The sequence below is a fragment of the Pseudomonas sp. NFPP24 genome, from assembly GCF_900112095.1.
Lineage (GTDB): Bacteria > Pseudomonadota > Gammaproteobacteria > Pseudomonadales > Pseudomonadaceae > Aquipseudomonas > Aquipseudomonas extremorientalis.
Window position 1 is genome coordinate 1 of sequence record NZ_FOKD01000001.1, and the last position, 113646, is coordinate 113646.

110 protein-coding genes and 1 pseudogene are annotated in these 113646 nt (G+C 60.9%); 57 read left to right on the top strand and 54 right to left on the bottom strand.

Features of this window, described 5'->3' with window-relative positions; genetic code table 11:
• Positions 1 to 554: 554 nt before the first annotated feature.
• Both BM026_RS00010 and BM026_RS00015 read right to left on the bottom strand, forming a co-directional pair.
• Entirely contained in the window at positions 555 to 1775 is a 1221-nt protein-coding gene (locus BM026_RS00010; protein ID WP_093527053.1) for a CaiB/BaiF CoA transferase family protein, read from the bottom strand.
• Between the two features lie 12 nt (positions 1776 to 1787).
• Positions 1788 to 2969 (bottom strand): acyl-CoA dehydrogenase, encoded by a 1182-nt coding sequence (locus BM026_RS00015; protein WP_093120099.1) that lies wholly within the window; start codon positions 2967 to 2969, stop codon positions 1788 to 1790.
• A gap of 158 nt (positions 2970 to 3127) precedes the next feature.
• On the opposite strand from BM026_RS00015, the gene BM026_RS00020 reads away from it, so the two are divergent.
• The 20 genes from BM026_RS00020 to BM026_RS00115 all read left to right on the top strand — a co-directional run bounded on the left by BM026_RS00020 (position 3128) and on the right by BM026_RS00115 (position 23665).
• The gene (locus BM026_RS00020) at positions 3128 to 4027 is read left to right on the top strand and encodes a LysR family transcriptional regulator (protein ID WP_093514284.1); all 900 of its coding nucleotides are present in this window, start codon (positions 3128 to 3130) and stop codon (positions 4025 to 4027) included.
• Between the two features lie 452 nt (positions 4028 to 4479).
• Positions 4480 to 5601, top strand: coding sequence for a Re/Si-specific NAD(P)(+) transhydrogenase subunit alpha (locus tag BM026_RS00025; RefSeq protein WP_092250844.1), 1122 nt, complete (start codon positions 4480 to 4482; stop codon positions 5599 to 5601).
• A gap of 15 nt (positions 5602 to 5616) precedes the next feature.
• Positions 5617 to 5937, top strand: coding sequence for an NAD(P) transhydrogenase subunit alpha part 2 (locus BM026_RS00030; RefSeq protein ID WP_003220416.1), 321 nt, complete (start codon positions 5617 to 5619; stop codon positions 5935 to 5937).
• A complete protein-coding gene (locus tag BM026_RS00035; protein ID WP_071490970.1) occupies positions 5937 to 7373 on the top strand; it encodes an NAD(P)(+) transhydrogenase (Re/Si-specific) subunit beta in 1437 nt (478 codons plus the stop codon). The genes BM026_RS00030 and BM026_RS00035 overlap by 1 nt, the downstream gene beginning before the upstream one ends.
• A gap of 179 nt (positions 7374 to 7552) precedes the next feature.
• On the top strand, positions 7553 to 9046 hold the full coding sequence (locus tag BM026_RS00040) for an acetyl-CoA hydrolase/transferase family protein (RefSeq protein ID WP_092250847.1): 1494 nt from the start codon (positions 7553 to 7555) through the stop codon (positions 9044 to 9046).
• Positions 9047 to 9364: 318 nt separating this feature from the next.
• The gene (locus BM026_RS00045; protein ID WP_093527055.1) at positions 9365 to 9580 is read left to right on the top strand and encodes a DUF1127 domain-containing protein; all 216 of its coding nucleotides are present in this window, start codon (positions 9365 to 9367) and stop codon (positions 9578 to 9580) included.
• A gap of 263 nt (positions 9581 to 9843) precedes the next feature.
• Positions 9844 to 10029: a DUF1127 domain-containing protein gene (locus tag BM026_RS00050; RefSeq protein WP_092250850.1), complete on the top strand. Its 186-nt coding sequence runs from the start codon at positions 9844 to 9846 to the stop codon at positions 10027 to 10029.
• Between the two features lie 136 nt (positions 10030 to 10165).
• On the top strand, positions 10166 to 10486 hold the full coding sequence (locus BM026_RS00055; RefSeq protein ID WP_071490967.1) for a DUF2388 domain-containing protein: 321 nt from the start codon (positions 10166 to 10168) through the stop codon (positions 10484 to 10486).
• Positions 10487 to 10566: 80 nt separating this feature from the next.
• On the top strand, positions 10567 to 10875 hold the full coding sequence (locus BM026_RS00060; RefSeq protein ID WP_092250853.1) for a DUF2388 domain-containing protein: 309 nt from the start codon (positions 10567 to 10569) through the stop codon (positions 10873 to 10875).
• 26 nt (positions 10876 to 10901) lie between these two features.
• Positions 10902 to 11222, top strand: a complete 321-nt coding sequence (locus tag BM026_RS00065; RefSeq protein WP_058424449.1) for a DUF2388 domain-containing protein — start codon at positions 10902 to 10904, stop codon at positions 11220 to 11222.
• A complete protein-coding gene (locus tag BM026_RS00070) occupies positions 11219 to 13180 on the top strand; it encodes a DUF7844 domain-containing protein (protein WP_092250856.1) in 1962 nt (653 codons plus the stop codon). The genes BM026_RS00065 and BM026_RS00070 overlap by 4 nt, the downstream gene beginning before the upstream one ends.
• A 379-nt stretch (positions 13181 to 13559) precedes the next feature.
• Complete coding sequence (locus BM026_RS00075) at positions 13560 to 14867, top strand: CitMHS family transporter (RefSeq protein WP_071490963.1); 1308 nt, start codon at positions 13560 to 13562, stop codon at positions 14865 to 14867.
• A 65-nt stretch (positions 14868 to 14932) separates the two neighbouring features.
• Complete coding sequence (locus BM026_RS00080; RefSeq protein WP_014716354.1) at positions 14933 to 15700, top strand: TerC family protein; 768 nt, start codon at positions 14933 to 14935, stop codon at positions 15698 to 15700.
• Between the two features lie 212 nt (positions 15701 to 15912).
• Complete coding sequence (locus BM026_RS00085) at positions 15913 to 17571, top strand: Na/Pi cotransporter family protein (protein ID WP_058424447.1); 1659 nt, start codon at positions 15913 to 15915, stop codon at positions 17569 to 17571.
• Positions 17572 to 17628: 57 nt separating this feature from the next.
• On the top strand, positions 17629 to 19014 hold the full coding sequence (locus tag BM026_RS00090; protein ID WP_092241397.1) for a M16 family metallopeptidase: 1386 nt from the start codon (positions 17629 to 17631) through the stop codon (positions 19012 to 19014).
• Positions 19015 to 19082: 68 nt separating this feature from the next.
• Entirely contained in the window at positions 19083 to 20114 is a 1032-nt protein-coding gene (locus BM026_RS00095) for a DUF5924 family protein (RefSeq protein ID WP_093527058.1), read from the top strand.
• 54 nt (positions 20115 to 20168) lie between these two features.
• Positions 20169 to 21317, top strand: a complete 1149-nt coding sequence (locus BM026_RS00100; RefSeq protein ID WP_071490960.1) for an ABC transporter permease — start codon at positions 20169 to 20171, stop codon at positions 21315 to 21317.
• Entirely contained in the window at positions 21314 to 22117 is an 804-nt protein-coding gene (locus tag BM026_RS00105) for an ABC transporter ATP-binding protein (protein WP_071490959.1), read from the top strand. Before BM026_RS00100 ends, BM026_RS00105 begins: the two co-directional genes overlap by 4 nt.
• Before the next feature lies 1 nt (position 22118).
• Positions 22119 to 23057 carry an MlaD family protein gene (locus tag BM026_RS00110; protein ID WP_092241402.1) on the top strand — a complete coding sequence of 313 codons (939 nt, stop codon included), beginning with the start codon at positions 22119 to 22121 and terminating at the stop codon, positions 23055 to 23057.
• Positions 23054 to 23665: an ABC-type transport auxiliary lipoprotein family protein gene (locus BM026_RS00115; protein ID WP_093527060.1), complete on the top strand. Its 612-nt coding sequence runs from the start codon at positions 23054 to 23056 to the stop codon at positions 23663 to 23665. Before BM026_RS00110 ends, BM026_RS00115 begins: the two co-directional genes overlap by 4 nt.
• A gap of 92 nt (positions 23666 to 23757) precedes the next feature.
• Here the strand turns inward: BM026_RS00115 and BM026_RS00120 are convergent, their stop codons facing one another.
• From BM026_RS00120 to BM026_RS00140, 5 genes are all read right to left on the bottom strand, one after another.
• Complete coding sequence (locus tag BM026_RS00120; RefSeq protein WP_093527062.1) at positions 23758 to 24987, bottom strand: nucleoside recognition domain-containing protein; 1230 nt, start codon at positions 24985 to 24987, stop codon at positions 23758 to 23760.
• Between the two features lie 99 nt (positions 24988 to 25086).
• Entirely contained in the window at positions 25087 to 26418 is a 1332-nt protein-coding gene (gene gltP / locus BM026_RS00125; RefSeq protein ID WP_092241406.1) for a glutamate/aspartate:proton symporter GltP, read from the bottom strand.
• Between the two features lie 727 nt (positions 26419 to 27145).
• Positions 27146 to 27613, bottom strand: a complete 468-nt coding sequence (locus BM026_RS00130) for an inhibitor of vertebrate lysozyme family protein (RefSeq protein ID WP_093514279.1) — start codon at positions 27611 to 27613, stop codon at positions 27146 to 27148.
• A 2-nt stretch (positions 27614 to 27615) separates the two neighbouring features.
• The gene (locus tag BM026_RS00135; protein ID WP_003170804.1) at positions 27616 to 27780 is read right to left on the bottom strand and encodes a DUF1328 domain-containing protein; all 165 of its coding nucleotides are present in this window, start codon (positions 27778 to 27780) and stop codon (positions 27616 to 27618) included.
• A gap of 75 nt (positions 27781 to 27855) precedes the next feature.
• Positions 27856 to 28140 carry a hypothetical protein gene (locus BM026_RS00140; protein ID WP_092242367.1) on the bottom strand — a complete coding sequence of 95 codons (285 nt, stop codon included), beginning with the start codon at positions 28138 to 28140 and terminating at the stop codon, positions 27856 to 27858.
• A gap of 378 nt (positions 28141 to 28518) precedes the next feature.
• Here BM026_RS00140 and algB point away from each other — a divergent pair, with 378 nt between their 5' ends.
• A complete protein-coding gene (algB, locus tag BM026_RS00145; RefSeq protein ID WP_058424438.1) occupies positions 28519 to 29865 on the top strand; it encodes a sigma-54-dependent response regulator transcription factor AlgB in 1347 nt (448 codons plus the stop codon).
• 10 nt (positions 29866 to 29875) lie between these two features.
• A complete protein-coding gene (locus BM026_RS00150; protein WP_093527064.1) occupies positions 29876 to 31663 on the top strand; it encodes a KinB sensor domain-containing domain in 1788 nt (595 codons plus the stop codon).
• Here the strand turns inward: BM026_RS00150 and BM026_RS00155 are convergent.
• From BM026_RS00155 to BM026_RS00180, 6 genes are all read right to left on the bottom strand, one after another.
• Positions 31660 to 32436, bottom strand: a complete 777-nt coding sequence (locus BM026_RS00155; protein WP_093527066.1) for an N-acetylmuramoyl-L-alanine amidase — start codon at positions 32434 to 32436, stop codon at positions 31660 to 31662. The two genes, BM026_RS00150 and BM026_RS00155, sit on opposite strands and share 4 nt — an antisense overlap.
• An 88-nt stretch (positions 32437 to 32524) precedes the next feature.
• A complete protein-coding gene (locus BM026_RS00160; protein ID WP_093527068.1) occupies positions 32525 to 34567 on the bottom strand; it encodes a GGDEF domain-containing protein in 2043 nt (680 codons plus the stop codon).
• On the bottom strand, positions 34564 to 35442 hold the full coding sequence (locus BM026_RS00165) for an endonuclease/exonuclease/phosphatase family protein (RefSeq protein WP_058424434.1): 879 nt from the start codon (positions 35440 to 35442) through the stop codon (positions 34564 to 34566). Before BM026_RS00165 ends, BM026_RS00160 begins: the two co-directional genes overlap by 4 nt.
• A gap of 10 nt (positions 35443 to 35452) precedes the next feature.
• Entirely contained in the window at positions 35453 to 36088 is a 636-nt protein-coding gene (dsbA, locus tag BM026_RS00170; protein ID WP_033899253.1) for a thiol:disulfide interchange protein DsbA, read from the bottom strand.
• A gap of 168 nt (positions 36089 to 36256) precedes the next feature.
• The gene (locus BM026_RS00175) at positions 36257 to 36868 is read right to left on the bottom strand and encodes a c-type cytochrome (RefSeq protein ID WP_058424433.1); all 612 of its coding nucleotides are present in this window, start codon (positions 36866 to 36868) and stop codon (positions 36257 to 36259) included.
• Between the two features lie 34 nt (positions 36869 to 36902).
• The gene (locus tag BM026_RS00180; RefSeq protein WP_092241416.1) at positions 36903 to 37205 is read right to left on the bottom strand and encodes a c-type cytochrome; all 303 of its coding nucleotides are present in this window, start codon (positions 37203 to 37205) and stop codon (positions 36903 to 36905) included.
• Positions 37206 to 37397: 192 nt separating this feature from the next.
• Here BM026_RS00180 and yihA point away from each other — a divergent pair, with 192 nt between their 5' ends.
• Positions 37398 to 38039 (top strand): ribosome biogenesis GTP-binding protein YihA/YsxC, encoded by a 642-nt coding sequence (gene yihA, locus BM026_RS00185; RefSeq protein ID WP_010207832.1) that lies wholly within the window; start codon positions 37398 to 37400, stop codon positions 38037 to 38039.
• Between the two features lie 269 nt (positions 38040 to 38308).
• On the opposite strand, the gene polA is transcribed toward yihA, so the two are convergent.
• A complete protein-coding gene (gene polA, locus BM026_RS00190) occupies positions 38309 to 41086 on the bottom strand; it encodes a DNA polymerase I (protein WP_092241418.1) in 2778 nt (925 codons plus the stop codon).
• A 74-nt stretch (positions 41087 to 41160) separates the two neighbouring features.
• Between polA and BM026_RS00195 the strand changes: the two genes are divergently transcribed.
• Both BM026_RS00195 and BM026_RS00200 read left to right on the top strand, forming a co-directional pair.
• The gene (locus BM026_RS00195) at positions 41161 to 41451 is read left to right on the top strand and encodes a DUF2782 domain-containing protein (RefSeq protein ID WP_071490948.1); all 291 of its coding nucleotides are present in this window, start codon (positions 41161 to 41163) and stop codon (positions 41449 to 41451) included.
• Positions 41452 to 41507: 56 nt separating this feature from the next.
• Complete coding sequence (locus tag BM026_RS00200) at positions 41508 to 42461, top strand: homoserine kinase (protein ID WP_092241420.1); 954 nt, start codon at positions 41508 to 41510, stop codon at positions 42459 to 42461.
• Positions 42462 to 42527: 66 nt separating this feature from the next.
• Here the strand turns inward: BM026_RS00200 and BM026_RS00205 are convergent, their stop codons facing one another.
• Entirely contained in the window at positions 42528 to 43457 is a 930-nt protein-coding gene (locus BM026_RS00205; protein WP_092241422.1) for a zinc ABC transporter substrate-binding protein ZnuA, read from the bottom strand.
• A gap of 58 nt (positions 43458 to 43515) precedes the next feature.
• Here BM026_RS00205 and BM026_RS00210 point away from each other — a divergent pair, with 58 nt between their 5' ends.
• From BM026_RS00210 to BM026_RS00225, 4 genes are read left to right on the top strand one after another with little or no spacing between them, the layout of a single operon-like run.
• Positions 43516 to 43998 carry a Fur family transcriptional regulator gene (locus BM026_RS00210; RefSeq protein WP_025854323.1) on the top strand — a complete coding sequence of 161 codons (483 nt, stop codon included), beginning with the start codon at positions 43516 to 43518 and terminating at the stop codon, positions 43996 to 43998.
• The gene (gene znuC / locus BM026_RS00215; RefSeq protein WP_092241423.1) at positions 43998 to 44783 is read left to right on the top strand and encodes a zinc ABC transporter ATP-binding protein ZnuC; all 786 of its coding nucleotides are present in this window, start codon (positions 43998 to 44000) and stop codon (positions 44781 to 44783) included. Before BM026_RS00210 ends, znuC begins: the two co-directional genes overlap by 1 nt.
• On the top strand, positions 44776 to 45564 hold the full coding sequence (gene znuB, locus BM026_RS00220) for a zinc ABC transporter permease subunit ZnuB (protein WP_071490944.1): 789 nt from the start codon (positions 44776 to 44778) through the stop codon (positions 45562 to 45564). The genes znuC and znuB overlap by 8 nt, the downstream gene beginning before the upstream one ends.
• A gap of 37 nt (positions 45565 to 45601) precedes the next feature.
• Positions 45602 to 46321 (top strand): PA5502 family lipoprotein, encoded by a 720-nt coding sequence (locus BM026_RS00225; RefSeq protein ID WP_093527070.1) that lies wholly within the window; start codon positions 45602 to 45604, stop codon positions 46319 to 46321.
• Positions 46322 to 46422: 101 nt separating this feature from the next.
• Here the strand turns inward: BM026_RS00225 and katE are convergent, their stop codons facing one another.
• Positions 46423 to 48552, bottom strand: coding sequence for a catalase HPII (gene katE / locus BM026_RS00230; RefSeq protein WP_071490942.1), 2130 nt, complete (start codon positions 48550 to 48552; stop codon positions 46423 to 46425).
• 265 nt (positions 48553 to 48817) lie between these two features.
• On the opposite strand from katE, the gene BM026_RS00235 reads away from it, so the two are divergent.
• Genes BM026_RS00235 through BM026_RS00245 form a run of 3 tightly spaced genes read left to right on the top strand, consistent with a single transcriptional unit; the run spans position 48818 to position 51321 of the window.
• Positions 48818 to 49825 (top strand): methionine ABC transporter ATP-binding protein, encoded by a 1008-nt coding sequence (locus BM026_RS00235; protein WP_093514274.1) that lies wholly within the window; start codon positions 48818 to 48820, stop codon positions 49823 to 49825.
• Positions 49825 to 50499 carry a methionine ABC transporter permease gene (locus tag BM026_RS00240; RefSeq protein WP_010207814.1) on the top strand — a complete coding sequence of 225 codons (675 nt, stop codon included), beginning with the start codon at positions 49825 to 49827 and terminating at the stop codon, positions 50497 to 50499. The genes BM026_RS00235 and BM026_RS00240 overlap by 1 nt, the downstream gene beginning before the upstream one ends.
• Positions 50500 to 50550: 51 nt before the next feature.
• Positions 50551 to 51321: a MetQ/NlpA family ABC transporter substrate-binding protein gene (locus BM026_RS00245; RefSeq protein WP_093514273.1), complete on the top strand. Its 771-nt coding sequence runs from the start codon at positions 50551 to 50553 to the stop codon at positions 51319 to 51321.
• 144 nt (positions 51322 to 51465) lie between these two features.
• Here BM026_RS00245 and BM026_RS00250 read toward each other — a convergent pair whose 3' ends face one another.
• The 5 genes from BM026_RS00250 to BM026_RS00270 are packed head-to-tail and all read right to left on the bottom strand — an operon-like array spanning position 51466 to position 55389.
• Positions 51466 to 52101, bottom strand: a complete 636-nt coding sequence (locus BM026_RS00250) for an SCO family protein (protein WP_071490939.1) — start codon at positions 52099 to 52101, stop codon at positions 51466 to 51468.
• Positions 52098 to 52997, bottom strand: a complete 900-nt coding sequence (cyoE, locus tag BM026_RS00255; protein ID WP_071490938.1) for a heme o synthase — start codon at positions 52995 to 52997, stop codon at positions 52098 to 52100. The genes BM026_RS00250 and cyoE overlap by 4 nt, the downstream gene beginning before the upstream one ends.
• Positions 52985 to 54064 (bottom strand): COX15/CtaA family protein, encoded by a 1080-nt coding sequence (locus BM026_RS00260; RefSeq protein WP_092241437.1) that lies wholly within the window; start codon positions 54062 to 54064, stop codon positions 52985 to 52987. The genes cyoE and BM026_RS00260 overlap by 13 nt, the downstream gene beginning before the upstream one ends.
• 10 nt (positions 54065 to 54074) lie before the next feature.
• Positions 54075 to 54659, bottom strand: a complete 585-nt coding sequence (locus tag BM026_RS00265) for a hypothetical protein (RefSeq protein WP_092241439.1) — start codon at positions 54657 to 54659, stop codon at positions 54075 to 54077.
• Positions 54625 to 55389 carry an SURF1 family protein gene (locus tag BM026_RS00270; RefSeq protein WP_093527072.1) on the bottom strand — a complete coding sequence of 255 codons (765 nt, stop codon included), beginning with the start codon at positions 55387 to 55389 and terminating at the stop codon, positions 54625 to 54627. Before BM026_RS00270 ends, BM026_RS00265 begins: the two co-directional genes overlap by 35 nt.
• 28 nt (positions 55390 to 55417) lie before the next feature.
• Here BM026_RS00270 and BM026_RS00275 point away from each other — a divergent pair, with 28 nt between their 5' ends.
• The gene (locus BM026_RS00275; RefSeq protein ID WP_058424417.1) at positions 55418 to 55621 is read left to right on the top strand and encodes a twin transmembrane helix small protein; all 204 of its coding nucleotides are present in this window, start codon (positions 55418 to 55420) and stop codon (positions 55619 to 55621) included.
• A 6-nt stretch (positions 55622 to 55627) separates the two neighbouring features.
• On the opposite strand, the gene BM026_RS00280 is transcribed toward BM026_RS00275, so the two are convergent.
• The 4 genes from BM026_RS00280 to coxB form a co-directional block, all read right to left on the bottom strand.
• Entirely contained in the window at positions 55628 to 56515 is an 888-nt protein-coding gene (locus tag BM026_RS00280; RefSeq protein WP_071490935.1) for a cytochrome c oxidase subunit 3, read from the bottom strand.
• A 35-nt stretch (positions 56516 to 56550) separates the two neighbouring features.
• Positions 56551 to 57102, bottom strand: coding sequence for a cytochrome c oxidase assembly protein (locus tag BM026_RS00285; protein WP_071490934.1), 552 nt, complete (start codon positions 57100 to 57102; stop codon positions 56551 to 56553).
• A 144-nt stretch (positions 57103 to 57246) separates the two neighbouring features.
• On the bottom strand, positions 57247 to 58833 hold the full coding sequence (gene ctaD / locus BM026_RS00290) for a cytochrome c oxidase subunit I (RefSeq protein WP_016978771.1): 1587 nt from the start codon (positions 58831 to 58833) through the stop codon (positions 57247 to 57249).
• A gap of 58 nt (positions 58834 to 58891) precedes the next feature.
• Positions 58892 to 60019, bottom strand: a complete 1128-nt coding sequence (gene coxB / locus BM026_RS00295; RefSeq protein ID WP_093120150.1) for a cytochrome c oxidase subunit II — start codon at positions 60017 to 60019, stop codon at positions 58892 to 58894.
• Positions 60020 to 60386: 367 nt separating this feature from the next.
• On the opposite strand from coxB, the gene BM026_RS00300 reads away from it, so the two are divergent.
• Entirely contained in the window at positions 60387 to 61034 is a 648-nt protein-coding gene (locus BM026_RS00300; protein ID WP_058424413.1) for a hypothetical protein, read from the top strand.
• A gap of 52 nt (positions 61035 to 61086) precedes the next feature.
• Here the strand turns inward: BM026_RS00300 and BM026_RS00305 are convergent, their stop codons facing one another.
• The 6 genes and pseudogenes from BM026_RS00305 to BM026_RS00330 all read right to left on the bottom strand — a co-directional run bounded on the left by BM026_RS00305 (position 61087) and on the right by BM026_RS00330 (position 68663).
• Complete coding sequence (locus tag BM026_RS00305; RefSeq protein ID WP_093527073.1) at positions 61087 to 62628, bottom strand: SulP family inorganic anion transporter; 1542 nt, start codon at positions 62626 to 62628, stop codon at positions 61087 to 61089.
• An 85-nt stretch (positions 62629 to 62713) separates the two neighbouring features.
• Positions 62714 to 63445: a carbonic anhydrase gene (locus BM026_RS00310; RefSeq protein ID WP_071490929.1), complete on the bottom strand. Its 732-nt coding sequence runs from the start codon at positions 63443 to 63445 to the stop codon at positions 62714 to 62716.
• A gap of 227 nt (positions 63446 to 63672) precedes the next feature.
• Entirely contained in the window at positions 63673 to 64731 is a 1059-nt protein-coding gene (locus BM026_RS00315; protein ID WP_093527075.1) for a PA0069 family radical SAM protein, read from the bottom strand.
• A 70-nt stretch (positions 64732 to 64801) separates the two neighbouring features.
• A pseudogene (locus BM026_RS00320) lies at positions 64802 to 66111 on the bottom strand (c-type cytochrome).
• Positions 66112 to 66123: 12 nt separating this feature from the next.
• Positions 66124 to 67908, bottom strand: a complete 1785-nt coding sequence (locus BM026_RS00325) for a GMC family oxidoreductase (RefSeq protein WP_092241449.1) — start codon at positions 67906 to 67908, stop codon at positions 66124 to 66126.
• Positions 67909 to 67910: 2 nt separating this feature from the next.
• Positions 67911 to 68663 (bottom strand): gluconate 2-dehydrogenase subunit 3 family protein, encoded by a 753-nt coding sequence (locus BM026_RS00330; RefSeq protein WP_092241451.1) that lies wholly within the window; start codon positions 68661 to 68663, stop codon positions 67911 to 67913.
• A gap of 226 nt (positions 68664 to 68889) precedes the next feature.
• On the opposite strand from BM026_RS00330, the gene BM026_RS00335 reads away from it, so the two are divergent.
• Entirely contained in the window at positions 68890 to 69540 is a 651-nt protein-coding gene (locus BM026_RS00335; protein WP_071490924.1) for a phosphatase domain-containing protein, read from the top strand.
• 43 nt (positions 69541 to 69583) lie between these two features.
• Here BM026_RS00335 and BM026_RS00340 read toward each other — a convergent pair whose 3' ends face one another.
• Positions 69584 to 69859 (bottom strand): YheV family putative zinc ribbon protein, encoded by a 276-nt coding sequence (locus BM026_RS00340; protein WP_092241453.1) that lies wholly within the window; start codon positions 69857 to 69859, stop codon positions 69584 to 69586.
• The gene (prlC, locus tag BM026_RS00345; protein WP_071490923.1) at positions 69856 to 71907 is read right to left on the bottom strand and encodes an oligopeptidase A; all 2052 of its coding nucleotides are present in this window, start codon (positions 71905 to 71907) and stop codon (positions 69856 to 69858) included. Before prlC ends, BM026_RS00340 begins: the two co-directional genes overlap by 4 nt.
• A 102-nt stretch (positions 71908 to 72009) precedes the next feature.
• Here prlC and BM026_RS00350 point away from each other — a divergent pair, with 102 nt between their 5' ends.
• Together BM026_RS00350 and BM026_RS00355 are read left to right on the top strand one after the other, a co-directional pair.
• Complete coding sequence (locus tag BM026_RS00350) at positions 72010 to 72552, top strand: gamma carbonic anhydrase family protein (RefSeq protein WP_092241455.1); 543 nt, start codon at positions 72010 to 72012, stop codon at positions 72550 to 72552.
• Positions 72549 to 73208 (top strand): HAD family hydrolase, encoded by a 660-nt coding sequence (locus tag BM026_RS00355; RefSeq protein ID WP_092241457.1) that lies wholly within the window; start codon positions 72549 to 72551, stop codon positions 73206 to 73208. Before BM026_RS00350 ends, BM026_RS00355 begins: the two co-directional genes overlap by 4 nt.
• A gap of 42 nt (positions 73209 to 73250) precedes the next feature.
• Here the strand turns inward: BM026_RS00355 and BM026_RS00360 are convergent, their stop codons facing one another.
• Complete coding sequence (locus tag BM026_RS00360) at positions 73251 to 74336, bottom strand: aminopeptidase (protein WP_093527079.1); 1086 nt, start codon at positions 74334 to 74336, stop codon at positions 73251 to 73253.
• 141 nt (positions 74337 to 74477) lie between these two features.
• On the opposite strand from BM026_RS00360, the gene BM026_RS00365 reads away from it, so the two are divergent.
• Positions 74478 to 74900, top strand: a complete 423-nt coding sequence (locus BM026_RS00365; protein ID WP_071490919.1) for a PA0061/PA0062 family lipoprotein — start codon at positions 74478 to 74480, stop codon at positions 74898 to 74900.
• On the opposite strand, the gene BM026_RS00370 is transcribed toward BM026_RS00365, so the two are convergent.
• Together BM026_RS00370 and BM026_RS00375 are read right to left on the bottom strand one after the other, a co-directional pair.
• The gene (locus BM026_RS00370; protein WP_092241461.1) at positions 74901 to 75140 is read right to left on the bottom strand and encodes a DUF1161 domain-containing protein; all 240 of its coding nucleotides are present in this window, start codon (positions 75138 to 75140) and stop codon (positions 74901 to 74903) included.
• Positions 75141 to 75286: 146 nt separating this feature from the next.
• Positions 75287 to 75718, bottom strand: coding sequence for an OsmC family protein (locus BM026_RS00375; protein ID WP_017253980.1), 432 nt, complete (start codon positions 75716 to 75718; stop codon positions 75287 to 75289).
• A gap of 218 nt (positions 75719 to 75936) precedes the next feature.
• Between BM026_RS00375 and BM026_RS00380 the strand changes: the two genes are divergently transcribed.
• Positions 75937 to 76938, top strand: a complete 1002-nt coding sequence (locus BM026_RS00380; protein WP_071490918.1) for an LLM class flavin-dependent oxidoreductase — start codon at positions 75937 to 75939, stop codon at positions 76936 to 76938.
• Between the two features lie 61 nt (positions 76939 to 76999).
• Here the strand turns inward: BM026_RS00380 and BM026_RS00385 are convergent, their stop codons facing one another.
• Both BM026_RS00385 and BM026_RS00390 read right to left on the bottom strand, forming a co-directional pair.
• Entirely contained in the window at positions 77000 to 77227 is a 228-nt protein-coding gene (locus BM026_RS00385) for a DUF1161 domain-containing protein (RefSeq protein ID WP_012721486.1), read from the bottom strand.
• Between the two features lie 115 nt (positions 77228 to 77342).
• Complete coding sequence (locus tag BM026_RS00390) at positions 77343 to 77558, bottom strand: dodecin (protein WP_032885105.1); 216 nt, start codon at positions 77556 to 77558, stop codon at positions 77343 to 77345.
• Positions 77559 to 77714: 156 nt separating this feature from the next.
• Between BM026_RS00390 and BM026_RS00395 the strand changes: the two genes are divergently transcribed.
• Positions 77715 to 78041, top strand: a complete 327-nt coding sequence (locus BM026_RS00395; protein ID WP_003170746.1) for an ElaB/YgaM/YqjD family protein — start codon at positions 77715 to 77717, stop codon at positions 78039 to 78041.
• Here the strand turns inward: BM026_RS00395 and BM026_RS00400 are convergent.
• A complete protein-coding gene (locus BM026_RS00400; RefSeq protein ID WP_093514267.1) occupies positions 78038 to 78934 on the bottom strand; it encodes a LysR family transcriptional regulator in 897 nt (298 codons plus the stop codon). The genes BM026_RS00395 and BM026_RS00400 overlap by 4 nt on opposite strands.
• A gap of 110 nt (positions 78935 to 79044) precedes the next feature.
• On the opposite strand from BM026_RS00400, the gene trpB reads away from it, so the two are divergent.
• The 3 genes from trpB (at position 79045) to BM026_RS00415 (ending at position 82912) form a co-directional block, all read left to right on the top strand.
• Positions 79045 to 80271: a tryptophan synthase subunit beta gene (gene trpB / locus BM026_RS00405; RefSeq protein WP_092241468.1), complete on the top strand. Its 1227-nt coding sequence runs from the start codon at positions 79045 to 79047 to the stop codon at positions 80269 to 80271.
• The gene (gene trpA, locus BM026_RS00410; protein ID WP_092241470.1) at positions 80271 to 81080 is read left to right on the top strand and encodes a tryptophan synthase subunit alpha; all 810 of its coding nucleotides are present in this window, start codon (positions 80271 to 80273) and stop codon (positions 81078 to 81080) included. Before trpB ends, trpA begins: the two co-directional genes overlap by 1 nt.
• Positions 81081 to 81253: 173 nt before the next feature.
• The gene (locus BM026_RS00415; protein WP_093527081.1) at positions 81254 to 82912 is read left to right on the top strand and encodes a BBE domain-containing protein; all 1659 of its coding nucleotides are present in this window, start codon (positions 81254 to 81256) and stop codon (positions 82910 to 82912) included.
• 38 nt (positions 82913 to 82950) lie between these two features.
• On the opposite strand, the gene BM026_RS00420 is transcribed toward BM026_RS00415, so the two are convergent.
• The 6 genes from BM026_RS00420 to BM026_RS00445 all read right to left on the bottom strand — a co-directional run bounded on the left by BM026_RS00420 (position 82951) and on the right by BM026_RS00445 (position 88508).
• Positions 82951 to 84255 (bottom strand): MFS transporter, encoded by a 1305-nt coding sequence (locus BM026_RS00420; RefSeq protein WP_092241474.1) that lies wholly within the window; start codon positions 84253 to 84255, stop codon positions 82951 to 82953.
• A 67-nt stretch (positions 84256 to 84322) separates the two neighbouring features.
• Positions 84323 to 85471, bottom strand: a complete 1149-nt coding sequence (dgoD, locus tag BM026_RS00425) for a galactonate dehydratase (protein ID WP_003170741.1) — start codon at positions 85469 to 85471, stop codon at positions 84323 to 84325.
• 47 nt (positions 85472 to 85518) lie between these two features.
• The gene (locus tag BM026_RS00430) at positions 85519 to 86139 is read right to left on the bottom strand and encodes a 2-dehydro-3-deoxy-6-phosphogalactonate aldolase (RefSeq protein WP_092241476.1); all 621 of its coding nucleotides are present in this window, start codon (positions 86137 to 86139) and stop codon (positions 85519 to 85521) included.
• A gap of 1 nt (position 86140) precedes the next feature.
• Positions 86141 to 87100, bottom strand: coding sequence for a 2-dehydro-3-deoxygalactonokinase (locus BM026_RS00435; protein WP_093527083.1), 960 nt, complete (start codon positions 87098 to 87100; stop codon positions 86141 to 86143).
• 96 nt (positions 87101 to 87196) lie between these two features.
• Positions 87197 to 87526 carry a DOPA 4,5-dioxygenase family protein gene (locus tag BM026_RS00440; protein WP_058424390.1) on the bottom strand — a complete coding sequence of 110 codons (330 nt, stop codon included), beginning with the start codon at positions 87524 to 87526 and terminating at the stop codon, positions 87197 to 87199.
• Between the two features lie 31 nt (positions 87527 to 87557).
• Entirely contained in the window at positions 87558 to 88508 is a 951-nt protein-coding gene (locus BM026_RS00445) for a choline sulfate utilization transcriptional regulator (RefSeq protein WP_093120181.1), read from the bottom strand.
• Positions 88509 to 88611: 103 nt separating this feature from the next.
• Between BM026_RS00445 and betC the strand changes: the two genes are divergently transcribed.
• The 3 genes from betC (at position 88612) to BM026_RS00460 (ending at position 92786) form a co-directional block, all read left to right on the top strand.
• A complete protein-coding gene (betC, locus tag BM026_RS00450) occupies positions 88612 to 90126 on the top strand; it encodes a choline-sulfatase (RefSeq protein WP_093527085.1) in 1515 nt (504 codons plus the stop codon).
• A gap of 16 nt (positions 90127 to 90142) precedes the next feature.
• Positions 90143 to 91057 (top strand): choline ABC transporter substrate-binding protein, encoded by a 915-nt coding sequence (choX, locus tag BM026_RS00455; RefSeq protein WP_092241482.1) that lies wholly within the window; start codon positions 90143 to 90145, stop codon positions 91055 to 91057.
• A gap of 160 nt (positions 91058 to 91217) precedes the next feature.
• A complete protein-coding gene (locus tag BM026_RS00460) occupies positions 91218 to 92786 on the top strand; it encodes a SulP family inorganic anion transporter (RefSeq protein ID WP_093527355.1) in 1569 nt (522 codons plus the stop codon).
• Positions 92787 to 92900: 114 nt separating this feature from the next.
• Here the strand turns inward: BM026_RS00460 and aroE are convergent, their stop codons facing one another.
• A complete protein-coding gene (gene aroE / locus BM026_RS00465; RefSeq protein ID WP_092241484.1) occupies positions 92901 to 93719 on the bottom strand; it encodes a shikimate dehydrogenase in 819 nt (272 codons plus the stop codon).
• Positions 93719 to 94651 (bottom strand): oxygen-dependent coproporphyrinogen oxidase, encoded by a 933-nt coding sequence (gene hemF, locus BM026_RS00470; protein ID WP_093527087.1) that lies wholly within the window; start codon positions 94649 to 94651, stop codon positions 93719 to 93721. The genes aroE and hemF overlap by 1 nt, the downstream gene beginning before the upstream one ends.
• Before the next feature lie 159 nt (positions 94652 to 94810).
• Here hemF and BM026_RS00475 point away from each other — a divergent pair, with 159 nt between their 5' ends.
• On the top strand, positions 94811 to 95788 hold the full coding sequence (locus BM026_RS00475; RefSeq protein ID WP_071490905.1) for a quinone oxidoreductase family protein: 978 nt from the start codon (positions 94811 to 94813) through the stop codon (positions 95786 to 95788).
• Positions 95789 to 95918: 130 nt separating this feature from the next.
• On the opposite strand, the gene BM026_RS00480 is transcribed toward BM026_RS00475, so the two are convergent.
• From BM026_RS00480 to BM026_RS00490, 3 genes are all read right to left on the bottom strand, one after another.
• Positions 95919 to 96476 (bottom strand): L-threonylcarbamoyladenylate synthase type 1 TsaC, encoded by a 558-nt coding sequence (locus BM026_RS00480; RefSeq protein ID WP_071490904.1) that lies wholly within the window; start codon positions 96474 to 96476, stop codon positions 95919 to 95921.
• 54 nt (positions 96477 to 96530) lie between these two features.
• Positions 96531 to 97625 (bottom strand): DNA-processing protein DprA, encoded by a 1095-nt coding sequence (dprA, locus tag BM026_RS00485; RefSeq protein ID WP_093527089.1) that lies wholly within the window; start codon positions 97623 to 97625, stop codon positions 96531 to 96533.
• A gap of 63 nt (positions 97626 to 97688) precedes the next feature.
• Positions 97689 to 98465: a peptidoglycan-binding protein gene (locus tag BM026_RS00490; protein ID WP_093514262.1), complete on the bottom strand. Its 777-nt coding sequence runs from the start codon at positions 98463 to 98465 to the stop codon at positions 97689 to 97691.
• 135 nt (positions 98466 to 98600) lie between these two features.
• Here BM026_RS00490 and def point away from each other — a divergent pair, with 135 nt between their 5' ends.
• The 5 genes from def to BM026_RS00515 all read left to right on the top strand — a co-directional run bounded on the left by def (position 98601) and on the right by BM026_RS00515 (position 103160).
• Positions 98601 to 99107, top strand: a complete 507-nt coding sequence (gene def / locus BM026_RS00495; protein ID WP_029290229.1) for a peptide deformylase — start codon at positions 98601 to 98603, stop codon at positions 99105 to 99107.
• A gap of 69 nt (positions 99108 to 99176) precedes the next feature.
• A complete protein-coding gene (gene fmt, locus BM026_RS00500) occupies positions 99177 to 100127 on the top strand; it encodes a methionyl-tRNA formyltransferase (RefSeq protein WP_092241492.1) in 951 nt (316 codons plus the stop codon).
• On the top strand, positions 100124 to 101434 hold the full coding sequence (gene rsmB / locus BM026_RS00505; RefSeq protein WP_093527091.1) for a 16S rRNA (cytosine(967)-C(5))-methyltransferase RsmB: 1311 nt from the start codon (positions 100124 to 100126) through the stop codon (positions 101432 to 101434). Before fmt ends, rsmB begins: the two co-directional genes overlap by 4 nt.
• 22 nt (positions 101435 to 101456) lie before the next feature.
• Positions 101457 to 102830 (top strand): Trk system potassium transporter TrkA, encoded by a 1374-nt coding sequence (gene trkA / locus BM026_RS00510; RefSeq protein ID WP_071490899.1) that lies wholly within the window; start codon positions 101457 to 101459, stop codon positions 102828 to 102830.
• Between the two features lie 18 nt (positions 102831 to 102848).
• Entirely contained in the window at positions 102849 to 103160 is a 312-nt protein-coding gene (locus BM026_RS00515) for a hypothetical protein (protein WP_093514261.1), read from the top strand.
• A 62-nt stretch (positions 103161 to 103222) separates the two neighbouring features.
• Here the strand turns inward: BM026_RS00515 and BM026_RS00520 are convergent, their stop codons facing one another.
• Both BM026_RS00520 and BM026_RS00525 read right to left on the bottom strand, forming a co-directional pair.
• Entirely contained in the window at positions 103223 to 104110 is an 888-nt protein-coding gene (locus tag BM026_RS00520) for a lysophospholipid acyltransferase (protein WP_071490897.1), read from the bottom strand.
• Positions 104111 to 104150: 40 nt separating this feature from the next.
• Positions 104151 to 104708, bottom strand: a complete 558-nt coding sequence (locus tag BM026_RS00525; RefSeq protein ID WP_093527093.1) for a DNA-3-methyladenine glycosylase I — start codon at positions 104706 to 104708, stop codon at positions 104151 to 104153.
• Positions 104709 to 104789: 81 nt separating this feature from the next.
• On the opposite strand from BM026_RS00525, the gene glyQ reads away from it, so the two are divergent.
• The 4 genes from glyQ (at position 104790) to BM026_RS00545 (ending at position 109186) form a co-directional block, all read left to right on the top strand.
• Positions 104790 to 105743: a glycine--tRNA ligase subunit alpha gene (gene glyQ, locus BM026_RS00530; protein ID WP_003187265.1), complete on the top strand. Its 954-nt coding sequence runs from the start codon at positions 104790 to 104792 to the stop codon at positions 105741 to 105743.
• Positions 105740 to 107794: a glycine--tRNA ligase subunit beta gene (gene glyS / locus BM026_RS00535; RefSeq protein ID WP_071490895.1), complete on the top strand. Its 2055-nt coding sequence runs from the start codon at positions 105740 to 105742 to the stop codon at positions 107792 to 107794. Before glyQ ends, glyS begins: the two co-directional genes overlap by 4 nt.
• Positions 107795 to 107796: 2 nt before the next feature.
• Complete coding sequence (gmhB, locus tag BM026_RS00540; protein ID WP_170856039.1) at positions 107797 to 108333, top strand: D-glycero-beta-D-manno-heptose 1,7-bisphosphate 7-phosphatase; 537 nt, start codon at positions 107797 to 107799, stop codon at positions 108331 to 108333.
• A gap of 82 nt (positions 108334 to 108415) precedes the next feature.
• On the top strand, positions 108416 to 109186 hold the full coding sequence (locus BM026_RS00545) for a lysophospholipid acyltransferase family protein (RefSeq protein ID WP_092241494.1): 771 nt from the start codon (positions 108416 to 108418) through the stop codon (positions 109184 to 109186).
• 181 nt (positions 109187 to 109367) lie between these two features.
• Here the strand turns inward: BM026_RS00545 and BM026_RS00550 are convergent, their stop codons facing one another.
• The gene (locus tag BM026_RS00550) at positions 109368 to 111647 is read right to left on the bottom strand and encodes a CHASE2 domain-containing protein (protein WP_093527095.1); all 2280 of its coding nucleotides are present in this window, start codon (positions 111645 to 111647) and stop codon (positions 109368 to 109370) included.
• Between the two features lie 3 nt (positions 111648 to 111650).
• Positions 111651 to 112583 carry a FecR family protein gene (locus tag BM026_RS00555; protein WP_093527097.1) on the bottom strand — a complete coding sequence of 311 codons (933 nt, stop codon included), beginning with the start codon at positions 112581 to 112583 and terminating at the stop codon, positions 111651 to 111653.
• Between the two features lie 287 nt (positions 112584 to 112870).
• Here BM026_RS00555 and BM026_RS00560 point away from each other — a divergent pair, with 287 nt between their 5' ends.
• A complete protein-coding gene (locus BM026_RS00560; protein WP_071490891.1) occupies positions 112871 to 113596 on the top strand; it encodes a response regulator transcription factor in 726 nt (241 codons plus the stop codon).
• Positions 113597 to 113646 lie beyond the last annotated feature (50 nt).

The following is a 113646-nucleotide window of genomic DNA, read 5'->3' on the forward strand; positions in this document are numbered from 1 at the left end:
TAACTTGTGATGCTGATAATCTTGTTGACTATCAGTCTGACTCCACAAGCACCCACACGAATTGCTTGATTCAGTTGTTAAAGAGCGGTTGGTTAAGATCTTTCGTCTCAACCGAGGCGCGCATTCTACAGCAGCCTCATTTGCTGTCAAGTGATTATTTTCAGAAGTTTTCGAAGATTTCTTCAACAACTTCAACCACTTGCGCTTCCGATCTCTCGTTAGCGGGAGGCGAATTCTACAGCGTTACACGCTGCTGTCAACACCTCTTTTTCTCCGCTTTCGACCGAGAGGATCGAAACGTTAATAGAGCCAGACAACACTGCCCTATCAACTCCTTCTGGGCTTCGATGAACTGAAGCAAGTCGCTGTCGAATTCTGCATAACTCTTTGTTTACCAAGGAGTTTTCCGTTTCGACTGCGCCGGAAGTGGGGCGAATTATAGACTTCCAGGATCTGCCGTCAACCCTTAATTTTGCTTTTCTATCAATTAGTTAGAGTTGATTAAAAAACCACCAATAAAGCGCCGCTAATGCTCTCTATATAGAAGAAAGAATTCAGATGACGCCCGCAGCCTTCAATGCGACCACATTCGCCACCCCCAGCCCCAATACTTCCTGAAGCACCTTGGCCGTATGCTCTCCCAGCAGAGGAGGCGCACTACGATACTCCACCGGCGTCTTGGACAACCGTATCGGGTTGGCAACCTGAGGCACCATCCCTGCCAACGAATGAGGCAGCGCCATCGCCAGCCCACGCGCCTTCACCTGAGGATCGGCAAACACCTGCGCCAGGTCATTGATAGGCCCACAAGGCACCCCCACCCGCTCCAGCTGCGAGACCCACTGCGCCGTCGTCTTGAACACCGTAGCCTGACGTATCAGAGGAATCAGCTCTGCCCGATTGGCCACCCGCACCTTATTAGTAGAAAAGCGTGGATCATCTGCCCACTGTGGCTGCCCAGCCACTTCGGCAAACTTGCGGAACTGCCCGTCATTACCCACCGTCAGGATGAAGTCGCCATCGGCTGTGGGAAAGTCCTGATAAGGCACGATATTCGGATGGGCGTTCCCCAGGCGCTTTGGTGGCACACCTGTCGTCAGGTAATTCATCGCCTGGTTGGCCAGGCATGCCACCTGTACATCCAGCAATGCCATATCGATATGTTGCCCGCCACCGTCATGATCCCGATGAGCCAGTGCCGCCAGTATCGCCACGGTCGAGTAAAGCCCCGTGAGAATGTCCGTCAGCGCTACGCCAACCTTCACCGGCCCAGCCCCCTCTTCTCCCTCTGGACGGCCAGTCAGACTCATAAGCCCGCCCAAGCCCTGAATCATGAAGTCATAACCAGCACGCGCCGCATAGGGCCCTGTTTGCCCAAAACCTGTAATCGAGCAGTAGATCAGCTCCGGGTTGATCTCCTTGAGCGATTCATAGTCCAGTCCGTAAGCCGCGAGACCACCCACCTTGAAGTTCTCGATCAGGATGTCCGACTTGGCCGCCAGCTCACGCACCAGCGCCTGACCCTCCGGCCGCGTGAAGTCAATTGTCACCGACTCCTTATTGCGATTGGCCGACAGGTAATACGCCGCCTCACTGGTGTTCTCACCATAGGCATCCTTGAGGAAGGGTGGCCCCCAGGCGCGCGTATCGTCGCCGCTACCCGGCCGCTCGACCTTGATCACCTCAGCCCCAAGGTCCGCAAGGATCTGCCCGGCCCAGGGGCCCGCCAGTACTCGAGATAAATCCAGCACCCGCAGGTGCGAAAGCGCGCCCATGCCGTGCTCCTATTAATAGAACGCCTGAAGACCGGTTTGCGCACGCCCCAGAATCAAGGCATGCACGTCATGAGTGCCCTCGTAGGTGTTGACCACCTCGAGGTTGACCAGATGACGCGCCACTCCGAACTCATCGGAAATCCCATTGCCACCCAACATGTCCCGGGCCATCCGTGCAATGTCCAGGGATTTGCCGCACGAGTTACGCTTCATGATCGAAGTGATCTCAACCGCCGCCGTGCCTTCATCCTTCATGCGCCCCAGACGCAGGCAACCCTGCAGAGCCAGAGTAATCTCGGTCTGCATGTCTGCCAGCTTCTTCTGGATCAACTGAGTTGCCGCCAGTGGACGGCCGAACTGATGGCGATCAAGCGTGTATTGGCGAGCGGTATGCCAGCAAAACTCGGCAGCCCCCAACGCCCCCCAGGAGATGCCATAGCGTGCAGAGTTCAAGCATGTGAAAGGCCCCTTCAAGCCACGCACATCCGGAAAGATGTTCTCTTGCGGCACGAACACGTTGTCCATCACGATTTCACCGGTGATGGAGGCGCGCAGCCCGACCTTGCCGTGAATCGCCGGAGCGCTCAAGCCCTTCCAGCCTTTCTCCAAGACAAAGCCACGGATATCGCCAGCATCGTCCTTGCCCCACACAACAAACACATCCGCGATCGGGCTATTGGTGATCCACATCTTTGCGCCCGTCAGGCTGTAGCCACCTTCCACCTTGCGTGCGCGAGTAATCATCGCCCCCGGGTCGGAACCGTGGTTAGGCTCTGTCAGACCAAAACAACCGATCCACTCGCCAGAGGCCAACTTGGGCAGGTACTTCTGCTTCTGCGCCTCAGTGCCGAATTCATTGATCGGCACCATGACCAGCGACGACTGTACACTCATCATCGAACGATAGCCCGAGTCAACACGTTCCACTTCGCGTGCGATCAACCCATAGCTGACGTAATTCAAGCCACTGCCACCGTACTGCTCGGGAATCATCGCGCCGAGCAGGCCCGTCTCGCCCATCTCGCGGAAAATTGCAGGGTCTGTCTTTTCATGGCGGAAGGCTTCGAGCACACGCGGCGCCAACTTGTCCTGAGCAAATTGCTCAGCACTGTCGCGCACCATGCGTTCTTCTTCGGTGAGCTGCTGATCCAGCAGCAGTGGATCGATCCAGTTGAAGCTTGCCTTGCCAGCCATGAATAAGCCCTCGCGGAAGAAATCGGAAGTCGTGGAGCCAGCGTAGGCCCGCCATGCGCGTAGGGCAAACGAGGTTTCCGCATAGGGTTGTGCTAATTTCTCACTTCGAAGCAGCCAAAAATGGCGTATATGCGCCCTAGCAAGTGAGGACACGGTATATGCGCAGGAAAATTCCCAGTACCACCGCTTTGGTCAGTTTTGAAGCGGCAGCCCGCCACGAGAGCTTCACCAAGGCTGCGCAGGAGCTTTCGATCACTCAAGGCGCTATCTGTCGACAGATCGCCAGTCTCGAGGAGTTTTTAAGTGTCGAGCTGTTTCGCCGTTCACGGCGCGGGGTAAAGCTGACAGAGGCGGGGCTGTCGTATAGCCGTCGCGTGGCGACGCAACTGGATGCGGTGGAGCGCGATACGCTTTCCGTCATGGGCCAGCAGGGCGCCAACACCATCGAACTGGCCGTAGTCCCGACGTTTGGCACTCAATGGTTGATACCTCGCCTCAAGGATTTCCAACGCCAGCACCCCGAGGTCACGGTCAACCTCACGAATCGAACCCGACCTTTCCTGTTTGCCGACACAGAGTTCGACGCCGCCATCTACTTTGGCGACGCCGACTGGTCCGGTACCGAATCCCACCGGCTGATGGGCGAAAATCCTGTACCCGTATGCAGCCCTCGACTATTGGGTGACCGTGCGCAGTTCAGCGCCCAGGCGATTGCAGAACTGCCGCTTCTGCAGCAAACCACACGACCCTACGCCTGGCGCCAATGGTTCAACGCCCAACATCTGAACATCCCACGCGACATGACAGGCCCCCGTTACGAGCTATTCTCGATGTTGTCCCAAGCGGCCATGCATGACATGGGGATCGCGCTGATCCCCCCGTTCCTTATCCAGCGTGAACTGAACGATGGCCAATTGGTGATAGCAAGCCCCGAGGCGCTGAGCAGTACGAAGGCTTATTACCTGATGATTCCCGACAGAAAAATCGAATCCGCTTCGTTGCACGCGTTCAGAGACTGGCTCATCGACCAGTCGCAACGCTACAGCTCCAATGTTTAAAGGCTAAAACAACATTGCTGACTTTGTAGTCAATCAACTTACAGTCCTACAGATGTATATATATGTCGCATTTAAACAGACCGTATCTCAAAGGTAAAAATACAGCTGAAAGCCATTAATTACGTGGCTTATAGCGACTATTGCAAGCCAATGGCCGACCATTCACACCAACCATGCAAAAATATTGGAAAAGCGTGCGAAACCCTTTAAGCCTATGTATTTGAACAGCTTAATTCAGTGCATTGCGACAATCAGTCACAGGGTGACTTGTAGTTAATTTTTCGTCACCCGTCATAATCCCTTGAAGGCCGTAAAGTTCGCCTGCAAAATGCCGCGCCCCGCTGTCATTTCAGCGGGATCGTGCTGATCGGCCGCCCCAGTTGCGCCACTCGCGGTGCACTGGCCTTTTTACAAAAAGATCAAAAGCAAAAAGATCATGCAGGAGATTTGACGTGCACATTGGTGTTCCTCTCGAAACCCATACCGGTGAAACGCGGGTGGCTGCCACCCCGGAAACCATCAAGAAGCTGATCGGCCAGGGCCATAAGGTCACTGTACAAAGCGGAGCAGGCATCAAGGCCAGCATCGTCGACAGTGCGTATGAAACGGCAGGCGCGACCATTGGCAGTGCCAACGATGCGTTTGGCGCAGAGCTGATTCTCAAGGTGGTAGCCCCCAGCGACAGCGAACTGACGCTGATCAAAAGTGGCACCGTGTTGGTCGGCATGCTCAATCCGTTCAGCAACGAAACCATTGCCAAGTTGGCCGAGCGCGGTATTACAGCCTTCGCCCTGGAAGCTGCACCGCGCACCTCGCGGGCCCAGAGCCTGGACGTGCTGTCCTCCCAGGCCAACATCGCCGGCTATAAGGCGGTACTGCTCGCCGCTCATCACTATCCGCGCTTCATGCCGATGCTGATGACCGCTGCGGGCACCGTCAAGGCTGCTCGCGTGCTGATCCTCGGCGCCGGAGTGGCGGGCTTGCAGGCCATCGCCACAGCGAAACGCCTGGGTGCCGTCATCGAAGCGTCCGACGTACGCCCGGCCGTAAAAGAGCAGATCGAGTCTCTCGGTGCCAAGTTCGTCGACGTGCCTTACGAAACCGACGAAGAACGCGAATGCGCCGTCGGCGTCGGCGGTTACGCTCGCCCGATGCCCACCAGTTGGATGCAACGCCAGGCCCTGGCTGTGCACGAACGCGCCAAGCAAGCTGACATCGTCATCACCACCGCCCTCATCCCAGGCCGTAAAGCTCCGACGTTGCTCAGCGCTGAAACCGTGGCACAGATGAAGCCCGGCTCCGTGGTGATCGATCTCGCGGCCGCCCAAGGCGGCAATTGCCCGCTGACCGTCGCCGACCAAGTAGTAGTGGAAAATGGCGTGATCATCTGCGGCCCGACCAACCTGGCCGGTGCCGTCGCTGCCGACGCGTCAGCCTTGTATGCGCGCAACCTGCTGGACTTCCTGAAGCTGGTCTTCACCAAGGAAGGGCAGTTTGAAATCAACCTCGAAGACGACATCGTCGCCGCGTGCCTGATGTGCCGCGACGGCCAAGTCATCCGTAAAAACGCCTAAGCAGGGATTCAGACGATGGAAGAGCTTATCTCCCCCGGTATCTACAACCTGATCATCTTTGTGCTGGCGATTTATGTCGGTTACCACGTGGTCTGGAACGTCACACCCGCACTGCACACGCCGCTGATGGCGGTGACCAACGCGATTTCGGCGATTGTGATCGTCGGCGCCATGCTCGCCGCCGCACTCACCGTGACGCCCCTGGGCAAGACCATGGGCACCCTGGCCGTGGCCTTGGCAGCAGTGAACGTGTTCGGCGGTTTCCTGGTGACGCGCCGCATGCTCGAGATGTTCAAAAAGAAAGCCCCGAAAGCAAAAGAAGAGGCGCCTAAGTAATGAGCATGAATCTGGTTACGACGCTCTACTTGATCGCGTCGATCTGCTTTATCCAGGCCCTTAAAGGCCTGTCACACCCGACCACTTCGCGACGCGGCAACCTTTTCGGCATGCTCGGCATGGCGCTGGCGGTACTCACGACCGTGGGCCTCATCTATAAGCTCGGCGCTGAACTCGCCACTGCTGGTATCGGCTACGTGATTGTCGGCCTGCTGATCGGCGGCACCGCCGGCTCGATCATGGCCAAGCGCGTGGAAATGACCAAGATGCCCGAACTGGTCGCCTTCATGCACAGCATGATCGGCCTGGCTGCAGTGTTCATCGCCATTGCCGCCGTAGTCGAGCCGCAATCACTGGGCATCGTCAAACACCTGGGCGATTCGATCCCTGCCGGTAACCGCCTGGAACTGTTTCTTGGCGCAGCCATCGGTGCCATCACCTTCTCCGGTTCGGTGATTGCGTTCGGCAAGCTGTCGGGCAAGTACAAGTTCCGCCTGTTCCAGGGTGCACCGGTACAGTTCGGCGGCCAACACAAGTTGAATCTGGTGCTCGGCCTGCTGACACTTGGCCTGGGCCTGGCGTTTATGTTCACCGGCAACCTCACCGCCTTCGCGTTGATGCTGGCCCTGGCCTTCGTGCTCGGCGTGCTGATCATCATCCCGATTGGCGGCGCGGACATGCCCGTGGTTGTCTCGATGCTCAATAGCTACTCCGGCTGGGCGGCGGCGGGCATCGGTTTCTCGCTGAACAACTCGATGCTGATCATCGCCGGCTCCCTGGTGGGCTCCAGCGGCGCGATCCTGTCTTACATCATGTGCAAGGCGATGAACCGTTCCTTCTTTAACGTACTGCTCGGCGGTTTCGGCAATGCGCCGGATGCGGGTGCAGCAACGGGCTCAAAAGAAGCACGTCCGGTAAAGTCCGGCTCTGCGGACGATGCGACCTTCCTGCTGACCAACGCCGACACCGTGATCATCGTCCCGGGCTATGGCCTGGCGGTGGCGCGGGCGCAACACGCGCTCAAAGAACTGACCGAGAAGCTGACCCACCACGGCGTCACCGTTAAATATGCGATCCACCCAGTGGCAGGCCGCATGCCTGGACACATGAACGTCCTGTTGGCGGAGGCCGAAGTGCCTTACGACCAGGTGTTCGAGATGGAAGACATCAACTCCGAGTTCGGCCAAGCCGACGTGGTGCTGGTGTTGGGCGCGAACGACGTGGTCAACCCGGCCGCCAAGAACGACCCGAACTCGCCGATTGCCGGCATGCCGATCCTCGAAGCGTTCAAAGCCAAGACCATCATCGTCAACAAGCGCTCGATGGCCAGTGGCTATGCTGGGCTGGATAACGAACTGTTCTACCTGGACAAGACCATGATGGTCTTCGGTGATGCCAAGAAGGTCATCGAAGACATGGTCAAAGCCGTCGAGTAACACTGCCTCAGCGCAATACTCGAAACCCCGGCCTGCGATAGGCTGGGGTTTTTTATTACTGCATGAAACCCGACCAAAGGCTCTAAATCGCTGCCTGGCATTCGACCATGGTAGCGGGCCGAAATTTTTTGAAATCACTAAACTGCGCACCTTGCTTCCGCAGCCTGAGATAAGAATCCATGTACCGTGATCGCATCCGCTTGCCTTCGTTGTTGAACAAGGTCATGAGCGCGGCAGACGCCGCCGCACTGATCGAGGACGGCATGACCGTCGGCATGAGTGGCTTCACCCGTGCGGGTGAAGCCAAGGCCGTCCCCCACGCCCTGGCCGAACGCGCCAAGACGTCGCCGCTGAAAATCACCCTGATGACCGGCGCCAGCCTGGGCAATGACCTGGACAAGCAACTGACCGAAGCGGGCGTACTGTCACGACGCATGCCTTTCCAGGTCGACAGCACCCTGCGTAAGGCAATCAACGCCGGTGAAGTGATGTTCATCGACCAGCACTTGTCGGAAACCGTCGAACAACTGCGCAACAACCAACTCAAGTTGCCGGACATCGCGGTGATTGAAGCGGTGGCGATCACTGAACAAGGGCATATCGTGCCCACCACGTCTGTGGGCAACTCGGCCAGCTTCGCGATTTTTGCCAAACAGGTGATCGTCGAAATCAACCTGGCGCACAACCCGAACCTGGAAGGGTTGCACGACATCTATATCCCGACCTACCGGCCGACGCGAACGCCGATCCCGCTGGTCAAAGTTGATGACCGTATCGGCAGCACCGCGATCCCGATCCCACCGGAAAAGATCGTCGCCATCGTGATCACCAACCAGGCCGACTCCGCCTCCACGGTGACGCCGCCCGACAGCGACACCCAAGGCATCGCCAATCACCTGATCAACTTCCTCAAGCAGGAAGTCGACGCCGGCCGCATGACCAACAAGCTCGGCCCGCTGCAGGCCGGTATCGGCAACATTGCCAACGCGGTGATGTGCGGCTTGATCGAGTCGCCGTTCGAAGACCTGACCATGTATTCGGAAGTGTTGCAGGATTCGACCTTCGACCTGATCGACGCCGGCAAGCTCAGTTTCGCCTCGGGCAGCTCGATCACCTTGTCGGAGCGACGCAACGCCGACGTGTTCGGCAACCTGGAACACTATAAGGACAAGCTGGTACTGCGCCCGCAGGAGATCTCCAACCACCCTGAAGTGGTGCGGCGCCTGGGCATTATCGGCATCAACACCGCGCTGGAATTCGATATCTACGGCAACGTCAACTCCACCCATGTCTGCGGTACACGGATGATGAACGGCATTGGTGGCTCCGGGGATTTCGCGCGCAATGCGCACTTGGCGATCTTCGTCACCAAGTCGATTGCCAAGGGGGGCGCAATTTCCAGCGTGGTGCCAATGGTCAGCCACGTGGACCACACCGAGCATGACGTCGACATCCTGGTGACCGAGATTGGCCTGGCCGACCTGCGTGGCCTGGCGCCACGGGAGCGGGCCAGGGTAATCATCGACAACTGCGTGCACCCGGCCTACCGAGATGCCCTCAACAGTTACTTCGATGCCGCCTGCGCCATCGGCGGGCATACCCCGCACATCCTGCGCGAAGCACTGAGCTGGCACATCAACCTGGAAGAAACCGGGCACATGCTCAAGGCGTGATTGATACAGATCCGAGCTGATGCAAATACAGTTTCATCAGCTCGATGGATTCGCCCCGACTTATTGATAAAACTGTACTGCTGTACCGGTCATTTCCTACCGAAATATCCTACGAACCTCACCGAAAATACCTATTTCGCACTATTTCAGTGCGGACAGGTACAGTTGCCCCATTTACGTACAGTACAGCAGCTATAAACAGTTAACTGGCCCCTCACAATACAGGTGAACTGTATCTAGAGAGTGTTGCGCCGGAAGAGGATCATTGGCATCAGTTAAACCACTACCTAATCCCGCCACAAGCGGAAGGATGTCATCATGGAACGTACACTCAGTTCCGAACTGTTCTTCGACGAAAAAGCTGTAAACACCCAGGCCTCCCTGCCTCTGCGCGTTATCGCCAACCTGATGTTGTGGCAGCGCCGCATCTCCAGCCGCCACCAGCTGGCTCGTCTGGATTCGCGTCTGCTGGCTGACGCAGGTATCAGCGAAGCTCAACGCTACGAAGAGCTGAGCAAGCCGTTCTGGCGCTGATTCAGCGCTCGCTGGCCCTGACCTGACGGGTCCACTGCCAGCAACCTGATTTGTCAAAACAAAGCCCGCCCCGGGAAACCGGAGGCGGGCTTTGTTGTTTCCGGGATTCGGATTTTTAACGGAAAACAGAAGCCTAGCGCAGCAATAGGTACAGTTAAAAAAAATATAACAGTTAAGCAGTACAATTTAATATTGGTGTATCTGTATCGGTCGGACGCCGCCAGCCAACATGGTGTTCCAAGACCTCATGAAAGGTACTCACCATGGATACGTCACCCCCCCTTTATAAGCGACTGCCACGCCAGGCAGCCTCCATCCTGGCTAAATGGCTACGCCACGCTTATGAACGACGCCAATTGTCGCAGCTTGATACCCGGGAGCTCTCCGACGTCGGCATCAGCCAGGGCGACCGAATGGCCGAGCTGTCCAAGCCGTTCTGGCGTGACTAGGCAGTCAAGGCGCTTCCCGAACGGATAAGCGGCGGCTTAATATCCAGTCACCACGTGGCGAACCGCGTAGTACAGGCGTCTGATCCCCAATGGCTGCCCTGCGCCACCTTATCCGTTCATCTACTGGAGTCATCCCATGTCCCGTCTTCGCCTACTGAGTGCTGCCACCCTGTTGGCCCTGGCTGCCAACGCCAACGCGAGCAGCTTCATCGTGACCACCGACTCCATCGTCGGCGCGTTGAAGGCCACTTCCGACGCCACCTCCGATGCCACGTCCTCTCTACGTGACAACAAGGTCGTGCGTGCAGCCCGTGACGACGCTGCCAGCTTTGTCGCCAGCGAAGGCGCCATCCGTGGCGTGAAGCTGGAAAGCGCCCTGGCCCAGATCCGCCAGCAGGCGCCGCAATTGAACACTGCCACTGACGCACAACTGGCCCAAGCCATCCTGGCCATCTGACGACAAGGCGGACGCCCGAGCGCTGGCTCTCGCCCGGGCATTGCGCTAGCCTTGGCGCTCGTTTTCAGTTGTCGAGTGCCATGGTTTTTTCATACCGCCTTTTAATCGTCCCTGCGTTGTTTTCGTTCGCTTGGTCGCCGATGGCTTCAGCCTTTGACCTCACCACCCAGAGCACCGTCGTGAGCGCGTATGTCACCAGCAAGGTGACCTCCGCACCCTTCGACAGAAAAGTGATAATGGCCGCCCAGGATGACGCCGCTGCGTTTATCGCCACTGACGGCCAATGGCGGGGCGCGCGGCTGGAGTCGGCACTGGATTATCTGCGCCGCAGCCAACCAAAACTTAACGCCAGCGACCTTGAACTGGCGCAGGCAATTCTCGTCCAATAATCATCCTTATTTTTTGGAGTCATTCCATGCGTAGCCCGCTGATTGCTGCCACCCTGGGCCTGCTGTTGTTGGCCGACATCGCCCAGGCGCATACGCTGGTGGCCACCAGTAACATCATTGTTCGCGCCTCCGGCCGCACCATTGATTTCACCTCGGACACCACCACCTCCATCCGCGACTCCAAAGTCGTGCGCGAAGCCCACGATGACGCCGCCAGTTTCGTCGCCAGCAATGGCGAGATCCGTGGCGCCCACCTTGAGGCCGCCTTCGACACCCTGCGCACACGCCTGCCGGAAGCCCGCGACGCCAGCGACCAGACCCTCGCCGAAGCCATCCTCGCACTGTGAGGCGAATCGTCGCCTGGCTCCTGGCCGGGGCAGTGCTGCTGTGCGCCAGCGCAGCCCAGGCCAGCCTGCAGCTGCGACTCAAGACCGAAGGTCTGAGCCCGGCTGAACAACAGGCCAGCCAGGCGTTGCTCGACGAAGCGATGCGTTCCCTGCCGCCACGCTTCGTCGAGCAGTTGGACCGGCGCATTGATGTCGGCTGGACCGACAAGATGCCCGAGAACGCCTACGGGCAAGCCTCGCTCGTGTCCGAGCTGGACCTCAACAGTAACCTGCTGGCCAGCCTGACCGACGGTAGCGCCGCCACCCAGAAAACCAATCGCCCCCACGGCACTGTGCGCCGGGAAATGCTCGCCACGGTGCTGCATGAACTGACCCACATCTATGACCGTGCGCGCCTGTGGTCCAAAGAAGACCGCACGCTGATCAATCGCTGCAGCCGCCAGAACAACCTCACCGGCCTGATCGGCCTGCCTGATCAATGCCGTGGCCAGAATGGCCGGCGCTTTACCCTGAGCGATGATCCACGCCTGCTGGACCTGGCCGGTTGGCCGCAATACGTCGGGCGCCGTGGCGAGCGTGAACAGCACAACCATCAGGTGGCTCGCAGCCCGGACATTTACGAAACCACCAGCCCGCTGGAGTTCGTCGCGGTCAACATGGAGTATTTCCTCCTCGACCCTGGCTACGCCTGCCGCCGTCCCGCGCTGTTCCGCTATTACAAGGAACACTTCGGCTGGGCCCCGCCGCAACAAGACACCTGCGCCAGCACCTACGCCTTCCTAAATGCCGGTAACGATTTTGCCAAGACACCGCTGGGGCATGTGGACCCGGAGCGCGTCTACGAGATCGACTACCTGCTGGCCGAAGCCAACCAGAACCTGGTCAGCCGTTGGGGCCACAGCATGCTGCGCCTGGTGATCTGCGCACCGGGGCGCCCGCGTGGGCCGGATTGCCGGCTGGACCTGGACCAGCATCTGGTTCTTTCCTATCGCGCGTTCGTCGGTGACGTACAGCTGTCGAGTTGGGACGGCCTGGTCGGCAAGTACCCCTCGCGCCTGTTCGTGCTGCCGCTGGCGCAAGTGATCGATGAATACACCAAGACCGAGCTGCGCGGGCTGGCCTCGGTGCCGTTGAAACTGACCCGCCAGGAAATCAACGATACCGTCGAGCATGCCGCCGAAATGCATTGGAGCTACGACGGCAACTACTTCTTCATCTCCAACAACTGTGCGGTGGAAAGCCTGAAACTGCTACGCAGCGGCAGCGCCAACCCGCAATTGACCGGCCTGGACAACATCACCCCCAATGGCTTGCTCGAGGTGCTGAGCGCACGCGGCCTGGCCGACACCAGTGTGCTGGATGACAAACGCAGGGCATTGCGCCTGGGTTATCACTTCGACTCCTTCCGCGAACGCTACCAAGCCATGTTCGACGTGCTGCGCAAACACCTGCCGATCAAACAGACCCAGGTCGAAGACTGGCTATCCCTGAGCGCCGAGGAGCGTCGCCAGTGGTTCGACCAGGCCGATCTGCGCACCAGCGCCGCGTTGCTGCTGCTGGAGCAGGCGAGCTTTCGCAAGCAGTTGATGCTGGCCCAAGACGAAGTCAAACAACGCTACCTCGGCGCCCGCGAGCTGAAAAACGGTGGCATGGAAAAAGCCAATGCCACGCTGCAACAGATCCTTGCCAACAGCGGTTTCCTCAGTCGCCCGGCGGAACTGCTCGGCAGCGGCGGCTATGGCTTGCCGCAACCTTCGGAAGCCACGCGCCTGGAATCGGAAAGCGCCGAGCGCCAGAAGCAGCTGCAATCGCTGACCGGCGAACTGGATAAAGAGGTGAGGGCACTGCTGGAGCCTTCCCGCTCAGCCGAGATTGCCGCCTGTGAAGCCAACCTCAAGCTGGTGGGCGAACACTTGCGCAAGCTGCACAAAGCCGCCGGCGGCCTCGAACTGCCCTAAAAACCTCAAGCAAAATATAGACAAATGTGGGAGGGGGCTTGCCCCCGATAGCGGTGTGTCAGCCTGCGCATGCAGTGACTGGCACCCTGCTATCGGGGGCAAGCCCCCTCCCACATGTTGATCTACATAAATCCAGGGACCGCGTGCATTCCCTTCGTCACCTGTTTTTTCAGCGAAAGCTGGCTGAAAGCTTACCCGTCTAGGATCGCCCCCACTGCCGGCAACAGACCGGCTGTTAACAACAACAATGGTGATTCCCGATGTCCGCCCGTACCCGCCTGTTCGCCCCAACTCCACCCGTACGCCTCGTGCCTTTCGTTCTGCGCTGACCGCCACCCGGTTCGCCATTCCCTAGCCGCGCTACGCCTGGAGTATTCCTATGCTGACGTTCCTTGGCTTTGCCATGGTCATCACGTTCATGTTCCTGATCATGACCAAGCGCCTGTCCGCGCTGATCGCCCTGATCATCGTGCCGATCCTGTTCGCGCTGTTCGGTGGCTTCGCACCCGAGATCGGCCCAATGATGCTGGCCGGTATCACCAAGCTTGCGCCGACCGGCGTGATGCTGATGTTCGCCATTCTGTACTTCGCCCTGATGATCGACTCCGGCCTGTTCGACCCGGCCGTGCGCAAGATCCTCAAAATGGTCAAGGGCGACCCGCTGAAAGTCTCGGTCGGCACCGCTGTACTGGCCCTGGTCGTGTCCCTGGACGGTGACGGCGCCACCACCTACATGATCTGCGTGGCCGCCATGTTGCCGCTGTACCAGCGCATCGGCATGAGCCCACGGATCATGGCTGGTCTGATCATTCTCGCCGGTGGCGTGATGAACATGACCCCTTGGGGTGGTCCGACCGCTCGTGCCGCCAGTGCATTGCATGTGGACCCTTCGGACATTTTCGTGCCGATGATCCCGGCGATGGCCGCCGGTGTGGTCGCGATCCTGGCGATCGCCTACCTGTACGGCAAGCGCGAGCGCGCACGTCTGGGCGAACTGCACCTGCAAGGCGATGAGATCGACCACAGCGAGATCAGCGTCTCCCAATACCCGGACGCCCGTCGCCCGAAACTGATCTGGTTCAACGGCGCGCTGACCTTCGCCCTGATGTGCGCGCTGATCGCCGGCCTGCTGCCGCTGCCGGTGCTGTTCATGGTGGCGTTCAGTATCGCGATGATCGTCAACTACCCGTGCCTGCAGATGCAGAAAGACCGTGTCGCCGCCCACTCCGGCAGCGTACTGGCGGTGGTTGGGCTGATCTTCGCGGCCGGTATCTTCACTGGCATCCTGTCGGGCACCGGCATGGTCGATGCCATGTCCAAGAGCCTGCTGGCGGTCATCCCAGATGCATTGGGCCCTTACCTGGCGGTGATCACCGCACTGGTGAGCATGCCGTTCACCTTCTTCATGTCCAACGACGCGTTCTACTATGGCGTGCTGCCCGTACTCGCCGAAGCCGCCAGCCACTACGGCATCACGGCTGCAGAAATGGGACGTGCGTCGATCGTCGGACAACCCGTGCACCTGTTGAGCCCACTGGTACCCTCGACCTACCTGTTGGTCGCTTTGGCAGGTATCGAATTTGGCGATCACCAGCGCTTCACCCTCAAGTGGGCAGTGCTGGTATGCCTGTGCATAATGGTCGCCGCTTTGCTGATGGGGATTATTCCGCTTTTCAGCACTCTATAATCCCAGACACCCAACCGCGCGGCGCTGCAGCTTGCGCGGTTTAACACTCGCTTAAAGGAATACACATGGAATGGCTGACCAATCCGGAGATCTGGATTGCCTTCTTCACCCTGACGGCCCTCGAGATCGTCCTGGGCATCGATAACATCATCATGATTTCGATCCTGGTCAGCCGCATGCCCAAGCACATGCAGGCACGCACCCGGATCTTCGGCCTGGCCCTGGCCATGGTCACGCGCATCCTGTTGCTGTTGTCGATCACCTGGGTGATGCAACTGACCGCCGACCTGTTCGTGGTCTTCGGCCAAGGCATCTCCGGTCGCGACCTGATCCTGTTCTTCGGTGGCCTGTTCCTGCTGTGGAAAAGCTCCCAGGAGATGTACCACGCGCTGGAAGGTGAAGACGAAACCCACGACGAGCCGAAGGGCGCCGGTGGCAAGTTCATCTACACCATCATCCAGATCGCGATCATCGACATCGTGTTCTCCCTGGACTCGGTGATCACTGCGGTCGGCATGGTCTCCCACGTGCCAGTGATGGTCGCGGCGATTGTCGTAGCGGTGCTGGTGATGATGCTGGCGGCCGGCACCATCAGCGAATTCATCGACAAGCACCCGTCGTTGAAGATGCTCGCGTTGTCGTTCCTGCTGGTAGTCGGTACCGTGCTGATCGCCGAATCCTTCGATGTGCATGTGCCAAAAGGCTATGTCTACTTCGCCATGGCGTTCTCGCTGGCGGTGGAAGCGGTGAACATCAAGATGCGCACCGCGATCGCGAAAAAGAAGAAACAGCAGGATCCTGTGAAACTGCGCAAAGACATTCCGGGTCAATAAACCCGAGCCAGACAATTAAGGGGCCTGCACAGGCCCCTTATTTTTATCCGCAAAAAGCTGATTTCATGACAGTTTTATTTCAATCCCCACTTTAGCTATGCGATGCTGGCGCAGAGCGCATTCGCCAACTACAGCTTAAGTACAAGACGTAGAGCGGCACGCGGCAACTTTCCTTCGCTCATTTTCGAGCGCACCCACACGGGGGGCCGAGCATGCTGACCTTGCTCAATCTGCTTTCCGCCGTGACCCTGCTTATCTGGGGCACGCATATCGTCCGTACCGGCATCCTGCGGGTCTACGGTTCCAACTTGCGCCAAGTCATCGGGCAGAACATGTCCAAGCGCTGGCTGGCGTTTATCGCCGGTATCCTGGTGACGGCCATGGTGCAGAGCAGCAACGCCACGGCAATGCTGGTCACGTCCTTTGTCGGCCAAGGCCTGATGGGACTGATGCCCGCCCTGGCGACCATGCTCGGCGCCGACGTCGGTACAGCACTGATGGCGCGGGTACTGACCTTCGATTTGTCCTGGCTGTCGCCACTGCTGATTTTTCTCGGGGTGATCTTCTTCCTGTCACGCAAACAGACGCGGGCTGGGCAGTTGGGCCGGGTGGGTATCGGCCTCGGGCTGATCATCCTCGCACTGCAATTGATTGTGGAAGCGGCCGGGCCGATTACCCACGCCCAGGGCGTCAAAGTCATCTTCGCGTCGCTGACCGGCGACATCCTGCTCGACGCTCTGGTCGGCGCCTTGTTCGCGATGATTTCCTATTCCAGCCTGGCCGCCGTCCTGCTGACGGCCACCCTGGCCGGCGCCGGTGTGATCGGCCTGCACGTGGCCATCGGCCTGGTGATCGGCGCCAACATCGGCAGCGGCGTGCTGGCGTTCCTCAGCACCAGCATGCAGAACGCCGCCGGACGCCAGGTAGCCTTGGGCAGCCTGTTGTACAAATTGATCGGCCTGCTGCTGATCATCCCGGTGCTCGACCCGCTCGTACGCTGGATGGATGGCCTGGACTACAGCGCGCAAGGCATGGTCATCACCTTCCACCTGCTCTACAACGTCAGCCGTTGCCTGATCCTGTTGCCGACCATTGGCCCGATGGCCCGCTTGTGTGCCTGGTTGCTGCCTGAGCGCGAAGAGGTGAACGGCAAGGCCAAACCACGCCATCTGGACCTGGCCGCCCTGGCCACACCCAGCCTGGCACTGGCCAACGCTGCCCGCGAGACCCTGCGCCTGGGCGACCTGATCGACAATATGCTCACCGCCATGCTCGAAGTGCTGCGCGGCAAGCAGACCGCGATCACTCAGGAAATGCGCAGCCTCAGCGATGATGTCGAAGCGCTGTACAGCGCGATCAAACTCTACCTGGCCCAGATGCCCCGGGAAGACCTCAGTGAACATGACAATCGGCGCTGGGCCGAGATCATCGAACTGTCGATCAACCTGAAACTGGCCGGCGACCTGATCGAACGCATGCTGCGCAAAGTCCAGCAGCAGAAAACCTCCCAGCGTCGTCAGTTCTCCGAAGTGGGCCTGGAAGAACTCACCGGCCTGCACAGCCAGCTGATCGCCAACCTGCGCCTGGGATTGTCGGTGTTCCTCAGTGCCGACCCGGAAAGCGCCCGCCAGTTGCTGCGCGAGAAGCGCCGCTTCCGCGCCCAGGAGCGGCGCCTGGCCCACGCCCATGTCAGCCGCCTTCAGCGCAAGATCGTCCAGAGCCTGGAGACCAGCTCCCTGCACCTGGAACTGATTGCCGATATGAAACGCCTGAACTCGTTGTTTTGCAGCAGTGCTTATGTAGTGTTGGAAACGTCTGACACCGGCGCGCTCTCCGCCGAAGATATTGCCGACATCACACATTCGCCCTGAACGTACGGTGGCCCGTGAAGTCAGTTAAAAATGACCTCACTCGCCAGGAAGCTTGTTATGCGTCGCCTGTTGTTCGCTTGCCTGCTCATGGGATCTGCCCACGCCTTTGCCTTTGACCGCCTGCAAGTCGAAGGCTACACCTTGCCCAACGGCCTGCAATTACTGCTCAAACCGGGCACCGAGCGCGGGCATGTAGCGATCCGCCTGGTGGTCGGTGTAGGCCTGGATGACTTCAACTGCGCAGACAAAGAGCTGCCGCACCTGCTCGAACACTTGCTGTTCAGCGGCATCGACGGCGGTGGCGAAGCCGAGCTGGAAGACCGTATGCAAGCCCTGGGCGGCGAGTGGAATGCCTACACCAGCAACGCCGACACCACCTTTGTGATCGAGGCGCCCGCGCAAAACCAGCGCAAAGTGCTGGACCTGCTGCTGGCGATCATCACCCGCACCGAACTGACCGACGCCAATATCAACGCCGCCAAGCGGGTAGTGGAGCGCGAAGACGGCGGCCACTACTCACACCTGCAACGCCTGTTGGACCGCCAAGACCTGGGCCACACCGCCAGCAACCAATTGGCCGTCGAACTGGGGCTCAAATGCGCCGAGCGCGCCGAGGTCGATCACCTGACCCGCGACCAGCTGGAGAACCTGCGCGCACGCTGGTACGCCCCCAACAACATGACCCTGATTATCGTCGGCGACCTCGACAAACTGCTGCCCGCCTACCTGGAACGCACTTACGGCCAACTCGACCCGGTCGACCCCACTGAGCATCCGACGCTGCCGGAAATACAACACGCCGCTGCCAGCCATCGCGAGTTGATCCACGGCTGGGTCGGCAACAGCGCCAAATTGCACTGGTTATTTCCCGAACCGATGCTGGACGAGGGGCATGATGAAACCTACGACCTGCTCAAGGATTACCTCGACTGGGCGCTGTACCGCCAACTGCGTCTCAAGCACGGTTTGTCCTACGGCCCCTGGAGCGAGCGCGAAGTACTCGGCGGTGTCGGTTTCCTCAGCCTGAATGCCGACTTAGAGCGGGAAAACCTCCCCGAAGCGGAACACGTACTCCAGGACCTCAAGGCCCGACTGCTCAAGGACGGCCTCGACCCAGCGGTATTTGCGCGACTGCAACAAGCTGCCATTGCGCGCCAGGCGTGGGCCGTGCAAGGCAACAGCGCCTTGGCCGACTACTACTGGAGCGCGTCCGGCGATTACAACAACGGCCACTTCAGTGACCCGGCCAAGCGCATCAAGGCCGTGAGCCTGGACCAGACCAACCAGGCCATGCGTGAAGTGTTCAAGCAGCCCGGTTACTGGCGTATCGAAAAACCGCTGCTCAGCTACGACATGCTGAGCTGGATCGGCGCCGCAGTGCTGGGACTGATCGCCTTTGTGCTGATCGGCGTGCGGCTTTATCGCAAACGGATTGCGCAATGAGGCACCGGACAACGGCCTAAGACGTTATTCTGTCTGGGATTTTTTCCTATAAGACTGTGAACCGCCGAATGCCAAACCTGACCCACTTAATCCAGCGCATCCTCGAGCTGATCAAGCGCTACCCAGGGGTGATTGCACTCGGCGGTTTTATCTCAGGCGTGGGCAGCTTCATCCTGGTGGATCGCCAGCAGGGCATGGCCAGCTGGATTGCGGTGATCATGCTGGTGAGCTGGCTGTGGCTGATGCTGGAAAACAGCTTCACCCAGCTGTTCACCAGGATTTTCAAGCGCGAAATCCCCGAACCGCTGTTGCGCTACGCAACCCAGATGATCCACCAGGAAAGTCTGTTTTTCGTGCTGCCGTTCTTTTTCGTCACCACCGCGTGGAACAGTGGCCAATCAATATTCACGGGCTTGCTTGGCGCGGCGGCGCTGATCTCGATCACCGACCCGCTGTACTACAAGTGGCTGGCGCCCAAGCGCTCGCTGTTCCTTGCACTGCACACCTTTACGCTGTTCGCGGCGCTGCTCACCGCGTTGCCGATCATCCTGCACCTGACCACCGCCGAGAGTTACAAACTGGCCCTCGGCGTGGCCATGGCACTGTCGATCCCCAGCCTGGCGGTAAGCCTGCCGCTGCGTAGCGTCAAAGGCTGGGCGATGCTGCTCGGAGTCACCGCCGCCATCGGCTGCGCAGGGTGGTTCCTGCGCAGTTGGGTGCCTCCGGCCACGTTGTGGATGACCGAAGTGGCCATCAGCACCCAACTGCAGGACCGCACACCAGGCGACGACCTCAAGGAAGTCACTGCCGCCCAACTGCGCAGCGGTGGGCTGTACGCCTATACCGCGATCAATGCGCCGCGTGGACTGGATGAACGCATCTACCACGTGTGGAAATTCAACGGCCAAGAGGTCGACCGCATCGCCCTGGATATCCACGGCGGGCGCAAAGAGGGTTACCGCGCGTGGACCCACAAGCAGAACTTCCCGGCCGACGCCGTGGGCCGCTGGCAGGTACGGGTGCTGACCGAAGACGGGCAGGTGATCGGTGTGCTGCGCTTCAAGGTGACGGACTCAGCACAAACGGACAACCCAAAGTAGGCCGTATCGTGCTATTACGTAGGAATTGTGGATAGCCAAACAAGCTCGGAGCTTATGACCCCCCCTACAACGGCCGGCGCAGCCCACCTCGATACGTCCACCACCCCGCCACAACTGCGGATTACGGGGGACTGGACGCTTGCCCACTATGCCAGCCTGAAAAAGCTGTCGGACAAGCTCGACGGCCAATACGACGCCGGCGCGCGCATCGACCTCAACGGCCTCGGCGCCCTGGATACCGCCGGCGCCTCGTTGCTGGTGGAACTGCTGGGACCCACCCGCATCGAGCAGTCCGCCGAACAGACCGATTGCAGCTTGTCTGCCGCCGACCGCGCGCTGCTCAAGACCGTCTACCGTTCCCTGAATGATTTTTGCGTGCCGGAAAAAGCCCCGGAAGAAGCGGCGGGCATTCAGGTTCTGGCACGTATCGGTCGTGCGGTGGACACGGTCTGGCAGGACACCAAGAAACTCCTGGGTTTCGTCGGCCTGATTCTCGAAACCTTCGCCCGTAGCATCTTGCGCCCCAAGCGCTGGCGCGTGACGCCCATGGTTGCGCACCTCGAACAGGTCGGACTGGATGCCGCGCCCATCGTGGCTTTGCTGACGTTCCTGGTGGGTGCGGTGGTGGCCTTCCTGGGCGCCACGGTGCTCAAGAGCTTCGGTGCGACGATCTTCACGGTAGACCTGGTGGCGTTCTCTTTCCTACGGGAATTCGGCGTCTTGCTCACCGCGATCCTGATCGCCGGCCGCACCGCCAGTGCCTTTACCGCACAGATCGGCTCGATGAAGGCCAACGAAGAAATCGACGCGATCCGCACCCTGGGCCTGGACCCGATGGAGCTGCTGGTACTGCCCCGCGTGCTGGCGCTGCTGGTGGCGCTGCCGATGCTGACGTTCCTGGCAATGCTCTCGGGCATCATCGGCGGCGGCGTGGTGTGCGCGGTGGCCCTGGATATTTCGCCGGCGATGTTCCTCTCGCTGCTGCAATCGGACATCGGCGTGCAGCACTTCCTCGTGGGTATGGTGAAAGCGCCGATCTTTGCGTTCCTGATCGCTGCGATTGGTTGCCTGGAAGGCTTCAAGGTCAGCGGCAGCGCCGAATCGGTCGGTGCCCACACCACCTCCAGCGTGGTGCAATCGATCTTTGTGGTGATCGTGATGGATGCCGTGGCCGCGCTGTTTTTCATGGAGATGGGCTGGTGAGTCGTCTACACCGAGCGCCCAGTGAGGCGGTGATTGAAGTGCGTGGCCTGTGCAATCGCTTTGGCAGCCAGAGCGTGCATGAAAACCTCGACCTGGATTTGTACAAGGGCGAGATCCTCGCAGTGGTTGGCGGCTCCGGCAGCGGCAAGTCGGTGCTGTTGCGCAGCATTGTCGGCCTGCGTCGTCCCAGCGAAGGTGAGGTGCGGGTGTTCGGCAAGAACCTGCCGAGCCTGCCGGAGCACGAACGCTCTTTGGTGGAACGACGCTTTGGCGTGCTATTCCAGAAGGGCGCGTTGTTTTCCTCGCTGACCGTTACCGAAAACGTCGCGCTGCCCTTGATCGAACACGCCGGCCTCAGCCGCCGCGACGCCGAGCACTTGGCCGCCGTCAAGCTGGCCCTGGCCGGGCTGCCATTGTCGGCGGCGGACAAATATCCGGCGTCACTGTCCGGCGGCATGATCAAGCGCGCCGCCCTGGCCCGCGCATTGGCGCTGGACCCGGACATTCTGTTCCTCGACGAACCCACGGCGGGCCTCGACCCCATCGGTGCAGCGCAATTCGACCAACTGATCCTGACGCTGCGCGATGCGCTGGGCCTGAGCGTATTCCTGGTCACCCACGACCTGGACACGCTGTACACCATTACCGACCGCGTGGCGGTGCTGGCACAGAAGAAAGTGCTGGTGGCCGATGCCATCGATGTTGTCTCGGAAACCGACGACGCGTGGATCCACGAATATTTCCACGGCCCCCGTGGCCGCGCGGCATTGGATGCCGCTCAATCGCTCAACGAGGTATGACATGGAAACCCGAGCCCATCATGTGATGATCGGTCTGTTCAGTGTGATCGTGGTGGTCGGCGCGATGCTGTTCGGCCTGTGGCTGGCCAAGTCCAGCGTCGACAGCGCCTTCCAGGACTACGAAGTGATCTTCAACGAGGCGGTCAGCGGCCTGTCCCAGGGCAGCTCGGTGCAGTACAGCGGGATCAAGGTGGGCGACGTGATCAGCCTGAGCCTGGACCCCAAGGACCCGCGCCGCGTGCTCGCGCGCATCCGCCTGGCCGGGCAGACGCCGATCAAGGAAGACACCCAGGCCAAGCTCGCCCTGACCGGTATCACCGGTACCTCGATCATCCAGCTCAGTGGCGGCACCCCGCAGAGTCCCGAGCTCAAGGGCAAGGACGGCAACCTGCCGCAGATCATCGCCTCGCCATCGCCCATCGCGCGCTTGCTCAACAACAGCAACGACCTGATGACCAGCGTCAACCTGCTGTTGCACAACGCCAATCACATGTTCTCCCGCGAGAACGTCGAACGCCTGAGCAACACCCTGGAGAACCTGCAGCAAACCACCGGCGCGATTGCCGACCAGCGCGGCGATATCAAGGTGGTGATGCAGCAACTGATGCAGGTGAGCAAGCAGGCGACTGCGGCGCTGGAACAGACCACCGTGCTCATGCGCAACGCCAATGGCTTGCTCAACGAACAAGGCAAGCAGGCCTTCGGCAGCGCCGAGCAGGCCATGAAATCTCTTGAACAAAGCACCGCGACCATCAACACCTTGCTGACCAACAACAAGGACTCGGTGAACAGCGGCATGCAAGGCCTCAACGAACTGGCGCCGGCCGTGCGCGAGCTGCGCGAAACCCTCGGTTCGCTGCGCGCCATCTCCCGCCGCCTGGAAGCCAACCCCAGCGGTTACTTGCTGGGCAGCGACAAGAACAAGGAGTTCACGCCATGAAGCGTGCTTACACAATGATCGCCCCTTTGGCCCTGGCGCTGGTGAGCGCGTGTTCGATTCTGCCCAAGGCCGACCCTTCGGATGTGTATCGCCTTGCCGCGGCGCAGACCGCCAGCCAGGGCGCGCCGGTCAGCTGGTCACTGCGTGTGAACAAGCCGCAGACCAGCGAGTTTCTCGACAGCCCGCGCATTGCCGTGGTGCCCACTGGCGACCTGATCAGCAGCTATGCGAACTCGCGCTGGAGCGATCCGGCGCCGGTGCTGTTGCGCAACCGCTTCATGGACGGCTTCCAGCGTGATAGCCGGGTGACGCTGCTGAGCACCGATGACACCAACCTGCAGTCCGACTACGAACTGGGTGGGCAATTGCAGGCGTTCCAGAGTGAATATCACGGCAGTGCGGTAGAGGTGGTGATTCGCCTGGATGCGCGGCTGGTACGCGGCAGTGATCAACGGATCGTGGCCAGCCGACGGTTTGAGGTGAGGCAGCCGGTGAGCGACACCAAGGTGCCGGCGGTGGTCGCCGGGTTTGGGCAGGCGGGGGATCAGTTGAATAAGCAGGTGGTGGATTGGGTTGTTCAGCAAGGCAATAGTGCAGCTAAACACTGAGGGCCTCATCGGGGGCTAGCCCCCTCCCACATTTGAATGTGTTCACAGATCAACCTGTGGGAGGGGGCTTGCCCCCGATAGCAATCCGAGCCTTAACCAAAGAACCAATAGCACACCGCAATCGCCGCAACGACGCCGGCCAACTCCGCCAGCAACGCACAGCCCACGGCGTGCCGCGCGCGCTGGATGCCCACCGAGCCGAAATACACCGCCAACACATAGAAAGTGGTCTCGGTACTGCCCTGGATCGTCGCCGCGACCAGTGCAGGGAAGCTGTCCACGCCCTGGGTCTGCATGGTCTCGATCAACATCGCCCGCGCGGCACTGCCGGAGAATGGCTTGACCATCGCGGTCGGCAAGGCATCGACAAAGCGCGTGTCCATGCCCGTCCAGGCGACCACATGGCGTATGCCTTCAAGGCCGAAGTCCAACGCGCCCGACGCTCGCAACACCCCCACGGCGCAGAGCATCGCCACCAGGTACGGCAGCAGGTTCTTCGCCACGTCGAAGCCGTCCTTGGCGCCTTCGACAAACGCCTCGTAGACCTTGACCTTGCGCAGCGCACCGATCACCAGGAACAGCATGATCAGGCCGAACAAGGTGAGGTTGCCAAGGATCGAGGACAGCCCGGCCAGCGCCGTGGCGGAGAGCGTCGCCAACAACGCCATGAAACCACCCAAGACCAGCGCACCGGGGACCAGGTACGCCAGCACCACCGGGTCCCACAGCCGCAGGCGCTGCATGATTGCCACCGAGAGCAGCCCCACCAGCGTGGATGCACTGGTTGCGAGCAGGATCGGCAGGAACACCAGCGTCGGGTCCGCCGCGCCTTGCTGGGCGCGGTACATGAAGATGGTTACCGGCAACAGCGTCAATGAAGACGCGTTGAGCACCAGGAACAGGATCTGCGCGTTACTGGCGGTGTTGGGGATGGGGTTGAGTTCCTGCAAGGCCTTCATCGCCTTGAGCCCGATGGGGGTGGCGGCGTTATCCAGGCCCAGGCCGTTGGCGGCAAAGTTGAGGGTGATCAAGCCGATGGCCGGGTGGCCGGCGGGCACTTCCGGCATCAAACGGCGGAACAGCGGGCCGAGGGCCTTGGCCAGCCAATCGACGATCCCGGCTTTCTCTGCGATGCGCAGAAAACCCAGCCACAGCGTCAGGGTGCCGAACAACAGCACCATGACTTCCACCGACAATTTGGCCATGGCGAAAATGCTTTCGACCATTGCCGCGAATATCCCGGCGTTACCGCCGACCAGCCATTGCGCCAGTGCCGACACCATTGCCACGACAAAGAAGCCAAGCCACAGGCCATTGAGCATCAGTTGAATCCCCCCGAAGAATGGGGCGAATGATAGCGGGGCTGGCAGAAACGACAAACCCCGGAATTTTCCGGGGTTTGTCTTTAAGCCGTCACGCTATCAGCTGCGGGTGGCCTGGGCGGCCGGCGCGGCGGTCTTGGTGCGCCAATGCGGCAGCGAGTTCCAGTAGCGTTCGCCCTTGGCGTCGTCGTACATGCCTTCCCAACGGGAGATCACCAGCACGGCCAAGGCATTGCCGATCACGTTCAGTGCAGTACGCGCCATGTCCATGATGCGGTCGACACCGGCGATGAACGCCAGGCCTTCCAGCGGAATGCCCACGCTGCCCAGGGTGGCCAGCAGCACCACGAAGGACACACCCGGTACGCCAGCGATGCCTTTGGAGGTGACCATCAAGGTCAGCACCAGCATCAGTTGCTGGCCGATCGACAGGTCGATGCCATACAGCTGGGCAATGAAGATCGCCGCGATGCTCTGGTACAGGGTCGAACCGTCGAGGTTGAACGAGTAACCGGTCGGCACCACGAAACTGCAGATGGCTTTCGGCGCGCCGTAGGCTTCCATCTTCTCGATCACACGCGGCAGCACGGTCTCGGAACTGGCGGTGGAGTAGGCCAGTACCAGCTCATCCTTGAAGATGCGCATCAGCTTGATCACCGAGAAGCCGAACAGGCGGGCGATCAGGCCGAGGATCACGAAAGCGAAGAACAGGATGGCGACGTAAACCAGGATCACCAGCTTGGCCAGCGGCAGCAGCGAGGCAAAGCCGAAGTTGGCAACGGTCACCGCGATCAGTGCGAAGACCCCGATGGGGGCGTACTTCATGATCATGTGAGTGACTTTGAACATGCTCTCGGACACGCCCTGGAACATGGTCACCAGCGGCTCACGCAGCTCAGGCTTGAGGCTCGACAAGCCAAGGCCGAACAGCACCGAGAAGAAGATGATCGGCAGCATCTCGCCACGGGCGACGGCGGCGAAGATGTTCGACGGGATCAGGTTGAGGATGGTCTGGATAAACGCATGCTCATGCTGCACTTCGGCGGCGGTGGCGGTGTACTTGGAGATGTCGACGGTACCCAGGGTACTCATGTCGATACCCGCGCCCGGGTGGAACAGGTTGGCCAGCAGCAGGCCGACCACGATGGCGATGGTGGTGACGATTTCGAAGTAAAGGATGGTTTTGACGCCGATGCGCCCGAGTTTCTTCGCATCACCCACACCGGCAATGCCGACGATCAGCGAGGAAATCACAATCGGGATCACGATCATCTTGATCAGGCGGATAAAGATATCGCCCGCTGGCTGCAATACGTTGCTGATCCACCAGGCTTTTTCAGCACTGAAATGGTTAAGCACTGCACCGATTGCGATCCCCAGCACCAAACCGATGAGGATCTGCCAGGCGAGGCTTAGCTTTGCCTTCTTCATGTCATTACCCTTACTTCAAGTGAACTTAAGGCAAATGCGCCAGCCGCAACGCTCGAGAGCGAAAAAGTGTGTGCATCTGCCTCCATGGAAGGTCACCGCAGCATGGCCGAAATGGCTTACTGGCAGGCGAAAAAAGGCGCAACTATTCCCATGCAAGGGTTCGACGTCTAATGCCGTAAACGCCTACCCTATGCCGAATCGGCATGAGATTTTTTAATAATAACTGTCCGAACGGTCAGTTCAAATGTGACATTTTGTCCGACAAAAATGCCGTGAACCGGCCAAACCCGGCTCGCTCAGAGATTCGGGACGTCTCCGGGGACCTGGCGGAAATGCCTGAGAATTCCATCATTTAGTGTCGGAAATGTCCTATGGCACCCACCAAAATTTATCGATAGATGGTCTACCCGACACACTAAGTAATGTTTGGAGATGAGCAGAAAGGTGATTTGCGACTAAGGGCGGCATGAACAACGGAAGAAGGAGCGTTAAAGCCCGCCGCAAGTTCAGCAAGCCGATGGCTTGTGAACCTGCGTCGCAGCTTTTCGCCTGACCCGGCCCTTGCGCAGGCACTCCCTGTACCCGTAGGTCGCGCCGATCGCAGGTGATCAGAGCAACCCGGCCCCTTGGTCATGCACCGCCCTTGGCGAGCGGTGCAAACAGAAAGAAGCGAGGGCTTCCTTCTATGGACGCCGGCCCCGCAGACAACACGCGTGTCAGACGGAACCTAGTACCAATTCGGATCTTTCTTCAGCTGCTCCATCAGCAGCTTCTGCATGCCTTCATCCGGTTTACCGATAAAACGGTAATCGGCGTGCCGCGTTGGCGACTTGTCCTTAGGCAGACCGGCCGGGACTTCCACCAACATGGCGTAGGCATCTTCCTTGTCGAGGCTGAAGGCAACGATCAGGCGCTTGTTCAGGCAGGTGTCCGCGGTCTCGCAGAGCGGCCCGACCAGATACTTGTCGCCATCTTCTTCCACGGCATTCATTTGCTCAGCGGTGCCGGACAGGTTCATCACCCATTCCGGCAGTCGCTCTTCTTTCTTCACCACGCCTTGCCAGGTCTCACGGTATTGCGGGTCCGCGCTGAGCAATTCGTTGGCTCGGGACTGGCCGTCGTTGGCGGCCATCGCCAAGCCGCTGCCGCCCAGTAGCAGGGCGGCAGTAATGGCTTTGAAGGACAAAGTGGTCATTTTCAGCCTCGGCCGCGACGACCAAAGAAGAAGGAAGCGATGAACATCACCAGGAACACCACAAACAGAATTTTTGCGATACCCGTGGCAGTGCCCGCGATACCACCGAAGCCCAGGACTGCAGCCACAATGGCGATGATCAGAAATGTGATTGCCCAACTCAACATGGTGATTCTCCTTATGCTTCTTTATAGAGGTAACAGCGGTAGTGCTTTGCGGCCACGAAAGTGGCCTTTTGGTGCCTAGAACACCCAACGCTCCTGGGATGGCAGCTCACTCAGGAAAGACTCCTGGTCAACCATCCGCAGTTGCGGGGCTGTTGCATCGGCAGCAACACTGCCAACGGAACGGAAATGGGTCTGGGTCATGGACGGACGTTCAAACTGGGGGATCTGCGGCTGACTCTGCTGCCAATGTTGCAACTGCTGGCCACCGATCAGCGTGACCATCAGGGCCAGGCTGGCAAACAGGCCTTGCTGCAAGCGCAGTGGCGATACACGCAGTTGGCTGAGGCTTTGGCGAGTCATGCTGTTGTTCTCCCGCATTTTGATTATTCGTTGGAAGAGCTATTGCAGAGCGCGTGCCAGTTTTTTTACAAAATAAAACCCAATAAAATCAGATGGTTATGAACTAAAGACTCATGCACCCTCCAGCATCCTGCACGATGCCCCCGTGGATGCCGTGCGAAATGCACGATGGCCAGCGGTCGGGTCGAGGGATAGAAAACGAAGAGGGTGTTGCCGAAGTGGCAAGACGGCATGAAAACGGCATCAGACGGGGCTTTGTAGGAAGTGATGCAGATACCTGCACGACACTGCTATTTATCGATCAGAATAAACCATGCAACTTGCCCGATTATTCCGGGACTAAACACCATCATTCATAGTTTAAGGAGCGCGGGACAGATGGAATCAGCCAAGGAACTTCAAGGCCGCATTCTTTTAGTGGACGATGAGTCTGCGATCCTCCGCACCTTCCGTTATTGCCTGGAAGATGAAGGCTACACCGTCGCCACTGCGAACAGCGCGGCCCAGGCCGACGCCTTGATGCAACGCCAGGTATTCGACCTGTGCTTCCTGGACTTGCGCCTGGGCGAAGACAATGGCCTGGATGTGCTGGCCCAGATGCGAATCCAGGCGCCCTGGATGCGCGTGGTGATCGTCACCGCCCATTCGGCAGTCGATACCGCCGTCGATGCTATCCAGGCCGGCGCCGCTGACTACCTGGTAAAACCCTGCAGCCCCGATCAACTGCGCCTGGCCACCGCCAAGCAGTTGGAAGTGCGCCAACTGTCTGCGCGGCTCGAAGCCCTGGAGGGCGAAGTGCGCCAGCCGAAAGACGGCCTCGACTCTCACAGCCCATCAATGATGGTGGTGCTGGAAACGGCGCGCCAGGTGGCTGGGACAGATGCGAACATCCTGATCCTTGGCGAGTCCGGCACGGGTAAAGGCGAACTGGCCCGCGCGATTCACGGCTGGAGCAAGCGTTCGAAGAAATCCTGCGTGACCATCAACTGCCCTTCTTTGACGGCAGAGCTGATGGAAAGCGAGCTGTTCGGCCATAGCCGAGGGGCGTTTACCGGCGCCAGTGAAAGCACCCTGGGCCGCGTCAACCAAGCGGACGGCGGCACGCTGTTTCTCGACGAGATCGGCGACTTTCCCCTCACCTTGCAACCCAAGTTACTGCGGTTTATCCAGGACAAGGAGTACGAGCGCGTGGGCGACCCTGTCACCCGCCGTGCCGATGTGCGCATCCTCGCCGCCACCAACCTGAACCTGGAAGACATGGTGCGTGACGGCCGCTTTCGTGAAGACTTGCTGTACCGCCTCAATGTAATCACCTTGCATCTGCCACCGTTGCGCGAGCGCAGTGAAGACATCCTGACCCTGGCCGACCGGTTCCTGGCGCGCTTCGTCAAGGAATATGCCCGACCAGCACGCGGTTTCAGCGATGAAGCGCGCGAAGCGCTGCTCAACTACCGCTGGCCGGGCAACATTCGCGAACTGCGCAACGTGGTGGAGCGCGCCAGCATCATTTGCCCGCAGGAGAAGGTGGAAATCAGCCACCTGGGCATGGCCGAACAACCTAGCAACAATGCTCCACGCATTGGCGCGGCACTCAGTCTGGACCAGTTGGAGAAAGCCCACATCGGCGCAGTGCTTGCCACCAGCGATACCCTGGACCAGGCGGCCCGCACCCTCGGCATCGACGCGTCGACCCTGTACCGCAAACGCAAACAGTACAACCTGTGAGCTGTACTCTATGAAGTTAGCGATGAAGTTGCGCACTCGATTATTCCTGAGCATCTCAGCGCTGATTACCGTTGCCCTGCTGGGTTTGATCCTGGGCCTGGTGAGTGTCATGCAAATGGCCAAGACCCAGGAGTCCCTGATTCGCAGCAACTTCGTCACCCTGGACCTGGGCCTCAAGCTACGCCAGAGCCTGGGCGATCAATTGATCATGATGCTGGAAGACCGGCCGGACCCCGAGGCGCTGCAATCCTCGGAACGGCGCTACTTCGACCTGCTGGATCAAGGCATTGCCCATGAACAGCGCGACGGTCGCGGGACGGGCTTCAGTCAGGCCCGAGGCCAATATCAGGCGCTGCTGGAGGCCTTTGATGAATCCCAGCAACCGACGCCGCCGCCCGGCGCCAAGGACAAACTCACCGACACCTTCAACACGCTGCGCAATGGCCTGATCGCCGAACACAAGCAGGCTTTGGAAAACATCAGCAACAGCGAGCACAAGTCCCGCGAACGCGCGTTATTGGTCGCCGGATTACTGGGGTTGGTGGGGCTTGCCGTGCTGATCATCGGGTTTGTGACAGCCCATGGCATCGCCCGGCGTTTTGGCGGACCGATCGAAGCGCTGGCCAAAGCGGCAGACAAGATCGGACAAGGGGATTTCGAGGTGACGCTGCCAATCTCCTCGGCAGCAGAAATGAACCAGCTGACCCGCCGCTTCGGCATCATGGCCGAAGCTCTGCGCCAGCATCAGGCGACCAATGTGGATGAACTGCTGGCCGGCCAACAGCGCTTGCAGGCTGTGCTCGACAGCATCGACGATGGCTTGCTGATGATTGACCGCCAAGGCCGCCTGGAGCATCTCAACCCCGTGGCTCAGCGCCAACTGGGCTGGGACGAGGAGCGCCTCGGCCAAGGCCTGGGCGAAGCCTTGTCGCGTCCGGAGCTGGATGAGCAACTGCACCTGGTGCTGCGCGGCGGCAACCTGGAGCGGGCGCCGGAGGATCTGGAAGTGGAGGTCGAGGGCGAACTGCGCCTGCTGACCTACAGCCTGACCCCGGTCAGCCATACCCAGGGACATATTCTCGGCGCAGTGATGGTGCTGCATGACGTGACTGAACAACGCGCCTTCGAGCGGGTGCGCAGCGAGTTCGTACTGCGCGCTTCCCATGAACTGCGTACGCCGGTGACTGGCATGCATATGGCCTTCGGACTCTTCCGCGAACGTGCGAAGTTCCCGGCGGAGTCCCGTGAAGCGGACTTGCTGGATACCGTCAATGAAGAGATGCAGCGCCTGATGCAGTTGATCAACGACCTGCTCAACTTCTCACGCTACCAGAACGGCCTGCAAAAACTCACGCTGGGGCCGTGCGACGTCACCGATCTGCTCGAACACGCTCGCGCACGCTTCGCCGAGCCCGCCAACGCGCAAGATATCGAACTGCTGGTAGAAGCCCAATCCGACCTGCCTCGGCTGTATGCAGACCAGGTGCAACTCGAGCGGGTGCTCGACAATCTACTGGGCAACGCGCTGCGCCACACTCCCGCGGGCGGGCAGATACGCCTGCAGGCACGGCGCCATGGCGAGCGGGTGATCGTCAGCGTCGAGGATAACGGCGAGGGCATCGCCTACGGGCAGCAGGGGCGGATCTTCGAACCCTTTGTCCAGGTGGGCCGCAAGAAAGGCGGCGCCGGCCTGGGGCTGGCGCTGTGCAAGGAAATCGTGCAATTGCACGGTGGCCGCATGGGCGTGTACTCGCGACCGGGGCAGGGCACTCAGTTCTATATGGCGCTGCCGCTCTAGCTTCGGTTCAACGCACGCAGAATGGCTGCACTTTCTGCATCCGGCGTGCCATCGAACAGCGACGGCCGGAAATGCATCTGGAACGCCGCGATCACATGGCGCGTGGCGACATCCAACTCGCCGGTCTGGGGCGTCTGGTAGCCCAGGCGGGCCAGCTCTTCCTGGAACCAGGTGATGCTTGGCAGCTCGGCGGCGTATTGCACCTGAAAGCGCGCAACGGCCTGCGCATCCGGCCAAACGCCCAACCCTTCGGCGGCCAGCCGCTTCCAGGGGAACAGCGGGCCTGGGTCGAGCTTTCGCAACGGCGCGATATCGCTGTGACCAATAATATTCTTGGGGTCGATACCGTTGCGCTTGCTGATGTCCTTGAGCAACACCACCAGGGACTTCACCTGCGCCTCTGAGTAGGGGTACCACAAGCGGCCCGTAGGTGTGTCCTTGTAGCCTGGGTTCACGATCTCGATGCCAATGGAGCTGGAGTTGAGCCAGGTGCGGCCCATCCACTCGCTTTCCCCCGCGTGCCAGGCGCGCTGGCTCTCGTCCACCAGCTTGTAGATCGTGGCCGAGGCGTCGTCGCCGATCAGGTAATGGCTGCTGACCTGACCATGGGTGAGCAGTGCCAGGGAACGTTCAAGGTTGGTCGAGGTGTAATGCACGACTACGAACTGCACGCGGTTGTCGTGGTTCACCGAGGGGTGGTTGGTGTTTAGGCGAGGGCCGCTGGCACAGCCTGCGAGCACAAGGAACACAAAAGCGAAGTACAAGGATTTCATGGCGGTAGACGTTACGCAGAAGACGATAATGCAACAGTGTAACGTACCGATCGCAAGCCAGCGGTCAAATCACAAAATGGAACATTTTTCAGGCAGCCTGTACCTGGTTGCGCCCCGCGGCCTTGGCCCGATACAACGCTTCATCGGCACGCTTGAGCGCAAGATCACTGCGCTCTCCCGGCTGGAACTGCGCCACGCCCATGGACACGGTGATCGTCACCGGCTCGCCCTTGAAGTGAAACGGGCACGCTTCAATCGCCGCACGCAACACCTCGCCCACGGCCAGGGCATCCGCCAGGGATGAGTCGGGCATCAGCAAGACAAACTCTTCACCACCAAAGCGCGCGATAAAGTCGGTCGGGCGCAGGCGCTTGCGCAGCACGTTGGCGATGATCTTCAGCACCTTGTCGCCGGCGAGGTGGCCGTAGCCATCGTTGATACGCTTGAAGTGATCCAGGTCCAGCATCGCCAACGACAGGTTGTTGCCGTGCTGGTGCCAGGTGTTTACCTCATAATCGAGGCGCTCGCTCCAGGCGGCACGATTGGGCAGGCCCGTGAGCGGATCGATCAACGCCTTCTGGCGCTGCACCTCCAGGTGCTCGCGATAGCCCTGGGCTTCCTGCTCCATGTTGGCAACCCGCTCAGCCAGACCTTTGAGGCGTGCCGCCGTCTCCTGCTCGCGCAGGTCGCGCTGCTGCTGATGCTCATCCATGGTACCGAGCAGGCCCTCAAGGTGACTTTCCAACACGTGCTTGAGGCTGTCCAGGTCGGCAGCTTCCTGCACGCTGCTTTGCAGACCATCGACCTGTTCGCGGATCTGTGTGTCCAACTCACGGGCGGCGGAGCGACTGTCGGCATGCCCCTCGCTGGCGACTTGCAAGTGGCCCTGAAACGCCTCGAGCCGTTCGTTGAGCTGCTTGAGGTAAGCCTCGAACTCATGCTGGCCGCTGTCGGTGATCGCCAGCATCAAGACTGCCAGATCGTCGAGGATCGGCAGCAGTTCGTACCAGTTCAAACCATGGGCCAGGCGCTCGCGCATGGCTTCGGCCTGGGGTCGGTGACGTTCGGGCAACGAGAGTTCTTCGAGCAGGCCGAGCAGAGTGTCTTCGATGTGCTTGGCCACGGAGCTGTAGGACGGTTCTGGCGAGTCAGGCAGGGCATAGGCTCCATCCGCTTGCAATTCGTCAGGATCAAGCTCTTCTAGCACCGGTGGAAGCGACAAGCTGCCAATGGTGGTCTCATCCGGGGTCTCGACCTGAACTTCAGGCGTTTCGATTAAGGCTGCGAGGGCGCTTTCCGGTGCGGGTTCTTCGTCTTGAGGCTTGGGCTCGACACGCGCTCCGGGTGTTTCAATAGCGTCGGCTCGAGGCGGGGTTTCATAGACGAAGGTTTCGCTGGAGGGCTCGGCCTCCTGGGCGGGGGCTACGGGCTCGATGACCGGAGCGGCGGTTTCTTGAGGCTGCGGCGCAAAGGCACGCAACGCTTGCGTCAGCTCCTCGGATTGCTCGGACGGCTGTGGCTCGACAGCGACTGGCTTGGTCGCCGCAGGCTGCGGGGCCGGTCGGGGGGGCGATTCGTCCGCCACCGCTTCGTTCGCAACGTCCTTAGCGCCGAACAGGCGCTGCAAAAGCCCAAGGCCTGGTCGCGCGGTTTCGCCGTCCGGCTCCAGGTTGTTCAGTGCCTGGCCCTGCAGGCCGCTCAACTCGCTGAGCAACAGCGGGATCTCTCGCGCCTGGCCGACGCGGCCGTCCAACTGCTTGGCGAACGTCTTCAGCGGCCGGGCCACCTCACGGGGCAATGGAAGTTTCTGTAGTTGCGTGACCAGGGAAGTCAGCGCGGTGCTGATCTGGTCGACCCGGGTTTCGCGGCGCTGCTCCGAATCCAGCACGGCTTTTTCTAGGCGCGGCAGCAAGGCGGCGAGGGCGGCGTCCATATCATCGGTACGGACGACGTCGCGCATTTCCTTCATGCATTGGTCGACGGCGCGGTCAGTGCCCTCAGCCGCCAGCGTGCTGCGCACCAGTCCACGGCGCAGCAGGTCGAGGCGGGCAGCCCAGCGGCGTTCGAGTTTTTCCTGTTGCTCGATGCTCTTGAGGTATTTCTCTTTCCAGCGCTGGGCGTCGTCGCTCATGCAAGGGGTCCGCGGGGGCCAGGGCTCAACGCGGGTAATGCATCAGCCGTGAGCGAACCCGGCAGACGAATCTCTACCGCGACCGGCAGGTGATCGGAGATGGGCTGCGCCAGCACCTGCACACTCTCGAGTGTGAGGGTAGGACTGAGCAGGATATGGTCAAGGCAGCGTTGCGGGCGCCAACTGGGGAACGTGGCTTCGGCTTGCGGCGCCAGTAGGCCGAGGTCGCGCAACGGAGAATTCTGCAACAGGTCGCTGGCGTGGGTATTCATGTCCCCCATCAGCACCTGGTGTTTGTAATTGCCAATAAGCTCGCGGATGTAAGCCAGTTGCATCGTGCGAGTGCGGGCGCCCAGTGCCAGGTGCATCATCACGACCACCAAGGCCTCCGGGCCTTCGCCAAAGCGCACGAGGATCGCACCCCGCCCCTTGGGTCCGGGTAACGGGTGATCTTCGATGACTGAGGGCTTCAAGCGACTGAGCACACCATTGCTGTGCTGCGCCAGGCGCCCGAGGTTACGGTTGAGCTGCTGATACCAATAGGGGAAGGCACCCAGCTGGGCCAAGTGTTCCACCTGGTTTATATAGCCGGAGCGCATGCTGCCGCCATCAGCTTCCTGCAGGGCGACAAGGTCGAAGTCGTTCAGCAGGTTGCCGATCTTTTGCAGGTTGCCAGCACGTCCGTTATGGGGCAGCAGGTGCTGCCAGCCACGGGTGAGGTAGTGCCGGTACTTCTCGGTACTGATGCCTACCTGGATATTGAAGCTGAGCAGGCGCAGGCGGCTGTCTGCCGGCAGGCCCGTGGACTCCAGGTGATGTTCATTGACCTGCGGATCATGCAGGCCAACCACACGTTCGGTACCCCAGCGGCGCATGACGGGCCCCTTACTTGGCTGCGCGCTCTTTGGCGATCAGTTGGTCGGCAACATTGAGGGTCTGCTCAGGACCACCGGAAGTGCCCAGGTCGAAACGGTATTTGCCGTTGACGATCATGGTCGGTACGCCTTGCACGCCATACTTCTGCGCCAGCTCCTTGGCCTGCTTGATCTGGCCCTGGATAGCGAAGGAGTTGAAGGTGGCCAGGAACTTGTCCTTGTCGACACCTTGGGTGGCCACGAAGTCAGCCATTTCGTCCGGCTTGGTCAGGCGCTTGCCTTGCTTCTGGATCGCGTCGAATACCGCGTTGTGGACTTTGTGCTCGACACCCATGGCTTCCAGGGTCAGGAACAGTTGGCCGTGGGCATCCCATGGGCCGCCGAACATGGCTGGAATGCGCTTGAAGTTCACGTCCTTGGGCAGTTTTTCAACCCATGGGTTGATGGTCGGTTCAAAAGCGTAGCAATGCGGGCAGCCGTACCAGAACAACTCCACCACTTCGATCTTGCCGGGTTCGGAAACCGGAACCGGATTGGCCAATTCAACGTAGGTCTTACCGGCTTCAAGCGGCACATCGGCGGCTTGTGCGGTCATGCCGAAGAGGCTGGCAGTGACGAGAGCGGCGCTGAGGATCAGATTACGCATGCTTTACTCCTGGACAAATAAAGTCGCCTCACGCGACCTTTGTTGTGACAGGTCTGCGCGGGCATGAGTTCGTTAGTGTAACGGCACCGGCCACAAAAAAGGGCGGCCTGGGCCACCCTTTTTATGCTTGCATCGCGGGATTAATCGAGTGTTAACGTTGCGTGCACCTCAGTGCAGGCCCTGGATGTAGCTGGAGACCGCCGCAATGTCCTCGTCACTCAGCTTGCGGGCGATGGTGCGCATGATCGCCGCGTCGCCATCGTTGGTGCGCCCGGCCTCTTCCTTACGGAAATCGGTCAGCTGTTTGGCAATGTAGGTGGCGTGCTGGCCACTCAAGTGCGGGAAGCCGGCGGCGGCAATGCCCGCGCCATTGGGCGAATGGCAACCGGTGCAGGCCGGCAGGCCTTTATCCAGGTCGCCACCGCGGAACAGTTTCTCGCCGCGGGCCACCAGTTTCGGATCAGCAGCTCCCACACTGCCTTTCTGGCTGGCAAAATACGCCGCGATGTCTGCCAGGTCCTGATCGCTGAGGTTGGTCAACAAGCCGGTCATTTCCAGGACCGTGCGCTTGCCGGACTTGATATCCTGCATCTGCTTGGTCAGGTAACGCTCGCCCTGGCCGGCCAGTTTGGGGAAGTTCGGTGCCGGGCTGTTACCATCCGGTCCATGGCAAGCACCACATACGGCGGCTTTCGCCTGGCCCGCTGTAGCGTCGCCTGCAGCATGGGCAACACCGGTGATGCCCAAGGTCAACAGCAGACTCACGATCAGTTTGTTCATCAGCTAATCCAACTACGGCTAAGGGGTTTAAGAGTTATCTACCGGGTTTACTCACCATCAATTCAATGATGGCCTGGTAATCCTCAGTACTGCAGTCCATGCACAAACCACGCGGCGGCATTGCCTTGAAACCCTGGGTCACGTGTAGCACCAGCGTGTCCATGCCCTGCGCCAGTCTTGGCGCCCAGGCTGCCTGGTCACCCCGTCTGGGGGCGCTGGGCAACTGGCCGGCATGGCAAGCCACGCAAACTCGGTTGTACACCGCTTCCGGATCCTGTGTAGCCTGAACGCCGTAAAGCGGGACCAGAGCACCGATAGCGAGCAACCACTTGGTCATACGTCGACCATTTCAGGGTTTGAGAGCGTTCTGCGTTCTAATGCGCAATAAAGGTCTATCGCTCCCGTGAACTTCATCCTTCGCTGGGACAAAGCACACACAAAATCTGCGGCATTATATACTGGCGCTACTGAAACGGAAACGACACCGCTTGCCGCACCCTTTCTCGGCACCGCCCACATCGGAAATCTCATGCAACTCAAGAATCCCATCCTCGGCCTGTGCCAACAGTCCACGTTCATGCTCAGCGCCGCCAAAGTTGACCAATGCCCCGATGACGAAGGCTTTGAAGTCGCCTTTGCCGGTCGTTCCAACGCCGGCAAGTCCAGCGCGCTGAACACCCTGACTCACGCGAGCCTGGCGCGCACCTCGAAAACCCCGGGCCGCACGCAACTCCTCAATTTCTTCAAGCTAGACGATGATCGGCGTCTGGTCGACCTGCCGGGTTACGGTTATGCAAAAGTACCTATCCCGCTGAAGTTGCACTGGCAGCGTCACCTGGAGGCTTACCTGGGTGGCCGGGAGAGTTTGAAAGGCTTGATTCTGATGATGGACATCCGCCATCCGATGACCGATTTCGACCTGTTGATGCTCGATTGGGCGGTCGCCAGCGGCATGCCGATGCATATCCTGCTGACCAAGGCCGACAAGCTGACCTACGGCGCGGCCAAGAACACCTTGCTCAAAGTGCAGTCCGAAATCCGTAAGGGCTGGGGCGACGCGATCACGATCCAGCTGTTCTCGGCACCAAAGCGCATGGGCCTGGAAGAGGCTTACACCGTGCTGGCCGGTTGGATGGAATTGGCGGACAAAGGCGCGGAACTCGCGGAATAACTTTTCTGCGGGCAAAAAAAACCCCGGACTTCGTATGGGGAGGGGAAGTTCGGGGTTCAAGTTCCGGACCGCTAGGGCGGGGTCCAGATATCTGCCAACACTTAACACAACATAGGAGCATTGAAGGGCTTCACCACCCATTCAGTAACTCTGAGTAGCAGTTCACGGGTTAAGTTCCGGCAAGTCAGAAAAACTATTTGAAATAACCAACGGCGATTTCCGCACTAAAGCACTCTGCCACCACACAGCGCGGTGGCAGCGCCCGCACGTCAGTGCGCTTCATCCCAGTTATTGCCGACGCCCACTTCCACCAGCAGCGGCACGTCCAGCTTCGCGGCCGCACTCATATGCTCGCGAATCTTTTCGCTGACCTGCGCCACCTGATCTTCGCGCACTTCCAGTACCAATTCATCGTGCACCTGCAGGATCACCTTGGCATCCAGGCCCGAATCGGTCAGCCAGTTGTCCACCAACACCATGGCTTTCTTGATGATGTCGGCCGCCGTGCCCTGCATCGGCGCGTTGATCGCGGTGCGTTCAGCGGCCGCGCGCTCCTGGGGCTTGTTGGAGTTGATCTCGGGCAAGTACAGGCGACGGCCGAAGAAGGTTTCCACGTAGCCTTGATCTGCCGCCTGGGCGCGGGTGCGCTCCATGTACTCGCGAACCCCCGGATAACGGGCGAAATACACATCGATGTAGGCCTTGGCCGTCTTGGTATCGACGCCGATGTCCTTGCCCAGCTTCTGCGCGCCCATGCCGTAGATCAGACCAAAGTTGATCGCCTTGGCACTGCGGCGCTGGTCGGAGGTGACCTCGCCCAGCTCAACCTTGAACACCTCGGCCGCCGTGGCGGTGTGCACATCCAGGTTGTGACGGAAGGCGTTCATCAAGCCCTCGTCCTTGGACAGGTGCGCCATGATCCGCAGCTCGATCTGCGAATAGTCCGCCGCCAGCAGCTTGTAGCCCTTGGGTGCAACAAACGCCTGGCGAATCCGCCGCCCTTCGGCGGTACGCACCGGGATGTTCTGCAGGTTCGGATCACTGGAAGACAAGCGCCCGGTCGCCGCCACCGCCTGGTGATAGGAGGTGTGGATACGTCCGGTACGCGGGTTGATCTGTTCCGGCAGGCGATCGGTGTAGGTGCTTTTCAGCTTGCTCATGCTGCGGTACTGCATCAGCACCTTGGGCAGCGGATAGTCATCCTCAGCCAGCTTGGCCAGCACTTCTTCGGCGGTGGAGGCCTGGCCCTTGCCGGTTTTCTTCAGCACCGGCAGGCCGAGTTTTTCGTAAAGAATCGCGCCGAGCTGCTTGGGCGAACCGAGGTTGAACGCCTCGCCGGCGATCTCGAAGGCTTGGCGCTCCAGTTCGACCATCTTGTTGCCCAGCTCGATGCTCTGGATACCCAGCAGGTCCTTGTCCACCAGTGCACCCTGGCGCTCGATACGGGCCAGCACCGGCACCAATGGAATCTCGATATCCGTGAGCACGCTCGCCAGGCTCGGGATGGCCGTCAACTGTGCAAACAAAGCCTGGTGCAGACGCAGGGTCACATCGGCATCTTCCGCCGCATAAGGGCCGGCCTGCTCCAGGGCGATCTGATCGAAGGTCAGCTGCTTGGCGCCCTTGCCGGCGATGTCCTGGAAAGCAACAGTGTCGTAGTCCAAGTACTTCTTGGCCAGGCTGTCCATGTCGTGACGGGTTGCCGTGGAGTTCAGCACATAGGACTCAAGCATGGTGTCGAACGCAATGCCACGCACGGTAATGCCCTGCGCCGGGTCGCCGCCGATAGCGCAGTTGGCCAGGATATTCATATCGAACTTGGCGTGCTGGCCGACTTTGAGCTTGGTCGGGTCTTCCAGCAGCGGTTTCAGAGCCAGCAGGACGGTGTCGCGGTCCAACTGCTCCGGCGCGCCGATGTAGGAATGGGTCAACGGGATGTAGGCCGCTTCATGGGGCTGCACGGCGAAGGAGACGCCGACCAGCTGCGCCTGCTGGGCATCGATACCGGTGGTTTCGGTGTCGAAGGCAAACAACTTCGCGTCGTTGAGCTTCTTCAGCCAAAGGTCGAACGTCGCCTGATCGAGGATGGTGGTGTAGGTGGCCTCTGCCGGCGCTACTGCCTCGACGGCTTGCTCGGCAACCGGCGCAGCCTTGAGTTCCACGCGTTTGGCATCGCGCTGGACCTCATCAATCCAGCTCTTGAACTCCAGCAGCGTGTACAACTCCAGCAGCTTCTCGCGATCCGGCTCGATCAGGTGCAAATCATCCAGACCGATATCCAACGGTACATCGCACTTGATCGTCGCCAACTGGTAGGAAAGAAAAGCACTCTCCCGATGTTCTTCCAGCTTGGCCGGCAACGTCTTGGCGCCTCGGATAGGCAAGGTCGGCACAATATCCAACTGCTCATAAAGCTCTTTGATGCCGCCGTTCACGCCGACCAGCAAGCCGGAAGCGGTCTTCGGACCGATACCCGGAACACCCGGGATGTTGTCGGACGAATCGCCCATCAGCGCCAGATAGTCGATGATCTGCTCGGGAGCGACACCGAATTTCTCCTTCACGCCCTCGATGTCCATCGCGCTACCGGTCATGGTGTTGACCAAGGTAATGTGCCCGTCGACCAGTTGCGCCATGTCCTTGTCACCGGTGGAGATCACCACGGGGCGGGCAGCCGCCGCACTGCTGCGCGCCAGGGTGCCGATCACATCGTCGGCCTCGACGCCTTCGACGCACAGCAACGGGAAGCCCAGCGCGATCACGCTCTGGTGCAACGGCTCGATTTGCACGCGCATGTCATCGGGCATGCTCGGGCGGTTGGCCTTGTATTCGGCGTACATGTCATCGCGAAAGGTCCCACCCTTGGCGTCGAACACCACCGCGAACGGGCTGTCCGGGTACTGCTTGCGCAGGCTCTTGAGCATGTTCAACACGCCCTTGACCGCGCCGGTGGGCAGGCCTTTGGAAGTGGTCAGCGGTGGCAATGCGTGGAAGGCACGGTACAGATACGAAGAACCGTCCACCAGGACGAGGGGTGCTTGGCTCATGAGCAGAATCAACCTTTTCGGCGGGTCAGGCGCTAGAATAGCCGGACCAATGACGACAAAGGGACAAGGTTATCATGCGTACATTCAATCGCCTGCTGTTGACTGGCTTGATTGCACTCGCTCCGATGGCTGCCGTGGCGGCAGACGATGCGCCTGGGGGCGATCCGGAAGTGACCATTCGCACGGAAGGCGACAAGACCATTCAGGAGTACCGCCAGAACGGTTTCCTTTACGCAATCAAGGTCATCCCGAAGGGCGCACCTCCTTATTTCCTGGTGCGCGCGGACGGAACCGATGCGAACTTCATCCGTTCTGACCAGCCGGATATGCTGATCCCGTCATGGAAGATCTTCGAATGGAAATGATTTCTTAACTTCAATTGGCGCCGCGCACCGCGGCGCCCGTACTGGCAGTTTTAACCATGTCTGTGTTCACCCCCCTGGCTCGGCCCGAGCTGGAAACCTTTCTCGCCCCTTACGGCCTCGGCCGCCTGATCGACTTCCAGGGGATTGCCGCCGGTAGCGAAAACACCAATTTCTTTATCAGCCTGGAGCAGGGTGAGTTTGTCCTGACCCTGGTCGAGCGTGGCCCGGTTGCGCAAATGCCGTTCTTCATCGAACTGCTCGACGTACTCCACGACGCCGACCTGCCGGTGCCCTACGCCCTGCGCACCACCGACGGCGTGGCCTTGCGCGAACTCAAAGGCAAACCGGCACTGCTGCAACCGCGCCTGGCCGGCAAGCACATCAAGGACGCCAACGCCCAGCACTGCGCCCAGGTCGGTGACCTGCTGGGCCATCTGCACCTGGCGACGCAGGGCGAGAGAGTCCTCGAGCGCAAGACCGATCGCGGCCTGGACTGGATGCTCAGTGAAGGCGCGCAACTGATTTCGCACCTGAACGCCGCACAGCAACGCCTGTTGCAGGATGCTCTGACCGAGATCGCAGCGCACAAGGCCGAGATCCTCGCCCTGCCACGCGCCAACGTGCACGCCGACCTGTTCCGCGACAACGCGATGTTCGAAGGCACGCACCTCACCGGCCTGATCGACTTCTACAACGCTTGCTCCGGCCCGATGCTGTACGACGTGGCGATCGCCCTGAATGACTGGTGCTCGGACGCCGATGGCGTGCTTGATGGGCAACGCGCCAGGGCCTTGCTGGGAGCGTATGCAGGGCTGCGGCCGTTTACCGCGAAGGAAGCCGAGCTGTGGCCGACGATGTTGCGCGTGGCCTGTGTGCGATTCTGGCTGTCACGCCTGATCGCGGCTGAATCCTTTGCGGGACAGGATGTGCTGATCCACGACCCGGCGGAGTTCGAGCATCGACTGATGCAGCGTCAGCGGGTCACCGTGCAACTGCCATTTGCCCTCTAAAAGCCTGTGAGATCAAAAAGTGTGGGAGGAGGCTTGCCCCCTCCCACATTTGGTCGTCGTTTGCTGTCAGAGCGATTCCAGGCAACCCGCCAAGTCGTTGCCCAACTTATCCAGCACTTGCTCGTAGCCTTGAGCGGTAGCCGGGGTATAACCCCCCAGCGCATCCAACTCTGCCAACTTCACCGGCAACCCGGCCACCAGCGTTTCAGCCAGGCGCGGACGCAACGGCGGTTCACTGAACACGCACGTCTTGCCCACTTCCTGCAAACGGGTACGCATCGCCGCGACATGCTGGGCGCCAGGCTGGACTTCAGCGGCCACGCTGAACACGCCGGCATGCTTGAGCCCATAAGCGTCTTCGAAGTAATCGAAGGCTTCATGGAACACGAAGTAGGGCTTGCCATCGATCGGCGCAAGACGGGCTTTCAGGCGAGCATCCAGGGCATCCAGGCGCTCGTCGAAGGCCTTCACGTTGCTCTGGTAACGCGAGGCATTAGCCGGATCGGCAGCAGCCAGGTCAGTGGCCATGCGTGCAGCAATAACCCGTGCGTTGATCGTGGACAGCCACAAGTGCGCGTCCAGGCTGCCTGGGCGGTGATCGTGGTCATGTTCGTCGGCTTCATCGGCGTGGGAGTGGCTATCTTCGGCAAAACGGCGCAGCTTCATGCCCGGCAGGTCCTGCACTGCTACCGTTGTTGCCGTACGACCTTTCAACACGCGCGGCAGGAAACTCTCCATGTCCGGGCCGATCCAGTACAGCAGGTCCACCGACTGCACACGCCGTACGTCGGATGGTCGCAACGCATAGTTATGCGGCGACGCGCCCGGTGGCAACAACACCTCCGGAACCGCCACGCCGTCCTGCACCGCCGCAGCAATCAACTGCAACGGCTTGATGCTGGTCAACACCTTGACCTCGGCCTGAGCGGCGCCAGCCATGAACAAACTGGTGACAAATACGACAAAAACGGGAAAAAGTCGGGACACGATGACCACTCAATGGCGTAGGAACGGGTAACATAATAACGTCTCTATCAAATATCTGTCGCCGCTCATGCCTAAAACACCGCTTGCCAGCCGTCCCCACGACCACTCTCACTGCGTGCATACCGCGCTGTCGGAAGCCGACACCCTGTGCACACAGAAGGGGCTGCGCCTGACCGCACTGCGCCGCCGCGTGCTGGAATTGGTGTGGCAGAGCCACAAGCCGCTGGGCGCCTACGACATTCTCGGCGTGCTCAGCGAGCAGGACGGCCGCCGCGCCGCGCCGCCCACCGTGTACCGCGCACTGGACTTCCTGCTGGAAAACGGCCTGGTGCACCGCATCGCCTCGCTTAACGCCTTCGTCGGCTGCAGCCACCCGGAACACGCGCACCAGGGCCAGTTCCTGATCTGCCGCGAGTGCCACGCCGCCATCGAGCTTGAACAAAAAAGCATCAGCGACGCCATCATCAAGAGTTCTGCCGAGGTCGGCTTCCGGGTCGAAGGGCAAACGGTCGAAGTGGTCGGCCTGTGCTCGGGCTGCCAGGGGGCTTGATGAGCAACGCGTTAATCCGCCTGGAGCAGGTCGGGGTCACGTTCGCCGGGCAAAACGTGCTGGATAACATCGCACTGAGCGTGGAGCCGGGGCAGATCGTTACCCTGATCGGCCCCAACGGCGCCGGCAAGACCACCCTGGTGCGTGCCGTGCTGGGCCTGCTCAAGCCCGACACCGGCAGTGTGTGGCGCAAGCCCAAGCTGCGCGTCGGCTACATGCCGCAGAAGCTGCATGTCGATCCAACCTTGCCATTGTCAGTCCTGCGCTTCCTGCGCCTGGTACCCGGCGTAGACCGTGCCCGCGCCCAGGCGGCGCTCAGGGAAGTCGGCGCCGAACAGGTGATCGACAGCCCGGTGCAAAGCATTTCCGGCGGCGAAATGCAGCGCGTGCTGCTGGCCCGCGCCCTGTTGCGCGAGCCGGAACTGCTGGTGCTGGATGAGCCCGTGCAGGGCGTCGACGTCGCCGGCCAGGCCGAGCTGTACAGCTTGATTACCCGTCTGCGCGACCGCCATGGCTGCGGCGTATTGATGGTGTCCCACGATTTGCACCTGGTGATGAGCACCACCGACCAGGTGGTGTGCCTCAACCGCCACGTGTGCTGCTCGGGCCATCCGGAACAGGTCAGCGGCGACCCGGCGTTCGTCGAGCTGTTCGGCAAGAACGCCCAGAGCCTGGCGATCTACCACCACCATCACGACCACGCCCACGACCTGCATGGCGCCGTCGTCGATGACCCCGCCGCCCCTCATACCCACGTTCATGGAGATAGCTGCAAGCATGGCTGATTTTCTGCTCTACGCCCTGCTGGCAGGCTTGGCTTTGGCATTGGTGGCGGGCCCGTTGGGCTCGTTCGTGGTCTGGCGGCGCATGGCCTATTTTGGCGACACCCTGTCGCACGCCGCGCTGCTGGGCGTGGCCCTGGGCTTTCTGTTGGATGTGAGCCCGACCATCGCCGTGACCGTTGGCTGCCTGTTATTAGCGGTACTGCTGGTGACCCTGCAACAGCGCCAGCCCCTGGCCTCCGACACCCTATTGGGCATCCTGGCACCCAGCACCCTGTCCCTGGGCCTGGTGGTGCTGAGCTTCATGCATGAAGTGCGCATCGACTTGATGGCCTACCTGTTCGGCGACCTGCTGGCGATCAGCCCCGGCGACCTTGCGTGGATCCTCGGCGGCAGCGCGGCCGTACTGGCGCTGCTGGTCGCGCTGTGGCGCCCGCTGCTGGCGATTACCGTGCACGAAGAGCTGGCCACGGTAGAAGGCTTGCCCGTGCCGGCCCTGCGCATGGCCCTGATGTTATTGATCGCCGTGGTGATCGCTGTCGCGATGAAGATTGTCGGCGTATTGTTGATCACGTCGCTGCTGATCATTCCTGCGGCCGCTGCCCAGCGCCACGCCCGCTCACCGGAGCAGATGGCGGTGGGCGCCAGCCTGCTGGGGATGCTCGCTGTGTGCGGGGGCCTGGCGTTGTCCTGGTTCAAGGACACGCCGGCCGGGCCGTCGATTGTGGTCACGGCCGCCGCCCTGTTTCTGCTGAGTTTTGTCCTGCCCCGTCGAGGGGTGTAGACTTGCTCGCTTTTTGCGCAAATAGAGAGTCGCAGGAATGAAGCCGTTCACCTCCCGTTATCTGCTCCTTGCCGCATTTTCCCTGCTGCTGGGCGCCTGTCAAAGCACACCGCCCGCCGCCCCCGAGGCCCCGGACGCACGCGCTGCGGCCATCGCACAGCTGGAACAAAACCTGGCCAGCAGCGAACTGGCCACCGCAGAAGACCAGCTAGCGGCGCTGCAAGCCCAGTCGCCCAACGACCCGGCGCTGGAAACCTACCAGCGGCAGTTGGCTGAAGCCTACTTGCAACGCAGCCAGATCGTGCTGCAAAAGGGCGACGTAAACGCTGCGGCGACCGCCCTGAGCCGTGCCCGCGCCCTGATGCCCAAGGCACCCGCGCTGACCGGTGGCGTCAACAGCGCCATCAGCCATGCGCGCAAGGCCGAACTGGACAAAGCCGAAGCCGACCTGAAAGCCGCCGAGGCCAAGCCCGCCGCCAAGGTCATCGACCCCACGGCGCCCAGCACCACCGTGGCGTTGAACCTCACCAACATCGAAGAACTGCGCCATCAGCTGGATGCAATTGCCACCGACGTGGTGAATTACCAATGCGATGTGAGCATCCAGGCGCCGCGCACAGAGGATTACCCGTGGCTGGCCACGTTGCTGACCAAACGGGTGAAGCGAATTGATTCGGGGTATGACCTGAAGATTCACCGGCAGATTCTGAAGAAGATTCCGGCGCAGGTTGTGCTTATTCCGCGCAAGGCGGAATAAAACCATCGGCGGCAAGCCCCTCCCGCACTTTGAATGTATTCACAGCTCAAAATGTGGGAGGGGGCTTGCCCCCGATGACGATCTAACAAACAACCAAAGACTTAAGCCGGAATCGCCTTGGCCTTAGGCTCACGATCCCAGACCCGGTGCTGGGCAATCGCGGCAAAGAATGCCTTGAACGCCTTGGCATCCGACCCGACGATCAGTCCCGCATCCGCCTCAAGCTTCAACAGATCCAGCAATGACTTAGCGTCGTTGGCGACGGTAATCGCCTTCAAGTGCTTGTACGCTTCCAACAGGAAGTGCAACGCCACGCCATCACCACTCAAGGCTTTAACAGAGTCTTTCCCGCCAGGGACAAATACCGCATCGAACGCAATCGACGGCATACCTTCCATGGAGGCATCCACCTTCAGGCTTTTACCATCAGCCGTTTTTACCGGTGCCGAGGTTGGCCCCAGCAGCTTGGCATGTGCGCCCTCGGCTTCCAGTGCCTTCTTCAACGCATCAATTGCAGCACCATCAACGCCGTTCGCGGCAAGAATCGCCACTTTTCGCGTTTTGATATCACCCGGCAGCAGGTTTGCCTGGCTCAATGCCGGCGAACGTTCCGGCTGGGTTTTACGGACAGGCACCGTGCCTTGGGTCGGCGCGGGCAGCCCCAGGTTCTGCGCCACGCGCTTGGCCAGTTCCAGGTCGATGTTGGCCAGGATCTCGTTGACCTGACGCGCGCGGATAAACTCGCGCTCGACCTTGCCCAGCTCAAAGCTGTAAGCCGCAATGATGTGCTCCTGTTCGTGCTTGCTCATGCTGTGGAAGAACAGACGCGCCTGGGAGAAGTGATCGCCGAACGACTCGCTGCGCTCACGGATCTTGTGCGCGTCGATGCGCTCAGGGTAGGACTCAAAACCACCATCCTGCGCAGCCGGTGGCGTTTCCTTCGGCCAGCCGCCATCGATGGAGTTCGGCTCATAAGAGGCTCGCCCTTTATCGATGGTGCTGCGGTGCATGGCATCGCGCTGGTTGTTATGCAGCGGCGTGACCGGCTGGTTGATCGGCAACTGATGAAAGTTCGGCCCGCCGAGTCGACTGATCTGCGTGTCAGTGTAGGAAAACAGCCGACCTTGCAGCAGTGGATCGTTGGAGAAGTCGATACCCGGCACGATATGGCCTGGGCAGAACGCGACCTGCTCGACTTCAGCGAAGAAGTTGTCCGGGTTGCGGTTGAGCACCATCTTGCCCAGCGGCGTGATCGGCACCAGCTCCTCAGGGATCAGCTTGGTCGGGTCGAGGATATCGAAGTCGAACGCATGCTCCTTGTCCTCGGGAATCACCTGCACGCCCAATTCCCACTCAGGGTAGTCGCCCATCTCAATGGCTTCCCAAAGGTCGCGGCGGTGGTAGTCGGTATCTTTACCGGCCAGCTTTTGCGCTTCGTCCCACACCAGCGAGCAAGTACCCGCCGTAGGACGCCAGTGGAATTTGACGAAGTTGGATTTCCCCTCGGCGTTCACCAGGCGGAAGGTGTGCACGCCAAAACCCTGCATGCTGCGCAGGCTCTTTGGAATGGCACGGTCAGACATCGCCCAGATCACCATGTGCGCCGATTCAGGCTGCAACGAGACGAAGTCCCAGAAGGTATCGTGCGCCGACCCGCCTGTAGGAATTTCATTGTGCGGCTCGGGCTTCACGGCGTGTACGAAGTCAGGAAACTTGATCGCGTCCTGAATGAAAAACACCGGCATGTTGTTGCCCACCAGGTCGAAGTTGCCTTCTTCGGTGAAAAACTTCACGGCAAAACCGCGCACATCACGCACCGTGTCACCCGAACCACGCGGGCCCTGCACAGTGGAAAAGCGGGTGAAGACCGGCGTTTTATGCCCAGGGTCACGCAGGAAACCAGCCTTGGTCAGCGCCGAATGGTTCTCGTAGGTCTGGAAATAGCCATGGGCACCGGTGCCACGGGCATGCACGATGCGCTCCGGGATACGCTCATGGTCAAAGTGCGTGATTTTTTCACGCATGATGAAATCTTCCAGCAGCGATGGGCCACGGGAGCCCACTTTCAGGGTGTTCTGGTTGTCGGAAATCTTGACGCCCTGATTGGTACGCAGGGCCTGACCGGTCGCATCGGAGCGGAAGGCCTCCAGGGCCTGCAGCTTGGCGTTGGTGTTACCACGATCCAGGGTGTCGGTGCCCGCTAGCTCGCTCTTTGGCTTTTTGCTACTCATCAGTCAAAACTCCTTATTCAAAGTGGCCAGAGCGGTCCCCGGCTCGTTTGAGCAAAACCCCAGGCACGGCACCTGGGAAATCGAGTTGCTTAAGTAGTGACTGACGCGGTTTTGTACCGTTCCTTTTTTATGACCTTTGATCGCGTTATTGCCAAATCGCTGGTTGAATACGAAATAAATGCTAAGAAACGCTATACAGACAGGCTAAAATGCGCGCCCGGCTAACCGCTGATCCCTTTTCCATGCGCCCCACAAGGTTCGCTACGTGATCGAGTTTCAAAACGTCCATAAAACCTACCGCGTCGCCGGTAGGGATATTCCCGCGCTGCACGCCACCAGTCTGAGTGTCGAAAACGGCCAGGTGTTCGGCCTCATCGGCCACTCCGGCGCGGGCAAAAGCACCCTGCTGCGCCTGATCAACCGCCTCGAAGAACCGAGCGGCGGCACCATCAGGGTAGATGGCGAAGAAGTCACCGCCCTGGACGCCAACGGCCTGCGCCGTTTCCGCCAGCAGGTCGGGATGATCTTCCAGCACTTCAACCTGCTGGCGTCCAAGACCGTCGCCGACAACGTCGCACTGCCACTGACCCTGGCCGGCGAATTGTCGCGCAAGGACATCGACCTGCGCGTCGCAGAACTGCTCGCCCGCGTCGGCCTGTCGGACCACGCCAAAAAGTACCCGGCGCAGTTGTCCGGCGGCCAGAAACAACGCGTCGGCATCGCCCGCGCCCTGGCGACCAAGCCGAAGATCCTGCTGTGCGACGAAGCCACCAGCGCCCTCGACCCGCAGACCACCGCCTCGGTGCTGCAACTGTTGGCCGAGATCAACCGCGAGCTGAAGCTGACCATCGTGCTGATCACCCATGAAATGGACGTGATCCGCCGTGTCTGCGACCAGGTGGCCGTAATGGACGCCGGCGTGATCGTCGAGCAAGGCTCGGTGGCCGATGTATTCCTGCACCCCAAGCACCCAACCACCAAGCGTTTCGTGCAAGAGTCCGAGCAGGTCGACGAAAACGAGCAACGCGATGACTTCGCTCACGTACCCGGCCGCATCGTGCGCCTGACGTTCCAGGGCGAAGCGACCTACGCGCCGCTGCTGGGCACCGTCGCACGCGAAACGGGCGTGGACTACAGCATCCTCGCCGGTCGTATCGACCGCATCAAAGACATCCCTTACGGGCAATTGACCCTCGCCGTCACCGGTGGCGACATGGACGCCGCATTTGCGCGCTTCACCGCTGCTGACGTCCACATGGAGATCCTGCGCTAATGGACGTCCTGTTGAGTTTCTTCGCCAATATCGACTGGTCCGAAATCTGGCTCGCCACCGGCGACACCATGACCATGCTGTTCGGCTCACTGTTCTTCACCGTAGTGCTGGGCCTGCCCCTGGGCGTGCTGCTGTTCCTCACCAGCCCGCGCCAACTGTTCGAACAGAAGGGCCTGTACGCGCTGCTGTCGCTGATCGTGAACATCCTGCGTTCGCTGCCGTTCATCATCCTGCTGATCGTGATGATCCCGTTCACCGTATTGATCACCGGCACTTCGCTGGGTGTGGCTGGTGCGATTCCGCCGTTGGTGGTGGGCGCGACGCCGTTCTTCGCACGCCTGGTGGAAACCGCGCTGCGTGAAGTGGACCGCGGCATTATCGAAGCCACGCAATCGATGGGCGCCAGCACGCGCCAGATCATCACCAACGCCTTGCTGCCCGAAGCGCGCCCAGGCATTTTCGCGGCGATTACGGTGACCGCGATTACACTGGTGTCCTACACGGCCATGGCCGGTGTGGTGGGTGCCGGCGGCCTGGGTGACCTGGCGATCCGTTTCGGTTACCAGCGTTTCCAGACTGACGTGATGGTGGTCACGGTGGTGATGCTGTTGATCCTGGTGCAAATTCTGCAAACCGTCGGCGACAAGCTGGTGGTGCACTTTTCTCGAAAATAACGGCCATTGCCGGGGATAAGCCGGCACATGCCCGAACAAGGAGCTTGTTGGATGAAGAAACTACTGGTTGCGTTCGCCGCCGTTGCCGCGTTTTCCGCCCACGCCGAGACCATCACGGTCGCGGCTTCGCCGGTCCCACACGCGGAAATCCTCGAATTCGTGAAACCTGCCCTCGCCAAAGAAGGCGTGGACCTGCAGATCAAAGTCTTCACCGACTACGTGCAGCCGAACGTACAAGTCGCGGAAAAGCGCCTGGACGCCAACTTCTTCCAACACCAGCCGTACCTGGATGAATTCAACAAAGCCAAGGGCACCCACCTGGTGAGCGTCGGCGCGGTGCACCTAGAACCCCTGGGCGCCTACTCCAGCAAGTACAAGAAGCTGGACGAACTGCCAAGCGGCGCCAATGTGGTGATCCCCAACGACGCCACCAACGGCGGCCGGGCCCTGTTGCTGCTGGCCAAGAACGGCCTGATCACCCTGAAGGACCCGACCAACATCCTGTCGACCATCAAGGACATCACCGCCAACCCGAAAGGCTTGAAATTCCGCGAACTGGAAGCCGCCACCCTGCCGCGCGTACTGACCCAGGTCGACCTGGCGCTGATCAACACCAACTACGCGCTGGAAGCCAAGCTGGACCCGTCCAAGGATGCGCTGGTGATCGAAGGCAGCGACTCGCCTTATGTGAACATCCTGGTGACCCGCGAAGACAACAAGGACTCGGACGCCGTGAAGAAGCTGGTTGCAGCCCTGCACACGCCTGAAGTGAAGCAATTCATCGAAGAGAAGTACAAAGGCGCGATCAAGCCGGCGTTCTGATCTGATTCGATCTCCAACACGCTGAAGATCAAAAAATGTGGGAGGGGCTTGCCCCCGATTGCTGAGTGTCAGTCACTGCATCTGGTGGCAGACCCACTGCTATCGGGGGGCAAGCCCCCTCCCACATTTGTTATGTGTCGCCTGTTACTGACGCTTCAACAACCCCGGCAACTGCGCCACCAGCTTCTGGTTGTTCAACGGCGCACGGATGAACCCGCGCTGAGTCCCATCCGGCCCGATCAATGCCAGGTTGCCGCTGTGGTCGACGGTGTAGTTGGGCTTGCTGGTATCCGCCGGAATGAACGGAATGCTCACCGCATTCGAGACCTTCTGCACCTCCTCCACATTCGCGCCCGTCAGGCCCTGGAACTGCGGGTCGAAGTAGCCCAGGTACTGTTTGAGCTGGGTCGACGTATCGCGGTTCGGGTCCACACTGACCAAAATCACCTGCAACTTATCCACAGCCTCTTTAGGCAGCTCGCTCTTGATCTGGCGCAGCTGGGCGAGGGTAGTCGGGCAAATGTCCGGGCAGAAGGTGTAGCCGAAGAACAATAGGCTCCACTTGCCTTTCAATTCGTTGACCAGCACCGGCTGGCCGTCCTGGTTGGTCATGGTCACCGGCGGCAACTGACGGCTTTGCGGCAACAGGATGATACCTGCGTCGATCAGCGCGGTAGGGTCGCCCTGGCCCTTGCCCGAGAGCACTTTGTTAACGGTCAGGCCCATGATCAGTGCCACCAGGGCCACCAGGATGAAGACAGTCTTTTGAGTTCGAGTCATAGGTTCAACAGTAAGTAGTGGTCTACGAGCAGGGCGATAAACAGCAGCAGCAAGTACCAGATAGAGTACTTGAAGGTGTTGATCGCCGCGTGCGGCCGACCGCCACGGTACAACACCCAGGCCCATTGCAGAAAGCGCCCGCCCAATACCAGGGCGCAGCCGAGGTACAGCAGGCCGCTCATGTGGATCACATAGGGCATCAGGCTCACCGCCAGCAGGGCAAAGGTGTAGAGCAGGATATGCACCTTGGTGTAGTGCTCGCCGTGGGTCACCGGCAGCATCGGGATATCGGCCTTGGCGTATTCTTCCTTGCGATGGATGGCCAAGGCCCAGAAGTGTGGCGGGGTCCAGGCGAAGATGATCAACACAAGCAGCAGAGGCTCGGCGCTGACATGCCCGGTGACGGCGACCCAACCCAGCAAGGGCGGCGCTGCACCGGCCAAGCCGCCGATAACAATATTCTGTGGCGTCGCACGCTTGAGAAAACCGGTGTAGATCACCGCATAACCGAGCAGCGAGGCCAGCGTCAGCCAGGCTGCGAGCGGATTGGTGAATGCCAGCAGCAGGGCCAACCCGGCAACAGCCAGAAACAAAGCAAAGGCCAACGCCGCCAGCGGTGACACCCGGCCCTCCGCCAACGGCCGCTTGTGAGTGCGCGCCATTACCGCGTCGATGCGTCGGTCCACCACATGGTTGACCGCCGCCGCGCCGCCTGCACACAGGGCAATCCCCAGGTTGCCAAACACCAGCACGGTCCACGGCACACCAGCGCGAGTCGCCAGGAACATCCCCACCAGCGAGGTGATGAGCATCAGCACCACCACCTTGGGCTTGGTCAGCTCCAGATAATCACGCCAGATGGCCTGGCCGTGACGTGCGCCGATCAAGGTCGCCATGGCATCTCTCCTTTAAGGGTAACGAGGCCCGATACGTGTTTGCGTGGAATAAAGCGCCAGCCGAACGGCAACTGGTTGCGCACCCGGACCAGGCTGGTGCGCGCGTGATAGTTGACCAGTACCAGCGTCAGTAACAACGCCGCACCGCCCGCGTTATGCCCTACCGCAACCGGCAGCGGCAGGTGGAAATACACATTGCTCAGGCCCAGGCAGATTTGCGCCGCCAGGGCGATCAACAGCAAGCCGGCCAACCGCGTCATTCCGACTGCGCGCAACTGCCAGGCCAGGCCCAGCAGCACCAGGCTGACGATGACGGCGCCGATGCGGTGGGTCAGGTGGATGGCGGTGCGCGCCTCGCTGTCCAACTGCCCACCGAGGTAATTGGGGCCGATGTGTTGAGTCAGGTGGAAGCCGTTGGCAAAGTCCGCTGCCGGCCACCACTGCCCATGGCACGTTGGCAAATCGATACAGGCCACCGCCGCGTAGTTGGAACTGACCCAACCGCCCAGGGCAATCTGGCCGATCACCAGCACCAGGCCTGCCGTCGCCCAATATTGCAGGCGCTTGGGCACGATCAGCGCGGGCAATACGCCGGACAAACGCAGGGTCAGCAGGAACAGCAGGCTCAAGGTCGCAAAGCCACCCAACAGATGCCCCGTCACCACCTGCGGCCACAGCTTCAATGTCACCGTCCACATGCCAAATGCCGCCTGGGCGAACACCACCGCCAGTACAAACAGCGGCAGCTTCACTGGCTGGCCCGGATCGCGCCGATGGCTCCACGAGCGCGCCGCCAGCAACACAATCAGCAAGCCCAGGGTGCCAGCGAAGTAGCGATGGGTCATCTCGGCCCAGCCCTTGTCCGCCTCCACCGGCGTATCGGGGAAGTGCAGCTCGGCGTGGGCCAGTTGGGCTTCGGTGTTGGGCACGCCGATGAAGCCATAGCAGCCGGGCCAGTCCGGGCAGCCCAGACCCGCATGGGTCAGGCGGGTATAAGCGCCGAGCAGCACAACGATCAGCGCCAGCAAGGTGGCAAACAACGCGAGGCGAAATCCAGGTTTGGCCATGACGGTGCCCCTATCCGATGTTCGACAGTTTCAGCAGGTGGCGCAGGTCGTTGAGCAAGTCCTTGCCCTTGACCTTGGTGTCATAGCGCAGCACCAGGTTGCCGTGGGGGTCGACGATCCACAGCTGAGCATCCCCCGGTGCAGCGGCGTTTTTACTGAAGGTCGACAGGTCCAGCGGGTAGCGTTGCAGTTGCGGGTACTCGGCCTTGAGCTTGGCGTCATAGTCGCTGTCCAGCGGCTGCGCACTGGCCAAGGCATGGCTGGCGCGGGAGGCATCGCGCCCCAGGCCAATCTGCAATTGACGCGCGAGGTAGACCAGTTGCTGGCAATCGGCGGCGCAGGCGGCGGGCGCGGTGACCAGCAGTTGCCAGCGCTGCTCATCGGCCGGCACGCCAATGTCGGCGCGGGTCTGGCCGTTGCCGATCATCTCGCCGTGGTAGCTGCGGCTTTGCGGCACCCAGAACTGCAGCTTGTACATGAAAGTGGCCAGCGCCATCGGGCCGATCACCATCATCAGGATCAGAATCAGTTGCCAACGGCCTTTGCGCCGATCAGGCACCTCAGACATGTTGGGTGGATTCATGGCCGCTCCCATGGGGCTTCTCCTTTTTGTTGTGCCATCCGAGGTAGAGGTAAAGCGCCAGCAACGCCAGCGACATGGCGAACCACTGCACGGCATACGCCAGGTGTTTTTCCGGCCCCATGGCCACGATGGGCCAGTTGGTTTCGTAAGTGCCGGGGCCGGGCTCGGCACGTAGCTCATAGGCGAAACCGCTGCGGCCCAATTGCGCCCACAACGCGGCAGGGTGCAGCGCCGTCAGCAGGCGTGGCCATTGCGCGCTGACGGGGTCGGCGTGCAATTGGAAGGTTTCGCCAGGGGCGACGTAGACCCAGGCATCCAGATTCAAGAGCTGCTCCGGGGTACTGAAAACCGGTGGCGTGCGCCGGTCCGGCCAGGGTAGCCAGCCGCGATTCAGCAACAGCCACAGGCCGCTGGCCTGATCGTGGAAGGGTTGCAGCAGCTCTACGCCGGCCTTGCCGTCGCGCATGCGGTTATCGAGAAACACGCTGTGCCCGGCATCCAACTGCCCGCGCAAGCGCACGCGGCGAAAGGCCGGGTCGGCCATGTTATTGAGTTGCGCACTGCTGATCGGCTCCGCTGCGCGCCGCTCGGCATAACTGTCCACCAGCAGCTGCTTTTCATGGCCGCGCGACAGTTGCCAGAACCCCAACCCCACCATCAGGGGCAGCAGTACCAGCACCACTAAGGTGGGTGCGATCCCAGGACGAAAGCGTTTTGCGGCGCTGGCTATACTTGTTTTCATTGCCCGCCCATCCCCGTGGAGCCCGACCATGCTCAAAGCTGCTATTGCCCTGATGCTGATCGCGACCGTCGTGAGCCTGTTCAGTGGCTTGTTCTTCCTGGTCAAGGACGAGGGCAACTCCAACCGCCTCGTCAACGCCCTGACCGTGCGTGTCGTACTGGCCGTGATCACCCTGGCCTTGATCACCTGGGGCTTTTTCAGCGGCCAACTGGTTTCTCATGCGCCGTGGTAAGCCGCCTCACAGCACGTAAACGAAGAAAAACAGCCCGATCCACACCACGTCCACAAAGTGCCAGTACCAACTGGCCGCCTCGAAGCCGAACTGGTGCTCGGCATTGAAATGCCCCTTGAGGATGCGCATCAGCATCACGAACAGAATGAGGGTGCCGATGGTCACGTGGGCGCCGTGGAAGCCGGTGAGCATAAAGAACGTCGCGCCATACACGCCGGAGCCCAGCGTCAGGCCCAGCTCTTTATAGGCGTGGATGTACTCCTCGGCCTGGAACCCCAGGAACGCCAGCCCCAACAGCACCGTGATCGCCAACCAGATCTTCAACGCACCGCGATGACCTTTGCGCAGGGCATGGTGGGCGATGGTAATGGTCACGCTGGAGCTCACCAGCAGGATGGTATTGACCAGCGGCAGACCCCACGGGCTGATGGTGCCTTCAGGCGCGGGATACATTTTGGGGTCAGGGTTGTTGAGCAACGGCCAGGCAAACTCGAAGTTCGGCCACAGCATGTGCGCAATGCCCTTGTGACCCTCACCGCCCAACCACGGGCCGGACATGTGCCGCACATAAAACAGCGCACCGAAGAACGCGATAAAGAACATCACTTCGGAAAAGATGAACCAGGTCATGCCCCAACGGAACGAACGGTCCATCTGCGAACTGTACAAACCGGCGCGGCTTTCCTTGATGACCGCACCGAACCAACCGAACAGCATGTAAGCCAGCAGCAGCCCACCGACAAAAAAGATCCACGGGCCGTGGGATTCCGGGCGTGCCGCCTTGAGGTCGTTGAACCACACAGCCAGTCCATACACGGTGACCAGCATGCCAATCGTGGCAATTATCGGCCATTTGCTTTGCGCTGGTACGTAGTACGTATCATGAGTCGACATGTATTCGCTCTCCTGATTGAGGGGGCAAACAGTAGCTAGCCGCCGGTATGCACAGCCACCGGCGGTTGGCGCGCAGTGATATCGAACAGCGTGTACGCCAGAGTCAGATGCTTCACATCCTTGGGCATGTCGCGGTCGACGATGAAGCGCACCGGCATCTCGATCCGCTGGCCCGGCTGCAGCACTTGCTGGGTGAAGCAAAAGCATTCGGTCTTGTGGAAATACATCGCCGCTTCGGCCGGGGAAATGCTTGGTACGGCCTGGGCAGTCATCGGCTTGTCAGTCGGGTTGTGAGCCACGAACAGCATCTCGGTCACCGCGCCCGGGTTGACCACCACTTCGTCCGCCTTGGCATAGAAATCCCAGACCATATCGATGGCATTGGTAGACAGGAACTGCACGCGCACCTGGCGCGTCGGGTCGACAACCTGCTCGCCCTCATACTGCCCTGCGGTCTTGCCGTTGATGCCGAACGCCTTGCACATCACGTCGTAGATCGGCACCAGCGCAAAGCCGAAGGCGAACATCGCCACCACCAGGATCAGCAGCCGTGTGACCAGGCGCTTGATCGGCAAGTATTCAGCCATGACGCCCACCCAATGTGAATGAGGCCATTGTGGGAGGGGGCTTGCCCCCGATAGCTGTTTTGCAGCCAATCATGATGTCGGCTGACACACCGCCGGGGGCAAGCCCTCTCCCACATTGGCCGTGTAAGCAGTGCCAAGGCGTGTTCATTTGACCTCCGGCGGCGTGGTGAAGGTGTGGTATGGCGCCGGCGAAGGGATGCTCCACTCCAGGCCTTCAGCGCCATCCCAGGGCTTGGCCGGCGCCGGCGGGCCGCCACGGATGCACTTGATCACGATAAACAGGAAGAAGATCTGCGTGGCGCCGAACATGAACGCGCCGATCGACGAGACCATGTTGAAGTCAGCGAACTGCAGGTTGTAGTCCGGCACCCGGCGCGGCATGCCCGCCAGCCCGACAAAATGCATTGGGAAAAACGCCATGTTCATGCCAACGAAAGACAGCCAGAAGTGCAGCTTGCCGAGGGTTTCGTCGTACATGTGGCCGGTCCATTTCGGCAGCCAGTAGTAGGCCGAGGCGAAGATGCCGAAGATCGCGCCGGGCACCAGTACGTAATGGAAATGCGCCACCACGAAATAGGTGTCGTGGTACTGGAAGTCCGCCGGGGCAATCGCCAGCATCAGCCCGGAGAAACCGCCAATGGTGAACAGGATCACGAAGGCCACGGCGAACAGCATCGGCGTTTCGAAGGTCAGCGAGCCCTGCCACATGGTGCTGACCCAGTTGAACACCTTCACCCCGGTGGGCACGGCAATCAGCAGGGTGGCGTACATGAAGAACAACTCGCCCACCAACGGGATGCCCACCACGAACATGTGGTGCGCCCACACGATGAACGACAGGAATGCAATGCTCGCCGTGGCGTAGACCATCGAGGTGTAGCCGAACAACGGCTTGCGCGAAAAGGTCGGGATGATCGAGCTGACGGCGCCGAAGGCCGGCAGGATCATGATGTACACCTCGGGGTGGCCGAAAAACCAGAACACGTGCTGGAACAGCACCGGGTCACCGCCGCCGGCCGCGCTGAAGAAGCTGGTACCGAAGTGGATGTCCATCAGCATCATGGTCACACACCCGGCCAGCACCGGCATGACCGCGATCAGCAGGAACGCGGTGATCAGCCAGGTCCAGACGAACAGCGGCATTTTCATCAAGGTCATGCCCGGGGCACGCAGGTTGAGGATGGTGGCGACCACGTTGATCGCGCCCATGATCGAGCTGATACCCATCAGGTGGATGGCGAAGATAAAGAACGTCACGCTTTCCGGCGCGTAGGTGGTGGAGAGCGGCGCGTAGAAGGTCCAGCCAAAGTTCGGCCCGCCGCCTGGCGTGAACAGCGTCGAGACCAGCAGCAGGAAGGCCGCCGGCAACAGCCAGAAACTGAAGTTGTTCATGCGCGGCAGGGCCATGTCGGGCGCGCCAATCATCAACGGGATCATCCAGTTGGCCAGGCCGACAAACGCCGGCATCACCGCGCCGAACACCATGATCAGACCGTGCATGGTGGTCATCTGGTTGAAGAACGCCGGCTGCACGATCTGCAGGCCGGGCTGGAACAGCTCGGCCCGGATCACCATGGCGAACGAGCCGCCGAGCAAGAACATGGCAAAGGCGAACCACAGGTACATGGTGCCGATGTCTTTGTGGTTGGTGGTCAGCACCCAGCGCATCAGGCCCTTGGCGGGGCCGTGGGCATGGTCGGCGTGACCATGGTCGTCGATCACAGCGCTCATGGTCGTTCTCCTGCAAGCGAGTGGGCGGGGCGGGTCGCGGTCAATGCCATGAGAGAGGTCATTTGCTTTCCGCCTGCTTGATGGCCAGCACGTCTTTAGGCGTGACCATGTCGCCTTTGTTGTTACCCCAGGCATTACGCTCGTAGGTCACCACGGCGGCGATATCCACTTCCGAGAGCTGCTTGCCGAACGCCGCCATCGCGGTGCCGGGCTTGCCGTGGTACACGAGGCTCAGGTGATCGGCGGCGGGACCGGTGGCGATCTTGGAACCCTTGAGCGCCGGGAACATCGGCGGCAGGCCCTGGCCTTCGGCCTGGTGACAGGCCACGCAGGTGGTGTGGTAGACCTTGTCGCCACGGGCCACCAGCTCTTCCAGGGTCCACTCTTTGGAGGTCAGCTCCTTGAGCTTGGCGGCCTCTGCCTTGCGCTCGCCGAGCCAGGTGTCGTAGTCGGCCCTGGACTTGACCTCGACCACGATGGGCATGAAGCCGTGGTCCTTGCCGCACAGCTCGGCGCACTGGCCACGGTAGATGCCGGGCTTCTCGACACGGGTCCAGGCCTCGTTGACGAAGCCGGGAATCGCGTCGCGCTTGACCGCAAACGCCGGCACCCACCAGGAGTGGATCACATCGGCGGCGGTCACCAGGAAGCGCACCTTGGCCCCCACCGGCAACACCAGCGGCTGGTCGACTTCCAGCAGGTAGTGTTCGCCCTTGGTCGCCTGGTTGTGGATCTGTTCGGCGGGCGTGGCCAGGTTGCTGAAGAACTCCACATCCTGGCCCAGGTATTTGTAATGCCATTTCCACTGGTAGCCGGTGACCTGGATATCGATATCCGACTCACTGCTGTCGTAGATATTGATCAGGGTCTTGGTGGCCGGAATGGCCATCGCGATCAGGATCAGCAAGGGCACGACGGTCCAGAGGATCTCCACGGTAGTGCTCTCGTGGAACTTGGCCGCGACCTGGCCCGTAGACCGGCGATGAACGATCATCGACCAGAACATCGCGCCAAACACGATGATGCCGATCACCACACAGATCCAGAATATGGTCATGTGCAGGTCGAACACAGCGTGACTGACTTCTGTCGCCCCTGGCGCCATATTCGTTGTCCAGGCGGCATGTGCCTGGCCGAATACCGACCACAACAGGAGGCCCATCCAAACATGTGGATGTCGCATCATTGCGGGTTCCCCTTATCGTTCTTGTTATCCCGCCGGTTTGCACCTGCGTCGAAGGGAGCGGCTTCCATACTGCTTACAACCGCCTGGCCTTGCCTGCTTATGCAGTCTGGCGTCATCAGCTAATCGCGTACAAATCCGAGTATAGACAGGCTCTGCAACCCCGCAATGTGTAGGGGCAAATGAGTAGAAATGACTGGCTGGAGTCAATAGAACCGGGCACGGAATCGTTTATCCGACGAACGATGGCAATTCGATATAACGCGGGCGCATAACCATGAAATAATTATGACAAATGCGTCTGAGGCGCTCGTATAAACGAGCTACCTTATCTTCTCCCTTTTCCTACGCCTGCATCACTGGAGCTTTCATGAACACCGCCGCATTGCGCGAGCAGATTTCCCGTGCCCATCAACACGAAGCCAGCACTGGCCAGCTTGCCCTGCAACTGGAAAAACAATTGCCGCACCTGCATTCGGCCATCTCCCTGGCTGACGGTGATCGCAACATTGTCATGACCCGCTTTGTCACCGCCTACATCGACTTGGTCCCGGACTTGCTGGACGCCGCCAACGACGTGGCCCGCGAGGCCGGTATCGAAAGCCAGATCAAACCGGTACTGAAAATCGCCGAGCACTTCTTCCTGCAACCGCCTGCCATCCTGGCCGGCCATGAAGGTCTCGATGGCCTGCTGGATGAGGCCTACCTGGCTCATCGCCTGGTCGAAGAGGTCAACGATCTGTATATCAAGCACTTCGGCCAGCCGTTGATTCCGGCCGATACCACGGTGGCCAATGTCATTGCCCATCAGCTGATCGGCGAAACCTTCGCCAACCAGCTGGATGAAGCGGTACACCACGCAGTGGATGAAATGCTCAACGAAGAAAGCTTTGCGCTGGAGTCCGTGGAGGCTTATCGCGAACAGCTCAAGAGCCCCGACACGGAAGCCGCGTGGAAGCGTTGGCCATGCCTGTCGCGACAGCTGGGGGTTGAGTTGGCGCTGGATCAGCCGGCCTGATCCCGCCTTGTAGGAGCTGGCTTGCCGGCTCCTACAGGCGTTGTTTTGCTGTTCAAGCTGGCGCGGAGCCTATCCCCGTCGTCGTCCTCACCCGGCCTTCCAGCCGACGCTTCAACCCGCGCGCCTCGATCACCAACGTCGAGCCCTTGGCCGCATTGGCCCGCCCCCATTCCTCCAGCAATTCCAGGCAGGAATGGTCGATGTAACTCAGGTTGCTCAGCGGAACATGCACGGTCGTCCCGGCAGGCACCGTCGACAAGACTTGAGTCAACGCGGGCACTTTCAGAAAGGTCGCCGCACCGGTCAGGCGCAGTTCCATCTCACCGTCCTGAGGCAGGTCGATCAGGCTGACCTTCAACCGCGAAGCCTTGAACGCCAGCTTGACCAACGTCAGCCCGAAGCCCACCAATACGCCGGTCAGCAGGTCGGTAAAGATGATCGCCAGCGCCGTGGCCGCGTAGGTAAACATCGGCATCCGCCCATAGCGTCCCAGTGCCTTGAAGGCCTTGATGTCCACCAGCTTGATACCGGTGTACACCAGCACACCCGCCAGGCTCGCCACCGGGATGCTTTGCAGCACACTCGACAGCAACAGCACGAACGCCAGCAGCCACAGGCCATGGAACATCGCCGACAAGCGCGTGGTTGCACCGGCCTGCACGTTGGCCGAGCTGCGCACGATCACGCCGGTCATCGGCAAGGCGCCGACCAGGCCGCAGAGCATGTTGCCCACCCCTTGAGCAGACAACTCCTTGTCGAAATCCGAACGCTGACCGCTGTGCATGCGGTCGACCGCCGCCGCAGACAGCAGCGTTTCAGCGCTCGCGATAAACGCCACGGCAAATGCGGCGATCAACAGTTGGGGATCGGCAAGGTTCAACAGGTCGCTGGGGCGTAGCCAGTCGATGGCATCGGCGAGGTTTTCCGGGACTTCGACACGCTTGACCTGCAACGCCAGCACCAGGCTGACAGCCGTGGCCAGGCCCACGCCCAGCAAAGCACCGGGCACAAAGCGCAGTTGCTGCGGGCGCAATTTGTCCCAGGCGTACATCACCAGCATCGTCGACAAACCGAGCAACCCGGCCTGCCAGCCCAGGCCGCCGCCCAGGGTCGGGATTGCGTCGGCCAGTGCCGCCGGGAAGCCTGCCAGATTGTCGAGCCCCGAAGGCTTGGGCGCGCCGTCGAGCATCACGTGGATCTGCGACAGTACAATCAGCACGCCAATCCCCGCCAACATGCCGTACACCACCGCCGGTGCCGTGACGCGAAACCAGCAGCCCAGGCGCAAACGCCCGGCAACCAGTTGCAGGAATCCCGCCAGCAGCAGGATTGGCCCGAGCATCAGCATGCCGTGCTGGCGCACCAACTCGAACACCAGCACCGCCAGGCCCGCCGCCGGGCCACTGACTTGCAACGGCGAGCCCGCCAACCAGCCCACCACCAGGCCTCCGATAATCCCGGTAATCAGGCCTTTGGCCGGCGGCATGCCAGAGGCGATCGCAATCCCCATGCACAAGGGCAGGGCGACCAGAAACACAACCACGGAAGCGAGCAGCTCCCTTGGCAATACAGCTTTCAATTGAGCAGCACGCATGATGACTCTCCCGAGGCATTCGCCGGGCGCGGTAAAGCCTGGCTGCGTCCATGGCAGCCACCGCTTTACCCGGCAGGGAAGTGTGTTAGAAGCGCGCTTTAGGCGTCGCGCAAGGGATCGGTCCGTCGCCGCTCAACGGTCGGAACGTCGACTGGTCGGCATCGTAGGCGCGGATTTCACTGGTCTCGATGTTGTAGATCCAACCGTGGATAAACAAATGACCATTGGCCATGCGCGAAGCCACGGAGGGGTGGGTGCGCAAATGTTGCAGTTGGGCGATGACGTTTTCTTCGGTGAGCACTTTCATGCTCTCGCCTTCATTGGCGCAGTCGCAGTTGTCATGGACCATGGTCTTGGCAACCTCAGCATGCCGCAGCCAGGCCTTGACCGTCGGCATCTTCTCCAGGCTGTCAGGGTTGAGCACCGCGCGCATGGCGCCACAATCGGAGTGCCCGCAGACGATAATGTGCTGCACGCCAAGGGCGAGTACCGCGTACTCGATGGCCGTGGAAACACCGCCGTTCATCTGGCCGTAAGGCGGTACGACGTTGCCGACGTTACGGGTCACGAACAGATCGCCAGGAGAGCTCTGGGTGATCAGCTCAGGCACGATGCGCGAGTCGGCGCAGGTAATGAACATCGCCCGTGGACTCTGGGCCGTGGCGAGTTTCTTGAAGAGTTCTTCCTGCTGGGGGAAGACGTCGTGATGGAAATGCAAAAAGCCGTCAACGATATGCTTCAGCGCTGCATCGGCGGTTTCAGCCACCTGAGGGGCAGAAGCCGACGCAGCCAACGGCTGTTTATCCTTGTCACTCATGGTTCATCCTCTTGATTAATGCAGGGGAGTTTTCAAGTCAGTTGGACGCTTGGCCAGTGGATTAGTTGTAAAACGCCAGGGGCCACAGTGCCGACTCATCAGTCACTCGCTGAACAAGGTAACCGCCGAAACTTAACTCAAACTGAATGAACCGCTCTAGATCGCGGGTTTCAGTGATGTCAAAACGCGACCACTCCTACAGGAACGGTGCGTTCTGCCCTGTCAGTCTACAACAATGCCATCTGCCTGCCCGGAGGACAGAACGCCGTGCAATCCAGGTCAAACCCTTCCCGCCGGTTGAGCCCCAGCCGCTTGATGGCTTTGCTGAAGCGCTGCGCCAGCAAGTCGGCAAACGGCCCTTCGCCACGCATGCGTACGCCGAAGCGGCTGTCATACACCTCGCCGCCACGCACCTGGCGCACCAGGCTCTTCACATGGGCCGCACGCTGCGGGTAATGCGCCGCCAGCCACTCCTCGAACAACGGCGCCACCTCCAGCGGCAGGCGCAGCATCATGTACGCCGCACTTTGCGCGCCCGCAGCGTGAGCTTCGGTCAGCAGGCTTTCCAGCTCACTGTCATTGATCATCGGAATCATCGGCGAGCACAGCACGCCCACCGGGATCCCCGCCTCACGCATCACCCGGATCGCGCGCAGGCGCGCCTTGGGCGCCGCCGTGCGTGGCTCCAGGATCCGCTTGAGTTCGTCGTCCAGGCTGGTGAGGCTGATCATCACGGCGACCAGCCGCTGGCGCGCCAACTCGGTGAGCAGGTCCAGATCGCGCAATATCAGCGAGCCCTTGGTGATGATGGTCACCGGATGGCGATAGCGCAGCAGCACTTGCAGAGTTTGCCGGGTGATCTTGTACTCGCGCTCGATCGGTTGGTACGGGTCGGTGTTGGACCCAAGGTTGATCGGCGCGCACACGTAACCCGGTTTCGACAACTGCTGTTCCAGCACATCGGCAGCGTTGGTCTTGGCGATCAGTCTGGTTTCGAAATCCAGCCCCGGCGACATGTCCCAATAGGCATGGCTCGGCCGCGCGTAGCAGTAGATACAGCCGTGCTCACAGCCACGGTAGGGGTTGATCGAACGATCGAACGGCAAGTCCGGCGAGTTGTTGCGGGTGATGATGGTCTTGGCCGTTTCGATGCGCACTTCAGTGCCCTGGGTCGGCGGCACTTCCTGGAACCAGCCGTCATCCTCGACCACGCTGACAGTCGGTGCGAAGCGGTTGTGCAGGTTGGTGGCCGTGCCCCGGCCACGGGGCGGCAACGGAGTAGACATGAAAACGCCTCGATACTGTTTTTATATACAGTATCGAGGCGCAGGGCTTCTGACCAGTGCCGTTTGGCGGTCAGCCAGGGATCAGTGCCGTTGCGTGACCTGGCCCAGGTCATCGCCCGAGGTGGTGCGCATATCGTTCTTGCGCAGGTCCGCCACTTCGTTGGCTTTCACCGGCGCACCTTTATTGCCCCAACTGCCCCGAATGAAACTGACCACATCCGCCACTTCCTGATCCGACAGACGCCAGGCGAACGCCGGCATGGTGAAGGTCGAGGGCGCCGCGTGGGTAGCCGGCAAGGTGCCGCCATTCAACACGATGTTGATCAACGACGTGGCATCCGCCGTCTGCACTACCGGGTTACCCGCCAGCGCCGGGAACACCCGCGTGTAGCCATGCCCGTCGGTACGGTGGCAGGCCGCGCAGTTGTCGATATATACCGACGCGCCCGGCTTGCGGTCATCGCCTTTCCACAGCGCCTCGGCCACCTGCTTGTCGTACTGATGCGGTTGGTCCTTGGGGTCCACCGCCGGCAAGCTCTTGAGGTAACGGGCGATAGCCGTCAGGTCATCCTCCGACATGTACTGCATGCTGTGGACGACAACGTCGCTCATGCCACCAAACACCGCGCTGCGATCACTGCGGCCGGTCTTGAGGAATTGCACCAGCTGCTCCTCACTCCAACTGCCGAGGCCGTCCTTGTGGTCACCGCGCAGGCTTTTGGCGATCCAGCCCTCCAGCGGCGCACTGCCGGACAGGAAGGCGTTGCCGTCAGAGGCACTCAGGGCTTTTTCCTGCATGGTCAGGGCCCGTGGCGTGTGACATGCGCCGCAATGGCCAAGGCCTTCCACCAGGTAGGCGCCACGGCTGACCACCGGGTCGGCGGCGGCTTGCGCCTGATGCGCTTCGACAGCCGGCGCAAACATCCAACGCCACGCCGCCAGCGGCCAGCGCATGCTCAAGGGCCACGGAATATCGCTGTCCTTGTTCTGCTGAGCGACCGGCTCGACACCCTTCATGAAATACGCATACAACGCCTGCATATCGCTGTCGCTGACACGCGCATAAGACGGGTAGGGCATCGCCGGGTAAAGCGTACTACCGCTCTTGGCGACGCCATGGCGCACGGCCTTGTCGAAGTCTTCGAAGCTGTAGTCGCCCAGGCCGGTCTTGTCCGGGGTGATGTTGGTGGAATAGATCACGCCTATCGGCGTTTCCATCGGCAGGCCGCCGGCGAAGGGCTTGCCGCCTTTGGCGGTGTGGCAGGCCACGCAATCACCGGCGCGGGCCAGGTATTCACCCTGCTTGATCAAATCGGTTTCAGCCGCACTGACAGAGCAACTGCTGAACAGGGCGAAGGTGGCGATAACAAGTGCTTTCATGGTCGTCGCTCCTTATGCCTGAACCAGTGGGCCGGGATTTTTCAGGTATTGCTCGCGAATGGCCCGCGCCGACCAGTAGGTCAGCGCCGCCACCAGGCCGGTAGGGTTGTAGCCCAGGCCTTGTGGGAAAGCGGACGCACCTGGGACAAACACGTTGTGCACATCCCAGCACTGCAGGTAGCGGTTCAACGCGCTGGTTTTCGGGTCGGTGCCCATGATCGCGCCGCCATTGAGGTGGGTGGTCTGGTAGGACGCCGTATTGAAATGCTCACCGACCTTTTTGCCGAGCAGGGCAATCGCCTTGGGGTTCATCGCCTCGGCGACCTTGCTCATTTTCTCGACCATGAAGCGGTTCATCTTGATGTCGTTTTCCTGCCAGTCGAACGTCATCCGCAGCAGCGGCAGGCCGTAGGCATCGCGATAAACAGGGTCCAGATCCAGGTAGTTGCCCCGGTAGGATTGATGGGCACCGTGGGCATCCATCGACACCTGGTGGGTGTAGTAATCGGCGGTGGCGCGTTTCCACGCGCTGCCCCAGGCCGGTGTGCCTGGCGGGTTGGACGTACCGGCAATCGGCCGGCTGCCGGCCTGGTTGACCCACATCGGCGAGCCGCCCACGAAGCCATGGGGGCCGTGGTCGAAGTTGTCGGCGTTGAAGTCATCGATGGCCACGCCATTGCCGCCTGCACCGATGAAGTTGTTGGTATGAGTGTCTTTGTCGAAGAAAGCCTTGATGGTGGCCATGTTCTGGTAGGCGAAGTTCCTGCCCACCACGCCCTCATTGGTTATCGGGTCGTAGGGCTTGCCGATGCCCGACAACAGCATCAAACGCACGTTGTGGAACTGGAAGGCGCCGAGAATCACCAGATCTGCCGGCTGTTCGCATTCCCGGCCCTGGGCGTCGATGTAGGTCACGCCGGTGGCCTTGCTCTTGGTGCTGTCGAGGTTGACCTTGAGTACGTGGGAATTGGGCCGCAGCTCAAAGTTCGGTACTTGGCGCAACGCCGGCAGGATGTTCACGTTCGGCGAGGCCTTGGAATACATGTAGCAGACATAGCCGCTGCAGAAACCGCAGAAGTTGCACGGCCCCATCTGCGCACCGTAGGGGTTGGTATAGGGCCCCGAGGTATTGGCGGACGGCAGGTTGTAGGGTTTGTAACCCACCTCGGCAGCCGCTTTCTGAAACAGCTGTGCGGAGACCGTATTCTTCTGCGCTTCCAACGGGAACGGATTGGAACGGTCCGGTGCATACGGGTTGCCGCCACGGCCTTCGCCTACCAGCTGACCTTTTACGGTCCAGGCCTGGCCGGAGGTGCCGAAGACTTTTTCCGCGTAGTCGAAAAACGGCTCCAGCTCTTCATAGCTCACGCCGAAGTCCTGGATGGTCATGTCCTTGGGGATGAAGTTTTTGCCGTAGCGTTCCTCATAGTGGCTGCGCATGCGCAGCTCGATCGGGTCGACACGGAAATGCACCCCCGACCAATGCAGGCCCGCGCCGCCCACACCGTTGCCCGGCAGGAACGCGCCCAACTGACGGTTGGGCAGGGCGACGTCATTCACGCTATGGCGAATGGTCACGGTCTCTTTGGAAATGTCCTGGAAGAGTTTTTTACGCACGCTGTAGGTCAGTTCGTCGATGACCTGGGGATAGTTGCCGTCCGGGTAAGTGTCCTGCATCGGGCCACGCTCCAGCGCAACCACGTTGAGGCCTGCTTCCGTCAGCTCCTTGGCCATGATCGCGCCGGTCCAGCCGAAGCCTACGATCACTGCATCCACTTTCTTCATGATGGTCGCCACGTTTATGCCCTCTCACCGCGGATGGAAACTGCCGGGAAGGGGTATTGCTCGTTGCGTTCAACCCAGTCCATGAAATCGGCACGAGCGCCGGGGAAGCCGATCATGGTCCAGCCGACCATGCCTTTGTTGCCACCGTGGATGGGGTCGCAAAAGAACCCTTCCTTGGTGTTTTGCAGCAACAGGTTGAAGAACATCTTGGGCGGCACCGCTTCAAAATGCGCCGTCACTTCACTGCCGCCAGCTTCCAGACGACGCAACATATCGTCTCGGGTAGCGCTGTCTTGCGCAGCAAAAGCTTTACCGTTGAAGGCTTTCGACCAGGCATCCGTCGCGGCAATGCCCAGGCGATAGATGTCCTTGGGCACCAGTTTGGACTGCCAGCCCATCTCTGGAGCGGCATCCGCGTTGAACGGGCCTTGCATGAACCACAGCGCGCCGCTGGCGTACGGGGTGTTCATCTGACGGTCGATATATTCCGGCGCACCGGCTTCCAGGGCGCCCGGGCCTTGCTCATCGGCGGGAATCAGGCGCTCGACGGCGGCGTTGATAAACGCCCACTCCTCAGCCGTGAAGTAAGCAGGCTCGTAGGCCTTTTCACTCACCACAGGCTTGGCGGGAGCGGCCTGCGCCGGTTCAGGCGTTGCCATCAGCATCGAGCCGCCAAGGCCAGTGCTGGCAACCGTGACCACCGGGATCAAGGTCAAGGATTTGCGCAAAAAGTCACGCCGGGGGTTGTCTTGATCTTGATCAGACATGGTGGCACCTCATCATGTGGTCACGGGAATATCGGCCGGCTTCTAGTGAGCGGCTTGGCCTTTTAGGCAATCAATAGTTACAAATGATAGCAGGCTATGAATTCACAGAACCGTTTCAGCGACTAAAGACTGAGGATTCACGATTCTTTGACGGCCTCCTCACGCCTCATTGACCCCCTCTGGACGAACCTGAGCACCACCCACTCCTTGCTCGGTTATGTCACCCATGCTCAAGAATCAATGGTTGTCGGGCCTCGGCCTCGCGATCATCGCGATGTTCACCTGCGCTTACGCTCAAGCCGACGACACCGTCTCCATCCGTTCACCGGAGTGGGCCCAGCCTGTGGGTAATCAATACAACTTGCACCAGATGACGCCCACCCTCTACCGCAGCGCACTACCGGATCGCAACGCCGGGCCGCTGTTGGAACAACTGAAGATCGGCACCGTGATCAACTTCCTGCCGGAGTCGGATGCCGACTGGCTCAAATCGCCTGGCATCCGTCAGGTTCAACTGACGTATCGCACCAACCATGTAGATGATACGGACGTGTTGGCGGCGCTGAGGGCCATCCGGGAAGCCGAAGCCAATGGCCCGGTGCTGATGCATTGCAAGCACGGCTCTGACCGCACTGGCCTGATGGCGGCGATGTATCGGGTAGTGATTCAGGGATGGAGCAAGGAAGACGCGCTGAACGAAATGACCTTGGGCGGGTTTGGCACCAGCAATGGCTTCAAGGACGGCGTTCGCTACATGATGAGGGCCGATATCGACAAGTTACGCACGGCCTTGGCGAATGGCGATTGCAGCACCAGCGCGTTCGCGTTGTGCTCGATGAAGGATTGGATCACGACGACGGGAAAAGACGAGAAATAACTGTAGGAGCCCGGCTGGCCGAACTCCTACAGAGAGCCGCCCGTCAGTCTTTTTTCAACTTCGGATTAGGAAAGAACTGCACCGCCTGCACCTTCGGGTCCGCCGGTGCTTTCAACGCCGTGGTATTGACCCGCGTGCCCAATTCCTTGGGCACCGACAACCCTTGATCATTCAGCGTGTCGGTATAGCCGCAGGCCACGCACTCACGGTGCGGCACGTTGTCCTCGGTCCACATCTTCAGCTTGTCCGGCTCACTGCATGCCGGGCAGACCGCCCCGGCGATAAATTGCTTTTTGGTAATCACAGGCCTTTCACTCATGCTGCCGCGTCCTCACTCAGGCCGCTGTGGCGCAAGAGTGCGTCAATCGACGGCGCGCGTCCGCGGAAGTCGACGAACAGCACCATCGGCTCCTGGGAGCCGCCACGCGCCAGGATCGCTTCGCGGAAGGCACGGCCGGTCTCGGCGTTGAGCACGCCGTCTTCTTCGAACTTGGAGAAGGCATCCGCCGACAACACTTCGGCCCACTTGTAGCTGTAATAACCCGCCGCATAACCGCCCGCGAAGATGTGCGCAAAGCTGTTGGGGAAGCGGTTGTAGGCCGGCGGACGCATCACCGACACTTCATCGCGCACGCCTTCCAGCACCTGCGCCACGCTGCGACCATCGCCGTGGGTGGCGTGCAATTCAAAGTCGAACAGCGAGAACTCCAGTTGGCGCACCATCATCAGGCCGGACTGGAAATTCTTCGCCGCGAGCATTTTTTCCAGCAGGTCCTGGGGCAACGGCTCGCCGGTTTCATAGTGGCCGGAGATCAGCGCCAGGCCTTCCGGCTCCCAGCACCAGTTCTCCATGAACTGGCTCGGCAGTTCCACCGCATCCCAGGCCACGCCATTGATGCCGGACACGCCTGCGTGTTCTACGCGGGTCAGCAGGTGATGCAAGCCGTGGCCGAATTCGTGGAACAACGTGGTGACTTCATCGTGGGTCAGCAGGGCAGGCTTGCCGCTGTCGGCCGGGGTGAAATTGCACACCAGGTTGGCCACCGGGCTTTGCAGCACACCGTCGATGGTGCGACGACGGTCGCGGGCACCGTCCATCCAGGCACCGCCGCGCTTGTTGGCGCGGGCATACAGGTCAAAGAAGAAGCGGCCCACGTGTTGGCCGTTTTCCTTGATTTCGAACAGGCGGACATCCGGGTGCCAGGTGTCGAAGCCTTTCTGCTCGGCGATCTCGATGCCGTACAGGCGCTGCACGATGGCGAACAGGCCGCCCAGCACTTTGTCGATCGGGAAGTAGGCGCGCAGGGCTTCCTGGGACACGCTGTAGCGCTGCTCGCGGAGTTTTTCGCCGTAGAAACCGCTGTCCCAGCTTTGCAGGTCGGCGCAGCCTTGTTCGGCGGCGTAGGCCTTGAGCTGTTGCAGGTCCTGGGCGGCAAACGGCTTGCTGCGCTTGGCCAGGTCACGCAGGAAGCTCAGCACCTGGTCACTGGACTCGGCCATCTTGGTGGCCAGGCTCAGTTCGGAGAACGACGCATAACCCAGCAACTGGGCCAGTTCCTGGCGCAGGTCGAGGATCTGTTCCATCACCGGGCCGTTATCGTTCTGACCGGCATTCGGGCCTTGGTCCGACGCGCGGGTGCAGTAGGCCGCGTAGACTTCTTCACGCAGGGCACGGTCCTGAGCGTAAGTCATGACGGCGTAGTAGCTAGGGAATTCGAGGGTGATCAGCCAGCCGTCGAGACCTTTGGCCTGGGCGGCGGCGGCCATTTGCGCCTTGGCCGAGTCGGTCAGCCCGGCGAGGGTGGCTTCATCGGTGACGTGCCTGGTCCAGGCCTGGGTGGCGTCCAGCAACTGGTTGGAGAACTTGCTGCCCAGTTCCGACAGCTTGCTCTGCACTTCAGCGTAGCGTTTTTGCTGCTCCGGCGGCAGATCGATGCCCGACAGGCGGAAGTCACGCAGGGAGTGTTCCAGGATGGTTTTCTGCGCCACGTCGAAACCGGCGGCTTCCGGGCTGTTAGCCAGGGCTTCGAAGGCCTGGAACAGCGCACGGTTCTGGCCCATCTCGGTGGAGTAGGCGCTCAATGCCGGCAGGCAGCCTTCGTAGGCTTCGCGCAGTTCGGCGCTGTTGCACACGGCGTTGAGGTGGCTGACCGGGCTCCACGCGGCGCCCAGACGATCATTCAGCTCGTCCATGGCCAGCACCAGGCCGGCCCATGTCGGATTTTTGCCCTGGCTTTGCAGGATGCCTTCGATGGCAACGCGGTTGTCGGCGAGGATCTGTTCGATGGCCGGCTGGACGTGCTCGGCACGGATCGCCGAGAACGGCGGCAGGTCGTAGGACTGCAGAAGAGGGTTGTTCGCGCTCACGGTTGGCACCTTGGCTGAAGAAACATGTAAGAACAAAGATGGGGCCATCTTAATTACAATCAACGCCCACCGCAGCTATCAGCAGAAGAGAGAGAGGCTATCGTGACCCTTCGCACCTATCAGAACCACACGCCGGCCCTGGGCGCCGGGGCTTTTGTCGATATTTCGGCGGTGGTGATCGGCGATGTCGAAATCGGCGCCGACAGCTCGGTCTGGCCGCTGACCGTGATCCGCGGCGACATGCACCGTATCCGTATCGGTGCGCGCACCAGCGTGCAGGATGGCTGTGTGCTGCACATCACCCACGCCGGGCCGTTCAACCCGAACGGTTTCCCCCTGTTGATCGGCGACGACGTGACCATCGCCCACAAGGTCATGCTGCATGGCTGCACAGTCGGCAATCGCATCCTGATCGGCATGGGCAGCATCGTGATGGATGGCGCCGTGGTCGAGGACGACGTGATCATCGGCGCCGGCAGCCTGGTGCCGCCGGGCAAGAAACTTGAAAGCGGCTTCCTGTATGTCGGCAGCCCGGTCAAACAGATTCGCCCGTTGACTGACAAGGAACGCGCCTTTTTCACCTACAGCGCCGCGAACTACGTGAAGCTCAAAGACCTGCACCTGGCTGAAGGATTCGACCGATGACCCTGCCTTACCAAACCGTCCTGTTCGACCTGGACGGCACGCTCACCGACCCACGCGAGGGCATTACCCGCTCGATCCAGTATGCCCTCGGCAAGTTGGGTATCGACGAGCCGGACCTGACCAAACTCGAACACTTCATCGGCCCGCCCTTGCTGCAGGCGTTCATGCAGTTCTACGGCTTCGATGAGGCCAAGGCCTGGGAAGCGGTGAACTTCTATCGCGAGCGTTTCAAGGTCACCGGCCTGTACGAAAACCGTGTGTTCGACGGCGTGATGCCGCTGCTGGAAGCATTGAACGATCAAGGCCGCCAGCTCTACGTCGCCACTTCCAAGCCCTGGGTGTTTGCCCGCGAAATCGCCCGGCATTTCGACTTTGCCAAGCACTTCAAGGTGATCTACGGCAGCGAGCTGGACGGGACGCGCACCAACAAAGTCGAACTGATCGCCCACCTGATGAGCGAGGAAGGCCTGGACCCGGCCACCACCTTGATGATTGGTGATCGCAAGCATGACCTGATCGGCGCGCACAAGAATGGGCTGGATTCGGCGGCGGTGGGGTATGGGTTCGGCAGTTTCGAGGAGCTGGATGCCGAGGCGCCGACCTGGCATTTCGAGACGTTGGCGCAGATGCACCAGGCATTTTTGCAGCGCACTTAAGGACGCTATCGGGGGCAAGCCCCCTCCCACAGTGGAGTGTGTTCACAAATTAGCATGTGGGAGGGGCTTGCCCCCGATGAGGCCCTGAAGGCCAATACCTTGCAACTGCCTCAACGCCGCCTTGCGCTGCTCCATCGGCAATCCGCCCAGCTTCTCCACCGCCGCATAAAACCTCAGCCAATCCCCACCTTCCTGCGCAAACAACGCCGCAAACGCAGGCACCCACTGGTCATACAGCCCGAACGGTAACAACCGCGCATTGTTCATGGGTTGGTTGATCCACGCGTCATACCGTTTGTCACCGCCCCACTGGCTATCGCGCAGCTGCCGGTAATCGCGACGCAGACGCTCGAACTCGGCCGCCTTCGCCTGGCGCATCACATCAGTGGCCAAGGGTTGGGCATAGAGTTTTTCCAATCGTTGGCGGGTATCGAGGATCAGCTGAATGAACTCATCACGCTGCTTCGACGCCGACAGGCTCTGCGGCGCCAAGCCACGTGCAGCGCGCCACTGACGCGTACCTTCCTGCTCGACGAAATTGGCAAACGACTCATTGAACTCGGTGTCGTCCTTCACATAGAAGCGCTGATGCGCCAGTTCGTGGAAGATCAACGTGGCCAGCCGCTCATCACCCCAGTTCATCATCGAATTCATGATCGGGTCATTGAACCAGCCCAAGGTGGAATAGGCCTCGACACCGCCGATCGACACGTCCATGCCTCGCTGCTTCAACAACGCCGCCTCACCACGCGCCGCATCCTGGTTGTAGTAGCCGCGATAGGCCACACAGCCCGCAATGGGGAAGCAATGGGTTTCCGGAGACAGGGAAAACTCCTGCGTGGCGAAGACGTTCCAGACCACATAGGGTCGGCCAATGTCGGCGTACAACCTGTAACTCTGGTTGTCAGGCAGATGCAGGTGTTCACTGGCGAACGTACGCGCCTTTTGCGATTGCGCCAGGTGTTCGCGCAACAGCGGTGGGCGGGAAGGGTCGGCGATCACCTGCGCCACCGGCTCCCGGGCCCGCAGCAATTGCCACTGACCGCTGGCCAACTGGCTGTAATAGCTGACACTGGAACAGCCGCTGAGCAGCACAACCATCAACCCTGGAAGAAAACGCCTGACCATGCCCCGACCGCTCCTGGGTAATTTGCTCGCCAGACTATCGCGCCCAGGCAGAATTTTCCCATGGCGCGACGTGTTTATACTCATGGGAGGTCTGCCGCCGTCGCAGCAGGCTCAATTCTATCTTCCCGTTGAGTGCCTGCCATGCGCCAGCTCTTGTTACCCGTCGCCGCTCTGTTCCTCAGCGCCTGCACGACAACACCCGTACCACCGATGGATCCGCAACAGGCGTGGGTCGATTTCACTACGCCGACGCCGGGCTCCAAGCTGGTCATGGCGCAGCGCCTGGACGGCAAGAACCTGGATGACGGACGTTTCTTCCAAATGCCACCCGGCCATCATGAACTGATGGTGCGCTTCGACTTTGAAGTCCCGGCCGGCGGCGGTTTGGGTGGGCTCAGCCAGATGATGTATCGCACCTGCTTCATGACCCTGGAATATGACCACTTCCAGGCTGGCCAGCGTTATGTGCTGGAAGGACGCTCGCTGGCCTTCACGCCGAATATCCGGTTGTACGATTCGGCGCGTCAGTTGCTCGCGGAGGAACGCAGCGTCAACTGCATCTGATCAGTTGTTGTTTTTCTGGTAGATGATGCGCTTGGTGCCGTTTTCGCACGAACCGACAATCATCGCACTGTCGTGATTCTTGGCTTCTTCGGCGGTGATGATTTCCAGGGTGTACGAAGGAATCGCCTTGGCCTGGATCTTCACTTCAATCTCTTTCCTGAGCTCTTCGCAGTCTTTTGGCGCGGCCACAGCCGATGTGGCCAATACACCGCAGATGATCGCCAAGGCAAAACGTTTCATGTGTGAAGCTCCCTGAATGCATTGCGCACGGGTGTGCGCCTAGGCTGCATGGTAATAGGACCACACTTACAAAACACGAGTTCTGATCTAACGCAGGGCTAAATGTGGAAGGGGGCTTGCCCCCCTCCCACATTGGACGGGCTGTGTCAGCTGACCAAGGTGGCATCCAGGCTGATTTTTGCGTTCAGCACTTTGGACACCGGGCACCCTTCCTTGGCTTTTTTGCTCAGTTCATCGAACTGCGCCTGGCTCGCGCCCGGAATCTTGGCCTTGAGGATCAGGTGCACAGCGGTGATCGCAAAACCACCGTCAACCTGGTCCAGAGTCACTTCGGCCTGGGTATCAATGCTGTCAGCCTTGAGCCCGGCATCGCCGAGAATCATGGAAAACGCCATGGAGAAACAGCCGGCGTGGGCCGCACCGATCAGTTCTTCCGGGTTGGTGCCCTTGCCGCCCTCGAAACGGGCCTTGAAGCCGTAGGGCGCTTCGCGCAGTACGCCGGTTTCCGTGGAAATGGAGCCCAGGCCAGTCTTCAGGTCACCTTCCCAATGCGCGGATGCTTTTTTAACGATACTCATAGCGGTCTCCTCGAACGGTGGTTTTGCGTCAGTAAGGGTTCTGAGGATAGTCGGCCCGGCAAAGTTCATCTTGTGAGAAAAACCTAGCGATTCAGTAGGAAATTTCCTGGCCTGCTATTGAATCTCGGGTATATGCCCTCATTGCATAGAGCATGCACATGAAGCGGCAGGTTTTGGTTCGTCTAAAAAGCCTGCGGCCCCTTTGGAGAAGCAGGCTTATGAAATCGCTGTCCGACGTAAAGTTCTCGACCCTCGACCTGGTGCCCGTGCGCGCCAACGGCAGTCCGGCGCAGTCACTGCGCAATTCCCTGGACCTGGCCCAGCATGTAGAAAAGTTTGGCTACACCCGTTTCTGGGTGGCTGAACACCACAACATGGACGGTATCGCCAGTTCGGCCACCTCGGTGCTGCTGGGTTACCTGGCCGGTGGCACCTCGACGATCCGCGTCGGCTCTGGCGGCGTGATGCTGCCCAACCATGCGCCGCTGGTGATCGCCGAACAGTTCGGCACCCTGGAAAGCCTCTACCCCGGCCGTATCGACCTGGGCCTGGGCCGCGCACCCGGCTCCGACCAGATGACCGCCCGCGCCCTGCGCCGTGAGCGCTCCGGCAGTGCCGACGATTTCCCCGAAGATGTGGCGGAGCTGATGGCCTACCTCGGCCCACGCACCCCCGACCAACGGGTGATCGCCGTCCCCGGTACCGGCACCAACGTACCGGTCTGGCTGCTGGGCTCCAGCCTGTTCAGCGCGCAATTGGCAGGTGAACGCGGTCTGCCTTACGCCTTCGCCTCGCATTTCGCACCGCGCCTGATGCATGAGGCGATTCGCGTGTATCGCAATCACTTCAAGCCTTCGGCCGTGCTGGACAAGCCTTACGTGATGCTTGGCATTCCGCTGGTCGCTGCAGATACGGATGAACAGGCTGAATACCTCGCCACCTCGGTCTATCAGCGCATCCTCGCGCTGATGCGCGGGCAAAGCCTGGTGCAGCGCCCACCGGTGAAAACCATGGACGGCCTGTGGCTGCCCCATGAAAAAGACGCGGTCGGCAGCTTCCTCGGCCTGGCCATGGTCGGTAGCCCGGCGAAGATCCGCGCCAAGCTGGAGGTGCTGATCGAACAAACCGGCGCCGATGAGCTGATCTTTACCTGCGACCTGTACGAGCACGCCGATCGGATTCATTCCTACGAACTGCTGGCGCAAGTGATGAAGGGCTAAAACCCTCAGGCGAAAAAAAACCGACGCACTCGCGTCGGTTTTTTACGTCTGCAACACGGGATTAACCGCGCTTGTAGGCGATTTCCTTGGTACCGGCTTCGCAGCTGCCGACTACCGTGTAGCCATCGGCTGCAGCGCCTTTATCCACAACTTCCAACGAATAACCCGAAGCGCCCTTGGCGTCGATTTTCGCCGCAATCTCGCTTTTCAGCTCTTCACAAGGCTTGCCTGCCGCCAGGGCTGTGCCTGCAATGCTCAACAAACCTACCGCTAACAGGAACTTCTTCATCCGTTACTTTCCTTGCGCTGATCAAAAAGAGCGTGCCGACGCTTGCGGCATCGGCACCCATTGGTTGTAGCGCAGGTTATGGCAATCGGCCAGTCAGCAAGTTCAACCGCTGCGATCAACTACTGGCAATTCGGAACCCTACCTTGAGGGTGACCTGATAGTGCGCTACCTTGCCATTCTCGATATGGCCACGTGTCTCAGTCACTTCAAACCACTCGAGATGCTTGATGCTCTTGTTGGCCTCAGCGATGGCATTGTTGATCGCGTCTTCGATGCTGGTGGTCGACGAGCCAACCAATTCGACTTTCTTGTAGGTGTGATGATCACTCATGGCAGTTCTCCTAAGGGTCGTTAAGCAAGCGTAGCAGTCAATGTTCGTACTGCTTCTGGCGACCGTTCCTACCTGAAAGTTCAGATTAACTGCACTTTCTGAAATGGCCGCAGTCGGTATCTACACACGCCACTCAATCACTTCAGGAGAGTCCACATGGCCAACACTTCTTTACGCAAAGCGTCGCTGGAAAGCATGGAAGCCGAGATTTCGAGCCTGCTCAAGTCTCTGGAAAGCCTCAAGGACGATGCGTCTGACGAATCGCGCAAAACCTTGAAGGCCCTGAAAAGCAATGCCGAGAATGCCCTCAAGCACTCCCGCCACCTGATCAGCGATGCCTACGAAGAAAGCAAAGTCAAAATTCGCGAAACCGGTGTTGCAACCCGGGACTACGCACAAGAACACCCATGGACTACAGCCGGTGTTGCCGTAGGCGCACTGGGCCTGCTGGCCGCCTACCTGCTGTGCAAGCGCGGTGACTAATCTGGCTGGCGCAACAGCTCAGCCTTGAGCCACTGCGCCAGTTGCCCGGCGCGTCCGTCCGCGGCGCGCTTGGGTAGCCACAACGCCAGGTGCGCCGGGGTTTCACTGAAACCCCACGGCGCCACCAGGCGACCCGCGCGCAAGTCTTCGACCACCAGCGGTTCTGGCGCAATCGCAACGCCCAGCCCGGCCACTGCCGCCTCCAGCAAATAATACAAATGCTCAAACCCCTGGCCGTGTTTCAACGCGCCGGGTTCGATGCCGTGTTGCCGCGCCCAACTGGGCCAGGCTTGCGGACGTGAGGTGGTGTGCAACAGCGCTTCACCACACAACGCCGACGCGGGTGCCCGGCGCAGCCGCTCGTAGCCGGCGAAACGCGGGCTCATCACCGGGCCGATGCGTTCGCTGGCCAGTTCATACACCTGCATATCCGCAGGCCAGGGTGGCTCGGCGAACACCAACAGGGCATCCAGGCCGGGGCGGCGCGGGTCAAGGTCACCGTCACCCGCCGACAGGTGCAGACGCAGGTCCGGCAGGTCCGCGTTCAAGCGCCCCAGGCGCGGGATCAGCCAGCGCGCCAGCAAGCTGCCCGAGCAACCCAGCACGAACGGTGCGTCGGCACTGCTCTGGGTCAGTTCGGCGCACACGTCCCTCAGCCGCTCGAACGCCTCGGCGCTGGCGTCACGTAGACGAGTACCGGCATCTGTGAGTTTAAGGCCGCGCCCCTCCTTGACGAACAAACTCACGCCCAAGTGCTCCTCCAGCACTTTCAACTGCCGGCTGACCGCCCCATGGGTCACATGCAATTGCTCGGCTGCCTGGCTGACGCTGTTCAAACGGGCGGTGGCTTCAAAGGCACGCAAGGCATTGAGGGGTGGAAGGTCTCGACTCATCTGTGAGTTTTCCTGACAGGTTGCGGCGATCTTATCGGTTTTCAGCGCAGGACGTCAGGGGTAGAGTGGCCCTCATTGCTTCCTACCCCCATTCTCTCCTGGAGCGTCCCATGACTCAGTCCCAGACCGATCTACGCAACGGCCCAGACGTCAACGGCCTGTTCGGCGCGTTCGGCGGCCGTTACGTCGCTGAAACCCTGATGCCGTTGATCCTAGACCTGGCCCGAGAATACGAAGCGGCCAAGATCGATCCGGCGTTCAACGAGGAATTGGCCTACTTCCAACGTGACTACGTCGGTCGTCCAAGCCCGTTGTATTTTGCCGAGCGCCTGACCGAGTTCTGTGGCGGCGCCAAGATCTACCTCAAGCGCGAAGAGCTGAACCACACCGGCGCACACAAGATCAACAACTGCATCGGCCAGATCCTGCTGGCGCGGCGCATGGGCAAGAAACGCATCATCGCCGAGACCGGCGCCGGCATGCACGGCGTGGCGACTGCCACCGTGGCTGCGCGCTTTGGACTGCAATGCGTGATCTACATGGGCACCACTGATATCGAGCGCCAACAGGCCAACGTGTTCCGCATGAAGCTGCTGGGCGCCGAAGTGATCCCGGTGGTCGCCGGCACCGGCACCCTCAAGGACGCGATGAACGAAGCCTTGCGTGACTGGGTAACCAACGTCGACAGCACCTTCTACCTGATCGGCACCGTGGCCGGCCCGCACCCGTACCCGGCCATGGTGCGCGACTTCCAGGCCGTGATCGGCAAGGAAACCCGCGACCAACTGCAAGCCCAGGAAGGCCGCCTGCCGGACAGCCTGGTGGCGTGCATCGGCGGGGGGTCCAACGCCATGGGTCTGTTCCACCCGTTCCTGGATGACACGAGCGTGGAGATCATCGGCGTGGAAGCTGCCGGCCACGGCATCGAAACCGGCAAGCACGCCGCCAGCCTCAACGGTGGCGTACCTGGCGTACTGCACGGCAACCGTACTTTCCTGCTGCAGGACGACGATGGCCAGATCATCGACGCCCACTCCATCTCTGCCGGCCTGGATTACCCCGGCATCGGCCCGGAACACGCCTGGTTGCATGACATCGGCCGCGTCCAGTACACCTCGGTGACCGATGACGAAGCCCTCGACGCCTTCCACAAATGCTGCCGCCTGGAAGGGATCATTCCGGCCCTGGAAAGCGCCCACGCCCTGGCCGAAGTGTTCAAGCGCGCCCCGACCCTGCCGCAGGATCACCTGATGGTGGTCAACCTGTCGGGGCGTGGCGATAAAGATATGCAAACCGTCATGCACCATATGGAACAATCGCAGCAGGAGAAACACTGATGAGCCGCCTGCACACCCGCTTCGCCCAGCTGAAAGAACAGAACCGTGCCGCCCTGGTAACCTTCGTCACCGCTGGCGACCCTGGCTATGACACCTCCCTGGCGATCCTCAAAGGCCTGCCGGCCGCCGGTGCCGATGTGATCGAGCTGGGCATGCCCTTCACTGATCCGATGGCGGACGGCCCGGCCATTCAGCTGGCCAACATCCGTGCGTTGAATGCCAGGCAGAACCTGGTGAAAACCCTGCAGATGGTCCGCGAGTTCCGCCAGGACAACAACGACACGCCGCTGGTGTTGATGGGCTACTTCAACCCGATCCACAAATACGGCGTACCGAAGTTCATCGCCGACGCCAAGGAAGCCGGGGTCGACGGCCTGATCGTGGTCGACATGCCGCCCGAGCATAACGGCGAGCTGTGCGACCCGGCCCAGGCCGCAGGCATCGACTTTATCCGCCTGACCACACCGACCACCGACGACGTACGCCTGCCTACCGTGCTCAACGGCAGCTCAGGCTTCGTGTATTACGTTTCGGTCGCCGGCGTGACCGGTGCCGGTGCGGCGACCCTGGAACACGTCGAAGAAGCCGTGACCCGTCTGCGCCGCCACACCGACCTGCCGATCAGCATCGGCTTTGGTATCCGCACACCGGAACAAGCGGCGGCCATCGCCCGGCTGGCCGACGGTGTGGTGGTGGGTTCGGCGCTGATCGATCACATCGCCAATGCCAAGAACGACCAGCAAGCCATCGACGGCGTGTTGAGCCTGTGTGCGGCGCTGTCGGAAGGCGTGCGTAACGCCCGTAAGTAAGCGCCCGGCGCTTTCAGCTTTTTCCGCTAGGCTTGAGGGTGGACATTGCGTCCTCCCTCAACGCACTTCATGCCTATTGCCGTCTAACCGCCTGCGCAAGCCCCGCATTCCTTGCCCTCCCGGTCGTTAAGTTAGTCGCATCAGAAGTCATTCTTGGCTCTTTGGAGTACATCATGGCATTTGATCTCATTACCGCTGCGGATCGTCGTCATTCAACGCTGCAAAAAGGTTTCAACCTGCGCTGGCCGCTGGGCAATGTGCAGGGTGAATCGTCGTCGAACGGCGCCAACTTGATTTATCTCTGTTACAGCCCCCAGGACATCATCGACGCCGCCGCCCAGGCGTTGGCGATCCCCGATGGCCGGATTACGGTGCGCAGCGGTGGCCACTGCTATGAGGGTTTTGTCGCGAACAAAATGCCCGACAGTCCCAACGAAGTGCTCTCGATCATCGATATCAGCCAACTGAACCAAGTGGTCTACGACGCCACGGGGCAGATTGCCTCACAACTGGTGCCCGCCTCGCCTCATCGCTACAGCTACCGTCTGGAAGCGGGCGGCCAGAACTGGGATGCCTATGTGGCGCTGTACAAACTGGCCAACACGAGCTTGCCCGGCGGCTCGTGCTATTCGGTCGGGCTGGGTGGGCATATTTGCGGCGGTGGCTACGGGCTGCTGTCACGCAAGGATGGCCTGGTGTGCGATTGGTTGAGCGGCGTCGACATCCTGGTGCCGAACGCCCAGGGCAACGGCCTGGTCCCTGTGCATGTCGCCCGCAATAGCACCCAACAGGACGAACTGGATCTGTTCGCCGCCTGCTGCGGCGCAGGCGGCGGGCAGTTCGGGATTATCACCAGTTACTACTTCGAACGTTTGCCACAAGCCCCCAAGGAAGTGCTGTGGCTGGTACTGGAATGGGACTGGTCCCTGCTGACCAAGCCAGCCCTCGACAGATTGCTGGCGGCCTATCAGGGCTGGTTTGCCCGCAACCAGGCCAACCCGGACACCTGGGGCCTGGCGACCAAACTTGAGATGCGCCATCAGAACACTGGCAACGTCACGATGGATGTTCATTACGTGGACAAGCAGGGCGAGCTGAATGATCAAGCGCCCTTTGAAGACTTTGTCAGCTCGATGCTCAATGCCATTGGCATTCCCGCTACCGAATGCCTGAATCCTTCCCCAGCGACCCACTTGCCACGCAGCAACCCGCCAGGGCCGACGATCAATTCACTGGCGTCTGCCCTGGCGGCGACCCGTCGAATGGATTGGCTGCATTGCCAGCAGACACTCAACGGCTCAGGGCCCAACCAGCGTGGCCGGTATAAGTCGGCCTACCAGAAGGGTATTTTCACCGCCACTGTGCTGCAGGCGATCTGGGACACGCTGACGTGGGACGATCCCGATAAACGGCTGACTCAAAGCCTGATCCAGATCCAGTCCTTCGGCGGGCAAATCAATCAGGCCAGCGCCGCCGTGCGGCGGGAATCATCGGTTGCACAGCGTTCGTCCTACTTGAAGTGGCAACCACAATGCTATTGGCGTGACGAAAGCAGCACTTCGGATCAAGCCCATGCGCAATGGATCCAGGGACTGTTTTTCGCGGCATTTGCCAATGACAACGGCGTTCCGGTCAATGCCCAGTTCGAAGGGTGCTACATCAATTACCCCGACCGCGACATGCTGTTTATCGACGGCGATCCCAGCAAGGGACCCAACCCGCAGTGGTACAAGATCTTCTTCCCTGACCTGATGATCGAAAGCCGCCTGCGCCGCACCAAGCAGCGCTGGGACCCGCTGAATGTGTTCCGTAACGAGATGTCGGTGCCCTGAGCCGAAATGAAAAAGGGCGACCGCAAGGTCGCCCGTTTTTACAACTCGATCCGCTCGACTTTACCGACCAGCAACACGTAGGAAAGCGCCCCGAGCAAGGCCAGCACCGCGATGTAGGTAATCGCCGGCGCAAACGAATCACCGCTGGCCAAAAAGCCGATCACAATCGGCGTGGCAATCGCCGACAGGTTGCCGATGAAGTTGAACACCCCACCGGTCAGCCCCAACAGGCGGGCCGGTGCCAGGGTCGACACCAGCGACCAGGTAATCGACGCCAGGCCATTGCCAAAGAACGCCACCGCCAGGAACGCAATCACCCAGGCCGTCGAGTCCACATAGTTGGCGCCGATGATCGCCGTGGAAATCAGCAGCCCGCCAATGATCGGCAACTTGCGCGCAAACCCCACCGACGCACCGCGACGAATCAGCCAGTCGGAAAAGATCCCGGAACACAGCACGCCGACAAACGCCGCCAGGAACGGCAACGATGCCAGCAGGCCGGACTTGATGAAGTCCATCCCGCGATATTTCACCAGGTAGGTGGGGAACCACGTCAGGAAAAACCACAGCGTGGAGTTCAGGCAGAACTGCCCCAGGTAGATGCCCCAGAGTTTGCGCTTGCTCAGCACGATCCCCAGGTCGACCCAGCTGAACGGGGCCTTGGCGGTTTTTTCCTGCATGTCCACCAGGCCGCCGCCTTCGCGGATCAGCTCGATTTCAGCGGCGTTGGCGCCTTTGAAATCCTTCGGCTCGCGATACACCGCGTACCAGATGATCCCCCACAGGATGCCAACGCCACCGGTGACGACAAACACCATGTGCCAGCCGAAGGCGTGTTGCAGCCAGGCCAGTACCGGCGTGAGGAATGCCAGCCCGACAAACTGCCCGGAGGTATAGAAGCCAATCGCCGTGGCGCGTTCGCGCTCGGGAAACCAGGTGGTGACCACGCGGCTGTTGATCGGATACGCCGGGGCTTCCAGGGCACCCACCGCCATGCGCAGCACGAACAACGCGATAAAGCTGGCAGCGAAGCCGAGCATCACGGTGGCGATGGACCACAAGATCAGCGCGGCGGTATAGAGAATGCGCGGCGGCACGCGGTCCACCAGCCAGCCGCCAGGGATCTGCATGGCTGCGTAGGTCCAGCCGAACGCGGAGAAAATCAGCCCGACCTGAACCGGGTCGATGCCCAGTTCGCTGGTCAGCGCCGGGGCTGCAATCGACAGGTTGCTGCGGTCGAGGTAATTGATCACCACGGTGATGAACAGCAGCACCATGATGAAAAAACGCTTTTTGGTAGGCGTGACTAAAGAAGCCTGCCCGGTGAAGGATTCAGGGTGCATGGGGGTTGCCTCTTCTTATGCTTATTGAGGGCTTGCAGGAGCCGGCATCCCGGCTCCTGCAGGGTGCTTACCACTCGGCGAAGCTGCCGTCGGCATGCCGCCAGATCGGGTTGCGCCAGCGGTGGCCGATGGCCGCGCGCTCGATCACGTATTCCTCATTGATCTCGATGCCCAGCCCCGGCCCGTTGGGGATCTTCACGAAGCCCTGGTCATAGTCGAACACACCGGGGTCGCGCACATAGTCGAGCAGGTCGTTGCTCTCGTTGTAGTGAATGCCCAGGCTTTGCTCCTGGATAAACGCGTTGTAGCAGACCGCATCCAGTTGCAAACACGCCGCCAGGGCAATCGGACCCAGCGGGCAGTGCAGTGCCAGGGCCACGTCATAGGCCTCGGCCATGTTGGCGATCTTGCGGGTTTCGGTGATGCCACCCGCGTGGGAAGCATCGGGCTGGATGATGTCGACATAGCCTTCGCTGAGCACACGCTTGAAGTCCCAGCGCGAGAACAGGCGCTCGCCCAGGGCAATCGGGGTGCTGGTCAGCGGCGCGAGTTCCTTGAGCGCTTCGTAGTTTTCGCTGAGCACCGGCTCTTCGATAAACATCAGCTTGTACGGATCCAGCTCCTTCATCAGCACCTTGGCCATGGGCTTGTGCACACGGCCATGGAAGTCGACGCCGATGCCGACGTTGGGGCCGACCGCATCACGCACAGCGGCGACGTTTGCCAGGGCCAGGTCGACCTTTTCGAAGCTGTCGACGAATTGCAGTTCTTCGGTGCCATTCATCTTCACCGCGGTGAAGCCTCGAGCCACAGCCTCTTTGGCAGCGCGGGCGGTGTCGGCTGGGCGGTCACCACCGATCCACGAGTACACGCGGATCTTGTCGCGCACCTGGCCGCCGAGCAAGTCGCTGACGGACACGCCGAGGGCCTTGCCCTTGATGTCCCACAGCGCCTGGTCGATACCGGCGAGGGCGCTCATGTGCACCGCACCGCCGCGGTAGAAGCCGCCGCGATAGAGCACGGTCCAGATGTCTTCGATGTTGCGCGGGTCTTTGCCGATCAGGTAGTCGGACAGTTCTTCGACGGCAGCCGCCACGGTATGGGCGCGGCCTTCGACCACGGGCTCACCCCAGCCGGTCACGCCCTGGTCGGTCTCGACCTTGAGGAAGCACCAGCGCGGCGGGACGATAAAGGTCGTCAGTTTGGTGATTTTCATCTCTTGTCTCTCTTATAGATGCAGCGCCAGGGGCGCGGAACTTGATGTCAGCTCAGGACTTTCCAGGCGGCGACATAAGCCTGGGCACGGCTCGCTACCTGATCCACTGTCATACCCGGTTTGAACAACCCGGAACCCAGCCCGAACCCTTTGGCGCCGGCATCGACAAACACCTGCATGTTGTCCGGGGTAATGCCGCCGACCGGCAGCAGCAAGGTGCCTGCCGGCAGTACCGCCAGCCACGCCTTGATCACCGCCGGGCCCATCTGCTCGGCGGGGAACAGCTTCAGCACGTCAGCACCTTCGGCCAGGGCGGCGAAAGCTTCGGTCGGTGTCGCCACACCTGGCGACAGGAACAGGCCTGCGGCTTTCGCCGCTCGCAGCACCTTGGCATCGCTGTGGGGCATCACGATCACCTGGCCACCGGCCGCCTTCACCTGCTCGACCTGCTCAGGCAGCAACACCGTGCCTGCGCCGATCAGGCAATCGGCGGGCAGGCTGTCGCGCAGGGTGCGAATGCTGGTGTAAGGATCGGGCGAATTCAGCGGGACTTCGATCACACGAAACCCGGCCTCGTACAACACCTGGCCGACGGCCTGGGCTTCGTCCGGGCGGATGCCGCGCAGAATCGCGATCAAACCGTTTTGTGCGAGTGCGTGCTTGAGCATGTCAGGCCTCTAATACAGGTTGAGTGAGCCCGGATGCCACCGCCAATTGCCACAGTCCGCGCTCGGTGGCCTCCTGCGCCAGACTGACGTGGGCGAAGCCGCAGAGGGCGAGGGCGCGTTGATAGCGGGCGCAGAGGGGCGCGGCGCCGACCAGGATGATCGGCTTGTGCCGGGCACTGCCGGGCAGGCCGGCGAGTTCATGGCCGATGAGCAAGCCGGAGAGGTAATCGGGCTGCTGCTCGGCAGTGAGTTCAGCGGTGAGGCCCAGGGTGCGCGCACTGAAAAGCGTCGACAGCACGCCGCGCTCGCCGTCTTTGGACAGCGCCACCTGCACGCCGCGGTCAAAGGCGTCAGCCTGGAATTGCGCGGATTGTTGCTGGGTACGCCCGAGGATGCTGTGCTTGCTCAACACCGCAAACAGCTCGCCGGTCATGAAGGTGTCGAAGTGAGTGATGCAGCCATCGACCACCTCGACCCACTTGGAATGGCTGCCGGGCAGGCCGATCAACCCATCGGTGCCCAGCCCTTGAAGCACGCCCAGCACTTGGGTTTCTTCGCCGCGCATCACGTTGGGCAAGCCGATCTGCTCGATCACGCCCGGCACGATATGCACATCCACGCCACGCAGGCTGCGCACCTTGTGCAGCGCCTGGCCAAGGCTGGCGACATCGACAGGGGTGTTGCGATAAGCCGCCTCGCTCCAGCCCTGGGCACTGCCGACCATGCCGCAGGCAATCACCGGCAAACCGGGCTCGGCGTCGAGCCAGTCACCACACGCCGCATCGAACGCCAACTCGAAGCCATCGCTGCAACGCACGCCAGCAATGTCCCGGGGTTCATTGGGCAAATGCATGATGCCCCACGCCAGCGAGCGCTGTTCCAGCACTGCGCCGACGGGGCCGAGTTTATAAGCACGAAGGGAACTGGTACCCCAATCGAGCGCGATCAATTGCGCCTGCATCGCTTCACCTGAGTTCTGAGCGGATGCAGCGAATATAAACCTACGGCGCAGAAAGTCTCAATATATAAATATCAATCCCATATTTAGGGATTTAATTTAAGAAAAGGCTGACAAGTTCAGCTCCCGCATTGCCCCCATCCAGACGGCATAGTCAGTGTGGTCCTTCAGGTCATCGCCGGTATCGGGGTGCAGGAACACCACCAGGCCATTGCGATGGATCACCAGCCACGGCAACACCACACCGATGTATTCCGGGTCGAACGCCAACTGGCAGCTCCAGTCCGGGTGCGGCCCTACAGGCCGCTCGTGCACACGGCCCATGCGCAGCGGGAACAGTTTGGCAGCGTCTTCACACAAGGTGCGTGCCTGTTCGATAGTGTTCGCGTCGAAGTAGATATGGGCGTGATAGCCCTTGATACGTTGCATGACGGACTCCGGATCCAATATGCGCCAGATGCTAGACCGCAATCGATGGCAGGGCCAGTCCGGTCAGCGACTGCGCGCTGCTGGCCTGCTCGGCCACCAGCCAGTCGACAAACCGCTCCACCAACTGCCCTCGGCGTTTGCGCTGGGGTTGCACCACGTAATAGCCGAAACGCGAGATCACCGTGTCGTGGATCGGTCGGCACAGCCAGTTCTGCTCCAGCAGGTTGTCCACCAGATGGCGCCAGCCGATGGCCACGCCCTGGCCGGCAATCGCAGCCTGGATCAACAGGGTGTAGTTATCGAAGCGCAACTGGCCGGGGGTGGGCGCAGTGGTGATGCCCAGTTCGCGAAACACGCCACTCCAGTCGAACCACTGGCTGTTGTTTTCCTGGCGCAGGTGCAACAACGGAAAATCGTGCAAATTTTGCTTAGTCAGTGGCGTGGCCTGTTCTTTGAGCCACTGCGGGCTGCACACCGGGAACACTTCCTCGTTGAACAGCCACAGGCTATCGCCCTGCTTGAAACGGCCGTCGCCAAACAGTACCGCCACATCAATATCGCTGCGCAAGGTCGCGTGGTTGCGTTCGCTAGTCACCAGGCTGACGTCCACCTGGGGGTTGGCCTGGTGGAAGCGGTGCAAACGCGGCATCAACCAATAAGCGGCGAAGGCGAAGTCGGTCGCCACTTGCAGCACTTCATGCTGATCCTGCTGGGTAATCAGGCTCAGTCCCTGGTTGATGCCCTGCAAACCGCCCTGCACATGCTCGAACAACAGGGCGCCGGCATCGGTCAACTCAATGCCACGGTAGATGCGATCAAACAGGCGGATCGCCAGTTGTTCCTCCAGGCGCTTGATCTGCTGGCTGATCGCGGGCTGGGTGGTGCCCTGTTCCATGGCAGCGGCGGTAAAACTGCGGTGGCGCGCCGCTGCTTCGAACGCGCGCAGCAGATCGAGGGACAGGTCGCCAAGGGCTTCATACATAAGCGGTGCTTATCCTAGACATTGCTTTTCATGGGCTTTACCCCATTTTCCATGGGCTGCATGCTCATTCGCATAAACACCGCCTATGGAATGCCGATAGCTCATGAAGCGCAAGAACATTCTTTTCATCATGGCCGATCAAATGGCCGCGCCGATGTTGCCGTTCTACGGACCTTCCCCCATCAAATTGCCCAACCTGAGCCGCCTCGCCGCACAGGGCGTGGTGTTCGATGCCGCGTACTGCAACAGCCCGCTGTGCGCACCGTCGCGCTTTACCTTGGTCAGCGGTCAGTTGCCGAGCAAGATCGGCGCCTACGACAACGCCGCCGATTTCCCCGCCGACGTGCCGACCTACGCTCACTACCTGCGCCGCCTCGGCTACCGCACCGCGCTGTCGGGCAAGATGCACTTCTGCGGCCCCGACCAACTGCACGGTTACGAAGAACGCCTGACCAGCGACATCTACCCCGCCGACTATGGCTGGGCGGTGAACTGGGACGAGCCGCACGTGCGCCCCACCTGGTACCACAACATGTCGTCGGTGCTGCAAGCCGGCCCGTGCGTGCGCACCAACCAGCTGGATTTCGACGAAGAGGTGGTGTTCAAGGCCCGGCAATACCTGTTCGACCATATCCGCGAAGACGGCGAACGACCGTTCTGCCTGACGGTATCGATGACCCACCCGCACGACCCGTACACCATTCCCAAGCCGTTCTGGGACCTGTACGACGACGCCGACATCCCCCTGCCTGCAACGCCTGCCCAGGCTGATCTCGACTCCCACTCCCAGCGCCTGCTCAAGGTCTACGACCTGTGGGACAAACCGCTGCCCGTGGATAAGATCCGCGATGCGCGCCGCGCCTACTTCGGCGCGTGCAGCTACATCGACAGCAATGTCGGCAAGCTGCTGCAGACCCTGGAAGACACCGGCCTGGCCGATGACACCATCATCATCTTCTCCGGCGACCACGGTGACATGCTCGGCGAGCGCGGGCTCTGGTACAAAATGCACTGGTTCGAAATGGCCGCGCGCGTACCGCTGCTGGTCAGTGCGCCGGGGCAATTCGCGGCGGGCCGAGTGACGCAAGCCGTGTCCACCGCCGACCTGCTGCCGACCCTGGTGGAACTGGCCGGCGGCGAACTGGACCCGCGCCTGCCGCTGGACGGCCGCTCGCTGGTCCCGCACTTGCAAGGGCAGGGCGGGCACGACGAAGTGTTCGGCGAATACATGGCCGAAGGCACCATCAGCCCGCTGATGATGATTCGCCGAGGCGCCTACAAATTCATCTACAGCGAAGACGACCCTTGTCTACTGTTCGATGTGCACAACGACCCGCACGAGCGGGAGAACCTCAGCCAGTCACCGGAACACCGGCCACTGTTCGAGGCGTTTTTGAGTGAGGCGCGGGCCAAATGGGACATCCCGGCGATCCACCAGCAGGTGCTCGCCAGTCAACGCCGTCGTCGCCTGGTATTCGAGGCACTCACCCAGGGCAAGCTGAAGAGCTGGGATCACCAGCCACTGGTGGACGCCAGTCAGCAATACATGCGCAACCATATCGACCTCGACGACCTGGAGCGCAAGGCACGTTATCCACAACCCTGCCAAAACCAATAAATACAGAGGGAAGGCCATGCAAAAGTTGACTGTGATGTTGAGCCTGTTGGTACTGACCAGCGCCAACGTGTACGCGGACGCCAGTTGTGAAACGGTAAAAATGGCCGATCCGGGCTGGAGCGATATCGCAGCCACCAACGCCATCGCCGGTTTCCTGCTGACCGGCATGGGCTACAAACCGAAGGTGGACACCCTGGCGGTGCCAATCACCTTCGGCGGGCTCAAGGACGGCCAGGTGGACGTGTTCCTCGGCAACTGGATGCCGGCACAGCAGGGCTTCTACGACAAGTTCGTGGCCAATGGCGATGTGGTGCAACTGGCGAAAAACCTCGACGGCACCGAGTTCACTCTCGCTGTGCCCGACTATGTGTGGGACGCCGGGGTGCATGATTTTGCCGACCTGAACAAGTTTGCCGACAAGTTCGACAAGAAGATCTACGGCATCGGCTCCGGCGCGCCGGCAAATATCTCGTTGCAGGAAATCATCAAGAAGAACGACTTCGACCTGGGCCAGTGGAAGCTGGTCGAGTCCAGCGAACAGGCGATGCTGGCCGAAGTGTCGCGAGCGGTGAAGAAACAGAAATTCGTCACCTTCCTCGGCTGGACCCCGCATCCGATGAACGTGCAGTTGAAAATGCGCTACCTCAAGGGTGGCGAGAAATACTTTGGTGACACTGGCAGCGTGTATACCTTGACCCGCAAGGGTTACGCACAGGCCTGCCCGAACGTAGGAAAACTGCTGACCAACCTGAGTTTTACCCAGGAGATGGAGAACGGCATCATGGCCGAGGTCGCCAACAACAAGGTCAGCAACGCCGATGCGGCGAAGGCGTGGATCAAGGCCAATCCGGCGGTATTGGATAAGTGGCTTGAGGGTGTAAAAACACTGGACGGTAAAGACGCACTCCCTGCAGTTAAAGCCAGACTCTGAGGCCTGATGCAATTCAAATGTGGGAGGGGGCTTGCCCCCGATAGCGGTGTCTCAGCCATGGATGTATCAACTGACACTCCCTCATCGGGGGCAAGCCCCCTCCCACATAGGCCCTGTGTGTACTGATACTCTGATGCAAACCTTCCGATCCGAGTCCGCGATGCCCCGGCCCAACCGCCACACACTCTTTCCCTTCCTCAGCTGGCTCCCGCGCCAAACCCGTGCCAGCGTCGGCCGGGATGCAATCGTCGGCCTCAGTGGCGCAGTCCTCGCCCTGCCACAGTCGATTGCCTACGCGCTGATTGCCGGTCTCCCACCCGAGTACGGCCTGTACGCCGCGATCATCCCGGTACTGATCGCTTGCCTCTGGGGTTCGTCCTGGCACTTGATCTGCGGGCCCACGGCGGCGATTTCCATTGTGCTGTACGCCAGCGTCAGTCCATTGGCCGTGCCGGGGTCACAGGACTACATCACCCTGATCCTGCTGCTGACCTTCCTCGCCGGCGTTTTCCAGTGGCTGTTGGGCATGCTGCGCTTCGGCGCGTTGGTAAATTTTGTATCGCACTCGGTGGTGCTCGGGTTCACCTTGGGTGCCGCCGTGGTGATCGCCCTCGGCCAGTTGCCCAACCTGATGGGGCTGGACCTGCCAAGCCAGGCCACCGCCATCAATAGCTTGTTGGCACTGATCCATCACAGCGGCGAATGGGACCACGCGTCCCTCTTACTGGGGTTTGGCACGTTGCTGGTCGGCGCGCTGCTCAAGTACCTGGTGCCTCGCTGGCCAACGCTGTTGATTGCGCTGGCACTGGGCAGCCTGGTGGCGTGGCTGTGGCCAGCGATGTTCCGGCACGTAGCGCTGGTCAGTTCGTTTGTGGGCAAACTGCCGCCGTTCAGCCCGTTGCCGATGGACCTGGACATGCTCCTGCGCCTGCTGCCGAGCGCCGTGGCGGTGGGCATGCTCGGGTTGGTGACCAGCCTGTCGATTGCCCGCTCGTTGTCGGCGCGCTCACAGCAATTGCTCGACGCCAACCAGGAAGTCCGTGCACAGGGTCTATCCAATATCGTGGGCGGATTTTTCTCCGGCTACCTGTCAGCCGGCTCGTTCACACGTTCCGGCCTCAGCTACGAGGCGGGCGCCTGCTCGCCGTTGGCCGGGGTGTTTTCCGCGTTATGGGTGGCGTTGTTCGCGTTATTTGGCGCGGCCCTGATCGCCCATATCCCGATCCCGAGCATGGCCGCGAGCATCTTGCTGATCAGTTGGGGGCTGGTGGACCGTCGCGGCATTCGTGCGCTGTTCCGCGTCAGTCGCGCCGAGTTTGTGGTGATGAGCTTGACGTGTGTGGCCACCTTGTTGCTGGAGCTGCAAACCGCCATTTATGCAGGGGTGCTGGCGTCGCTGTTTTTCTACCTCAAGCGCACCTCCCAGCCACGGGTACAACAGTGGCGAGATGGCGATGAGGATGTGCTGCGCGTGGGCGGCTCGATCTTTTTCGGCGCCAGCCATTACCTGCAAGTGCGTCTGCAAAGCCTGCAGGGCGAGCGGGTGGTGATCGAGGCGCAGCAGATCAACTTTATCGACTATTCAGGGGTGGAGATGCTGCACCAGGAGGCTCGGCGCTTGCGTGGGCTGGGCCGCAGTTTGACGCTGCGCCGGGCCAGGCCGCAGGTGGTGGAAGAGTTGAGAAAGCTGGAAGGGGCCGACAATTGCCCCATCCAGTTCCAAGACTGAAAACGATCAACAATGTGGAAGGGGGCTTGCCCCCGATAGCGGTGTGTCAGCCATGGATGTATCAACTGACACTCCCTCATCGGGGGCAAGCCCCCTCCCACATTTGGATCAGTGTCAGATCAACTGGCGGCGAAGTTCAGCCAATACAGGCGCCGAATCCGGGCGCACGCCACGCCACAGGTAGAAGGCTTCCGCCGCCTGTTCCACCAGCATGCCCAGGCCATCCATCGCCACCGCTGCACCGTGCTCCGTCGCCCAACGGCAGAACGCGGTCGGTTCCTTGGCGTACATCATGTCGTAGCAAAAGGTCTTGCCCGGCTCGATCAGGCTACCCGCAATCGGCGGTACATCGCCTGACAGGCTGGCGGACGTGGCGTTGATGATCACGTCCACCGGCTCACGCAGCCAGTCGAAACCGCTGGCAGATACCGGGCCCAGGTCGTCGAACAGCTCGGCGAGCAATTCGGCCTTTTCCACGGTGCGGTTGGCGATGATCAGCGAGCCCGGCTGCTCGGCCAGCAACGGTTCCAGCGCGCCACGCACCGCACCACCCGCGCCCAGCAGCAGGATGCGTTTGCCTTGCAGGCTCAGCCCGGCGTTGATGGTGAGATCGCGCACCAGGCCGGCGCCATCGGTGTTGTCGCCCAACAGGCTGCCGTCTGCCAGCTTGCTCAAGGTATTCACCGCACCGGCACGTTGGGCGCGCTCGGTCAGGGTGTCGGCCAGTCGGTAGGCGTCTTCCTTGAACGGCACGGTGACATTGGCGCCACGGCCCTGCAGAAAGAACTCACGGGCACAGCCGGTGAAATCATCCAAGGGCGCCAGCAGTGTGCTGTAGTCCAGTTGCTCGCCGGTCTGCTCGGCGAACATGCGGTGGATCAGCGGCGACTTGCTGTGGCCGATGGGGTTGCCGAAGACGACATAACGGTCCATCAGACAGCCGCCTTGGGTGCGTCAAGGCCAAGCCAGTCACGGTCTTGCAGGAAGTAGTCGGTGAGGCGTGCTTCTTCGCTGCCGGCCTCGGCCTTCCAGTCGTAGCTCCAGCGCACTTGCGGCGGCAGCGACATCAGGATCGACTCGGTACGCCCGCCCGATTGCAACCCGAACAAGGTGCCACGGTCGTAGACCAGGTTGAATTCAACGTAGCGGCCTCGGCGGAATTCCTGGAATTCGCGCTGTTGCTCGGTGTAGGCGATGGCCTTGCGGCGCTGCACGATCGGCAGGTAGGCGTCGAGGTAGGCATCGCCGATGGCACGGATGAAGGCGAAGCAGGTGTCGAAGCCCCACTCGTTCAGGTCATCGAAAAACAGGCCGCCGATACCGCGCGGTTCGTTGCGGTGCTTGATGTGGAAGTAAGTGTCGCACCAGGCTTTGTAGCGCGAATACACGTCAGGACCGAACGGCGCACAGGCCTGCTCGGCCACCCGGTGCCAGTGGATGCAGTCTTCTTCGTTGCCGTAGTAAGGCGTGAGGTCGAAGCCACCGCCGAACCACCACACCGGGTCTTCGCCTTCTTTTTCTGCGATGAAAAACCGCACGTTGGCGTGGGACGTCGGCACATGAGGATTGTGCGGGTGGATCACCAGCGACACGCCCAGGGCCTCGAAACCGCGACCGGCCAGCTCGGGCCGATGCGCACTGGCAGAAGGAGGGAGGCCGCTGCCAAACACATGGGAAAAGTTAACGCCGCCTTTTTCGATCACCGTACCGTTCTCGATCACACGGGTGCGACCGCCGCCGCCGGCAGGCCGGGTCCAGGCGTCTTCGATAAAGCGAGTGTCCGTCTCGAAGGTTTCCAGGGCGCTGCAAATGCGGTCTTGCAGGTCAAGCAGGTAGGCCTTTACAGCCTCGGTGCGGGTAGTCATGGCATCACCTTGAATCGGGCAAAGCTACGCGAGGCCATTGGGCGTCGGCGGCAAATGGGCGCACAGGATAACACCGCACCCATGTGCGTCGCAGTTGACGAAGATCAAGCTTAGGAGTCCGATAGGGGGCTACGCGATTCGAACCCAGGAGAAGTGCAGATGGCCAAACGTATCCAGTTCAGCGCCCATGGCGGCCCCGAAGTGCTTGAGTATGTGGACTACACGCCGGCCGAGCCTGGCCCGCAGCAGGTTCGCGTGCGTAACGAGGCGATCGGCCTGAACTTCATCGACACCTATTTCCGCAGCGGCCTGTACGCGCCGCCGGCCTTGCCATCGGGGCTGGGCGCAGAAGGCGCCGGCGTGGTCGATGCCGTCGGCAGTGAAGTCACCCAATTCAAAGTCGGCGATCGCGTGGCCTACGGCAGTGGCCCGCTGGGCGCCTACAGCCAACTGCATGTGTTGCCCGCCGCCAACCTGGTGCACCTGCCGGACGATATCAGCTTCGAACAGGCCGCCGGTGCCATGCTCAAGGGCCTGACCGTGCAGTATCTGCTGCGACAGACCTATGAACTCAAAGGCGGTGAAACCATCTTGTTCCACGCAGCTGCCGGCGGCGTAGGCTCCCTGGCGTGCCAGTGGGCGAAGGCCCTGGGCGTCAAGCTGATCGGTACGGTGAGCTCGCCGGAAAAGGCCGCCCTGGCCAAATCCCTCGGTGCCTGGGAAACCATCGACTACAGCAAGGAAAACGTCGCCCAGCGCGTGCTGGAGTTGACCGACGGCAAAAAAGTCCCGGTGGTGTATGACGGCGTCGGCAAGGACACCTGGCTGACCTCGCTGGACAGCGTAGCGCCCCGCGGGCTGGTGGTGAGTTTCGGCAATGCGTCGGGCGCGGTGGATGGGGTGAACCTGGGGATCCTGTCGGCCAAGGGCTCGCTGTACGTCACCCGGCCGACCTTGGCGACCTATGCCAACAACCCGCAGAACCTGCAGGCGATGGCCGATGACCTGTTCTCGATGATCAAGAGCGGCAAGGTGCGCATTGATATCAACCAGCGGTACTCGCTGGCAGAGGCAGCCAAGGCGCAGACTGAGTTGTCGGCACGGCGCACGACGGGGTCGACCATTCTGCTGCCGTAAGGCAACCGATATCTGGAGTCTGTAAGGGCCTCATCGCGGGCAAGCCCGGCTCCCACACTTGACCGCGTTGTCATGAAAGACGCGGATCAGGTGTGGGAGCCGGGCTTGCCCGCGATGGCCGCCCTCGGTCTCAGGAAGGCCGCACAACCTCGCCGGTCACCAGGTCGCGAATCAGGCTGGGGTTCTTGCGCCCCCCCAGGGCGCCGCCCAACACCAGGTCCACCTGGCCACGGAAGTACTGCTCCACGCGAATCCGCGTACGCGCAGCCGGGCGACCCTGAGGGTTGGCCGAGGTGGAAATCAACGGCCCCACCAGCGAGCACAAGTCCCGCACCAGCGGATGGTCCGTCACCCGCAGCGCCACCGTGTCATGCACACCTGTCACCCATTCCGGCAGCAAGTCCTGATGGGGCACCAGCCAGGTATTCGGCCCGGGCCAGGTGGCGGCCATGCGGTCGATCCATTCCTGCGGGAAGTCTTCGAAGAGAAAGTCGAACTGGCGGATGCTGTCCGCCACCAGGATCAGGCCCTTGTCCACCGAGCGATTCTTGATGGCGAGCAAACGGTCCACTGCTTCTTCGTTCCACGGGTCGCAGCCCAGGCCCCAAACCGCTTCGGTTGGGTAGGCAATCACTGCGCCTGCGCGAATTTCTCGTGCGGTTTCCAGCACACGCCACCGGTTGACCATTGTTCACTCTCCAGTCTAAAGCTCTGCGCAGTTTACCGATCTTCGTTACAAAACCTAGCAGCGCGCAAGCCAGCGCCAGCTTTCGCAGATGACCTGGCCTTCAAGCTCCAGCTCCGTAAGCGTCGCCAACACCTGGGACAACGGCCGCCCGCTGGCAATCGCCAGCGCTTCACTGGTGTGCGGCGCCGCGTGCAGCAGCGCTACCAGCGGATGGGTCACCGGCATCGGCGCCGGACGGGACAGCGCCTGCCAGCCGCGCAAGCCTTCAAGAATGTGCTCGATGGTCTCCACCAATACCGCACCGTCGCGAATCAACTGATGGCAACCCTTGGCGCCGGGATGATGGATGGAGCCCGGAATCGCGTACACCTCGCGTCCCTGCTCGGCCGCCAGCTTGGCCGTAATCAGCGAACCACTGGCCATGCTCGCCTCCACCACCAATACGCCAAGGGACAGCCCGCTGATGATGCGGTTACGCCTGGGAAAGTTGCCGGCCTGAGGCGGGGCGTCCAGCGGAAACTCGGAAACCACGGCGCTGCCCTGGTCAATCATCGCCGCCGCCAGCCGTCGGTGGCGCTGTGGATAAAAATTTTCGAGCCCGGTGCCGAGGACGCCGATTGTCTGGCCGCCCACGTCCAATGCGGCTTGATGGGCGGCGCCGTCAATACCCAAGGCCAGGCCGCTGGTGATGACAAAACCCGCGCTCGCCAGGCTGCGGGAAAATGCAGCGGCGGTGTCCATGCCAGGACGGGATGCGCGGCGGCTTCCCACCATCGCCAGTTGCGGTTTTTCCAGGATCAGAGGGTCACCCGCGACGAACAACAGCGGCGGCGCGTCGTCAATCTGGGCGAGCAGTGCGGGGTACTCCGGTTGGTCCCACATCAGCAAATGCTGGGTAGGGCACCCCAGCCAGGCCAATGCCGCGCTGGCGCCCTCGCGGATTTCATGGCTGCGCCGGGCATCGGCGCTGATGGCCGGCAACCCGAGCGAACGCCAGGCACTGGCGGGAGCACTGATGGCCTTTGACGCAGAGCCGAACGCTTCGATCAATAAGCGAAAACGCTTGGGGCCCAGTTCCGGCAGCCTGTGCAAGCGTAGTCGGGCTTCCAGTTCTGACGGGGATATTTCATGACTGTTTATCGGATTCATTTGATCATCCTTGACCGGAACAAGCTGTGGATAACTCTGTTGGTAACTTATTTAGCAACCTATTCATTGTGTTTGATGCGCAGTCTCGAAACGGTCCATCACCGCCAGCGGTCGCGAGGCATTGAGGATCAGGCCGTAGCTGAGCTTTTCGTAGGTGCGAAATACCAGCAGGGTGCCGGCACGTTCATCGGGGAGTCTGGTCGGCGTGCCGGTGAGGCTGTCGCGCACGGTGGCGCCAGCCTTGATCACGCTGAGCAGTTGGCCTTCGACCAGGCCGTCACGGCGGCCTTTGTTCAGGGTGACAGCATCGAGCACGCCGATCTGGGTGACACCCTTGGGGATATCGATGATGTGCCCTTCGATGAAGGGTGCCGTTGAAATGACCTCAAGGGTGGCCGGATCGACAGGAGATTGCGCACGTAGCAGGCGGTCACCCGGGCGCACCTCCTGGGTCACTCGCTGCACGGCCAGGGTGGTGAGGTCGCCAGCCGTGACGAAACGGGCAGTGCCGATATCGTCGGCGTTGATGCCCAGTAGTTCTTGGGTCTGCGGGTCGGTGTAGACCTTGCCGCGTCGGAATATTCCGTAATGGGGTTGGGAAGGATCCAGGTTGCCCCTGGCATGCACCCGCTCACCGTTGCCCCCCAGCACTCGACCCGCATCAGCGGCAACAATGTACGGCGCGCTGTCCAGGTCCTGTGGCGAATCAAGAATGCGGTTGTGCAGTAAAAAGCGCTGGATGGCCTGTTGTGTCGATTGATCCAGGCGCTGGACGGGCTGGGGCAGCAGGGCCATGGCAAACGGGGCCCACAGCAGCAAGACGAGTAGCGATTTCCTCATGGGGTGAATCTCCTTTATTATGTGCGTTCGCGTGAAATGCCAGGGCCTTCGCGGCTTCGGGGCGTTTCACACCGGCTGTCTGGGTCCATCCCAACGCCGATTTGCCTTTACCTCACATGTGCAGCAATTACGCTTATGGCTATTTTGAACATCCTCGAATTTCCCGACTCGCGTTTGCGCACGATCGCCAAGCCGGTGGCCGTAGTGGACGACAAGGTTCGTCAGTTGGTCGATGACATGTTTGAAACAATGTATGAAGCCCCGGGCATCGGCCTCGCCGCGACCCAGGTCAACGTACACCTGCGCGTCGTGGTCATGGACCTGTCGGAAGATCGCAGCGAACCGATGGTGTACATCAACCCCGAGTTCGAACCGCTGACCGACGAGATGGGCGAGTACCAGGAAGGCTGCCTGTCGGTGCCCGAGTTCTACGAGAACGTCGAGCGCCCGCTGCGCGTGAAGATCAAGGCCCTGGACCGCGACGGCAAGCCGTTCGAGCTGATTGCCGAAGGCCTGCTGGCGGTGTGCATCCAGCACGAATGCGACCACCTCAACGGCAAGCTGTTTGTCGATTACCTGTCCACGCTCAAGCGCGACCGGATCAAGAAGAAGCTGGAAAAAAAGCATCGCCAGCAAGCTTGATGCCCTTCTTCCAAAGGCTTGCTGCGGCAAGCCTTTTTCTTTTGTGACTGCTTTTAACCGAGACCTCCCATGACCGAGCCACTGCGCATTGTTTTTGCCGGCACTCCAGAATTCGCCGCCGAACACCTCAAGGCCCTGCTTGCCAGCCCTTATGACATCGTCGCGGTGTACACCCAGCCGGATCGCCCGGCCGGTCGCGGGCAAAAACTGATGCCAAGCCCGGTCAAGCAGCTGGCGCTGGAGCACAATATTCCCGTGCTGCAGCCGCCGACCCTGCGTAATACCGAAGCCCAAGCCGAGCTGGCAGCACTGAAGCCTGACCTGTTGGTGGTCGTAGCCTACGGCTTGATCCTGCCGCAAGTGGTGCTGGATATCCCGCGCCTGGGGTGCATCAACAGCCATGCCTCGCTGCTGCCACGCTGGCGCGGTGCGGCGCCGATCCAACGTGCCGTGGAAGCCGGCGACAGCGAAAGCGGCGTGACCGTGATGCGCATGGAGGCGGGCTTGGACACCGGCCCGATGCTGCTCAAGGTCACCACCCCGATCACCGGCGAAGACACCGGCGGCAGCCTGCACGACCGCCTCGCCGAACTGGGCCCGCCCGCCGTGATCCAGGCCATCGCCGGCCTGGCCGCCGGCACCCTGGAGGGTGAAGTCCAAGACGACAGCCTGGCCACCTACGCCCACAAACTGAACAAAGACGAAGCGCGTATCGACTGGAGCCGCCCGGCCGTGGAGCTGGAACGCCTGGTACGCGCCTTCAACCCCTGGCCGGTCTGCCACAGCACCCTCAATGGCGAAGCCGTAAAAGTGTTGGCCGCCAAACTCGCCGAGGGCAAAGGCGCTCCAGGTGAAATCATCGGCGCCAGCAAGGACGGCCTGCTGGTCGCATGCGGCGAGCAGGCGCTGTGCCTGACCCGTCTGCAATTGCCGGGTGGCAAGGCGCTTAATTTCAGTGATTTGTTCAACAGCCGTCGTGAGAAATTTGCTGTAGGCACCATCCTCGGGACAGCCCAATGAACCCACGTCTGGCTGCCGCCAAGGCTCTCGCCGCCGTCCTCAACGGCAAGGCGTCGCTGAACAGTTCATTGCCGACCCAGTTGGACAAGGTCGAAGACCGCGATCGCGGTTTCACCCAGGACCTGGCCTTCGGCACCGCGCGCTGGCAGCCACGCCTGTCGGCACTGGCGACCAAGTTGCTGCAGAAGCCGTTCAAGGCCGCCGATGCCGATGTGGAAGCGCTGCTGCTGGTGGGCCTCTATCAGTTGCTCTACACCCGTGTGCCGGCCCACGCAGCCATCGGCGAGACGGTCGGTTGCGCCGACAAACTGAAAAAGCCCTGGGCCAAGGCTCTGCTCAACGCCGTGCTGCGCCGCGCCCAGCGCGAAAGCGAAGCGCTGCTGGCCGAGCTGGAACATGACCCGGTGGTGCGTACCGCTCACCCGCGCTGGCTGCAAAAATCCCTGAAGGCGTTCTGGCCCGAACAGTGGGAAGCCATCTGCGCGGCTAACAATGCGCATCCGCCGATGATCCTGCGGGTCAACCGCCGTCACCACAGCCGTGATGCCTACCTGCAATTGCTCACTACCGCCGGCATCAATGCCACGCCCTGCGTGTACAGCGTCGACGGCATCGTGCTCGAAGCGGCCACCGATGTGCGCAACCTGCCGGGCTTTGCCGAAGGCTGGATCAGCGTGCAGGACGAGGCCGCACAACTGGCTGCCGACCTGCTCGACCTGGCACCGGGCCAACGCGTCCTCGACGCCTGCTGCGCGCCAGGCGGTAAGACGTGTCACATTCTGGAGGTCGAAAAGGACTTGGCCGGTGTCGTCGCCGTCGACCTGGAAGCCAAGCGCCTGGTGCGCGTGCGTGAAAACCTGGCGCGCCTGGGCCTCAGCGCCGAGCTGATTGCCGCCGACGGCCGTGACACCGCTACGTGGTGGGACGGCAAACCCTTCCAGCGCATCCTGCTCGATGCACCCTGTTCCGCCACCGGCGTAATCCGTCGCCACCCGGACATCAAGCTCACCCGCCAACCCGATGACATCGCCGCCCTGGCCGTGCTGCAGGGCGAGTTGCTCGACGCGATGTGGCCGACCCTGGAAGTCGGCGGCATCCTGCTCTACGCCACTTGCTCCACCTTGCCGACGGAAAACACCGAGGTGATCGAAGCCTTCCTCGCCCGCACCAGCGGTGCACGGGAGCTGGACCTCGCCACCGCCGCTGGCATCAAGCAGCCCCACGGCCTCCAGTTGCTCGCGCAAGAAGGCGGACACGATGGCTTCTACTACGCCAAACTGATCAAGATCGCCGCCGCGCGCGGCTGAACGGGTTAAAGGGAGTGACCGGATGAAAATCATCATCCTTGGGGCAGGGCAGGTTGGTGGCACCTTGGCCGAACATTTGGCCAGCGAAGCCAACGACATCACCGTGGTCGACACCGACAGCGAGCGCCTGCGCAACCTCGGCGACCGCCTCGACATCCGCACCGTCCAAGGCCGCGCCTCGTTCCCGACCGTGCTGCGCCAGGCCGGTGCGGATGACGCCGACATGCTGGTGGCCGTGACCAACAGTGACGAAACCAACATGGTCGCCTGCCAGGTGGCCCACACCCTGTTCCACACGCCGACCAAGATCGCCCGCGTACGCGAAGCGGCTTACCTGACTCGCGCCGGGCTGTTCGACAACGATGCGATTCCGGTAGACGTACTGATCAGTCCGGAGCAGGTGGTAACCCACTACATCAAGCGCCTGATCGAAATCCCGGGTGCTCTGCAAGTGATCGACTTTGCCGGCGGCAAGGCGCAACTGGTCGCGGTAAAGGCCTACTACGGCGGCCCGCTGGTGGGCCAGCAACTGCGCCAGTTGCGCGAGCATATGCCGAATGTGGAAACCCGCGTCGCGGCGATTTTCCGGCGTGACCGTCCGATCCTGCCCCAGGGCGATACGGTGATCGAGGCCGACGACGAAGTGTTTTTCATCGCCGCCAAGGCGAATATTCGCGCGGTGATGAGCGAAATGCGCCGTCTCGATGAGACCTACAAGCGCATCGTCATCGCCGGCGGTGGGCAGATCGGTGAGCGTCTGGCCGAAGCCATCGAAAGCCGCTACCAGGTGAAGATCATCGAGATGAGCCCGGCACGTTGCCGGCATTTGTCCGACACCCTGGACAGCACCGTCGTACTGCAAGGCAGCGCCTCGGACCGCGACCTGCTGATGGAAGAAAACATCGCCGACGCCGACATCTTCCTGGCACTGACCAACGATGACGAAGCCAACATCATGTCGTCGTTGCTGGCCAAGCGGCTGGGCGCAAAGAAGGTGATGACCATCATCAACAACCCGGCCTACGTGGACCTGATCCAGGGCGGTGATATCGACATCGCCATCAGCCCGCAACTGGCCACCATCGGCACCTTGCTCGCCCACGTACGCCGTGGCGATATCGTCAGCGTGCACTCCCTGCGCCGTGGTGCGGCGGAAGCCATCGAGGCGATTGCCCATGGCGACTCCAAGTCGAGCAAGGTGATCGGCAAGGCCATCCGCGATATCGGCTTGCCGCCGGGTACCACCATTGGCGCGATCATCCGTGACGAAGAGGTGATCATTGCCCACGACGATACGGTGATCCAAACCGGGGACCATGTGATTCTGTTCCTGGTGGACAAGAAACATATCCGCGATGTGGAGAAGCTGTTCCACGTGGGGTTGAGCTTTTTCTGATCGAATGGAGTGAACGGCATGCTCGAATCCCTGGAGAAAATGCTCGCCAAGGGTGTGGATAACGCCCTGCTGCGGTTTGGCTTGGGCAAGGGTTATCTGGATCTGAAGGACAACGCCAAGGCGGCGGAGCATTTGAGCAAGTGCGTCGAGTTCGACCCGAAGTATTCGGCGGCGTGGAAGTTGTTGGGCAAGGCGCTGTTGGGGTTGGAAGATCGTGCAGCGGCGCGGCTGGCGTGGGAGAAGGGGATAGAAGCGGCGCTTGCTCAGGGCGACAAGCAGGCAGAGAAAGAGATGACCGTGTTCCTGAAAAAACTCGATCGCCAAGCCTGAGCAGGACTTAAATGTGGGAGGGGGCAAGCCCCCTCCCACATTGGTTTTGCGTTGATCTTGAATCAGTACCAGCGCTCTTCACCCGGCGGGCGTTTCTTGAAGCGCTTCATGCTCCACATGTACTGGCTCGGGTAGGCACCGACGTAACGTTCCACCACCTTGCTCATCGCCGCGCAGGACGTGGCGGTATCGGTGCTGTACATGTCTTCCGGCGCCGCTTCCAGAATCACCTTGTAGCCCGAGCCATCCGGCAGCCGCAGTGCATGCAGGAACACGCCCACCGCCTTGTGGCCAGCAAGCATGTTCGGAACGAACTTGCTGGTGAGCGCCTGGGTGGCGAAGAAGGGCACGAAGATCCCGGCGGATTCGGCCGGCTCCGGGTCGGCGGGAATCCCCACCTGGCCGCCCTTGCGCACTTCCTTGATCACGCTGAGGATGCCTTCCTTGGTCGACGCGGCCACGCGGTTACCCAGTTGCACGCGCTGCTTGCGCAGCAGTTCATCCACCGCCTTGAGCTTGGGCGGGCGGTAGAAAATGATCGGCTTGCACTGGCTGCAATAGAAGTGGTTGAGCACTTCCCAGTTGCCCAGATGGCTGGTGATGCCGACCACGCCTTTGCCCGAGGCCAGGGCTTCGTGCAGCACTTCCAGGCCTTCGACTTCACGTACCAGGTCGATGGAGCGCTGGGCCGGCCAGATCCAGGCGCAGGCGCTTTCGGTGAGGGACTTGCCGATGTCCATCAGGCTCTGGCCGACCAGGCGCTCACGGGCAGCCGGGTCCATGTCCGGGAAGCACTTGGAGAGGTTGATCCGCACCGTGTCACGGGAGCGGTTGGGGGTTTTCCACATGATCCAGCCGATGGCCGTGCCAACCGCCTGGACAGCGCGCCAGGGCAGCAGGGCAAACAACCGCAGAGCGCCTACCAGCAAGGCGCCTTTAAACTTTTCCACAGGTCACTCCTGATCGTGTGTGGTGCGCAAAGCGCGCATTCTAACCGGCGTTGGCCAAGTCCGCGTAACGGTCGCAGTCCTGAGTGTGGTCCATGACCATGCCCGAGGCCTGCATGAAGGCGTAGCAAATGGTCGGCCCGACGAAGGTGAAACCGGCTTTTTTCAGGGCCTTGCTCATGGCTTCGGCTTCGGGCGTGATCGCCGGGACTTCGCTGCGGTCCTTGAAGTGATTGACCTTGGGTTTGCCGCCGACGAAGGACCAGAGCAAACCCACCGGTTCCTCCAGCGCCAGCCAGGCAGCGGCGTTGCGCCGAGTGGCGTTGAGCTTCAGGCGGTTGCGCACGATGCCCGGATCGAGCATCAGCGCGTCTATCTCGGCGTCGCTCAGTTGGGCCAAGCGCTGCGCATCAAACCCGAACAAGACCTTCCGATAATGCTCGCGTTTGCGTAAAACGGTGATCCAGGACAGGCCCGCCTGGAACCCTTCGAGCAAAAGCAACTCGAACAAACCCTGCGCATCGCGCAGCGGCGTTCCCCACTCCTGATCGTGATAAGCCATGTACAGCGGATCTTCAGAACACCAAAAGCAGCGTGGCATAAGGCTCCAGGGAGTGGTGGCGGGGCCGAATCGGGTATACTCCCGCTCTTTAAATCGCAGCCCAAGTAACAGGTGAATTTCGTGAGCCAGCCTACGCCAGCCGTGCGTACCTTCCAAGACTTGATCCTCGCCCTCCAGCAATACTGGGCCGAGCAAGGTTGTGTGGTACTTCAGCCCTACGATATGGAAGTAGGCGCCGGCACTTTCCACACCGCTACATTCCTGCGGGCCATCGGCCCGGAAACCTGGAACGCCGCTTATGTGCAGCCCAGTCGTCGCCCGACTGACGGCCGCTACGGCGAAAACCCGAACCGTCTGCAGCACTACTACCAGTTCCAGGTGGTATTGAAGCCGAACCCGGACAACTTCCAGGAACTCTACCTGGGCTCGCTCAAGCATGTGGGCCTGGACCCATTGGTCCACGACATCCGTTTCGTCGAAGACAACTGGGAATCGCCGACCCTGGGCGCCTGGGGCCTGGGCTGGGAAGTCTGGCTCAACGGCATGGAAGTGACACAGTTCACTTACTTCCAGCAGGCAGGTGGTATCGAGTGCTACCCGGTGACCGGCGAGATCACCTACGGTCTCGAGCGCCTGGCCATGTACCTGCAGGGCGTGGACTCGGTCTACGACCTGGTGTGGGCTGACGGCCCGTTCGGCAAGGTCACCTACGGCGACGTGTTCCACCAGAACGAAGTGGAGCAGTCCACCTACAACTTCGAACACGCCAACGTCGACAAGCTGTTCGAACTGTTCGATTTCTACGAAAGCGAAGCCAAGCGCCTGATCGAGCTCGACCAGCCGCTGCCGTTGCCAAGCTATGAAATGGTGTTGAAGGCCTCCCATACCTTCAACCTGCTGGACGCGCGCCGTGCCATCTCGGTAACCGCGCGCCAGCAATACATCCTGCGTGTACGCACCCTGGCGCGTTCCGTCGCCCAAGCCTACCTGCTGGCTCGCGCCAAGCTGGGCTTCCCGATGGCCACCCCGGACCTGCGTGATGAAGTGTTGGCTAAGCTGGAGGCTGCACAATGAGTGTTCAAGATTTCCTGGTTGAACTGGGCACCGAAGAGCTGCCACCCAAGGCACTGAACACCCTGGCCGATGCGTTCCTGGCCGGTATCGAAAAGGGCCTGCAAACCGCCGGCCTGAAATTCGCCGCGAAAAAAGTCTACGCCGCGCCGCGCCGCCTGGCCGTGTTGCTGACCGCACTGGAAACCCAGCAGCCGGACCGCAGCATCAACCTCGACGGCCCACCGCGCCAGGCCGCTTTCGACGCCGAAGGCAACCCGACCCAGGCCGCCCTGGGTTTCGCCAAGAAGTGTGGCGTGGAACTGAGTGAGATCGACCAGAGCGGCCCGAAACTGCGGTTCAGCCAGGTCATCACGGGCAAGCCGACCGCCAGCCTGCTGCCAACCATCGTCGAAGATTCGTTGAACGACCTGCCGATCCCCAAGCGTATGCGCTGGGGTGCACGCAAGGAAGAGTTCGTACGCCCAACCCAATGGCTGGTGATGCTGCTCGGTGACCAGGTCATCGACTGCACCATCCTCGCCCAGAAGGCCGGCCGTGACTCCCGTGGCCACCGCTTCCATCATCCGCAAGCGGTACGTATCACTTCGCCGGCCAACTACCTCAACGATCTGCGCGCTGCCTATGTGCTGGCTGATGCCAACGAGCGTCGCGAGCTGATCAGCAAGCGCACCGAAGAACTGGCCCGCCTGCAGGAGGGCACCGCCATCGTGCCGCCAAGCCTGCTCGACGAAGTGACCGCGCTGGTTGAATGGCCGGTGCCGCTGGTGTGCTCGTTCGAGGAGCGTTTCCTCGACGTGCCGCAGGAAGCCCTGATCACCACCATGCAGGACAACCAGAAGTACTTCTGCCTGCTGGACGTGGACGGCAAATTGCTGCCGCGCTTTATCACCGTGGCCAACATCGAGAGCAAGGACCCGCAGCAGATCATCGCCGGTAACGAGAAAGTCGTGCGCCCGCGCCTGACCGACGCCGAGTTCTTCTTCAAGCAAGACAAGAAACAGAAGCTGGAAGACTTCAACCTGCGCCTGCAGAACGTGGTGTTCCAGGAAAAACTCGGCAGCGTCTACGACAAAGCTGTGCGGGTTTCCAAGCTGGCCGCCTACATTGCGCCGCGCATTGGTGGTGACTCCGCCTGGGCTGCCCGCGCTGGCCTGCTGTCCAAGTGCGACCTGGCCACCGAGATGGTCGGCGAGTTCCCGGAGATGCAAGGCGTAGCCGGTTACTACTACGCCCTCAACGACGGCGAGCCGGACGACGTGGCACTGGCCCTGAACGAGCAGTACATGCCGCGCGGTGCCGGCGCTGAATTGCCAAGCACCCTGACCGGTGCAGCCGTGGCCATCGCCGACAAGCTGGACACCCTGGTGGGTATCTTCGGTATCGGCATGTTGCCAACCGGCAGCAAAGACCCGTATGCCCTGCGCCGTGCGGCCCTGGGCGTGCTGCGTATCCTGATCGACAAAAAGCTGGACCTCGACCTGACCCAGGCCGTGGTGTTCGCGGTCGGCCAGTTCGGTGCCAAGGTCAAACAGGCCGGCCTGGCCGAGCAAGTGCTGGAGTTTGTGTTCGACCGCCTGCGTGCGCGTTACGAAGACGAAGGCGTGGACGTGTCGGTGTACTTGTCGGTACGTGCCCTGCAGCCGGGTTCGGCGCTGGACTTCGACCAGCGCGTACAAGCCGTGCAGGCGTTCCGCAAACTGCCGGAAGCCGACGCCCTGGCCGCCGTGAACAAGCGTGTGTCGAACCTGCTGAGCAAGGCCGAAGGCCTGGGCAACGCTGACGTCGACCCTGGCCTGTTTGCCGATGCCAAGGAGTTCTCGCTGAACTCGGCCATCGCCAAGGCGGAAAACGCGGTGAAGCCGCTGATCGCTGAGCGCAACTACGCCGAAGCATTGGCGCGCCTGGCCACCTTGCGTGAGCCGGTGGATGCGTTCTTCGAAGCGGTGATGATCAATGCCGACGATGCCGGCGTGCGGAAAAACCGCTACGCCATGCTGGCGCGCCTGCGTGGCTTGTTCGTCAACATCGCTGACATTTCGACGCTGAGCTGACCATGTTGAAACTGCTGATTCTCGATCGGGACGGGGTGATCAACTACGACTCCGACGCTTACATCAAGTCGGTGGCGGAATGGATTCCACTGCCCGGCTCCATCGAGGCCATCGCGCAGTTGAGCAAAGCCGGCTGGACGGTGGCGATCGCCACCAACCAGTCCGGAATTGCTCGCGGGTACTACGACATCGCCACCCTGGACGCCATGCACGCACGCCTGCGTGCACTGGTGGCCGAGCAGGGCGGTGAGGTGGGGCTGGTGGTGTACTGCCCCCACGGGCCGGATGAGGGCTGCGATTGCCGCAAACCCAAGCCTGGCATGTTGAAAACCATTGCAGAACATTACAAGGTGCCCTTGGCTGGGCTATGGTTCGTCGGTGACAGCCTCGGTGACCTGGAGGCGGCCAAAGCCGTCGACTCTCAGCCAGTTTTGGTCAAGACCGGGAAAGGCGAAAAGACCCAGGCGAAAAACCTGCCGGTAGGCACCTTGATTTTTGACGATCTGGCGGCCGTTGCCGCAGAACTTATCAACAACTAGCCGCCCTCGACTTCCTGACCAAGGACTGTTCGGGAGTGCGCTTTTAACAGGCGGGCGTTGTCCCGCAACGGTAAATGCCGCCATGTCGATTTTGCAGGCCATCAGAACCTTTTTCTTTTACCTGCTGTTGGGCACCAGTTCGTTTCTCTGGTGCACCCTGAGCTTTTTTATTGCGCCCTTCTTGCCGTTCAAGGCGCGCTACCGCTTCATCAACGTTTACTGGTGCCGCTGCGCGTTGTGGCTGACCAAGGTGTTCCTGAACATCCGCTTCGAGATCAGGGGCGCGGAAAATGTCCCGGACCAGCCGTGCGTGATTCTGTCGAACCACCAGAGCACTTGGGAGACGTTCTTTCTCTCGGCGTACTTCTCGCCGTTGAGCCAGGTGCTCAAGCGTGAGTTGCTGTATGTGCCGTTCTTCGGCTGGGCCATGGCCATGTTGCGTCCGATCGCCATCGACCGCGACAACCCCAAGGCAGCGCTCAAGCACGTGGCCAAGAAGGGCGATGAACTGCTCAAGGATAACGTGTGGGTACTGATCTTCCCGGAAGGGACTCGCGTGCCCTACGGCACCGTAGGCAAGTTCTCACGCGGGGGTACGGCTTTGGCAGTCAACGCCAACTTGCCCGTGCTGCCGATTGCCCATAACGCCGGCAAGTTCTGGCCAAAGACCGGATGGGCCAAGCGCGAAGGCATCATCACCGTGGTGATTGGCGAACCGATGTACGCAGAAGGTGAAGGCCCACGTGCCATTGCAGCGCTGAATGACCGCGCTCAGGCGTGGAATGAAGCGCAGCAACGGGCAATGGGTTCGCTGCCGCCAGAGCCTGTTGTGGTCGACACTCCGGTGACCTGAGCATCTGTGGATAACCTGTGTACGGTTTGTTGGCGAATTGTGCTTTTTTAAGCATAACATCTTGATTTTATTGCATATTTCCCAAGCTCATAAAATCGCTGAAAAGGTGCATAAGTTTTTCCGCATAAAAAAACCGGTCCTTGCGACCGGTTTTTCATGCACAGCAGAAAAGTACGTTTTTTCAGTCTTCCAGCAGCGGTAGTTGCAGGCTGAACGTGGTGCCTTTGCCTACCACGCTTTCGCAACGGATATGTCCACCGTGGCGCTCGATTACCGCCTTGACCATGGTCAACCCCAACCCCAATCCTTCACTACCCTGAGCGGACTCAAAGCGCCGGTATTGGCTGAATAGCTCCGGCAAATCCTCTGCCGCAATCCCCGGCCCCTGATCGCTGATACGGCATTCCAACCAGCCCTGCGCACTGCTGTGCCGCAACCTGACGGTGGTACCGGAAGAGGAGTATTTGATCGCGTTCTCCAGCACATTGAACAACGCACGAGTGAGCAGCGACTGGTCAGCGGAGACCATGCCCTCGTCGGCCTCATCCAGATCATGAACCAGGTGGATCCCCTTGAGCTGGGCGATCAGCGCCACCTGATCAAAGGCGTCCATCACCAACATCGCAAATAGCGTCGGCTGGAACTGGTAACCGTCAGCTTCGGCCTTCGCCAGTTGCACGAAGGATTCGGTAAGGCCCAGGGCGCGGCGAACCTGTTGTTCTATCTGGGCGAAGACTGGGGACTCGCCGTTATGCACATCCAGCAGCGCGAGGATCGCCGAGTGCGGTGCACGCAAGTCATGAGAGAGGAAACGCAACATGGTTTCGCGGTGCTGTTGCGCATCACGCTCCTTGCTCAAATCCGTCAGGCTCAACAGCCAGCCCAGTGCAACATCACCTTCGGCCGGCAGTAAGGGTGCCAATTCCATGCGCAGGCTGCGTTGATGGATGTCGCGGAACTCGACCAGCTCCAGCGCCGAGAGGGCGGGGCGCACACCATTGTGCAGCGGCGGGTAGCCCAGGTCGGCCAATTGTTCCAGCAGGTTTTCGGTGACCAGGTCATTGCCGAACACCTCGCGGGCAATGCGGTTGGCCAGCAGGATGTTACCCATGGGGTCGGTAATCAGCGTCGCTACCGGCAGGCACTCCAGGCCATCGGCCATGAAGCGCCGCGTATCCCGCGTGCGGCTTACGGCCTGCTCCAGGGCAAAGATACGCGCTTGCAGCACGTCGCCTTTGCTGGCGGGCGCACGGCGGCGTTCGGGCAGGACTTTGGGTTCGTTATCCAGGCGTGCCAATTCCCAGCCGAAGTAGGCGAGGATCACGCTCAGGCGACGCCAGTTCCAGATCAGGTAGCTGAGCAGCAAACCAATCAGACACGCGGCGGGCGACCACCAGTGGCCCAGGCGCAACAAGGCCCAGGCGCCGAGCAACGCAGCGATCATGCAGCCCAGGGTCATCCACAGTGCATAGCGCGGCCGATAGAGCAGCAGGCCCAGCAACAATGCCACCAGGGAGGTCGCCATCAGCGCCGCGAGCCAGCCCGGCAGGTCGACAATGCTGCGACCTTGCAGCAAGCCGTTGAGCACGTTGGCCTGGATTTCCACGCCTGCCGTTGTACCGACCGTGGAGGAGAGGGGGGTGACGAACCGATCCCCCATACCGGAAGCCGTTGAACCCACCAGGATCAGGCGCCCTCGTAGCTGCTCGGGAGGAACCTCACCGCGCAATACGCTGACGTAGGACACGCTGGGGAAATGGGTATGGGGTGCGATAAACGGGATGCGGATGGCGTGTTCACGGTGCCAGTGTTGTGCGGTCGCCTGCTGCGGCTCGCCCGGCATGTCCGATAGCTCGCCGCTCATCTCATAGGCCAGCCAGGCCAGTTGCGGTGCCGTCGTCTCGGGAGGGCCTTCACGTAGATACAGGCTGCGGACCACGCCGTCGCTGTCCGCTTCGACATTGATGTGGCCCACGCCCTTGGCGCACTTATGCAACGCCAGCATCTGACCACCGGGCTGGCTATAACTTGAAGTGCCCTCACGTACCAGAGGCAGCAAGACGTTGCCTGCATTGCATACCGCTTCGGCCAAGCGTTTGTCATTGGCGGGATCGCCGGGCTCACTGAAGATCACATCGAGGAGGATACCCGCCGGTTGCCCGGCGCTCAGGCGGTCGATCAGGTTGGCGTGCAAGCTGCGTGGCCAGGGCCACTGGCCAAGCTTTTTCAGGCTGGTGTCATCAATGGTAACCAGCAGGATGCGCGGGTCTACAGGAAGCGGGGTAAGGCGCCGAAGGCTGTCGTACAGCGGATTATTCAACGCCAGGCCTGGGCTCAACGACAGATAGACGGTAACAGGCAGCAACAGCAACCCGATCCACAACCACTCGCGCACCAGGCCATGAAACAGGCGCTGGGCATGGGTGGGCTGGCGTTTCTCGGTCTTGCCCCAGAGCTTCATAGGTCAATGTGCCTGGGTGGTGGGTGGGTAGTAAAAGATGTCATAGACCCCGGTTTCTCCCTCCAGCCCGTTTTCATCGTAGGCCGAAAGGCGCACGTGGTAGAACGAGGCTTTGAGCCCAGTGAAGCTCATTTTCGGCGCACTGGAAAAGTTTTCCTGCTTGATGTCCATGAAGGCTTTGTCGGTAGCGATCTGTGCCCGGTATCGCTGTGCTCCGGGCAAAGGCCGGAGGTACAGGCTCCAGACCGGCGCATCGCCTTTCTGGCCGTCCTGACCCACGAGCTTCGGTGCAGCAAGTAGCTCAACCGGTTTCAGGTCTCCCTGCTTCCTGAACAGCAGACCTTGCCGGGCATCGATTTTTACCTCCTGTTCCATCGGCTGGTTTTTTGCCTCGCGGCTGACGGCAACCTGCCCGTCCAACACTTCGAGCAGCGATTGCTCTGCGTCGTTACGCACCCGGAAATGCGTGCCGCGTACGCCCAACACCCCCACGGGGGTCACGATCTGAAAACGATCATGGTCGCTGGCACGCTTGATCACATACGCTTCCGCCTGGCCCTGTTCGAGTACAACCTGGGGAATCGACAGCTTGCGCTCCAGATGCAATCGAACCTGTGAACTTGCGGGCAACACCACGCGGGATCCGTCACCGAGCAACAGGCTGACGAACGCGGACGCCGAGGTCTTCACGCCTTCCTGTTCATCAATGGTCATGCCTTCCAGCAAAAGGCTCGCCTGGCCCTTGGTATCAATTTTCCAGGCTTCCCCGGTGAGATGCTGAACCACCGCCGGCAGGGGCTGGGGGCGACACAGCATGTGATCATCAATGTAAGGCGTGCGCGTCTTGCCAACCGCCCCTGCAGAGCCTACAGCCATGATCAACAATGAGGGGAGGGCACGGCACAGGCGGTTCGAAGAAAGGATCATGGTGCTCATCAAGATTGGGTTCCAGAAGGTATCTGACACCAGCACGCAGGAGTGTACGGCAGCGCATGCGTCGGCTGATCCTTTTCCTTATGGGCGGGAGCCGGTATCTTTCCCACATCGGTATCAAGGACTTTCAATGGGTTAATCGCACATTGATGCCAGCGTACCGAGAGATCCAAGGGGTCGACGGATCTGAACACAATTCTTCAGATTCAGAGACCGGCATCTGCGCAGTACGTGCCCATCACTAACCCGGCTGACGGCTGCCGTATTTTTCAAGAAGAAAGGACCCACCCATGCGTGTCGCAATACTGGATGACGAACCCGCGGAACTGCGACGGGTGGAACAGACACTGCGACAAATCCCCAGCACTGCCGAACAACCCTGGACCCTGCACTGCTTCGAACGCGGTGAAGACCTGCTACGCCAATTGCGCCGGGAAACCTTCGACCTGTTGATACTCGATTGGCAATTGCCGGATATCAGCGGTATTGCTCTGTTGCGCTGGACCCGTGAACACATGGAGTCGCCGCCTGCGGTCATCATGCTGACCAGCCGCGATGCAGAGAGCGATATCGTCACTGCGCTGAACAGTGGTGCCGATGATTATGTCAGCAAGCCCTTCCGTCCCAATGAACTGAAGGCGAGGGTGACGGCGGTTCTACGTCGCCACGGCCTGCAGAAATCAGCCAACCATGAAGTGCAGAGCTTCAACGACCTGACCTTTGATGATGCGGAGTTGACCGTGACCCGGGCGGGAAAACCGATCAACCTCACCGAACGCGAGTACCGTCTGGCCAGTTGCTTGTTTGCCAACCTGGCCCGACCGCTTTCCCGAGAGTATCTCTATGAGCGATTTTGGACCCACGAAGAAATGGTGTCGTCGCGGCCGCTCGATACGCACATCTATCGACTGCGTAATAAGTTGGGACTGACCGCGGATAGGGGGTGGCAGCTGTTGACGATCTATGGGTACGGTTACCGATTGGAAAGTGTAGCGGTGCCCTCGCAACAGGGCTGAAAACCAGAATGTTCCACGTGGAGCATTCAGCAGACAGCCGATATTCACCC

Coding starts and splice junctions, on each gene's coding strand:
- BM026_RS00010 (WP_093527053.1), bottom strand. CDS start 1,775: ATGGGCGCGCTTTCGCACCTGCGGGTGCTGGATTTATCTCGAGTACTG.
- BM026_RS00015 (WP_093120099.1), bottom strand. CDS start 2,969: ATGGCTGGCAAGGCAAGCTTCAACTGGATCGATCCACTGCTGCTGGAT.
- BM026_RS00020 (WP_093514284.1), top strand. CDS start 3,128: ATGCGCAGGAAAATTCCCAGTACCACCGCTTTGGTCAGTTTTGAAGCG.
- BM026_RS00030 (WP_003220416.1), top strand. CDS start 5,617: ATGGAAGAGCTTATCTCCCCCGGTATCTACAACCTGATCATCTTTGTG.
- BM026_RS00035 (WP_071490970.1), top strand. CDS start 5,937: ATGAGCATGAATCTGGTTACGACGCTCTACTTGATCGCGTCGATCTGC.
- BM026_RS00040 (WP_092250847.1), top strand. CDS start 7,553: ATGTACCGTGATCGCATCCGCTTGCCTTCGTTGTTGAACAAGGTCATG.
- BM026_RS00045 (WP_093527055.1), top strand. CDS start 9,365: ATGGAACGTACACTCAGTTCCGAACTGTTCTTCGACGAAAAAGCTGTA.
- BM026_RS00050 (WP_092250850.1), top strand. CDS start 9,844: ATGGATACGTCACCCCCCCTTTATAAGCGACTGCCACGCCAGGCAGCC.
- BM026_RS00055 (WP_071490967.1), top strand. CDS start 10,166: ATGTCCCGTCTTCGCCTACTGAGTGCTGCCACCCTGTTGGCCCTGGCT.
- BM026_RS00060 (WP_092250853.1), top strand. CDS start 10,567: ATGGTTTTTTCATACCGCCTTTTAATCGTCCCTGCGTTGTTTTCGTTC.
- BM026_RS00065 (WP_058424449.1), top strand. CDS start 10,902: ATGCGTAGCCCGCTGATTGCTGCCACCCTGGGCCTGCTGTTGTTGGCC.
- BM026_RS00075 (WP_071490963.1), top strand. CDS start 13,560: ATGCTGACGTTCCTTGGCTTTGCCATGGTCATCACGTTCATGTTCCTG.
- BM026_RS00080 (WP_014716354.1), top strand. CDS start 14,933: ATGGAATGGCTGACCAATCCGGAGATCTGGATTGCCTTCTTCACCCTG.
- BM026_RS00085 (WP_058424447.1), top strand. CDS start 15,913: ATGCTGACCTTGCTCAATCTGCTTTCCGCCGTGACCCTGCTTATCTGG.
- BM026_RS00090 (WP_092241397.1), top strand. CDS start 17,629: ATGCGTCGCCTGTTGTTCGCTTGCCTGCTCATGGGATCTGCCCACGCC.
- BM026_RS00095 (WP_093527058.1), top strand. CDS start 19,083: ATGCCAAACCTGACCCACTTAATCCAGCGCATCCTCGAGCTGATCAAG.
- BM026_RS00100 (WP_071490960.1), top strand. CDS start 20,169: ATGACCCCCCCTACAACGGCCGGCGCAGCCCACCTCGATACGTCCACC.
- BM026_RS00110 (WP_092241402.1), top strand. CDS start 22,119: ATGGAAACCCGAGCCCATCATGTGATGATCGGTCTGTTCAGTGTGATC.
- BM026_RS00115 (WP_093527060.1), top strand. CDS start 23,054: ATGAAGCGTGCTTACACAATGATCGCCCCTTTGGCCCTGGCGCTGGTG.
- BM026_RS00120 (WP_093527062.1), bottom strand. CDS start 24,987: ATGCTCAATGGCCTGTGGCTTGGCTTCTTTGTCGTGGCAATGGTGTCG.
- gltP (WP_092241406.1), bottom strand. CDS start 26,418: ATGAAGAAGGCAAAGCTAAGCCTCGCCTGGCAGATCCTCATCGGTTTG.
- BM026_RS00130 (WP_093514279.1), bottom strand. CDS start 27,613: ATGACCACTTTGTCCTTCAAAGCCATTACTGCCGCCCTGCTACTGGGC.
- BM026_RS00135 (WP_003170804.1), bottom strand. CDS start 27,780: ATGTTGAGTTGGGCAATCACATTTCTGATCATCGCCATTGTGGCTGCA.
- BM026_RS00140 (WP_092242367.1), bottom strand. CDS start 28,140: ATGACTCGCCAAAGCCTCAGCCAACTGCGTGTATCGCCACTGCGCTTG.
- algB (WP_058424438.1), top strand. CDS start 28,519: ATGGAATCAGCCAAGGAACTTCAAGGCCGCATTCTTTTAGTGGACGAT.
- BM026_RS00150 (WP_093527064.1), top strand. CDS start 29,876: ATGAAGTTAGCGATGAAGTTGCGCACTCGATTATTCCTGAGCATCTCA.
- BM026_RS00155 (WP_093527066.1), bottom strand. CDS start 32,436: ATGAAATCCTTGTACTTCGCTTTTGTGTTCCTTGTGCTCGCAGGCTGT.
- BM026_RS00160 (WP_093527068.1), bottom strand. CDS start 34,567: ATGAGCGACGACGCCCAGCGCTGGAAAGAGAAATACCTCAAGAGCATC.
- BM026_RS00165 (WP_058424434.1), bottom strand. CDS start 35,442: ATGCGCCGCTGGGGTACCGAACGTGTGGTTGGCCTGCATGATCCGCAG.
- dsbA (WP_033899253.1), bottom strand. CDS start 36,088: ATGCGTAATCTGATCCTCAGCGCCGCTCTCGTCACTGCCAGCCTCTTC.
- BM026_RS00175 (WP_058424433.1), bottom strand. CDS start 36,868: ATGAACAAACTGATCGTGAGTCTGCTGTTGACCTTGGGCATCACCGGT.
- BM026_RS00180 (WP_092241416.1), bottom strand. CDS start 37,205: ATGACCAAGTGGTTGCTCGCTATCGGTGCTCTGGTCCCGCTTTACGGC.
- yihA (WP_010207832.1), top strand. CDS start 37,398: ATGCAACTCAAGAATCCCATCCTCGGCCTGTGCCAACAGTCCACGTTC.
- polA (WP_092241418.1), bottom strand. CDS start 41,086: ATGAGCCAAGCACCCCTCGTCCTGGTGGACGGTTCTTCGTATCTGTAC.
- BM026_RS00195 (WP_071490948.1), top strand. CDS start 41,161: ATGCGTACATTCAATCGCCTGCTGTTGACTGGCTTGATTGCACTCGCT.
- BM026_RS00200 (WP_092241420.1), top strand. CDS start 41,508: ATGTCTGTGTTCACCCCCCTGGCTCGGCCCGAGCTGGAAACCTTTCTC.
- BM026_RS00210 (WP_025854323.1), top strand. CDS start 43,516: ATGCCTAAAACACCGCTTGCCAGCCGTCCCCACGACCACTCTCACTGC.
- znuC (WP_092241423.1), top strand. CDS start 43,998: ATGAGCAACGCGTTAATCCGCCTGGAGCAGGTCGGGGTCACGTTCGCC.
- znuB (WP_071490944.1), top strand. CDS start 44,776: ATGGCTGATTTTCTGCTCTACGCCCTGCTGGCAGGCTTGGCTTTGGCA.
- BM026_RS00225 (WP_093527070.1), top strand. CDS start 45,602: ATGAAGCCGTTCACCTCCCGTTATCTGCTCCTTGCCGCATTTTCCCTG.
- katE (WP_071490942.1), bottom strand. CDS start 48,552: ATGAGTAGCAAAAAGCCAAAGAGCGAGCTAGCGGGCACCGACACCCTG.
- BM026_RS00240 (WP_010207814.1), top strand. CDS start 49,825: ATGGACGTCCTGTTGAGTTTCTTCGCCAATATCGACTGGTCCGAAATC.
- BM026_RS00245 (WP_093514273.1), top strand. CDS start 50,551: ATGAAGAAACTACTGGTTGCGTTCGCCGCCGTTGCCGCGTTTTCCGCC.
- BM026_RS00250 (WP_071490939.1), bottom strand. CDS start 52,101: ATGACTCGAACTCAAAAGACTGTCTTCATCCTGGTGGCCCTGGTGGCA.
- cyoE (WP_071490938.1), bottom strand. CDS start 52,997: ATGGCGACCTTGATCGGCGCACGTCACGGCCAGGCCATCTGGCGTGAT.
- BM026_RS00260 (WP_092241437.1), bottom strand. CDS start 54,064: ATGGCCAAACCTGGATTTCGCCTCGCGTTGTTTGCCACCTTGCTGGCG.
- BM026_RS00265 (WP_092241439.1), bottom strand. CDS start 54,659: ATGGGAGCGGCCATGAATCCACCCAACATGTCTGAGGTGCCTGATCGG.
- BM026_RS00270 (WP_093527072.1), bottom strand. CDS start 55,389: ATGAAAACAAGTATAGCCAGCGCCGCAAAACGCTTTCGTCCTGGGATC.
- BM026_RS00275 (WP_058424417.1), top strand. CDS start 55,418: ATGCTCAAAGCTGCTATTGCCCTGATGCTGATCGCGACCGTCGTGAGC.
- BM026_RS00280 (WP_071490935.1), bottom strand. CDS start 56,515: ATGTCGACTCATGATACGTACTACGTACCAGCGCAAAGCAAATGGCCG.
- BM026_RS00285 (WP_071490934.1), bottom strand. CDS start 57,102: ATGGCTGAATACTTGCCGATCAAGCGCCTGGTCACACGGCTGCTGATC.
- ctaD (WP_016978771.1), bottom strand. CDS start 58,833: ATGAGCGCTGTGATCGACGACCATGGTCACGCCGACCATGCCCACGGC.
- coxB (WP_093120150.1), bottom strand. CDS start 60,019: ATGATGCGACATCCACATGTTTGGATGGGCCTCCTGTTGTGGTCGGTA.
- BM026_RS00300 (WP_058424413.1), top strand. CDS start 60,387: ATGAACACCGCCGCATTGCGCGAGCAGATTTCCCGTGCCCATCAACAC.
- BM026_RS00305 (WP_093527073.1), bottom strand. CDS start 62,628: ATGCGTGCTGCTCAATTGAAAGCTGTATTGCCAAGGGAGCTGCTCGCT.
- BM026_RS00310 (WP_071490929.1), bottom strand. CDS start 63,445: ATGAGTGACAAGGATAAACAGCCGTTGGCTGCGTCGGCTTCTGCCCCT.
- BM026_RS00315 (WP_093527075.1), bottom strand. CDS start 64,731: ATGTCTACTCCGTTGCCGCCCCGTGGCCGGGGCACGGCCACCAACCTG.
- BM026_RS00330 (WP_092241451.1), bottom strand. CDS start 68,663: ATGTCTGATCAAGATCAAGACAACCCCCGGCGTGACTTTTTGCGCAAA.
- BM026_RS00335 (WP_071490924.1), top strand. CDS start 68,890: ATGCTCAAGAATCAATGGTTGTCGGGCCTCGGCCTCGCGATCATCGCG.
- BM026_RS00340 (WP_092241453.1), bottom strand. CDS start 69,859: ATGAGTGAAAGGCCTGTGATTACCAAAAAGCAATTTATCGCCGGGGCG.
- BM026_RS00355 (WP_092241457.1), top strand. CDS start 72,549: ATGACCCTGCCTTACCAAACCGTCCTGTTCGACCTGGACGGCACGCTC.
- BM026_RS00360 (WP_093527079.1), bottom strand. CDS start 74,336: ATGGTCAGGCGTTTTCTTCCAGGGTTGATGGTTGTGCTGCTCAGCGGC.
- BM026_RS00365 (WP_071490919.1), top strand. CDS start 74,478: ATGCGCCAGCTCTTGTTACCCGTCGCCGCTCTGTTCCTCAGCGCCTGC.
- BM026_RS00370 (WP_092241461.1), bottom strand. CDS start 75,140: ATGAAACGTTTTGCCTTGGCGATCATCTGCGGTGTATTGGCCACATCG.
- BM026_RS00375 (WP_017253980.1), bottom strand. CDS start 75,718: ATGAGTATCGTTAAAAAAGCATCCGCGCATTGGGAAGGTGACCTGAAG.
- BM026_RS00380 (WP_071490918.1), top strand. CDS start 75,937: ATGAAATCGCTGTCCGACGTAAAGTTCTCGACCCTCGACCTGGTGCCC.
- BM026_RS00385 (WP_012721486.1), bottom strand. CDS start 77,227: ATGAAGAAGTTCCTGTTAGCGGTAGGTTTGTTGAGCATTGCAGGCACA.
- BM026_RS00390 (WP_032885105.1), bottom strand. CDS start 77,558: ATGAGTGATCATCACACCTACAAGAAAGTCGAATTGGTTGGCTCGTCG.
- BM026_RS00395 (WP_003170746.1), top strand. CDS start 77,715: ATGGCCAACACTTCTTTACGCAAAGCGTCGCTGGAAAGCATGGAAGCC.
- BM026_RS00400 (WP_093514267.1), bottom strand. CDS start 78,934: ATGAGTCGAGACCTTCCACCCCTCAATGCCTTGCGTGCCTTTGAAGCC.
- trpB (WP_092241468.1), top strand. CDS start 79,045: ATGACTCAGTCCCAGACCGATCTACGCAACGGCCCAGACGTCAACGGC.
- trpA (WP_092241470.1), top strand. CDS start 80,271: ATGAGCCGCCTGCACACCCGCTTCGCCCAGCTGAAAGAACAGAACCGT.
- BM026_RS00415 (WP_093527081.1), top strand. CDS start 81,254: ATGGCATTTGATCTCATTACCGCTGCGGATCGTCGTCATTCAACGCTG.
- BM026_RS00420 (WP_092241474.1), bottom strand. CDS start 84,255: ATGCACCCTGAATCCTTCACCGGGCAGGCTTCTTTAGTCACGCCTACC.
- dgoD (WP_003170741.1), bottom strand. CDS start 85,471: ATGAAAATCACCAAACTGACGACCTTTATCGTCCCGCCGCGCTGGTGC.
- BM026_RS00430 (WP_092241476.1), bottom strand. CDS start 86,139: ATGCTCAAGCACGCACTCGCACAAAACGGTTTGATCGCGATTCTGCGC.
- BM026_RS00435 (WP_093527083.1), bottom strand. CDS start 87,100: ATGCAGGCGCAATTGATCGCGCTCGATTGGGGTACCAGTTCCCTTCGT.
- BM026_RS00440 (WP_058424390.1), bottom strand. CDS start 87,526: ATGCAACGTATCAAGGGCTATCACGCCCATATCTACTTCGACGCGAAC.
- BM026_RS00445 (WP_093120181.1), bottom strand. CDS start 88,508: ATGTATGAAGCCCTTGGCGACCTGTCCCTCGATCTGCTGCGCGCGTTC.
- betC (WP_093527085.1), top strand. CDS start 88,612: ATGAAGCGCAAGAACATTCTTTTCATCATGGCCGATCAAATGGCCGCG.
- choX (WP_092241482.1), top strand. CDS start 90,143: ATGCAAAAGTTGACTGTGATGTTGAGCCTGTTGGTACTGACCAGCGCC.
- BM026_RS00460 (WP_093527355.1), top strand. CDS start 91,218: ATGCCCCGGCCCAACCGCCACACACTCTTTCCCTTCCTCAGCTGGCTC.
- aroE (WP_092241484.1), bottom strand. CDS start 93,719: ATGGACCGTTATGTCGTCTTCGGCAACCCCATCGGCCACAGCAAGTCG.
- hemF (WP_093527087.1), bottom strand. CDS start 94,651: ATGACTACCCGCACCGAGGCTGTAAAGGCCTACCTGCTTGACCTGCAA.
- BM026_RS00475 (WP_071490905.1), top strand. CDS start 94,811: ATGGCCAAACGTATCCAGTTCAGCGCCCATGGCGGCCCCGAAGTGCTT.
- BM026_RS00480 (WP_071490904.1), bottom strand. CDS start 96,476: ATGGTCAACCGGTGGCGTGTGCTGGAAACCGCACGAGAAATTCGCGCA.
- dprA (WP_093527089.1), bottom strand. CDS start 97,625: ATGAATCCGATAAACAGTCATGAAATATCCCCGTCAGAACTGGAAGCC.
- BM026_RS00490 (WP_093514262.1), bottom strand. CDS start 98,465: ATGAGGAAATCGCTACTCGTCTTGCTGCTGTGGGCCCCGTTTGCCATG.
- def (WP_029290229.1), top strand. CDS start 98,601: ATGGCTATTTTGAACATCCTCGAATTTCCCGACTCGCGTTTGCGCACG.
- fmt (WP_092241492.1), top strand. CDS start 99,177: ATGACCGAGCCACTGCGCATTGTTTTTGCCGGCACTCCAGAATTCGCC.
- rsmB (WP_093527091.1), top strand. CDS start 100,124: ATGAACCCACGTCTGGCTGCCGCCAAGGCTCTCGCCGCCGTCCTCAAC.
- trkA (WP_071490899.1), top strand. CDS start 101,457: ATGAAAATCATCATCCTTGGGGCAGGGCAGGTTGGTGGCACCTTGGCC.
- BM026_RS00515 (WP_093514261.1), top strand. CDS start 102,849: ATGCTCGAATCCCTGGAGAAAATGCTCGCCAAGGGTGTGGATAACGCC.
- BM026_RS00525 (WP_093527093.1), bottom strand. CDS start 104,708: ATGCCACGCTGCTTTTGGTGTTCTGAAGATCCGCTGTACATGGCTTAT.
- glyS (WP_071490895.1), top strand. CDS start 105,740: ATGAGTGTTCAAGATTTCCTGGTTGAACTGGGCACCGAAGAGCTGCCA.
- gmhB (WP_170856039.1), top strand. CDS start 107,797: ATGTTGAAACTGCTGATTCTCGATCGGGACGGGGTGATCAACTACGAC.
- BM026_RS00545 (WP_092241494.1), top strand. CDS start 108,416: ATGTCGATTTTGCAGGCCATCAGAACCTTTTTCTTTTACCTGCTGTTG.
- BM026_RS00550 (WP_093527095.1), bottom strand. CDS start 111,647: ATGAAGCTCTGGGGCAAGACCGAGAAACGCCAGCCCACCCATGCCCAG.
- BM026_RS00555 (WP_093527097.1), bottom strand. CDS start 112,583: ATGAGCACCATGATCCTTTCTTCGAACCGCCTGTGCCGTGCCCTCCCC.
- BM026_RS00560 (WP_071490891.1), top strand. CDS start 112,871: ATGCGTGTCGCAATACTGGATGACGAACCCGCGGAACTGCGACGGGTG.